63 protein-coding genes and 2 tRNA genes are annotated in these 86,239 nt (G+C 61.0%); 48 read left to right on the top strand and 17 right to left on the bottom strand.

The features are described from left to right. Positions 1-210 precede the first annotated feature (210 nt). Positions 211-2,412, bottom strand: a complete 2,202-nt coding sequence (locus GDJ93_RS07730) for a transglycosylase domain-containing protein (RefSeq protein WP_152068348.1) — start codon at positions 2,410-2,412, stop codon at positions 211-213. 162 nt (positions 2,413-2,574) lie between these two features. On the opposite strand from GDJ93_RS07730, the gene GDJ93_RS07725 reads away from it, so the two are divergent. From GDJ93_RS07725 to GDJ93_RS07710, 4 genes are all read left to right on the top strand, one after another. After that, positions 2,575-4,533, top strand: a complete 1,959-nt coding sequence (locus tag GDJ93_RS07725; protein WP_193221492.1) for a U32 family peptidase — start codon at positions 2,575-2,577, stop codon at positions 4,531-4,533. Positions 4,534-4,629: 96 nt separating this feature from the next. Next, positions 4,630-5,841: a tyrosine--tRNA ligase gene (gene tyrS / locus GDJ93_RS07720; protein WP_035137437.1), complete on the top strand. Its 1,212-nt coding sequence runs from the start codon at positions 4,630-4,632 to the stop codon at positions 5,839-5,841. Between the two features lie 386 nt (positions 5,842-6,227). Continuing rightward, positions 6,228-8,048, top strand: a complete 1,821-nt coding sequence (locus tag GDJ93_RS07715) for an adenine deaminase (protein ID WP_152068346.1) — start codon at positions 6,228-6,230, stop codon at positions 8,046-8,048. A gap of 179 nt (positions 8,049-8,227) precedes the next feature. Then, a complete protein-coding gene (locus GDJ93_RS07710) occupies positions 8,228-9,022 on the top strand; it encodes a Cof-type HAD-IIB family hydrolase (RefSeq protein ID WP_055310360.1) in 795 nt (264 codons plus the stop codon). A 107-nt stretch (positions 9,023-9,129) separates the two neighbouring features. On the opposite strand, the gene GDJ93_RS07705 is transcribed toward GDJ93_RS07710, so the two are convergent. The 3 genes from GDJ93_RS07705 to GDJ93_RS07695 all read right to left on the bottom strand — a co-directional run bounded on the left by GDJ93_RS07705 (position 9,130) and on the right by GDJ93_RS07695 (position 11,843). Further along, entirely contained in the window at positions 9,130-9,972 is an 843-nt protein-coding gene (locus tag GDJ93_RS07705) for a Cof-type HAD-IIB family hydrolase (RefSeq protein ID WP_152068345.1), read from the bottom strand. Positions 9,973-10,059: 87 nt separating this feature from the next. Next, entirely contained in the window at positions 10,060-11,478 is a 1,419-nt protein-coding gene (locus GDJ93_RS07700; RefSeq protein WP_152068344.1) for a citrate synthase, read from the bottom strand. A gap of 77 nt (positions 11,479-11,555) precedes the next feature. After that, positions 11,556-11,843 carry an ACT domain-containing protein gene (locus GDJ93_RS07695; RefSeq protein WP_006235289.1) on the bottom strand — a complete coding sequence of 96 codons (288 nt, stop codon included), beginning with the start codon at positions 11,841-11,843 and terminating at the stop codon, positions 11,556-11,558. 306 nt (positions 11,844-12,149) lie between these two features. Here GDJ93_RS07695 and rpmE point away from each other — a divergent pair, with 306 nt between their 5' ends. From rpmE to GDJ93_RS07615, 16 genes are all read left to right on the top strand, one after another. Further along, positions 12,150-12,575 carry a 50S ribosomal protein L31 gene (gene rpmE, locus GDJ93_RS07690; RefSeq protein ID WP_006235303.1) on the top strand — a complete coding sequence of 142 codons (426 nt, stop codon included), beginning with the start codon at positions 12,150-12,152 and terminating at the stop codon, positions 12,573-12,575. Positions 12,576-12,882: 307 nt separating this feature from the next. Beyond that, positions 12,883-15,690 carry a preprotein translocase subunit SecA gene (secA, locus tag GDJ93_RS07685; RefSeq protein ID WP_152068343.1) on the top strand — a complete coding sequence of 936 codons (2,808 nt, stop codon included), beginning with the start codon at positions 12,883-12,885 and terminating at the stop codon, positions 15,688-15,690. Beyond that, positions 15,690-16,838: a peptide chain release factor 2 gene (gene prfB / locus GDJ93_RS07680; RefSeq protein WP_152068342.1), complete on the top strand. Its 1,149-nt coding sequence runs from the start codon at positions 15,690-15,692 to the stop codon at positions 16,836-16,838. The genes secA and prfB overlap by 1 nt, the downstream gene beginning before the upstream one ends. A gap of 163 nt (positions 16,839-17,001) precedes the next feature. Further along, positions 17,002-17,892, top strand: a complete 891-nt coding sequence (locus GDJ93_RS07675) for a YitT family protein (protein WP_006235307.1) — start codon at positions 17,002-17,004, stop codon at positions 17,890-17,892. Positions 17,893-18,099: 207 nt separating this feature from the next. Next, positions 18,100-18,930 carry a transketolase gene (locus GDJ93_RS07670; RefSeq protein WP_006235308.1) on the top strand — a complete coding sequence of 277 codons (831 nt, stop codon included), beginning with the start codon at positions 18,100-18,102 and terminating at the stop codon, positions 18,928-18,930. 1 nt (position 18,931) lies between these two features. Further along, positions 18,932-19,873, top strand: a complete 942-nt coding sequence (locus GDJ93_RS07665; protein WP_006235309.1) for a transketolase family protein — start codon at positions 18,932-18,934, stop codon at positions 19,871-19,873. Between the two features lie 526 nt (positions 19,874-20,399). After that, positions 20,400-21,620: a cell division ATP-binding protein FtsE gene (gene ftsE / locus GDJ93_RS07660; RefSeq protein ID WP_152068341.1), complete on the top strand. Its 1,221-nt coding sequence runs from the start codon at positions 20,400-20,402 to the stop codon at positions 21,618-21,620. Continuing rightward, positions 21,607-22,527 carry a permease-like cell division protein FtsX gene (gene ftsX, locus GDJ93_RS07655; RefSeq protein ID WP_035137414.1) on the top strand — a complete coding sequence of 307 codons (921 nt, stop codon included), beginning with the start codon at positions 21,607-21,609 and terminating at the stop codon, positions 22,525-22,527. The genes ftsE and ftsX overlap by 14 nt, the downstream gene beginning before the upstream one ends. A 190-nt stretch (positions 22,528-22,717) precedes the next feature. Beyond that, positions 22,718-24,853 carry a ribonuclease R family protein gene (locus GDJ93_RS07650; RefSeq protein WP_152068340.1) on the top strand — a complete coding sequence of 712 codons (2,136 nt, stop codon included), beginning with the start codon at positions 22,718-22,720 and terminating at the stop codon, positions 24,851-24,853. Positions 24,854-25,029: 176 nt separating this feature from the next. Beyond that, complete coding sequence (locus GDJ93_RS07645) at positions 25,030-25,635, top strand: recombinase family protein (RefSeq protein ID WP_152068339.1); 606 nt, start codon at positions 25,030-25,032, stop codon at positions 25,633-25,635. A 104-nt stretch (positions 25,636-25,739) separates the two neighbouring features. Continuing rightward, positions 25,740-26,321: a VanZ family protein gene (locus tag GDJ93_RS07640; protein ID WP_193221491.1), complete on the top strand. Its 582-nt coding sequence runs from the start codon at positions 25,740-25,742 to the stop codon at positions 26,319-26,321. Between the two features lie 204 nt (positions 26,322-26,525). Then, positions 26,526-27,377, top strand: coding sequence for a MurR/RpiR family transcriptional regulator (locus GDJ93_RS07635; protein ID WP_152068337.1), 852 nt, complete (start codon positions 26,526-26,528; stop codon positions 27,375-27,377). A gap of 10 nt (positions 27,378-27,387) precedes the next feature. After that, positions 27,388-28,311, top strand: a complete 924-nt coding sequence (murQ, locus tag GDJ93_RS07630; RefSeq protein ID WP_152068336.1) for an N-acetylmuramic acid 6-phosphate etherase — start codon at positions 27,388-27,390, stop codon at positions 28,309-28,311. 57 nt (positions 28,312-28,368) lie between these two features. Further along, positions 28,369-29,799 carry a PTS transporter subunit EIIC gene (locus GDJ93_RS07625; protein WP_152068335.1) on the top strand — a complete coding sequence of 477 codons (1,431 nt, stop codon included), beginning with the start codon at positions 28,369-28,371 and terminating at the stop codon, positions 29,797-29,799. Positions 29,800-29,916: 117 nt separating this feature from the next. Continuing rightward, positions 29,917-30,969: a MupG family TIM beta-alpha barrel fold protein gene (locus GDJ93_RS07620; RefSeq protein ID WP_152068334.1), complete on the top strand. Its 1,053-nt coding sequence runs from the start codon at positions 29,917-29,919 to the stop codon at positions 30,967-30,969. 92 nt (positions 30,970-31,061) lie between these two features. Further along, complete coding sequence (locus GDJ93_RS07615) at positions 31,062-31,421, top strand: arsenate reductase family protein (RefSeq protein WP_118226386.1); 360 nt, start codon at positions 31,062-31,064, stop codon at positions 31,419-31,421. Between the two features lie 162 nt (positions 31,422-31,583). Here GDJ93_RS07615 and GDJ93_RS07610 read toward each other — a convergent pair whose 3' ends face one another. Further along, positions 31,584-31,994, bottom strand: a complete 411-nt coding sequence (locus GDJ93_RS07610; RefSeq protein ID WP_006235322.1) for a hypothetical protein — start codon at positions 31,992-31,994, stop codon at positions 31,584-31,586. Between the two features lie 276 nt (positions 31,995-32,270). Between GDJ93_RS07610 and GDJ93_RS07605 the strand changes: the two genes are divergently transcribed. From GDJ93_RS07605 to GDJ93_RS07580, 6 genes are all read left to right on the top strand, one after another. Then, positions 32,271-32,344: transfer RNA gene (locus tag GDJ93_RS07605), tRNA-Gln, on the top strand. 17 nt (positions 32,345-32,361) lie between these two features. Then, positions 32,362-32,438 (top strand) — tRNA-Glu (locus GDJ93_RS07600). Positions 32,439-32,532: 94 nt separating this feature from the next. After that, positions 32,533-33,450 carry a tetratricopeptide repeat protein gene (locus GDJ93_RS07595; protein WP_152068333.1) on the top strand — a complete coding sequence of 306 codons (918 nt, stop codon included), beginning with the start codon at positions 32,533-32,535 and terminating at the stop codon, positions 33,448-33,450. Beyond that, positions 33,440-33,910: an SsrA-binding protein SmpB gene (smpB, locus tag GDJ93_RS07590; RefSeq protein ID WP_006235325.1), complete on the top strand. Its 471-nt coding sequence runs from the start codon at positions 33,440-33,442 to the stop codon at positions 33,908-33,910. Before GDJ93_RS07595 ends, smpB begins: the two co-directional genes overlap by 11 nt. A gap of 206 nt (positions 33,911-34,116) precedes the next feature. Then, positions 34,117-34,620: a flavin reductase family protein gene (locus GDJ93_RS07585; RefSeq protein ID WP_152068332.1), complete on the top strand. Its 504-nt coding sequence runs from the start codon at positions 34,117-34,119 to the stop codon at positions 34,618-34,620. Between the two features lie 88 nt (positions 34,621-34,708). Continuing rightward, positions 34,709-34,852, top strand: coding sequence for a rubredoxin-like domain-containing protein (locus GDJ93_RS07580; RefSeq protein WP_006235327.1), 144 nt, complete (start codon positions 34,709-34,711; stop codon positions 34,850-34,852). Between the two features lie 152 nt (positions 34,853-35,004). Here the strand turns inward: GDJ93_RS07580 and GDJ93_RS07575 are convergent, their stop codons facing one another. Continuing rightward, positions 35,005-36,297, bottom strand: a complete 1,293-nt coding sequence (locus GDJ93_RS07575; protein ID WP_226812543.1) for an Nramp family divalent metal transporter — start codon at positions 36,295-36,297, stop codon at positions 35,005-35,007. Positions 36,298-36,782: 485 nt separating this feature from the next. Between GDJ93_RS07575 and gltB the strand changes: the two genes are divergently transcribed. From gltB to GDJ93_RS07550, 5 genes are all read left to right on the top strand, one after another. Next, positions 36,783-41,480: a glutamate synthase large subunit gene (gene gltB, locus GDJ93_RS07570; RefSeq protein ID WP_152068331.1), complete on the top strand. Its 4,698-nt coding sequence runs from the start codon at positions 36,783-36,785 to the stop codon at positions 41,478-41,480. A gap of 5 nt (positions 41,481-41,485) precedes the next feature. Beyond that, positions 41,486-42,967, top strand: a complete 1,482-nt coding sequence (locus tag GDJ93_RS07565) for a glutamate synthase subunit beta (RefSeq protein ID WP_152068330.1) — start codon at positions 41,486-41,488, stop codon at positions 42,965-42,967. A gap of 415 nt (positions 42,968-43,382) precedes the next feature. Then, a complete protein-coding gene (locus GDJ93_RS07560) occupies positions 43,383-44,090 on the top strand; it encodes a hypothetical protein (protein ID WP_152068329.1) in 708 nt (235 codons plus the stop codon). Between the two features lie 281 nt (positions 44,091-44,371). Then, positions 44,372-45,442 carry a hypothetical protein gene (locus tag GDJ93_RS07555; protein WP_152068328.1) on the top strand — a complete coding sequence of 357 codons (1,071 nt, stop codon included), beginning with the start codon at positions 44,372-44,374 and terminating at the stop codon, positions 45,440-45,442. A 296-nt stretch (positions 45,443-45,738) separates the two neighbouring features. Then, entirely contained in the window at positions 45,739-47,109 is a 1,371-nt protein-coding gene (locus tag GDJ93_RS07550) for an amidohydrolase family protein (RefSeq protein WP_152068327.1), read from the top strand. A 105-nt stretch (positions 47,110-47,214) separates the two neighbouring features. Here GDJ93_RS07550 and GDJ93_RS07545 read toward each other — a convergent pair whose 3' ends face one another. The 7 genes from GDJ93_RS07545 to GDJ93_RS07515 form a co-directional block, all read right to left on the bottom strand. Next, positions 47,215-47,688 (bottom strand): hypothetical protein, encoded by a 474-nt coding sequence (locus tag GDJ93_RS07545; protein ID WP_117774298.1) that lies wholly within the window; start codon positions 47,686-47,688, stop codon positions 47,215-47,217. Between the two features lie 146 nt (positions 47,689-47,834). Further along, on the bottom strand, positions 47,835-48,104 hold the full coding sequence (locus GDJ93_RS07540; protein ID WP_226812542.1) for a metal-sensing transcriptional repressor: 270 nt from the start codon (positions 48,102-48,104) through the stop codon (positions 47,835-47,837). 138 nt (positions 48,105-48,242) lie between these two features. Beyond that, a complete protein-coding gene (locus GDJ93_RS07535; RefSeq protein WP_152068326.1) occupies positions 48,243-48,464 on the bottom strand; it encodes a heavy-metal-associated domain-containing protein in 222 nt (73 codons plus the stop codon). Between the two features lie 147 nt (positions 48,465-48,611). After that, positions 48,612-50,954: a heavy metal translocating P-type ATPase gene (locus tag GDJ93_RS07530; RefSeq protein ID WP_152068325.1), complete on the bottom strand. Its 2,343-nt coding sequence runs from the start codon at positions 50,952-50,954 to the stop codon at positions 48,612-48,614. Positions 50,955-51,532: 578 nt separating this feature from the next. Beyond that, entirely contained in the window at positions 51,533-54,868 is a 3,336-nt protein-coding gene (locus GDJ93_RS07525; RefSeq protein ID WP_152068324.1) for a CAP domain-containing protein, read from the bottom strand. Positions 54,869-55,271: 403 nt separating this feature from the next. Next, entirely contained in the window at positions 55,272-57,356 is a 2,085-nt protein-coding gene (locus GDJ93_RS07520; RefSeq protein ID WP_193221490.1) for a protein kinase domain-containing protein, read from the bottom strand. A 171-nt stretch (positions 57,357-57,527) separates the two neighbouring features. Further along, on the bottom strand, positions 57,528-58,490 hold the full coding sequence (locus GDJ93_RS07515; RefSeq protein WP_152068322.1) for an FHA domain-containing protein: 963 nt from the start codon (positions 58,488-58,490) through the stop codon (positions 57,528-57,530). 507 nt (positions 58,491-58,997) lie between these two features. On the opposite strand from GDJ93_RS07515, the gene GDJ93_RS07510 reads away from it, so the two are divergent. The 12 genes from GDJ93_RS07510 (at position 58,998) to GDJ93_RS07455 (ending at position 75,210) form a co-directional block, all read left to right on the top strand. After that, entirely contained in the window at positions 58,998-61,241 is a 2,244-nt protein-coding gene (locus GDJ93_RS07510) for a DEAD/DEAH box helicase (RefSeq protein ID WP_152068321.1), read from the top strand. Between the two features lie 682 nt (positions 61,242-61,923). After that, positions 61,924-62,625, top strand: a complete 702-nt coding sequence (locus tag GDJ93_RS07505) for a ferredoxin family protein (RefSeq protein ID WP_226812541.1) — start codon at positions 61,924-61,926, stop codon at positions 62,623-62,625. Between the two features lie 343 nt (positions 62,626-62,968). After that, complete coding sequence (locus GDJ93_RS07500) at positions 62,969-63,481, top strand: PTS sugar transporter subunit IIA (RefSeq protein WP_193221489.1); 513 nt, start codon at positions 62,969-62,971, stop codon at positions 63,479-63,481. 6 nt (positions 63,482-63,487) lie between these two features. Continuing rightward, on the top strand, positions 63,488-64,354 hold the full coding sequence (locus GDJ93_RS07495) for a PRD domain-containing protein (protein WP_306421713.1): 867 nt from the start codon (positions 63,488-63,490) through the stop codon (positions 64,352-64,354). 99 nt (positions 64,355-64,453) lie between these two features. Beyond that, positions 64,454-66,070: a PTS transporter subunit EIIC gene (locus GDJ93_RS07490; protein ID WP_055310192.1), complete on the top strand. Its 1,617-nt coding sequence runs from the start codon at positions 64,454-64,456 to the stop codon at positions 66,068-66,070. A gap of 3 nt (positions 66,071-66,073) precedes the next feature. Then, positions 66,074-67,456 carry a 6-phospho-alpha-glucosidase gene (locus tag GDJ93_RS07485; RefSeq protein WP_152068317.1) on the top strand — a complete coding sequence of 461 codons (1,383 nt, stop codon included), beginning with the start codon at positions 66,074-66,076 and terminating at the stop codon, positions 67,454-67,456. Positions 67,457-67,712: 256 nt separating this feature from the next. Continuing rightward, a complete protein-coding gene (locus GDJ93_RS07480) occupies positions 67,713-69,545 on the top strand; it encodes an NAD(P)-binding protein (RefSeq protein ID WP_152068316.1) in 1,833 nt (610 codons plus the stop codon). Then, positions 69,539-71,350, top strand: a complete 1,812-nt coding sequence (locus GDJ93_RS07475) for a [FeFe] hydrogenase, group A (protein ID WP_226812539.1) — start codon at positions 69,539-69,541, stop codon at positions 71,348-71,350. The genes GDJ93_RS07480 and GDJ93_RS07475 overlap by 7 nt, the downstream gene beginning before the upstream one ends. Beyond that, positions 71,344-72,408 (top strand): ABC transporter substrate-binding protein, encoded by a 1,065-nt coding sequence (locus GDJ93_RS07470; protein ID WP_226812538.1) that lies wholly within the window; start codon positions 71,344-71,346, stop codon positions 72,406-72,408. Before GDJ93_RS07475 ends, GDJ93_RS07470 begins: the two co-directional genes overlap by 7 nt. A gap of 3 nt (positions 72,409-72,411) precedes the next feature. After that, positions 72,412-73,791 (top strand): ATP-binding cassette domain-containing protein, encoded by a 1,380-nt coding sequence (locus tag GDJ93_RS07465; protein WP_152068315.1) that lies wholly within the window; start codon positions 72,412-72,414, stop codon positions 73,789-73,791. A gap of 215 nt (positions 73,792-74,006) precedes the next feature. Next, positions 74,007-74,210, top strand: a complete 204-nt coding sequence (locus GDJ93_RS07460) for a type II toxin-antitoxin system RelB/DinJ family antitoxin (RefSeq protein ID WP_152068314.1) — start codon at positions 74,007-74,009, stop codon at positions 74,208-74,210. A gap of 88 nt (positions 74,211-74,298) precedes the next feature. Continuing rightward, positions 74,299-75,210 (top strand): CPBP family intramembrane glutamic endopeptidase, encoded by a 912-nt coding sequence (locus GDJ93_RS07455; RefSeq protein ID WP_152068313.1) that lies wholly within the window; start codon positions 74,299-74,301, stop codon positions 75,208-75,210. Here GDJ93_RS07455 and GDJ93_RS07450 read toward each other — a convergent pair. Beyond that, the gene (locus tag GDJ93_RS07450) at positions 75,207-77,342 is read right to left on the bottom strand and encodes a YgiQ family radical SAM protein (RefSeq protein WP_226812536.1); all 2,136 of its coding nucleotides are present in this window, start codon (positions 77,340-77,342) and stop codon (positions 75,207-75,209) included. The genes GDJ93_RS07455 and GDJ93_RS07450 overlap by 4 nt on opposite strands. Positions 77,343-77,595: 253 nt before the next feature. Here GDJ93_RS07450 and GDJ93_RS07445 point away from each other — a divergent pair, with 253 nt between their 5' ends. From GDJ93_RS07445 to GDJ93_RS07430, 4 genes are all read left to right on the top strand, one after another. Beyond that, on the top strand, positions 77,596-78,312 hold the full coding sequence (locus tag GDJ93_RS07445; RefSeq protein WP_152068311.1) for a YoaK family protein: 717 nt from the start codon (positions 77,596-77,598) through the stop codon (positions 78,310-78,312). A gap of 165 nt (positions 78,313-78,477) precedes the next feature. After that, positions 78,478-79,644, top strand: a complete 1,167-nt coding sequence (gene fucO / locus GDJ93_RS07440) for a lactaldehyde reductase (protein ID WP_022094861.1) — start codon at positions 78,478-78,480, stop codon at positions 79,642-79,644. Positions 79,645-80,248: 604 nt separating this feature from the next. Continuing rightward, positions 80,249-81,292 (top strand): M42 family metallopeptidase, encoded by a 1,044-nt coding sequence (locus GDJ93_RS07435; protein ID WP_152068310.1) that lies wholly within the window; start codon positions 80,249-80,251, stop codon positions 81,290-81,292. A gap of 140 nt (positions 81,293-81,432) precedes the next feature. Then, a complete protein-coding gene (locus GDJ93_RS07430) occupies positions 81,433-82,806 on the top strand; it encodes a HipA domain-containing protein (RefSeq protein ID WP_152068309.1) in 1,374 nt (457 codons plus the stop codon). Positions 82,807-82,814: 8 nt separating this feature from the next. Here GDJ93_RS07430 and mnmA read toward each other — a convergent pair whose 3' ends face one another. Together mnmA and cysK are read right to left on the bottom strand one after the other, a co-directional pair. Beyond that, positions 82,815-84,038 carry a tRNA 2-thiouridine(34) synthase MnmA gene (gene mnmA, locus GDJ93_RS07425; protein ID WP_226812544.1) on the bottom strand — a complete coding sequence of 408 codons (1,224 nt, stop codon included), beginning with the start codon at positions 84,036-84,038 and terminating at the stop codon, positions 82,815-82,817. Between the two features lie 58 nt (positions 84,039-84,096). Beyond that, positions 84,097-85,035, bottom strand: coding sequence for a cysteine synthase A (gene cysK, locus GDJ93_RS07420; RefSeq protein ID WP_152068307.1), 939 nt, complete (start codon positions 85,033-85,035; stop codon positions 84,097-84,099). A 253-nt stretch (positions 85,036-85,288) separates the two neighbouring features. Between cysK and GDJ93_RS07415 the strand changes: the two genes are divergently transcribed. Continuing rightward, on the top strand, positions 85,289-85,717 hold the full coding sequence (locus GDJ93_RS07415; RefSeq protein ID WP_022094857.1) for an RrF2 family transcriptional regulator: 429 nt from the start codon (positions 85,289-85,291) through the stop codon (positions 85,715-85,717). 141 nt (positions 85,718-85,858) lie between these two features. Here the strand turns inward: GDJ93_RS07415 and GDJ93_RS07410 are convergent, their stop codons facing one another. After that, positions 85,859-86,224 (bottom strand): phage holin family protein, encoded by a 366-nt coding sequence (locus tag GDJ93_RS07410; protein WP_035137358.1) that lies wholly within the window; start codon positions 86,222-86,224, stop codon positions 85,859-85,861. Between the last annotated feature and the right edge of the window lie 15 nt (positions 86,225-86,239).

Below are 86,239 nucleotides of genomic sequence, written 5' to 3'. Positions count from 1 at the left end.
CGGTGTCGCGCGGGACCGACAGCGCCTTCGCCGCCGACTCGGAGCCGTGGCCTCGCTCGAAGAGCCCGATCGCCGCCTTCCTGGCCACGATGTCGTGCTTCACCCTCAAGTCGACACGCATAAAAAGCCTCCCATTTCTCATGTCCAAGAAATGGGAGGCAGTTCAGAATAAGCTGTTCGGGGGCCTTGTTGCTTATGGCCGGATGATTTCTAGCCGACCGTATCGTCAGGCGTGGGCGAGGGGTCGGGAGTGGGCGTGGGCGTAGGCGTGCCGCCATCGCCGCCGGTCGAACCACCGGTGGAGCCGCCCGTCGAGCCACCGGTCGTACCGGTGCCGCCGGTGGTGTCGCCGCCCGTGGTCTCGGTGGTCGTGGTCGTCGTGGTAGTCGTTGTAGTGGTGGTTTCCTCTTCGTCCTCGTTCTCGTCCTTGTCCTTGTCGTCGTTCTCCGTCTTCTTGGTGTTGTTGGTGCCGTAGAACTTCCAGACGCTGTTGTTCTTATAGGTGGGCGCCGTTCCGGTCGCAAACTCCTCGCGCTCGGTACCGGTCAGAACGGTGTTCATAAACCGCTTAAAGACAGGCAGGTTGGTGCTGTCGCCCAGCAGGTCTGTGCCGTATTTTTGGATGGGGATCTCGCCCGCGGAATAGCCGGTCCACAGGGCGCACGCCAGCTGCGGGGTATAGCCGCAGAACCACAGGTTGGTGGTGTTGTCGGTGGTGCCCGTTTTGCCAGCATAGGGCTGGTTGACGCTCAGGGCACCGGCAGCACCCGTACCGCCGCCCTGCATGACGCCGGACAGAACATCGGTGACCGCGGCGGCCTCGCCCTCGGTAAGCACCTGTGAGGGATTGTCGGTGTGCTGGTACAGCACCGAACCGGTACGAGAGTCAATCTCGGTGATGGCGATCGGCTGGCGATAGTAGCCGCCGTTGGCAAACGTCGCGTAGGCGGCGGCCATCTCGAGCGGCGAGATCGAGCCGGTGCCGAGGGTCATGACGGGAACGTCCTCGATGTTGTCCTTGGCGGGATCGATGCCGAGCTTTTTGACGAGCGAGATGATCTTGCTGTTGCCGACGGCTTCCGCCACCTGGATGTAGCCGGTGTTGGAGGAGTATGCCGTCGCCTGCTTAAGCGTGATGTTGCCATAGCTATGGTTGGCGTAGTTTTGGACCTCGGTCGTGGTGCCCTTGGCCTTGAGCGGCGAGTTGCAGTTGAGGGTGACGTTGGGGTTCATGCCGTTTTGGATGGCAGTTGCCAGCGTAAAGGCCTTAAAGGTGGAGCCGACGGGACGCTTGGCCGTGGCATGGTTTACGTGGTTCTCGTCGGCGTTGTAGTCGTAGCCGCCCACCATGCACTTGATGTAGCCGGTCTTGGGGTCGACGACGACCATGCCCATGTCCAGGCCGTCGAGCGAGAGCGTGTCGAGCTGCTCTCGGACGGCATTCTCTGCCACCTGCTGCATCGTGGGGTCGATGGTGGTCTTGACGGTCAGGCCGCCCTTAAAGAGCACGTCGGTCGAGAACTCCTGCTCCAGCAGCTGCTTAACATAGGCGACAAAGTAGGGCTGCGAGTATACGTCGACGCCGCTGCCCGAAATCTCGGTCACGTTGAGGGTGATGGGCTCGGCCTGTGCGGCATCGTGCTCCTCCTGCGTGATGTGGCCCAGGCGCAACATGTTGTCAAGGACCTTGTTGCGACGGGACAGCGCCAGGTCGGGGTTGACCGTGGGGTCGTACTGCGAGGGCGAGTTGGGAAGGCCGATGAGCAGTGCGGCCTCGCTCAGGGTGAGGTCGGCGGCGCTCTTGGACAGATAGGTTTCGGCTGCGGCCTCGATGCCGTAGGCGCCGTGACCGTAGTAGATGGTGTTGAGGTACATCATGAGGATCTCGTCTTTGGAGTACATGTCCTCCATCTTGACGGCGATGTAGGCCTCGCGCACCTTACGCTCGATGGTCGAGTCGAACTGCTCCTCCTGCAGGATGGTGTTGCGCACCAGCTGCTGGGTGATAGTCGAGGCGCCTTCGTGCCCGCCGCCGAGGGTTGCCACCGCAGCACGCGCGATACCCCACAGGTCGATACCGCCGTGCTCGTAGAAGCGCTCGTCCTCGACGTCAACGGTGCCCTGCAGCACGTAGGGGGAGACCTCGTCCTTGGTGATGGACTTGCGGTTTTGCGTGTAGAAGCTCGCAATCTTGTTGCCGTTGCAGTCGACGATCTCGGTGGGCTCGCTCACCAGATACGCGTTGGCGTCGGTGTAGTCGGGCAGATCGGACAGCCAGCGGTTGACGTTGCCGACCATGCCGATGCCAAACGCCACGCCCGCGATAAGCAAAAAGCCCAAAAACGAGAGCAGGATTATGGGCAGAGCATGCGTCTTTGAACGGCTGCGTCCCTGTCGTTGGCGAGGACCCATATATTGACCTCCAGGTATGTCGTGCCGGACGGTGGATGTGCCGTCGGGGCAGGATGGACATAAGTTATTACACGATAAACCAAACGGGGCGCGCGAGGCCTCGTGTATGCTGGAAGACGGCATTTTTCAGAGTGAATGCATACCTTGGTAAGGAGTTTGCCGATGGCGATTCGGACGATGGGGCCGAGCGGACAATACGAGACTGGATTGGATGCTGCCGGTGCGGCGCTGCCCGAGCTGCTGGCGCCGGCGGGCGGACTCGACCAGATGCTTGCGGCCATCGCCGCGGGTGCCGATGCCATCTATGCGGGGTTGGGCGGCTTTAACGCCCGTGTGAGCGCCCATGGCTTTACGGATGACGAGTTTGCGCGCGGCTGCGCCGTGGCGCATGCCCATGGCGTGCGTGTGTACGTAACGCTCAACGTGTTCGTGTTTGACGATGAGTTGTCCGACGCGGTGGCGTTGGGAGCTCATGCACTGGAGTTGGGCGCCGATGCTCTGATTGTCGCCGATGCCGGGTTGGCCTGCGCGCTGCGCGCGGCGATTCCCGGGATCGAGATTCACCTGTCCACGCAGGCGGGCGCTCATAGCGAGAGCGCCGTGCGGCTTGCCGCCGATGAGCTTGGGGTCGAGCGCGTGACGACGGCACGCGAGCTGACGGTCGACGAGATTGCGGCGCTATGCGCCACGGGCGTGCCCATCGAGGTATTCTGCCACGGTGCGATTTGCATCGGCTATTCGGGGGCGTGCGAGTTCTCGGCCCTGCGGCGTGGGCGCTCGGCGATGCGCGGCGACTGCACGCAGCCGTGCCGTTTGGCGTACGACCTGGTGGACGAGGCTGGACAGAGCGTTGTCGCCGTCGAGGGAGATCGCCTGCTGTGCCCGCGTGACTATCTGGGTATTGCGCATCTGCCCGAGCTTGTAGATGCCGGCGTGGCGTCGCTCAAGATCGAGGGGCGCATGAAGAACCCTGATTACGTATTCAACGTGGTGCGGGTGTGGCGCCGGGCACTCGATATGCTGTGCGACGGCGCGTGGGACCCCGGTGCCGTGGAAGAGCTCGAGCGCGAGCTGGGAAGGTCGTTTAACCGTGGGTTTACCGATGCGTACCTGCGAGGACGTTCGGGTGCCGAGCTTATGAGCTTTGAGCGTGCGATCAACCAAGGTGTGCGCGTGGGACGCCTGGTGGCCGTTGGCCACGAAGAGGTGACCGTTGAGCTCGATGCCGCCGTGGCGGCGGGTGACACGCTCGAGATTCGGTTCTATCCGGGTGCCGACGCGCGTCCCGATGTGCCCAAGCGCTGGCCGCAGGTGCCCTGTCCGGTGGATGCCGCGGCGGGGGAGCGCGTCGTCGTGCATTGCAAGCGTAAGGTTGACACGGGCTGCGAGGTGTACCTGATTCGCAGCGCCGGCGTGTTGGATCAGACGGCGGCGGTGTTGGAGCGCATGCGGGCCGAGGCGGATGCGATTGCGCCCGTTGCGCGTGCCGTTGAGGTACTGCCCTTTGAGGGCGTTACGGTGGATGGCGGTGCGTCGACGGAGTTGGTGGAGTGCGCGGTTCCCGCTCGCATGGTTTTTGCTTGGCAGCTGATGGATGCCGACCCGCGCGGAGAACTCGATTTGTCCGACGCTGTTGTGGTGCTTGACGAGGTGTGCCGCACGTGTGACGCTGACTGGACCCGCTCACTGATGCAGCGTGCCGGGCGCGTTGTCTGCCGCAACCTGGGACAGGTGGTGATCGCTCGCGAGCTGGGCGTGACGTTTGACGTGGCGGCGCCGGTGTTCTGCGCGAATCGGGCCACGCTTACCTGGCTGCGCGGACTCGGTGCGGGGCGGGTGTACTTGCCGGCCGAGTTGCTCGGCAATGATGCGGAGCGTATTGCCGAACTGGCTGCTGAACCCGGCGTCTGGGGTCCGGTCGACGCCGACCGTCCCGAGCTTATGGTGTGCGAGCACTGCCTGCTGACCGCCGAGGGCGTCTGCGCTACCGATGCGACGGGACAGGTCCGTTGCCGCGACTGCTTGCGTCGTCGGCAGGTACGCTATCTGGTCGAGCGTGGCGGTACACGTCTGCCAGTTGCCATTGACGCATGCGGCAGGACGAGGATTTTCCTGTCGTAGGTGCTGCGTCGCGTCAGTTTGTTATCATAAAAGAGTTTATGGACTTCCAGCACCGCCGTTTTCGGCGAGGGTGCTATAGCAAAAGGAGGATACCCAATGCTGTCTGTTGACGAGCAAATGCGTATCATCACCTCGGGCGCCGCGCAGATCGTTCCCGAGGCCGACCTTCGCAAGAAGCTTGAGAAGGGCGAGCCCCTCAACATCAAGCTCGGCGTCGACCCCACCAGCCCCGACCTGCACCTGGGCCACGCCGTGCCGCTGCGCAAGATGCGTCAGTTCCAGGACCTGGGCCACAACGTCACCCTCATCATCGGCAACGGCACCGCGCTGATCGGCGATCCCTCGGGCAAGAATTCCACCCGTCCGCAGCTTTCGCAGGAGCAGATCGAGGCCAATGCCGAGACCTACGTGAGCCAGGCCATGAAGATCCTGGATCCCGAGAAGACCACCATCGTGCACAACGGTGACTGGATCCTTTCGATGGATCTGGCCGGTCTGCTGCAGGTGTGCTCCAAGTTCACCGTCGCCCGCATCCTCGAGCGCGACGACTTTACCAAGCGCTACCAGTCTCAGACGCCGATCGCCCTGCATGAGTTCCTGTATCCCGTGATGCAGGCCTTTGACTCCGTGCAGATCAAGGCCGACGTCGAGATGGGCGGCACCGATCAGCTCTTCAACCTGCTCGCCGGCCGCGAGCTCATGGAGAAGATGGGCATGGAGCCGCAGATCGCGCTCACCATGCCGCTGCTTGAGGGCACCGATGGCGTGCGCAAGATGTCCAAGTCCTATGGCAACTACATCGGCCTGACCGACGCGCCCAAGGATATGTTCGGCAAGACCATGTCCATCCCCGACGAGATGATCGGCAAGTACTATCGTCTGGCCAGCTCGCTCACCCCGGCAGAGGTCGACAAGATCGACGCCGCCCTGGCCGATGGTTCTGCCGACCCCTACGAGCTCAAGCGCGCTCTGGGCCGTGACCTGTGTGACACCTACCACGGCGCCGGTGCCGGCGACGAGGCTCAGGCCGAGTTCGACCGCGTGTTCAAGGAGGGCCAGCTCGCCGACTTCCCCGAGAAGCACGTTGAGCTGACTGTTAACGACGAGGGCCAGATTTACCTCGCCGGCCTGCTCAAGGACTTGGGTCTTTCGGCGAGCGCCGGCCAGGCTCGTCGCGATATCGACGGCGGCGGTGTCAAGATCAACGGTAAGGCCGTGGCTCCCAAGAGCTATAACATCGATCCCAGCGCCCTCAAGCTGGGCGACACCCTCTCCGTAGGCAAGCGCAAGGGCTTTAAGTTGGTTTAGTTACGCGGTTTTACCAAACCGCGTAACGACTCGACGCTGCGCGGGCCGCATTTGGACAATCTGACGTTCAACTTCAAGGGCGCGACCAGAAGGTCAGCGCCCTTTCGTTTCACGTCACCTTGTCTCAAATGCGGCCCGCTCGCTGTCGTTGCCAAAACATCGGCGCTTCCGTGGTTGGCACTTGGGGACGTTCCTTTTGTGCCGGCACTTTGGGACACTCCTTGTCATTGGTGCAAAGTAACCTGCCCCCATTGCGCCAAGCGGCGTGTGCCGTTAAGCGGAGAGGCGTATTGTTGACCCATCGTTTGGGCATACAATGGCTATTGGTTTGCTGCGGTGAAGGTCTGTCCGCTCCGCAGCTTTTTTCTACGGTTAAAGGAGTATGTATGTCCGTTGAGGTCATGAGGTCTGTGATCGAGGCCGCCGAGGGGCGCGTGCCCGTCGACACGCTGTTTACCAATGCGCAGATTGTCGACGTGTATGGCCAGCGTGTGGCGCCCGGTAGCGTTGCCGTCAAGGACGGTGTAATCGTCGGCGTGCTCTACGATGGTCGCGACGATGCCGCTGGCACCTACGAGGCAACTGAGGTCATCGACTGCCAGGGTCGCTATCTCACTCCCGGTTTTATTGACGGGCATCTGCATATCGAGTCTTCGAACATCCGTCCCGCCGAGTATGCTCGCATGGCCGCGACGCGCGGTACTACCACTGCCATTGCCGACAGCCACGAGATTGCCAATGTTGCCGGTCTCGACGGCTTGCGCTTTATGATCGAGGATGGCCGCCGCGCACCCATCTCCATCAAGTACATGATGCCTTCGTGCGTGCCCGCGCTGCCCGACGAGCAGGCCGGTGCCGTTATTTCGGCTGCCGATATGCAGGCGTTTTTTGCCGAGCATCCAGGCGATGTCTTTGGTCTGGGCGAAATGATGAACCTGCCGGGCGTCTTTATGGCCGACCCCGAGACCTGCGCTCGCATCGATGCTGCCAACCAGACGCCGTCCAAGCAGGTTGACGGCCACGCGCCGCTCGTTGCCGGTAAGGACCTCAATGCCTATGCCGCAGCGGGCATTATCGCCGACCACGAGTCGACGATTCCCGAGGAGGCACTCGACAAGCTATCCCGCGGCATGTATGTGATGCTGCGTGAGGGCACGTGCAGCCACGACCTGGCCAATTTGTCCCCGATGCTGCTGGAGAATCCTGCCCGCGCCCGCCGCTGCTGCTTTGCGACCGACGATCGCGCTCCCTCCGATGCTCTTTCGACCGGCATGATCGACAATGCCTGCCGCGTGGCTATCGAGGCCGGTATCGACCCCGTGGTCGCCATCTCTATGGCGTCCCTTTCCACGGCTGAGGCATTTGGCCTGGACCACGGCTGCCGCGACCCGCACGAGCTCCGCGGCGCGATCGCTCCGGGCAAGCGCGCCGACCTGCTGGTGCTCGATGACCTGACCTTTGCCACGGCCCCGCATCGCGTATATGCCGCCGGTGCTCTGGTGGCGCAGGATGGCACCTTTGTGGGCGAGATCGCACCCGAGACGGCCGAGGTCGCAGCGCTTGCCGATGAGCTGCGTGCTTCCGTTAAGCTGCCGAAGCTATCGCTCGACGTGTTCGACTATGCCTTTAAGCCGGGCGAGGCGGTTATCGATGTCATCCCGGGCATGGCTATCACGGGCATGGTCCGTCCCGAGAGCGCCGAGGACTTGCGTCGCATTATGCTTATCGAGCGCCATGGCCGCGGCGTGTCGCTGCAGGCCGAGGGCGCCGATGGCGACGGTCCCGCCGGCATGGGGCTCGTCGGCAAGCATATCGGTCGCGGCTGGGTGCTCGGTTTCACCATCACGGGCGGTGCCATTGCCTCCACGATCGGCCACGACTCGCACAACGTGTGCGTGGTGGGCGACAACGCTGCCGATATGATGACTGCCGTTGAGGCCGTGGGCCAGGGCGGCCACGTGCTGGTGCGCAACGGCGAGGTCGTGGCGCGCATTCCGCTGGCGCTCGGTGGCCTGATGAGCGAGGGCACGGCCGAGGACGTTGCCGCGCAGCACGATGACTTTATGGTCAAGGCGCGCGCCATGGGTATTGAGCCGCCGCTCGACCCCATCATGGGCATCATCTTCCTGCCCCTGCCGGTCATCCCGACGCTCCGCATCCGCCCCGAGGGCATGTTCGACGTTACAACCTTCACCTACGCCGACTAGTCATTGGGGACGCTCTTTGGCGGGCTGCCTGACGCCGCGACCGTAGGGCCTCTGGCATGTGTGAGCTATTTGCCAGGTCCTTGTAACGTTTACGCCCGCGGAGTCTTATTTGAGCTCCCTTTGGGTACGTTGGAATCGGATACGCGTTCGATTCCAACAAGCCCGAAGGGAGCTTTTCTATGTTTAAACTGATTGCATCCGATATGGACGGCACACTGCTTGACGAAAACGGCCAGGTGCCTCCCGAGACCTACGAACTGATTCTGGCGCTACACGAGCATGGTGTGCATTTCGCTGCATCGTCAGGTCGTCGCTACGATCGCCTGTGCGAGTTCTTTGCGCCCGTTCGCGACAAGATGGACTTTGTCGCCGCTAACGGCGCCCAGGTCTACGCCGACGGTAAGATGGTAGACCGTGAGGTGTATTCCCACCTGGCGATTCGAAGGCTCGCCCAAGCCGTCAGGACGTTTCCCAATCTGCATCTTGCGCTCTTTGACCGAACCAAGTCCTTCCTGCTCGATGACGAGTGCAAGTTCGTGCGTGAGGTCGATAAGGACCTTCCCAATGCCGAGCGCATTTGGGAGCTGCCCGATCCCAGCGTAAATATCATCAAAGCGAGTATCTTTTGCGACGACAGTGCGGTTATGGACAGCGCGTACGTGCTACAGCGCGAACTTGGTCAGCTCTTTACTTTTGCGCCTTCGGGCAACGCGTGGATCGATGCCATGCAGCCTGGTGTGTCGAAGGCCTCGGGTATCGCGCAGCTCGCGGAGCATTACGGCATTGGTCGCGACGAGGTCATGGCGTTTGGCGACTCGATGAACGACTACGAGATTATTCGCTTTGTCGGCACGGGCTGCGCGATGGAAAACGCGCGCCCCGCGCTCAAGGCAGTGGCCGATCGCGTCGTAGGCTGCAACCGCGACCACGCCGTCCAGCAGGAGCTCCGTCGCGTGCTAGAGAGTCTCGCTTAATCCGGCAGATGGGGACGTTCCTTTCCTTCCGGCAGTGGGGGACAGTCCTTGCAGCTTTTCGCGAAGAGTGTCCCCAACGACTAGTCGTTTAAGAACGTCCCCAATGACTAGGCGAGGGCGTCCATGATGGTGCGGGCGACGCCGTCGTGGTCGTTGTCGTATTCGGTGATGGCGTCGGCGGCCTCGCGGTCTTCGGACTCGGCGTTGATCATGGCCATGCCGTGGCCCGCTGCCTGTAGCATGGGGATGTCGTTGATGTTGTCGCCGAACGCCCAGGCGTCGGCGAGACGCTCGCCCAGGTGCTCGCATAACCACGTGAGGGCCGTCCCCTTGGTGGCGCCCTCGCCCATGACCTCGATATTCATGGCGTACGAACGCGTGACCTCAATGCCTTCGAGCGTGTCGAGCGCCGCCGCGATGGCGTCGCGATCGGCCGGGTCGTGCCAGTACATGGCGATGCGTTCGAGCGTCTCGACCTCGTCGATCTTGCTGTCGATATCCATGTCGATCGGTGTTCGTGTGCGCTTGAGCGAAGCCGCGATGTGGGGGTCGCCGCCACAGAACTCATCCAGACGCCCGTATAGCGAGCGGGGGAGGAAGCACTGCCCATCCGCGAAGATATCGAAGGTCACATCGTGGCCGGCGGCAATGCGATGGATGCGGTGGGCAATGCCACGGTCGAGCGGACGGCTCAAGATGCACGTGGCGCGCGAGACGTCGGTGGGCGTACCGGCGTCGAGCTGCCAGACGCTGGCACCGTTGGCGCAGACCGCGTAGTGTACGGCGGGGTGAGCGAGGATGGGCTCAAAGATGCCTGACAGCGGGCGCCCCGTGCAGGGCACAAACTCAACACCGCGGCGCGCAAGCTCGTCGAGCATCGCCCAGGTGGCGTCGCTCATCTGCTTGTCACTCGTCAGCAGCGTTCCATCCATATCGGAAAACACAATCATTCGATGCAGCCCTTTCTACTGGCATAAAAAGCGTGGCCGAGGGCGGTGATGCCCTGGCCACGCTCGGGTTCTATAACGGTCCGCGTCCTAGCGATCGGCGAGCGGCTTGTACTCCAGCGGATCGATCACCGGACGGTATGCCGGGCGGATGATGCGATGCGCGCAGAAGAGCTCTTCCATGCGGTGCGCCGACCAGCCGGCCATGCGGGCGACGGCGAACAGCGGCGTAAAGAGCGTCTCGGGCACGCCGAGCATCTTGTAGATAAAGCCCGTGTACAGGTCGATGTTGGCGCAGATGGGCTTGGTCATGCCGTGATCGCGCATCACCTGCGGGGCCAGACGCTCGATGCGCTCGATGAGCGCGAACTCCTCGCCCAGGTCCTTCTTGGCGGCAAGCGTGCGCGCGTAACGGCGGCACACCTCGGCGCGCGGGTCGCTCAGCGTGTAGACGGCGTGGCCCATACCGTAGATGAGGCCCGTGCCGTCGAAGGCCTGCTTATCGAGGATCTTGCCCAGGTAGGCTGCGACCTCGTCCTCGTCCTCCCAGTTGGAGACATGCGCACGGATGTCCTCGTGCATGGACACGACCTTGGCGTTGGCGCCGCCGTGGCGCGGACCCTTGAGCGAGCCGATAGCCGCGGCGTAGGCGGAATACGGGTCGGTGGCCGAGGAGGACAGCACGCGGCAGGCAAACGTGGAGTTGTTGCCGCCGCCGTGCTCGGCATGCAGCATGAGCATCACGTCGAGCAGCATGGCCTCGTCGCGGGTGAATGCCATGCCGCCGCGCAACACCTGCAGGATGGTCTCGGCGGTGGAGAGACCGGGTGTGGGGTGCGGTACATGAACCTCGGAGCCGCGGCGCTTGGCGACCGAGGCCATATGCGCGAAGGCGGCGATGCGGGGGAGACGGGCGAGCATGGAGATGGCGACGTCGATTTCGTGCTCGGGCGTGATCACGTCTGGTTCGGCATCGAAGGCGTAGAGCAGCAGCACGGCGCGCTGGAGCACGTTCATGATGCTCGACGACACCGTGGTCATAGGGAACTCTTTGACGTACTCGTCGCTCAGATGTCTAAAGGCGCCCAGGCGCTCGCAGAAGCCGTCGAGCTCTTCCTTGTTGGGCAGCGAACCCGTGATAAGCAGATAGGCGACTTCCTCGTAGCCGTAGCGATTCTCGGCCTGGGCATTGTTGACCAGATCCTCGATGCTGTAGCCGCGAAGCGTGAGCTTGCCCTGATCGGGCACGACCTTTCCGTCGACCTTGTTGTAGCCGTGCACATCCGAGATGCGAGTGAGGCCCGCGACCACGCCCGAGCCGTCGGCATTGCGCAGGCCGCGCTTGACATTGTGCTCGACAAACAAGCCCTCGTCATAAGGGTCGGTCGGCAGGCCGTGGTAGAGGCTTTCGCTCTCGGGCGAAATCTGGCGGCTTGCTTCGTAATCCAGAACCAGGCGGCTCAAGTGGTCATCGAAGCGGTAATAGATTTTCTTGGCGTCGTAGGCCATGCGCGCTCCTCTCCGGGCCGCATCGGGGTGACTTGCATGGGCATGCGCGCGTCAGGCTATCCCCAGCGGCTTGCTCGCTACAGGCGGTACATAAAGTTGAAGACGTCCTCGCGCTGGATGGACACGTTGACGCCCGAAAGCTCGCCGGCCTCGGCCAGCGCCTTCTGCAGCTCGGCGAAGTCGAGCTTGGACTCGGCGGTATCGGCCAGCATGGTCATGGTGAAGATGTCCTCGATAATGGACTGCGTGATGTCGCGGATGTCGACGTTGGCCTCGCCTAGGACACGGGTGACGCCGGCGACGATGCCGGGGCGGTTCTTGCCAAGGACGGTGATGACGATACGGGAGGACGAGATCTCGGCCATGGGAAACCCTTTCGCGTGGTTGCGGTGCGCGCGGGGCGCTCCGCTACGGTACAGTGTTCATCATTGTACCTGTCTGGCGCCAAAAGGGGTGTGCTTACTGCGGCGTTACACGTCTGCAACATGGGAGAAGGGGCAACAGGGTGCGTGTCCGCTGCGGTTGGTCGCGCCGCGTTGCACAAAGACCGTGAACCTTTTGTGGGACGCGCGGCGCCGTGGTACCATAGCCGAGTTTGTTGTCTTGGTCGGAAACCAAGACGCCTTATGCGCTGATCGGTAACCAGCGCCTGACCAATAAGGAGTCCTACCATGAAGCAGGGTATCCATCCCCAGTATGTCGAGTGCACGGTGACGTGCTCCTGCGGCAACACCTTCAAGACGCACGCTACCGTGTCTGAGATGAAGGTCGAGCTTTGCAACGAGTGCCACCCGTTCTACACCGGCCAGCAGAAGTTCGTCGACACCGGTGGACGCGTCCAGCGCTTCGCCGACAAGTTCGGTGGCGCCGCTGCCGCCCAGCTCAAGAAGGCTGAGGAGGCCAAGGCTGCCAAGGCCGCCAAGGCTGCTGAGGCCGAGGCCGCTCGCAAGGCCGCCGCTGAGGCTAAGGCTGCCGAGAAGGCTAAGCGTGCCGCTAAGTTTGCCGAGGAGGCTGCCAAGCAGGCCGCCGAGGCTCCCGCAGAGGCTCCCGTCGAGGAGGCCGCTGCCGAGGCCGAGACCACCGAGGCTGCTGAGTAAATAGCTCGCCGCGGAATCACTCGCATTCATGGCATAAGGGCCGTGCATCCGTTTGGGTGCGCGGCCCTTTTCTTTTTATTGGTGCAAACCAACCTGCCCCCATTGCACCAAATGGCAGAGAGGCAGCGTTTGCCCAGATAAAACCTGCCAAAATTAACCTGTCCCATTGTGGCAGGTTGGTCGTAGTTATTACGTGGCGGTCGAGGTCGACCGTATAGGCCGCGCCTTGTTTGGCTAAAGTACAATCATCTGTGTTTAACTCGCCCGCAGCTGCACGGCGTGGGCGATGGCCAAAAAGGAAAACCACATGGGATTCATGTCAAAGCTGCTGTCCTTTGGATCCGATAAGGACCTTAAGCGCTACTACAAGATCGTCGACCAGATCAACGGTCTTGAGCCCCAGTTTGAGAAGATGACCGAGGAGGAGCTTCGCGGCCAGACCGATAAGTTCCGCGAGCGTTACGCCAACGGCGAGTCGCTCGACGACATGCTCCCCGAGGCCTTTGCCACCGTGCGTGAGGCTTCCAAGCGCACCATGGGTATGCGCCACTTTGACGTGCAGCTCATTGGCGCCATGGCACTGCACGAGGGCCACATCGCCGAGATGAAGACCGGCGAAGGTAAGACCCTCGTCTCCACGTTGGCCGGCTATCTCAACGCTATTGCCGGCAAGGGCGTGCACGTCGTTACTGTCAATGATTACCTTGCCAAGCGTGACTCCGAGTGGATGGGCCGCATCTATAAGTACCTGGGCATGACCGTCGGTCTGCTCCAGAACAACATGCCGCTCGAGCTCAAGCGCCCGGCCTACCAGGCCGACGTCACCTACGGTACCAACTCCGAGTTCGGCTTTGATTACCTGCGCGACAACATGGTTACCCGTCCCGAGCAGCGCGTGCAGCGCGGCCACAACTACGCCATCGTCGACGAGGTTGACTCCATCCTGATCGATGAGGCCAGAACGCCGCTCATCATCTCGGGCGCTGGCACCAAGTCCGCCAGTACCTACAAGGACTTCGCGCGTGCCGTGCGTGGCCTTGAGCGCGGCGAGGACGTGTCGCACGACATGCTTACCGCCACCGAGGACGTTGAACCCACGGGCGACTACGTCATGGACGAGGCCAAGCACACCATTGCTGCCACCGAGCGCGGTCTTAAGAAGATCGAGCGCCGCCTGGGTATCGATGACATCTACGCCGACCTTTCGGGTCAGCTGGTCAACCACCTGCAACAGGCGCTGAAGGCCCAGTACATGTTCCACCGCGACAAGCAGTATGTGGTCACCAACGGCGAGGTCAAGATCGTCGACGAGTTCACAGGCCGCATTATGGAAGGCCGCCGCTATTCTGAGGGCCTGCACCAGGCCATCGAGGCCAAAGAGGGCGTGCTCGTACGCGAGGAGAACCAGACCCTGGCCACCATCACCCTGCAGAACTACTTCCGTCTGTATGACAAGCTCTCCGGCATGACCGGCACGGCACTTACCGAGGATGCCGAGTTCCGCGAGATCTACAAGCTGCCCGTCGAGGTTATCCCCTCCAACAAGCCCGTGCAGCGCGTGGACCACGAGGACCTGGTGTACCGCACCATTCAGGCCAAGTACAACGCCGTCGCCGACGATGTCGAGCGTCGCCACGCCAAGGGCCAGCCGGTCCTGGTGGGCACCGTCTCCATCGAGAGCTCCGAGAAGCTGTCCGCCGCCCTTACCAAGCGCGGCATCGCACACGAGGTCCTCAACGCCAAGCACCATGAACGCGAGGCCCATATCGTGGCCCAGGCTGGTCGCTATGGCGCCGTGACCATCGCCACCAACATGGCCGGCCGTGGTACCGACATCTTGCTGGGCGGCAACCCCGACGAGTTGGTGCGCGAGCGCCTGGAGTACGAGGGCCTGACCATGGAGGACGTGACGCCCGAGCAGCTCGAGCAGTTTAACACCGAGGCCAAGGAGACTTGCAAGGCCGAGCGCGAGCGCGTGCTTGCCGCCGGTGGCCTGACCGTCATCGGCACCGAGCGCCATGAGTCCCGTCGTATCGACAACCAGCTGCGCGGCCGCTCCGGCCGTCAGGGCGATCCGGGCGAGACCCAGTTCTACCTGTCGCTCGAGGACGACCTCATGCGCCTGTTCGGTGGCGACAAGATGGACCGCGTCTCCAAGATGATGGTCACGGCCGACATGGGCGACGACATGCCCATCCAGCACAAGATCATCTCCAAGGCCGTCGAGAGCGCCCAGCACAAGGTCGAGAGCATCAACTTCTCCATGCGTAAGAGCGTCCTTGAGTACGACGACGTCATGAACAAGCAGCGCCAGGTCATCTACGCCGAGCGCAATAAGATTCTGGACGGCAAGGACCTGACCGACCACATCACCGAGGTCATGCACGACACCGTGTACCGCTGCGTGCAGGAGTTCTGCACCAAGGACAGTCACGATGGCGAGCGCGACCTGGAGGGCCTGCGCAAGTGGGTTGTGGAGCTCACCGGCCACATCGATACGCCGAAGTTCCCCGACGAGGATTATGAGGCCCTGGCTGCCGATGTCCTGGCTTACGTAGAGAAGTGCTACAACATGAAGGCCGAGCGCTTGGGCGAGGACCTGATGCGCGAACTCAACACCCAGGTCATGCTGCGCGTCATCGATACCCGCTGGATGAACTACCTGCAGGAGATGGACTACCTCAAGACCGGCATCGGCCTGCGCGGCTTTGGCCAGCGCGACCCGCTGGTCGAGTACAAGACCGAGGCCTACGGCGCGTTCCAGATGCTCGTCGACACCATGTACGAGGATTACCTGCGTACGGTTCTGCGCATCGAGATCAAGGCTGCCCCGCGTGCCGTGGAGCACAAGGAGGAGCCCGCGCTCGAGGGTGCGCGCTTCTCCGGTCCTGCCGAGGTCGATGGTGACAACGGCGACTCGGTGCTGCGCAAGCAGGCGCAGGTGCAGGCCCGCACGGCTGTCCAGGGTGGTCCGGCTGCCGTCAACAACGGTGGCAAGGTGACCACCTATCGCAAGTCCGAGAGCGACGATCCGTACGTCAACGTGGGCCGCAACGACCCGTGCCCCTGCGGTAGCGGCAAGAAGTTTAAGTACTGCCACGGTAGGAATCGTTAATGGCTGAGGCTTTAGAGATAACGCCCGCCGAGCTGGACGCGTTCGCGGACCGGCTCGGCGAGGTCGAGTCGTATCTCCACCTGGACGAGAAGCGTACCCGTGTGACCGAGCTCGAGGCCAAAAGTGTTGCCCCTGGCTTTTGGGATGACGCCGACGCCGCCCGTGCCACCATGGAGGAGATCGCGCGTACCAAGGAAGATATCGCTGCCGTGGACACCGCGCGCGGCGAGCTTTCCGATGCCCGCGCCGCGCTGGAGCTTGCCGAGGAGATGGGGGATGACCCCGACGCCGTCGCCCTTCGCGAGGAGGCTACAGCCACGGCTGAGCGCCTGGCCCGTGCCATCGATGGGCTTGAGCTTTCGAGCTGGTTTACCGGTGAGTTCGATCACGGCGATGCCATTGTGACCATCAAGCCCGGACAGGGTGGTCTGGAGGCCCAGGACTGGACCTTCATGCTCTTTAAGATGTACATGAAGTACTGCCAGCGTCGCGGCTGGAAGGTCACCATCAACGACTGTCCCGCAGCCGAGGTCATCGGCATCGACCGCGCGACCTTTACTGTCGAGGGCAAGGACGCATTTGGCATGCTGCGCGCCGAGGCCGGCGTCCACCGCTTGGTTCGCATCAGCCCCACCGACGACAAGAAGCGCCGCCAGACCACGTTTGCCGGCGTCGAGGTCATCCCCGTGCTACCCGATGATATCGACATCGAGATCAGTCCCGATGACATCCGCGTGGACGTGTACCACGCGAGCGGCCCGGGCGGCCAGGGCGTTAACACCACCGACTCCGCCGTGCGCGTGACGCATTTCCCCAGCGGCATTGTGGTCACCTGCCAAAACGAGCGCAGCCAGATCCAGAACAAGGCCGCGTGCATGCAGATCCTCAAGGCTCGCCTGTACGAGATTGAGCTCGAGAAGCGTGCCGAGGCGCTCGATGAGATTCGTGGACCCAAGACCACGATCGGTTTTGGCAACCAGATTCGCAGCTACGTGCTCTACCCGTATCAGATGGTTAAGGACCTACGCACGGGCGTGGAGACCAGCAATGTCGAGGCAGTTCTTGACGATGGCGACCTGGACCCGTTTGTTATTGGCTATCATCGCTGGGCGACCGGCAACGCCGATGCAGAAGGCTCGGAGGTCTAAAACATCGTGGCTTCAAGCCGATGCCAAGTCCAACGGTTGGACGGGTTTGTATCCAGAACAAACCCTGCGCAGGGGTGGTTTTTGTCCGGCGAATCGGTAGAATCGAATACAAGAAGAAGTTCAAAGTGCATCCGTTTGGGTGCGCTTTTTTGAGGGAGGCAGCATGGCATATCGTCTGGACATCAAGCGCATTCTTTCGATGAACTTCTTTCACGACCTGCCCCAGATCATGTTGGGGTGTGCCTTGGCCGCCATCGCGACCGACCTGTTTTTGATTCCCAACGGTCTTGCCGCCGGTGGCGTTACGGGCCTTGCGACTATTATCCAGGCGGTCGGCGCGGCGCGAGGCGTGTCGCTTCCCGTCGGTATCCAGACCATCGTGATGAATGCCTTGCTGCTGCTGGTCGTTATGCGCGAGGGCGGCATGTTCTACGTGGTGCAGACCGCGACGGGCTTTGTGCTTCTGGGCTTCTTTACCGATCTGTTCGCCCCGTTTGTAGCACCTCTGGCGGATGCGGACCTGATGCTTCCCGCTATGTGGGGCGGCATTATTACGGGCATCGGTTACGGCATGGTGTTGCGCGCCGGCGCCAACACCGGCGGCTCGGACACGATTGGCCAAATCATCTCGCGTAACACCTCGCTGCCGGTGGGCTCGACCGTCATGGCGATCGATGTTGCCGTATGCGCGCTGTCGGCTCCGGTCTTTTCAATCGAAAACGCACTATATGCAGGCCTTTCGATGGTCATTAGCGGCTACGTGATCGATGCCGTGGTCGATGGTGGCAACAAACGCCGTATGGTCCTCATCATCTCGGACAAGTTCCCTGATATCGCTGCCGATATCATGTATGGCCTGGGTCGTGGTTGTACCAAGTTTAAGGCGACTGGCATGTATTCGGGTGCCGAGAAGCCGGTGATTATGGTCATCGTGAGCCGTCGAGAGCTCAATACCCTCAAGACGATCGTGCGCGAGCGCGATCCTCACGCCATTGTGACGGTCGCTGACGTTACGGAAGCCTTCGGCGAGGGATTCAAGGACATTAGCGCGTAGGGGCGACCGCGTTCCATCCAAAAGACGTTCACATTGATAAACCGTTTCATCAGCGGTTCTGCCTGCTAAATTGTTCAAATAATGATAAAAACTCTGGTAAAGCCATCAGTTTCCAGCATAATGAATGACGTACGTGCATTGCGGCTGTGTTGGGATTACCTTCGGTGCCGTGCGCATTTTGTCTAATGAGGATGAAAGGAAGGCACAATGAGCGACGAAGAGCTCAAAAAGGTTGCCAACGAGGTAAGGAAGGGCATCGTCACCGGCGTGCACGCTGCCAAGTCCGGCCATCCGGGCGGTTCGCTCGGCGCTGCCGATATCATGACCTATCTGTATTTTGAGGAAATGAACGTCGACCCGGCCGATCCCCGCAAGGCCGACCGCGATCGTTTTGTGCTCTCCAAGGGCCATTGCGCTCCGGGCCTGTACGCCGTGCTCGCCGAGCGTGGGTTCTTCCCCAAGGAGGATCTCGAGACGCTGCGCCACATCGGCAGTCACCTGCAGGGTCATCCCAACATGAACGACACCCCGGGCGTTGACATGTCCACCGGTTCGCTCGGCCAGGGCATTTCCGCCGCCGTGGGCATGGCGGTTGCCGCCAAGCACTGGGGCGATACTTACCGCACGTACGCCCTGCTGGGCGATGGCGAGAGCGAGGAGGGCCAGGTCTGGGAGGCCGCCATGTTTGCCGGCAACCAGCAGCTCGATAACCTCTGCGTGATCGTCGACCACAACGGCCTGCAGATCGACGGCCCCGTCGAGGAGGTCAACGACCCCATGCCGCTCGCCGACAAGTTCCGCGCCTTTAAGTTCCACGTGGTGGAGCTCGCCGACGGCAACGACTTCGACCAGATCCGCGCCGCCTTTGCCGAGGCTCGCGCCACCAAGGGGCAGCCGACCGCCATTATCGCCGAGACCATGAAGGGCAAGGGCGTTTCCTTTATGGAGAACCAGGTTGGTTGGCACGGCAAGGCCCCCAACGATGAACAGTTTGAGCAGGCCATGGCAGAGCTCACGGCCGCCGGAGAGGAGCTCTAGGATGGCAGACGTCAAGAAAATCGCCACGCGCGTAAGCTACGGCGAGGCCCTCGTCGAGCTCGCCAACGAGCACGATGACTTTGTGGTCCTCGACGCCGACCTGGCCGCCGCCACGCAGACCGGCAAATTTAAGGCCGCTTGCCCCGACCGCTTTTTCGACGTGGGTATCGCCGAGAGCAACCTGATGGGTGTTGCCGCCGGTATCGCGACCACCGGTCGTGTTGCCTTCGCGAGCACCTTTGCCATGTTCGCTGCCGGTCGCGCCTTTGAGCAGGTCCGTAACTCCATCGGCTACCCGCACCTTAACGTTAAGATCGGTGCCACGCACGCCGGTATCTCGGTGGGCGAGGATGGCGCCACGCACCAGTGCTGCGAGGATATCGCCCTGATGCGCGTCATCCCCGGCATGACCGTGATTGTTCCCGCCGACGACGTGGAGGCCCGCGCCGTGACGCGCGCCGCCTACGAGTGCGACGGTCCGGTGTACATGCGCTTCGCCCGTTTGGCCTCGCCGGTTATCAACGACCCCGAGACCTACAAGTTCGAGTTGGGTAAGGGCATTGTCATGCGCGAGGGCGCCGATGTGACCATCATCGCCTGCGGCCTGATGGTCGGCGAGGCTCTCGAGGCCGCCGAGCAGCTCGCTGCCGAGGGCATCGACGCCGAGGTCATCAACATGCACACCATCAAGCCCATCGACGCCGACCTGATCGTCAAGAGCGCCACCAAGACCGGCCACGTCGTGACCGTCGAGGAGCACTCCGTGATCGGCGGCCTGGGCAGCGCCGTTGCCGACGTCCTGTGCGAGCAGTGCCCGACGCCGCTCAAGAAGATCGGCGTCAACGACACCTTCGGTGAGTCCGGCCCGGGCGCCGAGCTCCTGCACAAGTACGGCCTGGACGCCGCCAACATCGTGGCGACCACCAAGGAGTTCTTGGCATAAGGCAAGGCGGATCTCAAGGACTGCTTCGCCAGAACTATAAAACTGTTTCGCCAGTACTATGGAAACCCGGCAGGGGCGCTCTCTTGGAGAGCGCCCCTGTTTCAGTTGCGGTGAAATAAGGACTGTTTTGCCAGCTTAAAGGCTCAATTAATCCGTATTTCACCGCAACTTATGAAGACGCCCCTCAAGCACGGTCCCATCAGGGAAAAGGGCATATATCGGCAAAGTGCAATTCAGACCCTTCCAACTTTGTATATGCAGCACTTCAAGATAAACGCAGCGACCCCTTAGTTATCGCAGGCCGGGCACAGGGTTACTCTCCAAATCTTTCCGCAGGACGGAGGAGCCCCTGCCGCGCGAAGCGCGCAGCGGGGGCTCCGACATGTCCGAGGACGATTTGGAGAGTAACCCTGTGCCCGGCCGACGGGATCCCTAAGCACGCCATGCTTCTTATGTGCAGCAAAGCTAATGCTGCTAAAATACAAAGCGCTCATGTAGTTTAAACGCACGACGATAAGGAGCACCAGTGGGTAACCACTTCCGTACCTCCGGTGCGGGCGATGATGCCCCCAAGACGCAGGCAGGCGTCCAGGGCAGTCGTTTCGCCACTCCGGATTCAGAGGGCCAGCCTGTTGCTCAGGCCCCCGCTCAGCCGGCAGATCAGGCACAGCCGGCATCCGATCCCTTTGCCTACAATCCAACCAGCGATGTCGCGCTTTCCGGCACGGCGGGTTTTGAGCCCGTTCAGGCCGTGACCGCTCGCGTGGAGCAGCCTCAGGCTGGTGCCGCCACGCCGCAGCCTACCATGGCCGGCATTCCCGACCCCTTGGCCCCTGCGGCGCCGGCTCCTCAGCCTGCGCAGTCCGGTCTCTTTGCCGCTATTCCCGACCCCACGCAGCCTGCTGCCCCGGTGGTCGAGAGCGATCAGGCCGCCGAGGTCGCAAGCCTCGATAACGCGCTCAACAACCCCGATTTTACGTCGGTGTTTGCGCCCATCGATCCCCAGGCCAGCCGCAAGAAGATGGCCAAGCAGGCCGGTGTCGAGCCCGTCATCCTTATGGAGCATGTCACCAAGATCTATCCGGCACAGCCCAACAAGCCTGCACTCGACGACATCAACATCGAGATCTATCCGGGCGAGTTCGTCTTCCTGGTCGGTCACTCCGGCTCGGGTAAGACCACGCTGCTGTCGACGCTCAACCGTGACGTCAAGCCGACGAGCGGTCGCATCCTGGTTGCCGGTCAGGACCTCATGAAGATCAAGAACCGCAAGGTTCCGTTCCTGCGCCGCCAGATTGGCGCCGTGTTCCAGGACTTTAAGCTTCTGCCGCAAAAAACCGCCTACGAAAACGTGGCGTTTGCCCTGCAGTGCATCGGCAAGCCCAAGGGCGTCATTCGCAGCCAGGTGCCCGAGGTGCTGCGTCTGGTCGGTCTGGCCGATCAGATGGACTCGCTGCCCGACCAGCTTTCCGGTGGCGAGCAGCAGCGCGTTGCCGTCGCCCGCGCTATGGTCAACCGTCCGCCGCTGCTGATCTGCGACGAGCCGACGGGCAACCTCGACCCGGCGATCTCGCTGGGAATCATGAAGCTGCTCGAGCGTATTAACCGCACCGGCACCACCGTGATCGTCGCCACGCACGACCGCGAGATGGTCGATAGCATGCACCGTCGCGTGATCGCCCTCGAGGGCGGCCACGTTATCCGCGACCAGGAGAGGGGAGGTTACGGCAACTATGGCACCAACTAACGTGGGCTACTCCTTCAAAGAGGCAATCAGCCACTTCTTCCGTAACTGGACTACCTCGCTCGGCGCCGTCATCACGATCTTCCTTTCGCTGTTTATCATCGGCCTGTTCATCATGGGCTCCGCGATGCTGAACTCCGTGATCGGCACCGTCGAGGATCAGGTTGTCATCAACGCGTTCATTAGCGATGACGCCGATCAGGCCGATGTTCAGGCTTTTGAGGCCGAGCTTAAGACATGGAATAACGTCAAGTCCGTGACCTATAAGGACAAGGACGACGCGCTGGCCGAGTATACGAGCAAGATGTCGGGTAACGCCGACGCCACCATGAGCGCGCTCGACGGCCAGAACCCGCTGCCCGCCTCGTTTGCGATTGAGATGGACGATCCGTCTCAGGTCGAGAGCACGGCCAAGAAGCTCAAGAAGAATGCCGACTTCCAAAAGATCGCGGACGACGGCGACGTCAACGCGAGCGTACTGTATGGCCAGGAGGAAGTAAGCCGCCTGTTCCAGGTGACCAACTACATCCGTATTGCCGCCGTGGTGCTCGTTGGCCTGCTGACCTTTATCGCATTCATCTTCATCAACAACACGATTCGCCTGTCCATCACGGCGCGTCGTCGTGAGATTGCGATTATGCGTCTGGTCGGCGCCAGCAACGGCTTCATTCGCGGCCCGTTTATCACCGAGGGCGTGCTGCAGGCCATTTTGGGCTCGCTGCTTTCCATCGGCGTTCTGGAGCTGCTACGCAATCTGATGATTCCGCGTCTGCAGGAGAGCATCGGCTGGATGTCGTTTGCCCTGCCGATGCAGTACTACCTGGTGACCTATGCTGCGCTGATTCTGGTCGGCGTGATTATCGGTCTCTTTGGTTCTGCCATCGCCATGCGCCGCTACCTGCGCGTGTAGGCATGCCTGGAATTCATCCCTTCCAACGGGTCGTCTCTTATGGGGCGGCCCGTTTTTTGATCCCTAGGGGACGGGGGAAACGGATCATCGTGGCGCTGGTCTATCTATGTGATCCGTTTTCCTCCGTCCCCTAGGGATGATTTGGGTAGACTCTTGGGATGTAAGCGGCAATCGATAGTTAGGAGGCGCCATGGGGCGCAATAACAAGCATAAGCGTGGAGCTCGCAATAAGCGCGGGCCGGTGCGCAGCGAACGCCGTCCGAGCCTGACCGGGCGCGTGCAGCTCCATGAGCATAGCGCCTACGTTGTAACCGAAAACGGCGACTACAAGGTCATGGGCCGCGGTAAGCGCGAGATCATGGATGGCGATACCGTTGCCGTGAGCATTAAGAACAGCCCGCACGGTGAGCGGTGCGCCGTGATCGAAAGCGTGGTTGAGCGTGCAGCCATAAGCGTGGTGGGCACGTACCAGACCGCCGGTCCGCTCGGTGTGATCGAGCCGCTCGATTCGCGTCTGAAGGCCGACTTCTTCATTCTGCCCGAGGATACCTCGGCGGATCGTCTGGGCGTCCACCCGGGTGATGCTGTTGTCGCGCGCATTTTGACCTACCCGACGCGCCTGGAATCGGGTACCGTGACGATCGAACGCCGCATTGGCGGAGATGACGCGCCCGATTTGGGCGTTCAATATGTGATGGCGCGTTACGGCTTTACCGATAGCTATCCCGAGGCCGCGCTGGCCGAGGCCGAGGGGCTTTCGCTCGATGTGTCCGCGGCGCTTAAGGACCCGCTCCGCCGCGATCTGCGCGACCGCTTTGTCATCACGATCGACCCGGTCGACGCGCGCGACTTTGACGATGCCATTTCGTTGGAGCGCACGCCCGAGGGTGGCTACAAGCTGGGTGTGCATATCGCCGACGTTTCACACTATGTGGCTTGGGACGGACATATCGATCTTGAGGCTCGCCATCGTACGACATCGGTGTATCTGGCCGATCGCGTGCTTCCCATGCTGCCCGAACGCCTGTCCAATGACCTGTGCTCGCTTCGTCCCGACGAGGACCGCCTTGCGTTTACCGTCGATATCGAGCTCGATGCGCAGGGTCGCGTGCGGCATTACGATCCGTACCCCAGCGTGATTCGCTCGCGTGTGCGTATGGACTATGACGGCGCCGAGGCGCTGCTGGTGCGTGCCGGCGCGGTTGAGTATTCGGTGTTGGAGGGTGCGGCCGAGGATGTTGCGGCTGCCGAGACCTCGCGCGAGGAAGCGCTTGAGCGCGGTCTTGCGTGCGAGGAGGCCGCCCGCGGCTACAACGTCGACCTCGGCGATTTCCTTGTCGCCGCCAACGAACTCGCCGAACTTCGCCGTCGTATTCGTCGCGCCCGCGGCTCAGTCGATTTTGACACGGCCGAGATTCGCGCTCTATTGGATGAGGACGGAGTGCCCGTGCAGATTGTGGCGCGTGAGCGTTCGTGTGCCACGTCGCTTATCGAGGAAGCCATGCTGCTCGCCAACGAGTGCGTTGCAGAGTGGCTGGCAGACCGTGATATCGAGGCCTGCTATCGCGTGCATGAGGATCCGAGCCCCGATAGCCTGCACGGTGCTGCCGTTGCGCTGGCGCAGCTAGGCATCATCGACGATCGCCGTGCTGCCGGTATTGCCCTGGGGAGCCCCGATGAGCTGCAGGCTGCAGTTGATGCTGCCGCCGGTACGGCCAACGCACCGCTCGTCAACACGCTGCTTCTGCGCAGCATGCAGCGCGCGCTGTACAAGCCGCGCAACGAGGGCCACTTTGCGCTCGCCGCGCCGTGCTACTGTCACTTTACGAGTCCCATCCGTCGCTACCCCGATCTGGTGGTGCACCGCGTGCTCAAACTGCAGTTGGCCTATGAGCAGCTCGGCGGCAAGGACGCCTTGGTCCGTACGCCGCGGCTGATCGGCAAGGGGCGCGAGTCACTGCCGCGCATTCTGCCGCAGATCTGCCGCGCATGTAGCGATGCCGAGCGCGCGGCAGATGCCGCCAGCCATGCGACGCAAAAGATCAAGATTGCCCAGTACTATGAGGACCGTCTGGGTGAGCGCTATGCCGGAACCGTCTCGTGGGTTAGCAGCATGGGCCTCTTTGTGCGCTTGGACCTAACACAGGTCGAGGGCCTGGTTTCAATTAAGAGCCTGGGCAACGAGTGGTTCGAGTTCGACGAGGACGCGCTTACGCTGACGGGCGCCGACACGGGGACTCGCTATGAACTGGGCCAGCGCGTGATTATCGAGGTCTCGCGCGTCAATACCACGCGTGGACACTTGGACTTTAAGCTTATCCATTAGCTAAATCCCGACTCGTGGCGAGAGAGCGGAGGGCGGTCTTTCGGGGCCGCCCTCCGCACTTGAATAGTGGCTACCTTGCCGTCTGCTCGGCCGCCCGCTTACCTGCTATTTGAGAGGTAAAACCTACCAAAATAAACCTGTCCCTTTTGGCAGGTTTACAAGAAAGCGGGGATGAGATGGCGACGGTGTACGGGTATGCGCGGGTGAGTTCGCGCGATCAGAATCTGAATCGGCAGCTGGATGCGCTGGGCGCCTATGGCGTGGGCTCGGCGAATATTTATGCCGACCATGCGAGCGGCAAGGACTTCGATCGACCGCGTTATCGCGAGCTGCTGCACGTCCTGGGAGACGGGGACGTGCTGGTGGTGCTTTCTATCGACCGACTTGGCCGTGATTACTCCGAGATTCTTGAGGAATGGCGACGCATTACCAAGGAGCTCGGGGTTGCCATTGTGGTGTTGGACATGCCATTGCTTGACACGCGCGCTAGGGCCAGCGGCGCGCCGGATGTGACCAACGTCCTGATTGCCGATATTGTGCTGCAACTGCTGAGCTACGTGGCGCATGTGGAGCGCGAGAATATCCATCGGCGCCAAGCGGAGGGAATTGCAGCGGCGCGGGCGCGAGGGGTCCGTTTCGGTCGACCTCGCAAGCCGTGCCCTCCTCAGTTTGAGCTGGTGCGCGATAGCTATGAGGCGGGCGATATTACCCGCAGCCAGGCAGCAAAGTGCCTGGGCGTGTGCGTGGGGACGTTCGATCGCTGGATGCGCGAGGCGGGGTAGGGGTTTGCGTCGCTTTGTCGCTTCCTGTTGCGATTCAAATTTTGATACGGTGACGATGCCATTTGGGGCTACACTCGCTGATATTCAAAAAAGGAGGTTGGCCCTTGGCGCGCGTAAAACAAATAATCGGATGGACCGCGATCGTTCTGTTCGCTGCAACGCTGGCGGGCATCTGGGTGCTGACGGAGCAAAATGCGGTGGAGACGTCGTTGCTGAGCGAGTCCACCGCGCGTGTGGTGGAGGGTCAGGCTACGGGCGTTCAGGCTGCCGATGCCACGGGTGAAGCCCAGACAGAGAACGGAATGACCGGGGGCGCCGATTCGGCTGCCTCGAATGTCCGGTCTGGCCGACTTGCTTCCATTCGCATGTGGGTGGGCACAAACGTCCGTCGCGTTGCCCATACCGTAGAGTTTTTCTTCGTCGGATTATTCGCCTCCGTGGTCGTGGTTTGCCTTTCCAGGCGTCCGTGGAGCGTATGCTCCCGTTGCGTGCCCGTATTGCTCTTTTGCGCCGCCTGCTCCGTTGGCGATCAGGTGCATAAGATCTTTGTTCCCGGCAGGCATTTCGACGTTATCGATTTAGGATTCGATGCTGCGGGCTATGTCACCGCCATGCTGTTGGTATTGCTGGCAGCGGCGTTGGTGCGCCATGCGACTCGGTCGATCGGCGCCCATGCAAGGCGCTAGCCGGTAACAAACCCGTTTCTGATAATGCGACCTTGTTGAATTATTTTGTGTCGCGCGTATTTCCGAGCGGTCGGATTTGAGGGGCGAGCGGTAGAACGCTCGCCCTTTGTGCGCCACGATGCGGCACAATGTACCACAAAAGCTGTTTGTATCCGGTACGAATCGTTCGTTGGTCTTTAATTCTTCTCAACGGAGGTGTTTGAGATGGCAAACGGATTGCTTTTGCGGCTTCGCGAGCGTGGGCTCAGTGCGAGCCCGGCGGAACGCAATGTCATCGCATATGTAAGCGCTCATCCGCACGAGGTGGTCGGGCTGTCCGTCCGCGGTCTTGCCGATGTCACGTTCTCCTCGCCCTCGAGCATTTTGCGCTTTTGCAAGCGTTTGGGTTTTGCGGGCTACAAGGAGTTCCAGCGCGAACTGATTGCCGAGCTGGCGCTCTTAGGTGACAAGAAAGACGTTGCCCTCGAGGACATCTCCATGGATGACAGCGTCGAACGTATCGTGGGGAAGGTGATGAAAAGCAACGTGCGCACGATCGAGGCGACGGCGCGAACGCTCGATTACACCGTCTTGGAGCGATGCGCAGCCCGTCTTAAGCGGGCACGCGCGGTCAATCTGTTCGGTATTGGTGCCTCTCGTTTGGTCGCGCACGATCTGGCGCAAAAGCTCATGCGTGTCGACAAAGAGTGCCATCTGTACGACGACTGGCATGATCAGCTCTTATGTGCCAAGAACATGCATGAGGGCGATATGGCAATCGCCTTTAGTTACTCGGGCTTGACGCAAGAAGTGCTGGACTGCACCGCCGAGGCTCAACGCCACAACTGTCCCGTTGTGGCCGTTACCAAAGTAGATGGATCATCCAAGCTTGCCACCATGGCCGATGCCGTGCTCGGCGTCGCTGCGAGTGAACCCTTGGTCCGCAGCGGTGCCATGGCTTCGCGTATGGCCCAGCTTATGGTTGTCGATGCCCTGTACGCCGCTTACGTTGCCAGCGACTACGAACGGGCGACGCATGTCATTAAGCAAAACTACATCGAGAAACAGGAAAGATGAGGTGAATGAAATGCTCGATTTAACAAAATTCACGACCGAACAGCGTAATCAAAGGTCAATGGACCTCGATACGATGACATCGCTGCAAATCGTCACGACGATGAACGATGAGGATCTTCGTGCCGTCCAGTCGGTCACGAAAGTGCTGCCCCAGGTTGCCACAGCAATCGACTGGGCTGCTGAGGCACTCGAGCGCGGCGGGCGCGTCTTTTACATGGGCGCAGGCACCAGCGGTCGTCTGGGCGTACTCGACGCTTCGGAGTGTCCGCCCACGTTTGGCGTGTCACCCGATCTGATTGTCGGGCTCATTGCCGGAGGCGAGACGGCGTTTATCAAGGCTGTCGAAGGTGCCGAAGACAGCGAGGAGCTTGGCGCGAACGACCTGCGAGAGCGTGGACTCTCGGACAAGGATCTTGTCGTTGGCCTGGCGGCAAGCGGTCGTACTCCTTATGTGGTGTGCGGCCTTGTGTACGCCAAGGCAACTGGGTGCAAGACCATTGCAATTGCCTGCAACCAAGGGTCGAAGATCGGGGAGAGCGCAGATCTTGCCATTGAGCCCGTGCCCGGTCCCGAGGTGCTGACCGGCTCAACGAGGCTCAAGGCGGGAACGGTTCAAAAGCTCATTCTCAACATGATTCCGACCGGTGCCATGGTCAAAATCGGCAAGGTGTACCAAAACCTGATGGTCGATGTGCAGCAGACGAACGAGAAGTTGGTGGTGCGCGGCCAGAACATCGTGATGGAAGCGACCGACTGCGCGCGCGAGCGCGCTGTTCAGGCGCTTGCGGATGCCGACGGCCACGTAAAAACCGCTATTGTCTCGGTGCTGTTGGACTGCGATGCCGAGCAGGCTGCGGTAGCTCTTGAACGGGCGCACGGCCATGTCCGTACTGCGGTGAGTGGCCATGAGAAGAGCAATGCCGATGTCCAATAGGTGCACGGCGTGAGCTGATATGACATCTAGACGAGATACCCAATACAAGGAGGAGTTATGACGAACAAAGAGCTGGCTCAAAAGCTGCTGGACCTTTTGGGCGGTAAAGACAACGTGCTCGCAAACGCGGCGTGCATGACGCGCCTGCGCGTGACCGTCAAAGACACGGGCAACGTCGACACGGAGGGTATTAAGGCGCTCGACGGCGTGATGGGCCTGGTCGAGGACGACACGATGCAGATCGTGCTGGGTCCGGGCAAGGTGAATAAGGTGCTCGAGGAGTTCTCCAAGCTCACCGGCCTTGCGAAAGGCGTTGCCGATGAGAGCGTGGTTGATGCTGCGGCCACAAACAAGGCCGCGCAGAAGGCCAAGTACGAGTCCAAGCCGGTTCAGGCCTTCCTCAAGAAGATTTCCAATGTCTTCGTCGCCCTGCTTCCCGGCATCATTGCGGCTGGCCTCATCAACGGTATCTGCAACGTCATTAACGTCTCGACGGCAGGCGCGCTTGCAGGCGAGTGGTGGTACCAGGGCATTCGCTCCATGGGCTGGGCCCTGTTTGCCTATCTGCCCATCTTGGTGGGCTATAACGCAGCACGTGAGTTTGGTGGCTCCGCTGCGCTGGGCGGCATCGCCGGCATGATGTGTATCGCCAACAGTGCCATGCCCCTGCTTGCGCCTGGCGCGGCTGATCCTGCCACTGCCATTCTGCTGCCGCTCACCAATGCGCAGTACAACCCCGCAGCGGGCGGCATGATCGCGGCTCTCATCGCTGGCGCATTTTTTGCCTGGATGGAGCGTCAGATTCGCAAGATTATGCCCAACGCACTCGACACGTTCTTGTCCCCGCTGCTGGTGCTCATCATCGGCGCCTTTGCTCTGATGCTCGTCATCCAGCCGGTTGGCGCATGGCTGACGACTGCCATCTTTAGCGTTTTGACCTTTATCTTCGAGAAGCTGGGCGTCCTGGGCGGCTATATCCTGTCGGCAGGCTTCTTGCCGCTGGTGTCCGTCGGCCTGCATCAAGCGCTCACGCCGATCCACGCTATGCTCAACGATCCCGACGGCGCTACCAAGGGTATCAATTACCTGCTTCCCATCCTTATGATGGCTGGCGGCGGCCAGGTCGGTGCCGGTTTGGCGCTGTACTTTAAGACCAAGAACGCCAAGCTCAAGAAGTACGTCGCAGAGTCCATTCCCGTTGGAATCCTGGGTGTGGGCGAGCCTCTGATGTATGCTGTTACGCTGCCGCTCGTTCGTCCGTTTGTGACGGCCTGCCTGGGTGCCGGATTTGGCGGCGCGCTCGCGGCGCTGCTTCACATCGGCACGGTTTCTCAGGGTGTTTCCGGTCTGTTTGGCCTGCTGATCGTCGTTCCTGGCCAGCAGCTCGGCTACGTTGCCGCTATGCTGCTTGCCTATGCCGCCGGCTTTGTCCTGACGTGGTTCTTTGGCGTCGACGAGCAGAAGATCAACGAGTTCTTTGGCGAGTAGTTTGATATCGCGAGCCGTGTTGCTCGGGGTTCGCGGCGCGCGGCAGATTTCTTGATGTTATGGTTGTGCCGGCGGGGCTAGCTGCTCCGCCGGCCTTTTTTAAAGGAGCGTTGAAGCGTGAAAACGGGTATTTCGATTTATCTTTCCAGCCCTTTGCAGGATATTGAGCGGACGATTGAGCGTGGTGCCGCGGCGGGTGCGCGCTACGCGTTCACCTCGCTGCATATTCCCGAGGATGGGGGAGCGGCGTATGCCGATAAGGTCCGTCATGTGCTGTCGCTGCTTTCCGCCCGTGGCATTGCGCTCATTGCCGATGTGGGGCCTCGCACGTGCGATTTGCTTGGGCTTGAGCGCATCGAGGACCTGCGCGATCTGGGGTTGGAATACCTTCGTTTGGACTATGGCTTTAGCGCCCAACGGGTCGCGGAGCTGTCCGGTGTATTTCGCATTGTGGTCAATGCATCGACGGTGAGTTCTGATGAAATCGCATCGTGGCGTGAGGCCGGTGCCGATGTGACTCGTTTTGCCGCCTGCCACAATTTTTACCCCAAGCCTTATACCGGTTTAGCTCTTGAAGATGTTGCTCGGACGAATCTTCGTCTTGCGGCGCTTGGATTCGAAATCATGGCTTTTGTGCCGGGTGATGCTAACGTTCGCGGGCCGGTATTCGAGGGACTGCCGACGGTCGAGGCGCAGCGCGGTCGCGCGTCAAAGGTTGCCCTCAATATGCTTGAGCTTGCACATGGCGCCGATTGCGACATTGTGTTGGTCGGCGACCCCGATCTTTCCGATGCGGGCTGGGCGCAGTTTGCTCAAGTTTCCGCCGGATACGTGGACCTGCAATGCGAGCTTGAGCCCGGTTATGCCTATGTGCGCGGGCAGATTCACCACGACCGGCCCGACTCGAGCGTCCTCATCTTTAGGTCTCAGGAGTCACGTACGACGCTTAAGCCGGATTCCGTGCCGACGGATGCCGGAGCCGGCCTGCCGCGAAAGGCGGGGTCGATTGCTGTGAGTAATAGCGGATATGGGCGCTACGAAGGCGAGCTTGAGATTGCGCGGGTCGATCTTCCCGGTGACGAGCGCATGAACGTTGCGGGCCATATCACGCCCGAGGCAATGGAGCTGTTGCCGTTTATCAAGCGCGGATTCGGGGTACGGTTCGTTTAACGTGTGACCCGCGGGCTACAATTGGCCCATCATACGAAGGCGCCTCGTGTGGCGTGTGTCTGCGTTGGCCGATCTATATTCGGAGGATTCCCATGACCGTACTGTTTGTTGAATATCCCAAGTGCTCGACCTGTAAGAAGGCCAAGGCATGGCTGGACGAACATGGGGTTGAGTATATCGACCGCGATATCGTTTTGGACAATCCCACGGCTGATGAGCTTGCGACCTGGATTGCTCGTTCGGGGCTGCCGGTGCGGCGCTTCTTTAATTCGTCGGGCATGAAATATCGAGAGCTGGGCCTGAAGGCGCGTCTGGATGCGGGCATGACGGATCGGGAGTGCTACGAGCTGCTGGCGACCGACGGCATGCTGGTCAAGCGTCCGCTGCTGGTGGGCGACGACTTTGCGATTCCCGGCTTTAGGGAATCGGCTTGGGCCGAGGCGTTGCTGTAGCGGCTGCGGAAAGTGCGACCCGGAATTCGCTTCCAGAATGGGATGCGCTTTCCCAAAGTGGCCGGTTGCGGAAAGCACGTCCCATTCTGAGCTTCGATTGTGGGACACGGTTTCCTGAGCTTGAAATCTGGGACGCACTTTCCGCCGGCGGGCCTGCCTCAGTCAGTCCGCCAGCTGTGCCCATTCGTGCGGATCGTAGACCTTTACGTGTTTGTTGGGCTTGCCGCTCCAGTACTCCTCGTCCATAAAGGGCAGATATGCCTGAACGCCGGGGCAGATAAAGGGAATCCGCTGCTGTTGCAGTCGCTCGCGCTGGCGCTGCTCCAGGTGCGCCTCGGATATGACGGTTGGCATGCCGGACAACTCGACGAGGCTTGCCTGGATTCGCTTAAGGTCGGGGAGTCCCGCGTGCCATGACATCCGCATGATCAAAAAGGATGCACGGCGGTATTTTGCCTGCACCACAGTAATGGCGGGGCGCAGTGTGGGATGGATTTTGTCCCGTTCGGGCCAAAGGTCGGCAGTGATCTCAAGGCCCAGGGTCTCCCATAGGTAATCAAGCTCTTCGTCCATGGCGCCTCGATATCTACGCGATCATTGATACTTCGATTGTGTTGCCTGGTGCTATCGTTTTCGCGGTAGAATCTGCCAACGGTTGACGGCTACCGCTCGCGGCGTTTTGCCCTTCGTGTACAGCGGTCGGCTTCACAGGTCCTTCACGGGTTGGACTAAATTAGGCCAATTTGACTGAATTTCAAAAAAGTCAAAATTGGGGCTTGCGTCACGGCGAGACTTCCCGTATATTTCTTTCTTGCGCAAAGGCACAGCCGAGCGCAGCGATGCAGTCATTGGGATGTCGTCTAATGGCAGGACAGCGGATTCTGGTTCCGTCAATGGGGGTTCGACTCCCTCCATCCCAGCCATTGCATTTGCTACATATGGCCCGTTCGTCTAGCGGTTTAGGACGCCGCCCTCTCAAGGCGGAGATCACCAGTTCGAATCTGGTACGGGCTACCAAAATTGAACGCCCGGGCCTCGTAAGAGACCCGGGTTTTGTGTATTGACCGTATATACGGCGCCTGCCGTGTTTCGCTCAGATCGAGGAGTAGCCATGGATCTGCCCATCAGCTTGCAAGACATCACGTATGCCGAGAACTATCTGGCGCAGGGCGACCTGGCTACGGCGACGCCGCTGCTGGAGCGTCTGGTGGAGCTCGCCGAGGAGTATATCGACGCTGAGTGCAAGACGGAGGAGAAGCGCCAATACTTTAGCTTCGATAGCAAGTTTGAGCGCTTGGCCTATCGCCGCGTGGAGAAGGATCCGCGCGAGCTCGTGCAGGTCGAGGTGCCGTTTGACCGCCTGTACTCTGATATGGCGTTTGCCTACATTCGCCAGCAGGATTATGTGAGCGCTCGTAATGCCCTGATGCAGGCTGTGCGTTGGGACCCCATGAACTGCAACTATCGCTTGGATTTGGCCGAGCTGTTCCGCGCACTCGAGGACAAGCAGGAATGGGCATCGCTCTCGTTCTCGGTGCTGGAGCGTGCAAGCGATGGCAAGTGCGCCGCCCGCGCTTACGCCAATCTGGGTCAGTACTTCTTGGAGCCCGAGACCGAGAACGTTTCGGCTGCCGTGGGCTGCGCGCGTCTGGCGCTGCGCCTGGCGCCCAACGATGCGCATACGACGCGCCTGCTCAACAAGATCCATACCACCTATCCGGATGCCGCTGATGAGAGCGACGACCACGTGATGGGTGAATTGGCCCTGCAAGGCGTGCCGACCTCGCCTTCGGCCGAGATTGCCATCTGCCTGATTATGTGCGCGACCGATGCTGCAAGCGACGGCGACAAGCAGGAGGCGACGCGCCTGACGGTACGTGCTCGCGACTTGGTGGGCGAGGAGGCCTGCGCGGCGATTATCAAACTGGTGCGCGAGAGCGATGCCGAGCTCAATGCCGAGCGCAAGGCAAAGCGCGAGACTGCGGGCTCAAACGCCGATGAGGCCAAGGAGGCCGGCGATGCCCAGTAAGCGCGAGCGCAAACTCATTTCCAAGAATCGCTCGGCACATCACGAGTACTTTATCGATGAGACGTTCGAATGCGGTATTGAACTGAGTGGCACCGAGGTCAAGTCGATTCGCGAGCGCGCCTGCCAGATCACCGATACCTTCGCGCTGATCCGCGGCGGGGAGTGCTGGCTCGTCGGCCTGCATATCCACCCTTATAGCCATGGTGGCGTGTGGAATCGCGATCCCGATCGTCGGCGTCGTCTGCTGCTGCACCGCAAGGAGATCGACTTTCTTGACGGCAAACTTCGCAACCGTGGTTATGCGCTGGTTCCGTTGGAGCTCTACTTTAATACCGACGGCCGCGTAAAGCTGCTGCTGGGTCTGGGTCGCGGCAAGAAGCTCTACGACAAGCGCGAGGACATGGCCAAGCGTGATGTCCAACGCGAGATCGACCGCGCCCTTAAGGAACGCAACCGCTAGGCACTCTGTATAAGTTGCGGTGGAATACGGACTGTTTTGCCTGTTTGAGGGGCTATTCAGTCCCTATTTCACCGCAACTGCGGGCGTCTCATCTTTCTTATTGTTCTGACACATATGTCTCAAAGGCGGCGTCCGTTATGGGTGCCGCCTTTTTTGTGGGTACATACATTCATGAGGTTCCAACCCGAGTTAGGGGAGTGATCGTTATGGACAAAACTGCGTTCTTTACCATGCCGAGCGGTCTGTACGTGGTGAGCGCTGCGGCAGACGGGTTGCGCGCCGGCTGCGTCATCAACACTGCGGTGCAGGTGACGTCCATGCCGCCGCGTATTTCGGTTGCCGTGAACAAGGACAATGTCACCTCGGGCATCATCGCATCGGCCAAAGCGTTCGCGCTGACCGTGATCGATCAGACGGCCGATATGCTCTACATCGGTAACTTTGGGTTCCGCACCAGCAGCGATTATGACAAGTTTGCCAAATACGAGACCCGCGAGACGGCTCTGGGCATGCCCTATGTGCCTGAGCACGCGGCGGCCCTGTTTAGCTGCCGTTTGATCGACACTGTGGATGTGGGCACGCATCTGCTGTTTATTGGCGAGGTCGAGGATGCCGAGCGCCTGAGCGACGAGACGCCGCTGACGTACGACTACTATCACAAGGTGCTAAAGGGCAAGACGCCGCCCAAAGCCTCGTCGTATCAAGGCTAGAAATGTTCTAAAAATACTTGCATTATGTTATTGAGAATATATACTAATAAGTAAGTACACCAGCAGTCACGTTCGAGAGGAGAACATCATGGCTGAGGAGAAGAAGACGTATAAGTTTGTGTGCACCGTTTGCGGTTACGAGGTTGAGGTCGACACGCCCGAGCTGCCCGAGGACTACGTGTGCCCGGTCTGCGGCGTCGGCCCCGATGAGTTTGAGCTTGTCGAGGAGTAGCTCGTAGACACACGACTTGCAACAACATATAGCTCTGTCCAAGGGTCCCGGTCGAATTCTCGGCCGGGACCCTTTTGATTTATCTGACGGTTTAAAACGGTCTCACGTTTTACAGATTGAGACGTTATATCTGGACAGTCACGCCATCTCAATTACATTCCCGTTAGCAGCACGATGTCGAGAATCGTCACGATGACGCCGATCCCTACGAGCAGCGCGTCGAGCGGGCGCGAGTTGGCGTATTTGCCCATAACGCGGGGCGAACTGGTGAGTCGTATGAGCACAAAGACCGTAATCGGCAACTGAAGCGACAGCAGCGCCTGACTCCAGATGAGACCCTCAAAAGGATTCGGGACGATCAGGCACGCCGCCACTGCGCCGACGAAACAGACCGCCACTCCAATCGATGAGTGCCGGTCGTGGATGTCGTATTCCTCGTCGAACATGCCCGCGGTGATGGTGCCCGCCGCCATGCCCGCCGTCACACTACTCGATATGCCCGCAAACAGCAGCGCCACCGCAAAGATGGTCGAGCTTGCCGGGCCCAGAATGGGGGAGAGCGTGTCCGCTGCGACGGCGAGGTCGTCTACGAGAATGCCGTGCGCAAAGAAGGTCGTTGCGGCCAGGATGACCATGGCCGAGTTGATCGCCCAGCCCACGCCCATCGAAAAGAGCGTGTCGAAGAGTTCGTAGCGCAGACGTTCCTCGATAATCTGCTCGCCTTGGCCTTCGAAGTGCATGGATTGGATGACCTCGGAGTGCAGGAAGAGGTTGTGAGGCATAACGACCGCGCCTAGGACACTTACGATAATCGCGGCCGAGTCGGTGGGCATACTGGGTGTGATCCAGCTTGCGGCGGCCTGCGGCCAGTTGACCTTGACCAGCGTAAGCTCAGCCAAAAACGAGAGTCCTACCACGCCTACGAAGGCGATGATCCATCGCTCGGCGCGCTTGTAGGAGCTCGTCATGAGCATCGCCATCGATACTGCCGCCATGATGACGCAGCCCGCGCGCACGGGCAGCCCAAAGAGCATTTGAAGGGCAATCGCGCCACCCAGGACTTCGGCCATGGCGGTGGCGATGGTCGCGAGATAGGCACTGGCGAGCACCGTGCGCCCAACGAAGCGGGGGAGAAAGCGGGTCGTGGCCTCGGCAAGGCAGGCGCCCGTGGCGATGCCCAGGTGCGCCGCGTTGTGCTGCAAGACGATCAGCATAATCGTGGACAGCGTGACGATCCACAGCAGCGCGTAGCCAAACTGCGAGCCTGCGGCCATATTGGAGGCCCAGTTGCCCGGGTCGATAAAGCCGACGGTCACGAGCAGCCCGGGGCCGATATGCCGCGCAATGTCTAGGCCTCCGTGACCGCCGGTGCGTCGGGAGCCAAAATGATGTTTGAGATGGTTGAGCATGGTGAGCTCCTGCGTGCCGTTTGCTTGACGCCGCAAAGGATACCCGTTTTATGCTAAAAAGTTAAACAAGACTAACAAAATAATTGTATTTGAATAGGATGGTGAAAGGGGATTACCGAAATGTCTTGATCTGTAACAACTAGGGATGGAAATTGGGCCTAGGTGTTACAGATCAAGACAGGAAGAAATGGTCCTATGGAATATCTCGATCTGTAACAGTTAGCTGCAAAAACCGGCCCTTCGTGTTACAGATTGAGATAAACCAAAACTGTCCTGCAGAAAATCTCAATCTGTAACATCTGAGCGCCAAAATCGGCTCCTCCTGTTACAGATTGAGATGTTTGAAGCGGTGAGTTTACAGGTCGAACTTGGGCCCTTGTTGCCGTCCTTGAGCTCGGCGGCACCCACTCGTAGGGCGTGCGTTACGCGATTGTTTCGAAACGGGCGGGAAACACAACGGGTCGGCGATGCTCCTAGTATGCCTATTCAACTGACTGTCTAATATCTAGGGGAGGATCGCGATGCAGGCAGATTCCGCTCAGCAGCAGGGCCTTTATCGCCCCGAATTCGACCACGATGCATGTGGCATCGGCGCGCTTGCCGATATCAACGGTGAGCGTCATCACCAGATTCTGGACGATGCACTGTCCATTCTGGTCAACTTGGAGCACCGCGGCGGCACCGGACTCGAGAAGAACACCGGCGACGGCGCCGGCATCCTGTTCCAGGTTCCGCATCACTTTTTCCGTAAAGAGGCTCAAAAGTGCGGCCAGATTCTGCCGGCAGAGGGCGACTATGGCGTGGCCATGCTGTTCTTCCCGCAGGACGACAAGGGCGTGGAGGATGCCCGTCGCGCGTTTGAGGAGGGCTGCGCCGAGGCCGGCGTGCCGCTGCTCTTTTGGCGCGAGGTGCCCGTCGACCCGCACGACCTGGGCGAGACAGCCCGCGCCTGCATGCCCACCATCTTGCAGGCTTTCCTGGGCCGTCCGGACGACACGCCCGCCGGCGACGCCTTCGAGCGCCGCCTGTACGTGTGCCGCCGCACCATCGAGAAGAAGGCTGACGCCGAGTTTGCCCTGCGCAACAAGATCTTCTATGTGTGCTCCATGAGCTCGCGCACCATCGTGTACAAGGGCATGCTGGTCGCCACGCAGATGCGCCGCTTCTTCATCGACCTCAACGACGCTGCCGTCAAGACGGCCGTGGCACTCGTCCACTCGCGCTACTCCACCAATACCACGCCCAGCTGGGAGCGCGCACACCCCAACCGCTATATCATCCACAACGGCGAGATCAACACCCTCAAGGGCAACGTCAACTGGATCCGCGCCCGCGAGCCCAACCTGTACAGCCCCGTGCTGCAGCACGATCTTGAGCGTGTGATGCCCATCATCAACCGCGAGGGCTCCGATTCCGCGATTCTGGACAATGTACTTGAGTTCCTGGTCATGAACGGTCGCCCGCTCACGCGTGCCGCGTCCATGTTGCTGCCCGAGCCGTGGGACCACAACGACAGCCTGAGTGAGGAGCGCCGCGCCTACGACGCTTACCAGTCCATGCTTATGGAGCCGTGGGATGGTCCGGCGGCCATCGCCTTTACCGACGGTCGCACGCTGGGTGCCGCCCTCGACCGTAACGGCCTGCGTCCCGCCCGCTACTATGTGACGCGCGACGGTCGCTTTATGCTGGCAAGCGAGGTGGGCACCATCGAGGTGCGCCCCGAGAACATCCTGACGAGCGGCTGCCTGGGACCGGGCCAGATGCTCGAGGTCGACTTTGCCCGCGGCCGCGTCATCTACAACGACGAGCTGCGCGCCCGTTACGCCAAGGAAAAGCCCTACCGTGATTGGATTGCCGAGGAGACGCTGACCGTCGACGCGCTCGATAGGCCTGCCGCGGCAACGCCTGCCGAGGACGCCGAGGTGCCCGCCGCCGTGCGCATGGCTAAGCTCGGGTATCACTGGGATGATGTTGACGAGGTCGTGCGTCCCATGGCCCAGCAGGGCAAGGCGCCACTCGCCTCGATGGGCATCGACGCACCGCTGGCCTGCCTGTCTAAGAAGACGCGTTCGTTCTTTGACTACTTCTATCAGCTGTTCGCCCAGGTCACGAACCCGCCCATCGACGCCCTTCGCGAGCATATGGTCACCTCGACCACGCTCTACCTGGGCAACCACGGCAACCTGCTCGAGGATTCCCGTACGGCCTGCCAGCTGGTGCGCTTGGAGCGTCCGTTGCTTAACGAGGAGGAGTTTGACCGCATCTGCGCCATCGACCGCGTGGGCTTTAAGACTCGCCGCTTCCGTGCCGTCTACCGCCGCGACGCCGGCGAGGGCGCACTGCAGGCTGCGCTCAAGCAGCTTGCCGAGGACGTTGAGGCTGCGGTCCGCGACGGCGTGAACATCGTGGTGTTGAGCGATCGTGCCGCTGCGGGCGAGGTGCCCGTGCCGTCGCTGCTCGCCGTGGGCTGCGTGCACAACCACCTGATCCGCGCCGGCGTGCGCACCTTTGCCGACATCGTGGTGGAGTGTGGCGACGCCGTGTCCCCGCACGACTTTGCGGCACTGGTGGGTTACTCCGCGAGCGGCATCTATCCGTACAACGCACATGCGTGCATCCGCGATCTGGCGGCACGCGACGACCTGGACGTGACGGCCGAGCAGGGTATTGCCAACTACAACAAGGCTGCGACCGCCGGCATCGTCTCCATCATGTCCAAGATGGGCATCTCCACGGTGCAGAGCTACCATTCGGCGCAGATCTTCGAGGCCGTGGGCTTTACGCCGGAGTTTGTCAACGCGTACTTCGCCGGCACGGTGAGCCGTGTGGGCGGTATGGGTGTCGAGGACGTTGAGCGCGAGCAAAACGAGCGCTACGACGCCGCGCTCGCTATCCTTAAGAGCCCGGCTCCCGATCAACTGCCCACGCTGGGCCTGACCAAGTGGCGCCCGCTTGGCGGCGAGGATCACCTGATCGACCCTCAGACCGTCTACCTGCTGCAGACCGCCTGCCGTGAGGACAGCTACGACACCTTTAAGGAGTACAGCGCCCGCCTGCACCGCACCGGTCGTGCCGTGCGCCTGCGCGACCTGCTGGACTTTAATGCCAACGGCCGCACCCCGGTGGCACTCGACGAGGTCGAGCCCGCGCTCAACATCGTCCGCCGCTTTAACACCGGCGCCATGTCGTACGGCTCCATCAGCAAGGAAGCACACGAGTGCATGGCCATCGCCATGAACCGCCTGCACGGCCGTTCCAACTCGGGCGAGGGTGGCGAGGATCCGCGTCGCGAGACCCCGCTGGCTGACGGTGACTCCAAGAACTCCGCCATCAAGCAGGTGGCAAGCGCGCGCTTTGGCGTGACGAGCCGCTACCTGTGCAGCGCCTTCGAGATTCAGATCAAGATGGCCCAGGGCGCCAAGCCCGGCGAGGGCGGCCACCTGCCCGGCAAGAAGGTCTATCCCTGGATCGCCGAGGTCCGTCAGTCCACGCCCGGCATCGGCCTGATTTCGCCCCCGCCGCACCACGATATTTACTCTATCGAGGACCTGGCAGAGCTGATCTTTGACCTTAAGAACGCCAACCCCGGCGCACGCGTGTCGGTCAAGCTGGTCAGCGAGGCCGGCGTCGGCACCATCGCCACCGGTGTGGCCAAGGGTGCCGCCGACAAGATTTTGATCAGCGGCCACAACGGCGGCTCCGGTGCTGCGGCGCGCGATTCGATCTGGCACGCCGGTCTGCCGCTGGAGCTTGGCCTTGCCGAGGCCCAGCAGACGCTGCTGCAAAACGGTCTGCGCTCACGCGTGGTGCTCGAGGCCGACGGCAAGCTCATGGACGGTACCGATGTCGCCGTTGCCTGCCTGCTGGGCGCCGAGGAGTTTGGCTTTGCGACCATGCCGCTCATCTCCATGGGCTGCCTCATGCAGCGCGACTGCCAGCAGGATACCTGCCCGGCTGGCATTGCTACGCAAAACTGCCGCCTGCGTCGCGGCTTCCGCGGCAAGCCAGAGCACGTCGAGCACTTTATGCTCTTTGTTGCCGAGCAGCTGCGCGAGGTCATGGCGAGCCTGGGCTTCCGCACCGTCGACGAGATGGTCGGCCATCCCGAGTGCTTGCGCCAGATCGAGGTCCCGGGCAACCGCAAGGCTAACCTGCTGGATCTGTCGCCCGTGCTGGCAAGCGCGACCTGTGAGTTTGGTGCCCACATCCCGGGTGCCGACGGTCGTCACTTCCTGCCGCAGATGGCTGCCGACAGCGAGCTCGACAAGACGCTCGACTCCACGTTGTTTGTGCCCTATACGGCCGATGCCCGTGCGCACCTGCGTCCGATTCGCTTCCGCGCCGATATCGCCAACGTCAACCGCTGCGTGGGCACCATCTTGGGCAACGCGGTGACCAAGGCGCATCCCGAGGGCCTGCCCGCCGGCTCCATCACCATCGATTGCGATGGTTCGGCTGGTCAGAGCTTTGGCGCCTTCCTGCCGCGCGGCATTACGCTCAACGTGTGCGGCGACGCCAACGACTACTTTGGCAAGGGCCTTTCGGGCGGCGAGGTGTCGGTGCGCCCCAACCCGCATGCGACCTACAAGTTCGACGAGAACATCATCGTGGGCAATGTTGCGTTCTTTGGCGCCACGAGCGGTCGCGGTTTCATTAACGGCTTGGCCGGCCAGCGCTTTGGCGTACGCAACTCCGGTGCCACCGTGGTGGTCGAGGGCTGCGGCAACCATGGCTGCGAGTACATGACGGGGGGTCTGGCGCTCATCCTGGGCGAGGTCGGGCAGAACTTCGCCGCCGGCATGACGGGCGGCGTGGCTTACGTCTTTGACCAGTACGGCACGCTCGATGCCCGTGTGAACCACGAGAGCGTTGAGCTTAAAGCCCCGACGGCCGGTGAGCTGGCACAGATTCGTGCGCTCATCCAGGAGCACGTGGACGCGACGCAGAGTCCGCGCGGCATCAAGCTGCTCTACAGCTTTGAGACGATGAGCAAGCACTTTGTGAAGGTCATTCCGACCGAGTACGAGCGCGTGCTGGCGATTGTCGCTGCGGGTGAGGCTGCCGGCAAGACGCATGCGCAGGCCGAGGAGCTGGCGTTTGACATCGTGACCGGTCGCGCGAGCGCTGCGGATGTCGCTCGCTTTGATGTCGCGGGCGGTGCTGCAGGCGCTGCGTCCGTGGCTGCCAGCTCTGTTGCTTCGACCAAGAAGGAGGCGTAAGTGCCATGGGTAAGCCCGGTGCTTTTCTTGATATCGATCGCGTGACCCACGAGCTCCGCCCCGTGGAGGAGCGCAGCCATGATTTTGATCCGCTGTACGTGGAGCTCGATGACGATGCACGTCGCGCTCAGGCGAGCCGCTGCATGATGTGCGGCGTGGCGTTTTGTCAGATGGGTGCGAGCTTTGGCAAGGCACGCCCGAGCGGCTGCCCGCTGCACAACCTGATTCCCGAGTGGAATGAGCTGGTGTACCGTGGCCGCTGGGACGAGGCTGCCGAGCGTCTGTCGCTTACCTCGCCCATGCCCGAGTTCACGAGTCGCGTGTGCCCGGCGCTGTGCGAGGCCGCGTGCAACCTGGGTTCGGTCGATGGCCAGCCCACGTCGATTCACGACAACGAGCGTGCGATCAGCGACCATGAGTGGGCCAACGGCGGTCCGCGTCGCTTTGAGCCGGCAGGGGAGGGCGCACCCACGGTTGCCGTGGTAGGCTCCGGTCCTGCTGGCCTGGTGGCGGCATGGGAGCTTGCGCGTCGTGGCGCTCGCGTGACGGTGTTTGAGCGCGACGACCGCCCGGGCGGTTTGCTCATGTACGGCATTCCCAACATGAAGCTCGAGAAGTCCGTGGTCGAGCGTCGCGTGGCGCTCATGCGCGAGCTGGGTATTGTGTTTGAGCTGGGTGCCGATGTGACGGACCCTGCGGTGGCAGCCAAGCTCGATGGCTTTGACGCTGTCGTGGTGGCTGCTGGTGCACGTGCGCCCCGCGGTCTTTCGGCTACGAATGTGGATGCCCCAGGCGTGGTGTATGCCGTGGACTACCTGACGGCCTCGACCGTCTCGGTGCTCGATGGCGGCGAGCCTGTCATCGATGCACGCGGCCTGGACGTCGTGGTCATTGGCGGCGGCGATACCGGTAACGACTGCGTGGGCACCGCGGTACGTCAGGGTGCGCGCAGCGTGCGCCAGTTTGAGTTCTTGCCGGCGGCGCCTGATGTGCGCGCGGCGAGCAACCCCTGGCCGCAGTGGCCCAACGTTAAGAAGACCGACTACGGCCAGCAGGAGGCTATCGCTGCGATGGGTGGCGAGATGCGTGCCTGGGGCGTGGATACGCTCGAGGTGCTGCTGGACAAGAAGGGTGCGGCTGCGGGTCTGCGCGTGGTCGATCTGGACTGGTCGGCGGGAAAGCCCGAGCGCATCGCGGGCTCCGAGCACGAGGTACCGGCGCAGCTGGTGCTCATCGCCTGCGGCTTTACGGGTCCCGAGCACGGTGTGTTCGAAGCTGTCGGCGTGCCTGTTGTCACGGCGGGTCGTCCGTTGCCCGTGATGGCTGCCGAGGGTTCTCATCTTGCGGCCCGTGTCGACGGCGTCGCCGCGGATGCCGCACCGGTGTACGTGGCCGGTGACGCCCGCAACGGCAGCTCGCTCGTGGTGAGCGCCATGGCCGATGCCCTGGCCTGCGCAGCCGAGGTCGCCGAGGCACTGGAGCTGTAAGGCGGCTGTCCACAGCTGAATCGTCAAGGGCTGTCCCCAACGGCCGGCACATAAGGAACGTCCCCAAGTGCCGGTAGCTGGGGACGTTCCTTATGTGCCGGCATTCGGGGACACTCCTTGCGGGTTTGCGACCGATTTGTCCGTTTGTCGACGCGCGAGTGTCCATTCGGCGTCTTCTTGAGCTGTGGTGCTCTGCTGTTTCTGTGGTGGCCGGGGGCGCTTGGCTCAAAAGGGCGGGTTGGCCGTCTATGTTTACCTGCGGTTTTGTTGCGGTGCGCTCATTCGGTCAAGTGTCCCGTCAAGTGTTTGGTCAGCAGTTGGTTTGCAGCCGGAGGCCTATTTTGCCCGCGCTGGTCGTGGCTGCCCACCCTCCTCGTAAGCTCAAATTGAGATCCATTAGTTTGAGGAGGATGCCGTGACTGACCACGTTTTAGACCGAGCGCATCTGGCCGAAGCCGTCGGCAACGATATTGCCGACATGGCCCATTTTTGGATGCTGCGGAAGTTTCAGTTTTTGGAGCCGGCGCGCGAGCAGTTCGAGATCATTGTCGACCCGTGGCTCGGCTATTGCACCGAGCCTTCCCAAAACGAAATCATGGCCTACAACATGGCATTTACCGATTGGCTGCTCTTCGAGCGCCCCTATCGCCATGGCAAGACGCTGCTCGAGCTGTATGTTGATGAGCCGTCGGCATCGCTTTCGCCTGCCTCGCTCAAGCGGCTCGAGCAGGTACGCGACACACAGTATTTCTCGCGCTTTGGCATTTTGGACAAGGATCCTGCGAACGGCATGGTTGCGCTGAAGGATACGCGCACCGACCGTCGCTTTGATGTCTACGACCCGCATATCGTGCAAAAGGAGCATTGGAGCGACGGCGCGATTGCGGTGCGCCTCGCCTGCGTCGACGATGTCTGGCTGACGGCGGGACAACTCTATCTGTATGACATCGCACGCCTGAGTGACACGGCGGTCGATGGGCCTGGTGCGGTGCATCCGGAGGACCTGCAGGATGGCTTTGACACCTCGTGCATCAGTTTCTTCTTGCGTCTGGTCCGCGACATCATGGGCGCCCAGGGGCGGTACGTAAAGTCGCTCAACATCTACGAGCAGGAGTGGGAGTAGGGGATGTGACTGGTGTCGCCCTGCTGCCCCTGACTTTGTCTCGATCTGTAACGTTTAGGGACAAAAAACCGGTCTACCTGTTACAGATTGAGACGAACGCTTGGGCGCCGCTGGTTTGTCTAAATCTGTAACGTTTGGGGGGCTGGAGAACGTCTAACTGTTACAGATCGAGACAAAGGTTGGACGCGGTGTCGAAAGATCTCGATCTGTAACATCTAGCGGCCAAAAATCGGTCTTCCTGTTACAGATCAAGACATTTGCCAGCGGAGGCAACAGCGGCGATGGTCCATTTGTTTGACGTGGTGGTGATGAAAGTGTCTAATACCGTTCTCAAACACAAACATGCGACTCGCAACACGTTGGCGCGGAATAGGATGCTCGCGCGGCTCACGGAGACGGCCAAGCAAGGTGCGCTGCTCGCAACGCATGACAATACCGAGCTCATGTGGCTGCGACGCCATGTTGGAACCGACGATATCGCGGAGCCCGAGCCGTACCTGTTCTGTTTTCAGCATGATTGGGATGCATTGACGTTGACGGAGCGAGCACTGAGGACTATCAAAGGGCTTGCGGAATTTCATCCCGATTGGGCGTTTTGGGGATATGACGCCGCACTGATATGGGGTCTGGAGGTGCCGAATGATCTGCTTGGGCCGCGTTTTCTTGTTAAGACGGGTTGTTCGGTGACGTTGAGCAGCGGGTGCAGGTTGTTACGTCCACAGATGGCGGGCGCGCTCGAGCGTGTTGATGGCGTGCGGGTGACGTCGTTTTGGCGCACGGTGGAGGATTGCTTGCTGCGTGCGCCGTTCTCCTACGGGTTGGCGATTGCCGATTCTGCACTGCGGGCGAAAGGCGTATCACGTGGGGATTTGTGCGAGCGCCTCCGCGTCGATTGCGAGGGCAGGCGAGGTTATCGTAGGGCACAGGTGATTGCGTCGTATGCGGACGGGCTGTCCGAAAACGGTGGCGAGTCTCGGTTCCGAGCGTTCTTTATTGCGTACGGCTTTCCGGTTCCGGAGCTGCAGGTGGAGTTTCGCGACCCGCTCGATCCGAGCCAGGTATTTCGCGTCGACTATTTTTGGCAGCTCGAGGACGGGACGTGTGTCATCGGCGAGCTCGACGGAAAGGGGAAGTACACCCTGCAGAGCGGCGAGGTCCGGGAGTCGGTCGACCCATTCGTGGCAGAACGTCAACGGGAGTCCCATCTGACAATGCTCGGGCATAAGGTGCTTCGGTTTACGTTTAACGAACTCAAAGACCCGGGGAAGCTGGTCGAGAAAATGAGGTTGGCAGGTATTCCGCGACGGCCCGATTTGGCTGAGGAGTGGAGACGTCAGTGGTATGGGCGCTGAGAGGTTTTGTCTCGATCTGTAACGTTTAGAGGTTGTTTGAGCTCGTAATTGTTATAGATCGAGACAAACCGGTGAAACGTCGACCGAATGTCTTGATCTGTAACAGCAAGGGGCCCAACAACCTTGTACCTGTTACAGATCGAGATGTTTCCCTGGTGTCGCTGGAGTGGGACTGCAACGTATTCCGTCCCCCACATCCCGCTCTTTCCTCCGTTAACCGATATGTCTGTGGCAATCGGGCTACACTGGATAATAATGGACAGATGTTCAAGTTTTCTGAGGGGGAGGAGCTCGATATGGCGTCTGCCGATCGTTCCACGTTGTTTATCAATGCGACCGTCCTGGATGGCTCGGAACATATGGAGCCGCAGCCCGATATGGCCGTGACCGTTGAGCGCGGTGTCATCACCTGGATTGGCCCGAGCGCCGTGGCGCAGGCGCCGGCGGGTGCCGAGGTCATCGACATGGGCGGTGCGTATCTCATGCCGGGTCTCATCAATATGCATGTGCATCTGTGCGGTTCGGGTAAGCCGGTTTCGGCGGGCGATGCGGGCGCGCTGATGAAAAAGCTCGATAATCCAGTGGGGCGCGCCATCGTGCGCCATATCCTCAAAGGCAGCGCCCAACAACAGCTGGCAAGTGGCGTGACCACGGTGCGCGGCGCGGGCGACCCGCTGTTTGCCGATCTTGCCGTGCGCGATGCTATCGATGCCGGCAAGTATCAAGGCCCTCGCCTGGTGGCGCCGGGAACGGGTGTCACAGTGCCGGGCGGCCATGGTGCAGGCTTGTTCGCCCAGGTGGCCAACAGTCCCGCCGAGGCAGCCGAACAGGTGCGCGACCTGTATGCGCGCGGTGCCGACGTCATTAAGCTGTTCGTAACGGGCGGTGTGTTCGATGCGACCGAGGTGGGCGAGCCGGGCGTGCTGCGTATGCCGGTGGAGGTTGCCGCGGCGGCGTGCAAGGCGGCGCACGATATGGGCCTTCCGGTCATGGCCCATGTCGAGAGTACCGAGGGTGTGAAGGCCGCGCTTGAGGCCGGCGTTGACACGATTGAGCACGGCGCTCCGTTGACGTCCGAGATTCTGGAGCTGTACCGTGGCGCCGCGGGTACACAGCTTGAGGGGCGCGCGCCGAGTGTGACCTGCACTATCAGCCCGGCGCTGCCGTTTGTATTGCTCGATCCAGAAAAGACCCATTCGACCGATACACAAAAGAAGAACGGCGACATCGTGTGCTCGGGCATCATCGAGAGCGCTCGCGCTGCACTGGAAGCTGGTGTTAGGGTGGGCCTTGGCACAGATTCGAGCTGCCCGTTCGTGACGCAGTACGACATGTGGCGTGAGGTGGCCTATTTTGCTAAGTACGTGGGTGTGAGCAACGCCTTCGCGCTGCATACGGCTACGCAGATCAATGCCGAGCTGCTGGGGCTGGGCGACGAGACCGGCACGATCGAGTGCGGTAAGGCTGCCGATATCCTGGTGACGCGCGAGAACCCGCTCGATGACCTGTGCGCACTGCGTGAGCCGACGCATGTGATGTGTCGCGGTGATCTGGTGCGCAAGCTCAAGGTGAAGCGTATTCCCGAGGTGGACGCCGAGCTCGACACGATTATGGCAATGCCGGCCGAGGCGCTGGCCGAGGAGCTCGCCCGCGACGGCGTGGCGTAAGCGCGCGATATGGCGATGTGACAAAGGGGCAATCCCTTTGTCATAATCAAAAAAGCCGAGGTCTCAGTGCGAGGCCTCGGCTTTTTATGCCCTATGGTGTTGCGGCTAGGAGCGGGTTTCCATCTTGGCGTGGCACTTGGGGCAGGTGACGCGAATCTTGCCCTTGCCCTTGGGGACGGAGAGCATCTGGCCGCAGTTGGGGCACTTGAGGTATGCCGTGGTCTTGCGACCCTTCCACATCTTCTTGGCCGTGCGCTTGGCACGCTCAAAGTCTTCCTTGCTGGTGCCGGCTGCGCGTGAGGTGCTGGCCGCTGCAGCACCGCCGCCCAAGCTGGCGACGAACTTGCCCAAGCCGGGAACATTGGCGGTCGTGGCGACAAAGGCCTCGTTCTCCTTGCGACGTGCATCGATATTTTTGGACAGGCCGCGCAGCACGCCAATCACGATTACGGCGATGGCAATCCAGCTGAGCCACTGGATGCGGGCTATCGATCCGATCATCGCGATGACGATGCCGGCAAAACCCATCACGATGGTGAGCTCATCGGCGCCATTGCGACCCTTCATAAAGTCATTCATGCAAATTGCCTTTCGTTCGATATACTGCACGCCTTTATACCCGATTTAGAGCAAGGGGGACAGGTTAATCTGCACCAAGGTGGTGCAAACATGCCTGTCCCCGGAACACCAAGACGGTGCAAAGAAGTCTGTCCCCAATGCCCCAATTACTTGGAGAGCTTGTCGACGACGCGTTCGATCTCGGCGAGCTTGGCGGCTTTGAGGTCTTCGTCGCCCGATTCGATTGCAGAAGTCACGCAGCCCTCGATATGCGCCTTGAGCACGTCGGCGTTAATGCGTGCGAGGAGCGCCTGTGTGGCCATGAGCTGCGTGGAAATATCGACGCAGTAGCGGTCCTCCTCGACCATCCGCAAGATGCCGTCGATCTGGCCGCGTGCCGTCTTGAGCATGCGGGTCACCGATTTGTGGTCTGCCATCATGGCGGGTCCTCGTTTCTGGTCGATCTTCCGGATGCCCCCGTCAGTTGCGGTGAAATACGGACTGTTTAAAGGCCTAGGGCGGCTCAACAGTCCGTATTTCACCGCAACTTCTGAGGATTGAGTAGGCAGCGACTGCTATGCGGCGGTCACCGAAAGGGCGTGGAACTTCTCGCCGGCGCCCTCGACGGCGGCAGTGAGCTGTTCAGCGGTCACGGTGTCGGCGCACTCCACCTGTACGGTCTGAGTCTCGTGATCGGCATCGGCGTCGGTCACGCCGGCAACGTTGAGCAGCGCCGTCTCGACGGTGGCGTCGCAATGGCCGCACATGAGGCCGGAAGTCTTGATTGTGTAACGCATGGGTATTCCTCCCTGTTGTGTCGGCTTTCCCAGGCACCCGACCTTGACCTTCAAGCCGTCGCTCGCGTACCAAAGTACGCGTCGCTCCTCTTTCAGGTCAATCTCGGGCACCTGGAAAACCCGTTCTAAATGGACTTAATGGTGAGCTTATTTTGCCACTTTTGGCTTAAAGGATTTTAAGCGCAGCGCATTGCTTACGACGCAGACACTCGACAGGCTCATGGCCGCGGCGCCAAACATCGGCGAGAGTTGCCAACCGGTGAGGGGGAAGAACACGCCCGCCGCCAGCGGAATGCCGATGCCGTTGTAGAACAGCGCCCAGAACAGGTCCTGCTTGATGTTGCGAATTGTGGCGCGCGACAGCTCGATGGCGCGGGCGACGTCCATGAGGTCGCTGCGCATGAGTACCACGTCGGCGCCCTCCTTGGCGATGTCGGCGCCGGTGCCGATAGCAAGGCCTACGTCGGCGCGCGCCAGGGCGGGGGAGTCGTTGATGCCGTCGCCTACCATGGCGACCTTGCCGCCCACATCCTGCAGCTCGCGGACGTGGCGCTCCTTGTCGGCAGGGAGGACGTCGGCGATGACCTGCTCGCTGCTCAGTCCCACGCGGCGGGCGATGGCCTCGGCCGTCACGCGGTTGTCGCCGGTGAGCATGCGCACGTCGATGCCGAGCTTGCGGAGCGCGGCGATGGCCTCGGCGCTCGTCTCCTTGACCTCGTCAGCCGCGGCGATGGTGCCGGCAAGCTCGCTGTTCTTGGCAAAGAACAGCGGCGTCTTGCCTTCGGCGGCAAATTGCTCGGCAAGACCCGCGGGCACGGTAACGCCCAGCTCGTTCATCAGGCGCACGTTACCAGCGGCAATGGCGTTTTGCCCTTCGCGCGCCGTAACGCCTCGTCCGGGCACGGCGGCAAAGTCCTCGACCATGCGCGCGACGATCCCGCGCGTCTCGCACTCGGCCATAATCGCCTCGGCCAGCGGGTGCTCGCTTGAGCGCTCCAACGCGGCGGCAAGCTTGAGCAGCGCCTTTTCGCTCATAACAGGCGAGCCGTCAGTGCGCGTGGCTACCACGATATCGGTCACGGCAGGCTTGCCGCGGGTGACCGTGCCCGTCTTATCGAGCACCACAGTGCCCACGCTGCGCAGGTTCTCCAGTGCCTCGGCGCTCTTAAACAGAATGCCCATCTCGGCGCCCTTGCCGGTGCCCACCATAATGGCGACGGGCGTTGCCAGGCCCAATGCACACGGACAGCTGATCACCAGTACGGCCACGGCGGAGGTGAGCGCCTCGTTCATACTGCCGGTCAGCGCCATCCACGCCACAAAGGTCACGGCCGAGATCGCAAACACCACGGGCACGAACACGCCGGCGACCTTGTCGGCCAGGCGGGCGATGGGCGCCTTGGTGGCATTGGCGTCCTCGACAAGCTTGATGATCTTGGCGAGCGACGTGTCGGCACCCACGCGTGTGGCGCGGAAGGTAAACGAGCCGGTGCGGTTGACGGTGGCGGCGTTGACGGTATCGCCGGCGGTCTTTTCCACGGGGATGGACTCGCCGGTGAGCGCGCTCTCGTCCACGGCCGAGCTGCCCTCGAGCACCACGCCATCGACGGGGATGGACTCGCCGGGGCGCACGCGCAGGACCTGGCCGGGAAGGATGCTGTCGACGTCGACGGTGGTGTCGCTGCCGTCCTCTGCCACGACGGTCGCGGTCTTGGGCGCCAGGTCGATCAGCGCCTCGATGGCGCCGCCGGTTTTGGACTTGCTGCGCGTCTCGAGGTATTTGCCCACGGTGACGAGCGACAGGATCGTGCCGGCGCTCTCAAAATACAGGTTGTCCATGCTTGTCATCATTGCCTCGTGCACCTGACCTGTGGCCAGCTGGTCGGCCATGATGAACATGGCGTAGAGCGACCAGGCGATGGAGGCGGTGGCGCCCACGGCAATAAGGGCGTCCATGGTGGGCGCGCCATGCGCGAGCGATTTAAACCCGTTTATAAAGTACGCGTCGTTGACATAGACGATGGGGATGAGCAGGACGAGCTCGGTGAGGGCGAGCGTCATGCTGTGGATATGGTCGGTGAAAATGCCGGGCAGCGGCCAGCCGAGCATGTGTCCCATGCCTATGTAGAACAGTGGGATGAGGAATACGATCGAGACGATGAGACGAGTGCGCATGGCAGAGGCGGCGGCCTCCAACTTTTTGGTCGGCGACTCCATATGGGCGGCGCCGGACCTGGCTTGCGTGCTGCCGTTTGAGCCGGCGGCACCGGTACCCGCATCGACGGGCGAGGCCGAGTAGCCCGCACGGTCGACGGCGGTGCAGATATCGGCGGGGGAGACCTGCGCGGGGTCGTAGTCGACCATCATGGAACCGGCGAGTAGGTTGACCGCGACGCTTTGGACGCCGTCGAGTTTGCTTACGGCGCGGTCCACGTGCGCCTGGCAGGCGGCACATGTCATGCCGCCCACGTCGAACTTATCTTGAGCCATGGCTTCTCCTTTCTGTGGTTCGGTGTTGGAATTGTTAACCTGCCGATACTATACACCCATACCCCCTGGGGGTGTCTAGTAATAGTTGGAATGTATGACTTTTCATTACAGATGAGGGTGGCTGCTCAATCGGTGACCGTCCCAACCAATCATCTCGATCTGTAACATCTGGACCGGTTTTTGAACCATAGTTGTTACAGATCAAGACAAACAGTTGGCAGAAAACTCAATGTCTCAATCTGTAACATCTAGCAGGGGAAATGACCTCTAACTGTTACAGATCAAGACATAGAAATCGGCCGAAAACTAACGTCTCGATCTGTAACAACTAGACCCCGTTTTACCGAGTAACTGTTACAGATCAAGACAAACCATTCGAGGGTAACCCGAACGTCTCGATCTGTAACAGTAAGACCGATGTTTGGGTCTTAGTTGTTACAGATCGAGACAATCTCGGAGCAGATGCTCCGGGCATACAACGTAAAACGCCGGGGCGCCCGCGTGATGGGCGCCCCGGCGCATGTTGGGCAGGGTTTGCGAAGCGGTGGGAGGGAGGAGAAGCCGTCCTCCCGAAATCCTTACTCCTGACGACGCTTCTTGTCAGTCAGAAAGACGCCGGCGGCTACGAGCACGACACCTCCGATGACAAACGTCTCACCGGCGAGCGCGGCATTGTCGCCTGTGGTGGGAAGTGCCGAGTTGGCGGCCGTCTGGGCGTTGCCGGCAGACGGCTTTCCAGCAACCGGCTTAGCGGCAGCCTGCGTGATCTTGGCCTGCTCGGCCTTCGCCGCCTCTTGTTCCTGGCGGGCGATCTCGTCCTTCAGGGCTTGCTCGGCGGCTACGCGTTTTGCCTTCGCCTCGTTGTAGGCATTGAGCGCTGCGGTGTAGGCGGGCGTCGCAGCATCAAGGTCTGCCTGAGCGGCATCAAGTGCGGCCTTTGCGTTATGTTCTGCCTGCTTGGCGGCGACGCACTTGGCAAAGAGGGCATTGAGCGTATCGTTCGCGTTTGCGTCAGAGCCAGTAGCAATGCCGTTTTCGACGTTGATGGACTTGAGCTTTCCGAGGGTAGCGACAGCGGCATCCGATGCGGCCTGAGAATTCTCGACCGCCTGCTCGGCGTTCGCGATGGCATCATTTGCCGCACCAAGGGCGACTCCGGCCTCGGTAATTGCTGCGTCGGCGTCCTGCTTGGCCGCCTCGGCGGTGGCAAGATTATTGGCCGCGTTACTCAGGGCGTCGGCATGGGCCTTCTTTGAGGCAAAGTCGTTATCCGCTGCGGTCAAATCGCCTGCGGCGTGCTCCGCGTTCGCCGCCTTGGCCTCAGCGTTGTCCTTCGCGGTGTCGAGGGCTTGCTTCTTGGCGGTCTCGTCGAGCTTCGCCTTTTTGAGAGCGCTCTGGGCAGACGTCTGGGCTGCCGTGGCTTCATCAAGCGCCTGATGGGCCTCGTCGGCTTTCTCCTGAGCCGCAGCAACATCGGCTGAATACTTGGCAAGTTCCTTCTTTGCATCTTGCAGAGTCTGCTGCTTTACGAGAGTCTCTGCCTTGGCGTCATCAACCTTCTTCTGACTCTGAGTGGCTTGCTCTTGCGATGCCTTAAGCTCGGCGTGCTTCTGGTTGACGACCTGCTCTGCGGTCGCCACGTTGCTTTGGGCGGCTTTGACCTGGTCTTCGGCTTCGGCAACTTTTCCGTTTGCCTTGGCGAGATTCTGCTTTGCTAGGGCAACAGCGGCGGCGGCACTTGCTACGCTGTCGTTCTTGGCGGCAAGGTCGCTATTCGCGGCAACAATGCCTTCCTGCTTTTGAGCGACGAGGGTTTCAGCTGCCTTTACGGCATCGGCTTTCGATGCCGCTGTGCTGCGCTTTTGCTCAAGGTCCGTCTTTGCGGCGGCGAGCTTTTCGCTGGCTTTGGAGAGGCTCAGCTGATACTGATCAAAGAGATTCTCGAGTTCATCGATCGAGTATTCTTTCTCGTACGAACCGTAATTGTCGTCGATCTCCAAGACGAACACATACGGCCAAAGGGTTCCGCGCGAGTTGATGCCGTATCCCATGGTTTTGGCGTTAGGTTGTACGATATTCAAATAATGGCCGATGGTGCCAAAGTCTGCCCCGTGCTTTTCGAATTCGGTTTTGTGGCTCCAGAAAGTATCCCAAGCATCTTTGGGGGCAACGTTGCCAAGGCCGGCTTTCGCTGCAGCCTCGTCAAATATCCCCTTTTCATCATCGACCCATTGGTGCGCGATGTTTTCTTTAGTACTGAAGTTCCAAGCGGCATTTTCACAAATGGCGTAATCTGAGTGACCTAGCGTTTTGTCAGAGTAATTGGAGTCGGATTGAGCGATTGCCATTTGCTCGGCCGTCACCCTAAGCTCACTCAATCCAACGCTTGCACGGTATTCGTTAATCTCGCGCAGCTTGTTAAACGATAGCTTGGCGTTGTCGAGTGACGTGCCGTCTTTTTTATCGCCAATGGTCGTCGGGTTTTTATCGCTCTGCCTATAGATGGTGTTTGCAGCGTCGTTGGCACCGATGAACTGGTAGAAGCCGATGACGCTCTGCGCCTCCGCCGTCGTTGCCTTATCGGTTGCTGCCTTGCACGTATCGTATGCTTTCTGTGCATCGACAACGGCTTGATCGGCGGCCGCCTGGTTTGCCTTGGCAGTTTCGAGCGCCTTATCTGCCTGCTCCTTCTCGGCTTTTGCCTGGTCGACTTGTTTCTGAGCGGCCATTGCCTTCTCCAGTTCGGCAGCATGTGCCTGCTTTGCCGAGGTCAACTCCGATTGCGCCGCATCGGCTTTCGTCTGGGCTGCCGTTACATCATTTTCGGCTGCTGCGACTGTCTGCTTCTTGGCTTCGAGCTCGCTTTCGGCACCGGTGAGGGCATCCTGTCTGGATTCAACGTCGCTATTTGCCTGAGAAAGGCCTGCTTCGGCAGTCGCCTGCTGCTTTTTCGCCTGGTCGAGTGCGCTTTGGGCAGCATCGACCTTTGCCTGGGCGGCGTCATACTCCGGGCCCTCGGCGCCTGCCTTTGCGGCCGCCAAATCGGCTTGTGCGCTGTCATACGCTGTCTGTGCCGCGACTACCTTACCATCCGCGGCGTTCTTTTCCTGCTGAGCGGAAGCCAGCGTGCCTGCCGCTTCGTCGTAAGCGCTCTGCGCGGCGCTCTGAGCCTGCTGGGCATCGGCGAGCGCGGAATCGGCAGTGGCCTTCGCAGCCTTTGCTTGGTTCAGAGCGGCCTGCGCATCTGCGGCAGCCTGCTCGGCGACCTTGATTTCCTCCGGCGTTGCGTTGGCGGCTGCCTTCTGGGCTGCCTCGAGCTTGGCCTGCGCATCAGCTGCCGCTTGCTTTGCGGCATCAAGGACCTTCGACTTGTCCTCGGCGTCGGTCTTGGCTGTATCGAGCTTTCCCTGGGCATCCTTCAGCGTGGCACTGGCGCTGTCGGCCGCCTTGACGCTTTCATCGAGCTGGCGAGCATATTCGGCACGCGCGGCGGCCTCTGCCTGCGAATTATCGGAGACGGAGGCGTCATAGGTGCTTTGTGCGTTATCGCGGGCCGCCTGCTTTTCGGTATAGGGAGCAGCCACCGTGTCGTAGTCGGATTTGGCGTCTGCCTCGGCAGCCTTTGCGGCGTCGATAGCAGCCTGCAAGTCGGCAATCTTCTGGGCGTCTGCCTTTACTGCGGAGCCTGCCGCCTCGCCGGCGTGGACAGCAAGCGGGGACATGATCGCGTCCTGTGCCGTGGTAACACTCGCATCATTGGCAAATGCCGAGAACGGCGCGAGCAGCGACGAGCCGGTCATAGCGATGGTGGTTGCCGCGGTGACGGCGAGTCGTGTTGCCTTGTGGCCCGAGAATGTGGGGCGAGGCTCGTCGCCGCTTGAGACTTCCAAGTGTTTAGGTGCGTACTTTGCCATTTCTTCTCCCAATCGTTGAAGGGGTACCTATGACAATTCGTACGTTACGACCGCCGAAAGGGTTTCTGTTGCGCAACATTGGCAAGGAAATATCGACACACTTGAGTCATATATTATGAGGCGAAGTTCTCGGCAAGCTAATGTCTCGATCCGTAACATCTAGCACCAAATATGACCTCTAACTGTTACTGATCGAGACAGACCGTTCGCGGTCAACTCAAATGTCTCAATCTGTAACATCTAGAGAGGTTTTTAACCCCTTACTGTTACAGATTGAGATGTTGTCTCGCGGGGCTGGGGTTTTGTCTCGATCTGTAACAACTAGACCGGTTTTTGGGTTCTAACTGTTACAGATCAAGACAATTGCCGGGGAGGGGTCCCGTCACGGCAAGACGCCCGCTCTCTAGATACAGAATCCGGGGATCACACAGGTTCGTTTGTTTGGCTTGTCCGCAGGCGTTGCGTACGTAAAGACGTCGCCGTCGTGGCCCACACGGTTTATGTAGAGCGTGCCTTCGGTCTCCGATGAGTCGGGGCTCACCGTGCGCTCCCACCAGCAGGTGTCCTTGCCCTTCCACTGGCGGACCATCGTCTCGTTCGTGGAATACGGGCTCACCTTGAGCTCGCGGAAGAGCTGATACTCCTTGCCCTCGCCGTTGTAGATGTCAGCAAGGTAGTGATAGTCCTCGACAAACGAATCGGGCGGTTGCGCGCCGCACAGCTCGACCATGGCGGGCAGCCAAAGGGTTGCGGGCAACTCGCTCAGGCACGATGCGCTGTTGGCGGCGCCCACATTGTTCGAGACCTTCTTGACCCCTTTAATGAGTGCGCGCAACTCGTTGGGCAGCAGCTTAAGGCCGTCGCCGTTGAGCCATTCCCGCAGCTCGCAATCTGCCCAGCCGGCGCTCGGCGGTTCAGCCGCAGCGTTGCGCTCGGCAATACCCGCATCGAACATAAACGTTAGTCCGGCCTTGCCCGTCCCGTCCAGAAGCTCATCGTGGCGGATGCCCACAAGCTGCGCGCCAACCTGCAGCCCGTTGGTGAGCGTGACACGCTTGGTACACGGATAGGGGATATGCCCATCGGCATCGAGCAGATGATAGCGCTTGGCAATCTCGCGTGCCTCGCTACGGGCCTCGGCGGCCTTAATCTTGAGCGAAATCTCCTGCAGCTGATCCCAGGTGTAGTCGTCAAGTGAACCGCGGATGCCGTCCAGGTAGTCGGGGATGCCAAAGCCATGGGTTGCCGCCCCGATAACGCTGAGCCCCGCAACGGCTGCGATAGCGCCGCCGATAATAAAGCGGCGGCGGGTCATGGCATCGTGACGGGCCTGATTCAGGATCTCTCGTGCGCGCTCGCCGGCGACGTCGACCTTAAGGTACGTACCGGAGTCGATGTCGATTGCGGCGTCACTGCCCGCGCCCTCGCGGCCCTCGGATTCGGCATCGGTGAGGTATGCCGAGAGCACCTCGAGCATCTGCTGCTCGGTGGGACGATCGCACTGCTCGACTGAGAGACCCTTCATGATGATTTGGACGAGCGCTTCATCGCCCTCGCAGCGCGGCTCGAGCGGTGCCGGCTTGGTCTTGGTCTTTACGAGATAGAACGAGCCGGTTGCAGCGGCGTCCGTCGACTCAAAGTCAAACGGTTTGCGACCGCTGTAGAGCTGGTACAGAATGCTCGAAAGCGCATAGACGTCGATTGCCGGCGAACGGCGAAGGGCCGCGATGCCTTCGATATCCTGCGTGAGCATCTCGGGCGCGGCGTATGCGGGCGTGGCAAAGCGCCAGATGTCGGCGCGCCGGGTGATCGTGTCGTCGCCGAGAGCCATGGTCGCGGAGCCCATGTCGATGAGGCAGGGGTCAAAGGAGCAATCGGCAATCTGCTGCTCGAGCGTTCGGCTGGTGGTGCGGAACATGATATTGGCAGGCGAAAGGTCGCGATGGACGACCGGATTCACGAGGCCTTGGGTCATCAAGAGCGCACGAAGCACGGCGTTTCCGACGGCGGCGACCATCTGGGTGGTCAGCCCGCCCGAGGCGTCGTGAGGAAGCAGGGGCAGCGCCTGCTTGAGTGAGGTGCCCTCGACCCACTCCATGAGGATGAGCGGGTCATCCTCGCACGATCCGTAGCCATAGACGCGCGGAAATCCGCGCAGGTGCGAAACGGTACACAGATGACGGTATTCCTCGAACAGCGCAGCGGTGTTGGCCAGGTGAGCGGCCGATTGCTCGGCGGAGCGGTCGGGGGCTTGGCCGGAAAGGATGGCGTTGTCCTTGAGTAGCTTGACGGCAAAGACCTCGCCGCTCGTGTTGGCCGCGCGCAGCACGTGCCCGATGTTGCCGTTGTTGCGGTGGGCCGTCTGGAGAATAAGCGTCATAAACCGACGCTTGGCGTCGTCCTCGGCGCTGGGGTCGACCGCCACGGCGGTGTCGAACGTATCGAGACGGATGAGTTTGTCGCCATAGGCGCTATCGGTAGTATCCATGGCGTTCCTTTGTCTGGCATGGGTTGCCGCGCGTACACGTGAGCAGCGCGGATATCGGTAAAGTACCATGATAGCCGCACTGCTCACGTGTACCGCTGAGTATTGTCGTTTACGACGCAGAAGGTAGAAGACGAAAGACGGACGGCGACCGTCTTTTGATCGCCGTCCGCGCTAGTCCACAATGACAAGGAATGTCGTATAGAGACCCAAATGAAGTCTGTCGCTGTTGGCGATTTCCACGGGGGGATAGACTTTGCCGGGCTCGCGTTGGTCGCGCGGCGGCTCGATTACGATATCACCGTCGCCTGCACCCGATTCGAGCACCGTGCCGTTGGTCGATCCAAGGCCCTGGGCGTACCAGTGCTCACCCTCGAGCCAAATACGAAGATGCTCGCGCGAGGCGTCGGCGCCTACATCGGTGATGCTGGGCGAGGTTTTGGGCAAAGAACCAATCACGGTGCCGCGCGGATCGCGTGTGAGGGGATGGATTTGCATGTCGGCGCAGTTGTCGGCATGGGTTCTGAGCAGACCGAGGTTGGGAGCGACGGTGTGCGGCTGCTCCAGGCTGCTCATAAAGCCACGTCCGACGGTAGTTTCGGTGGTGCCAAAGTGCCCGCCCGTCTTGCTGTCGCAAAAGCGCTCGACGGTGGCCACGCCCTGAACGGGATCGGCGAGCGCCCCCGTTGCCACAAAGAGCATCAAGAAGAGCGTGCTTTTTTCGCGCACGGCATTGCCGTCAAAGTTATCGATGCGATTGAGGGCATTTGCATATAGGCGGCTGTCCAGCTTGTAGCTGGCGAGAGCCGACATCATTTCGTTGGCGGCCGGACCGCGATAGTGCTCGGCGATTGCCTGATAGGCGGACTCGCCGCCGCCGAGCTTGCTGCAGATTGCCGCGGAAAGGTTGAGCGTGGTGACGGTAAAGTCGCTGTAGATGGCGGGCGCGCACTGGTCAGGCTTGCGATGGACGATGTAACGGGTGAGATACGAGCGGTTGGAAGAGCATTTCTCGAGCAGGGTACTGCCGAGATAAGAGTTTCCATTGATGAGCATTCGGGCGATCTCGAGATGTTTAAGACCGCCGAACGAGCGAATATCGTTATAGAGGACCGAGCAAGGCGTCTCTGCTGCCACGGATACCTCCTTTGATTGCTTCCTAGCCAATATGGCGATAGGAATTAATGGCCCCCGGTGGGCGACGTATTAAATGGCTGCGCAATATATAGCGTAACCAAAGCAACATTATAGGCCACATGTTCGAAATTGCAGGAAGACCGAGAGATTTTGGTTGGACTGAACGGAAATCCCCCTCTGTCTTGTTCTATAACATTTGGACCCGGTTTTGCCCTGCATCTGTTACAGATTGACACAATCGGCCAGGCCCACCTCGTCCGCCTCGTCATCTGTGGTTTACGTGGGGGCATACGGAGTACGGGTATACTAACCCGCGGCGAATCTGCTCCATCGCTTAGAGCTGCTGCGTCTGGACGGCGCGTGATAGGGCTGCCAAAGCGATCGCCAGCGTGCTGAGCAACGTCCTCTCTGTGCGCACCTGTTTTTGTATGTATTAGCGCACTACCAAGCACGCCCGCGCGGCCGCATGCCGCGCTCATTGCGCGTGCAGATAAGGAACAACAACATATGCGTAATTCTGTATCCGACGTCACCGACGCCGAGATTCTGGACGAGGCCCGCGAGACCATGACCCAGGCTGCCTTCGATGCCGCCGATGAGGCCAATGCTGCCCAGGCCGTCGAGTCCGCTACCGAGAGCCTGCCCGCCTTTAACGAGCTGGGGCTTTCGGACGAGATACTTCGTGCTATTGAGAACCTGGGCTACACGGCGCCGACGCCCGTGCAGGCCGGCTCGATCCCCGTGGTGCTCGAGGGCCGCGACCTGCTTGCCGCCGCCCAGACCGGCACCGGCAAGACGGCCGCCTTTTTGCTGCCGACCATGAACAACCTGGAGCACATCGCTCCTCCCAAACCCGTGCGCGAGCGCGGCGGCCGCAACCGTCGTCGCGGTGCTAAAAAGCCCGAGGGCAACGGCCGCGGCCCCGTGATGCTCGTCATCACCCCTACGCGCGAGCTTGCCCAGCAAATCGACGAAGTCGCGAGCAAGATCGCCGACGTCACCGGCCATGTTGCCGTGACCGTCGTGGGCGGCGTGAGCTACAAGCCACAGACCGCGGCACTCAAGTACGGCTGCGACATCCTGGTCGCAACGCCGGGCCGTCTGGTCGATCTGATCGAGCAGGGCGCCTGCCACCTGGACGAGGTTAAGGTCCTGGTGCTCGACGAGGCCGACCGTATGCTCGACATGGGCTTTTTGCCCGCCGTCCGGCGCATTGTGCGCGAGACGCCGGCCGAGCGTCAGACGCTGCTGTTCTCGGCGACCCTCGACGAGGAGGCCGTGGGCGAGATCACCGACCTGGTGAGCGACCCGGCTCGCGTGGAGATCGCACCTGCCACGTCGACCGCCGACACCGTCGACCAGTTTGTGTTCCCGGTGTCCATCGAGGCCAAGAATAACCTGTTGCCCGAGTTCCTCAAAAAGGAGGGCCCGGAGCGCACCATCGTCTTTATGCGTACCAAGCACCGCGCCGACAGCTGCTGCCGTCGTCTGGAGCGCAAGGGCATCAAGGCCGCCGCGATTCACGGCAACCGCAGCCAGGCCCAGCGCGAGCGTGCCCTTTCGGCCTTCCGCGACGGTACCGTTGACGTGTTGGTGGCAACCGACGTGCTCGCCCGCGGCATCGACATTAGCGACGTGCGCTACGTCGTAAACTTTGACGTGCCGGCCGAGCCGACCGACTATATCCACCGCATTGGCCGTACGGGCCGCGCCGGCGAGCTAGGCTGGGCCATCACGTTTGTGACCGAGCAGGACGTCGACGAGTTCTACGAGATCGAGAAGCTCATGGACAAGACGGCCGATATTTACGAAGCCGGCGACCTGCACGTGGGTCCCAACCCGCCCGCCGTTGACCCCGAGCGCGATCCTGCCGCCTTTAAGGTGAAGAAGAAGACCAAGCGCGGCAAGTCCAAGAGCAAGAAGAAGCTTGAGCAGGCGCGTCGCGACGGCAAGCGCAACGGCGACGATTACGGCGATGTGGCCGGTCGTTCCAACCGCGGTCGCGACGAGCGCCGCGGCGACGGCGAGCGTCCGAGCCGTCCCAAGCGCGGCGGCAAGACCCGCGTGCGCGAAGGCGTTCAGGCTCGCGTGGACGAGGCTGTTGAGAGCGTGGCCCGCGAGGTGGCTGCCGAGGAGCGCGGCGGTGCTGTCGAGCAGACCCCGCGTGGCAACCGTGCCGAGCGTCGTGCCAAGCAGTTCCAGGGCGAGGCACATCGCCGCCGCCGCGAGGACGAGGATCGCGGTGGCCGTCGTCGTGTCGAGCGCGAGGACGAGGGCCGCGGTTCGCGCGGTGGCAAGCGCGGTTCGGGCGACCGCCGTCGTTCCGGTCGTGATGACGAGCGCGGCGGCCGTGACGAGCGTCGCGGCGGCGAGGGTCGTGGTGAGCGTGCTGCCCGTGGCGGTGAGTCCCGTGGCGGCAAGCGCTTTGAAGAGCGCAGTAGCCGCGGCGGCGAGCGTCGCGAGGGTGCTCGCGGCAATGGCGGCCGCGGCGGCGCTGGTCGTTCTAACGAGTCGCGCGATCGTCGTGACCCGCGTGCCAGCCGAGATCGTCGCGATGACTGGCGCAACTACGACGATACCCGCGAGGAGCGTCGTGGCGGCTATCGTGGCGCTCGTGGTGGCAACCAGGCCGGCTCCCGTGGCGGCCGTGCCGGCGGTCGCGATAACCGTGGCAGCTATGGCAACAGCCGTGGCGGCAAGCGCGGCGGCAGCTCCCGTCGCCCCGGTGACGGCGGCGGCAAGCGCAAGTAACATACGCATCGCACGCTAGCGTGAGGTGAACCAAGGGCCCCGAGCAACTACGCTCGGGGCCCTTTTTGTTTGCCGTATCCGATCGCTAGTTCAAATGTGATTTCCTCGGGAATGCATCTAGAGGATGCCGTGGGCCTGTTTCCTGCCATGCGGCAATGGGTCCCATGGGGTGCGCCGTGCATTTTTTTGGAGTATTCTGCAGTTCGAGTTGTCTGCATATGATTCGACGTCGCCAACGGTGGCCTTCGGATATCCCTAGCGAGCGTTCTGAGTTAGATTTCGCCGTTTTCCGGAGCAGGGGCGCGTCATTCTCGCCATGTCGGGACTTAAAATGATACGGCGCCCTACAGTTTTGCCCGCCCGCGGCGGTGCTGGCGCGGTCGCGTTGCAGAATACTCCGTTTTTTGCACGGGCCAGGATGGGGTACCTCGGGAGAACACGGCGGTATCCCGTAAATATATACAATCTGTACCGTAATTTATACAAAACGAAGAGGTAGACAGCGTAGGGTGGGTGCATTGGGGTGCTTGGCGCATCAAAACGGGGACCCCACGTGCCGTATACTCTGGCTGGATGTGAAAGCGGCTTGACGCGTTGCCAGGCGTAGGGGGAGGGTGTCTAGATGAACGTATTCGAAATTGTGTTTAGTCCGACGGGTGGAACGCGGAAGGTGTCTGGCCTTGTGGCTGGAGCGCTGGATGGGGATACCGTTACCGTTGATCTGACCGATAGCGGGCTAGATTTCAGCGCTGTCTCGATGACTGAGGACGACGTGGCCGTAATCTCTGTGCCGGCGTATGCCGGTAGAATCCCGGCTGTGGTGGCTGACCGGTTGGGCATGGTGCGCGGCAACGGGGTTCGGGCTGTTTTGGTTTGTGTATACGGAAACCGCGCGTTTGAGGACACGCTCGTAGAGCTGGAGGACGTTGCGAAGCATGCGGGATTCCGGGTGATCGCGGCAGTTGCGGCCATTGCAGAACATTCCATTGCGCGACAGTTTGCTGCCGGTCGTCCGGATGCGCAGGACTCGGCGCAGCTTGCTGAGTTTGCGCAGCAAATTCAGCAAAAGCTGTTGGCTGAGGATGCGTCCGAGCCCTCTATCCCCGGCAATCGTCCTTATAAACAAGCTGGAGGTCACCGCATGGCACCCGAGGCAACAGAGGATTGCGTCTCCTGCGGTGCATGCGCCGCGGCGTGCCCCGTTTGTGCTATCGACAAAGGTGACCCCAAACGAGCAGCTGGCGAGGCGTGCATCTCCTGCATGCGCTGCATTGCCGTATGTCCGCGAGGCGCTCGTAAGCTTGATCCCAACAAGCTATCCGCTGTTTCCCAGATGCTGAGCAAGGTTTGCGTCGTGCGGAAGGAATGCGAGCTCTTTATCTAGCGCATACGAAATTGGTGCAATGGGACCAGGTTAATCTGCACCAACCTGGTGCAAACAAACCTGTCCCCAATGCACCAGAGTGAGGAGTGTCCCCGAGTGCCGGCAGAAAAGGAACGTCCCTAAGTGCCGCTTAAATACCGTTTATCGAAGAAAAAATACCGCTCACCGGTCATAATGACTATTCTGGCTTTGTTGTTGCCTACAATAACCCCCGTAAAAGAAATGCGGAAGGTTACCGAGTCCCCTCGGACGTGGGCCTAACCAAAGTCTTTGAACGGGTGTGTCTCAATGGGCGCATTCGATTGATTTTGGTTGGGCTATATTTATGAAGGGACATGTCACCATGGGTTTCTTTTCTCGCCTTATGGGTGGCTCGGATAAGCAGACGACTGCGGCTTCCGAGTTCGAAATCCTCGCTCCCGTTTCCGGCGAGCTTGTTCATCTAGAAAATACCAATGACCCCGCTTTTAGCAGCCGTGCAGTGGGCGATGGCGTTGCCGTGGTTCCCCAAGAGGGAACGGTGTGCGCTCCTGTTTCCGGCACCGTCGCGGCGCTGTTTCCGACTGAGCACGCGCTGGGCATCATGTCCGACGACAGCTCTGCTCAGGTGATGCTGCATATCGGAATCGACACTGTTAAACTTGAGGGCAAGGGCTTCCATGCGCTTGTTGCCCAGGGTGACCATGTCGACGCGGGCCAGCCCCTCGTCGAGGTCGGTTTCGACGTGGTTCGCGCTGCCGGCTTTGATCCCACGGTCTTCGTTATCGTGTGCGAGCGTTCGGGGAACTCGACTCTTCGCGAGCATGCTTCCGGCCCTGTTGCTGTTAAAGAGCCTGTTATCTGGCTTTCCGAGTAAATTCTCGTGGTGGGTACCGCGGTTATCAAGCGAGTTTTTAACAACAACGTCGCAATGGTCACTTCGGACGATGGCTCCGAGCTCATCGTCATCGGTCGAGGCCTCTGCTTTGGTCGCCATGCCGGCGATGCCATCGACGAGGCATCAGTCGAAAAGACCTACGCGTTGCAGGAGGGAACTTCTCAGGATTCGCGTACGATCGACCGCTTGGCACATCTTTTGGAGTCCATCCCCACCGTCAACCTCGTGATTTCCGAGGACATCGTTCAGATGCTCCGTCGAGAGCTCAATGTTGATATCAACGACAAGATTCTCATTGCTCTCGCAGACCATATCAGCCTTGCTTTGGAGCGCGAGCGCAAGGGCATCCCCTGTGAGAATCCGTTGCTGCTCGAGATCCAGCAGTTCTATCGCAAGGAGTATGCACTTGCGGGCCGTGCGCTGCAGATTATCAAGGAGTATATGGGCATCCAGATGAGCGAAGAAGAGCAGGGTTTCATTACGCTGCATATCGTCAACGCCACCATGCCGCAACGCTCCGATCGTCTGATCGTTTCGGTCCAGCTTGTTCGCGACGTGCTCGCGATTGTTTCCGAGCGCTATGCTACGACCCTCGACGACACCTCGTTGCCTTACGAACGCTTCGTTCGTCACCTGCAGTTTTTCGCGCAGCGAGCGCTCGATCCTACGGCCGGGCAAATCAACGGAGACGCGCTGTTCCGAATCGATGAAACGGCGTATCCGTGTGCATTCTCGTGCGCGGACGCCATAGCCGCCCACTTGTCGTCTACCTATAACGTTGTCGTTACCGATGCCGAGAAGAGTTATCTCGCATATCACATTGTTAACCTGCTTGGAGAACCTGGTCTCTAGGCATAACGTGCCCACACATCGATTGATATAAGGCAAGGCTCACGGTCTTGTCTAGGGCACATTTGTCTTAATTTGCGGAAAAGGAAGGGGAGTACCGCTATGACCGCAAAAAAGAAGTTCAATTTCAAAGCGCCGTTGGAGGTGTTCGCGAAGTCGATCGTCCAGCCGATGATGTATCTCTCGGTTGCCGGCATCCTGCTCATCGTGGGCATCATTCTGACCAACAAGACCATCTGCGCCATGATCCCTGTGCTGGGCTTCGGTCCGTTCCAGCTCGTGGGCGCCGTTGTCTATCAGTCGCTGATGTTTATCATCAACAACCTCTCGATTCTGTTCTGCGTGGGCATCGCCGGCGCCATGGCAAAGAAGAACAAGGGCCATGCTTCGCTGATCGCCCTGATGTCGTTCTTCCTGTTCCTGCAGGCTAACAACATCGTGCTCAACGCCACCGGCTCTCTTGCCGATGCGAGCGGCATGCTCGGTCTTACCGGAACCGGCCAGGCCACCGTTATGGGCATCCAGGTGCTCGATACCGGCGTGTTTGGTGGCATCATCCTTGGTTGCATCACCGGTGCCGTGTTCAACAAGTACTCGAACAAGCAGTTCCCCATTGCCCTTTCGATGTTCTCGGGCGTTCGCTTTCCGTTCCTGATCATGATCATCATTTCCTGGATCATGGGCGCTGGCTTCTGCATCGTTTGGCCTCCGGTTCAGGGTGCCATTTCCTCCGTCGCCGGCATTATTAAGGAATCCGGCAACATCGGCCTCTTTATCTACGGCATGCTCAACAAGCTGCTCGTTCCCACCGGTCTGCACCACCTCATCTACACCCCGTTCCAGTTCTCCGATGTGGGCGGCACCCTTACGCTGGGTGATCAGGTTATCGCCGGCGCCTATCCCATCCGTGTTGCCGAGATGGCAATGACGGGTCAGCCCTTCTCTGATAGCACCTACTTCAACAGCTATACCTTCAACAACCTGTGGCCCTACATCGGCATCGGTCTCGCCTTTATCGTCACCGCTTACAAGGGAAACAAGGATAAGACCAAGGCCGTTATCATCCCGCTGATCATCACCGCCGTGCTCTCCTGTGTCACCGAGCCCATGGACTTCCTCTTTGTCTTTGCCGCTCCCGTGCTCTTTGTCGTTCACTCGGTTCTTTCCGGCATCTTCCTGGTTCTGCTCAAGGTTCTCTCCGTGCCCGCTTCGACTGCAGGCGGCATCATCAACATCGTGGTTTCCAACCTGGTCCTCGGTGTCGACAAGACCAACTGGCCGGTTATGCTCGTGCTCGGAGTCGTCAACGCCGCTCTGTACTTCTTCCTCTTCACCTTCCTTATTAAGAAGCTCAACCTCCACACGCCTGGTCGCGAGGAGGAGTCCGAGCTCGCCGAGTCCGTTGCCGAGGGCGAGGCCGCCGCGTCTGTCGCGGTGAAGCAGGGCGCTGTTGCCGCAGCTCCCGCAGAGGGCGTCGATGCAGGTATTGCCGACCTGGTCGCAGGTCTTGGTGGCAAGGACAACATCGAGGAGCTCGAGAACTGCTTTACGCGTCTTCGCGTGAACGTTAAGAACCCGGACCTCATCAATGAGGACCTCATCAACCACGTGCCCAACAGCGGCATCAACCGCAACGGCAATAATATCCAGATCATCTTTGGCATGAAGGTCGCCGAGATGCGCGACAAGGTCGAAAACGCAATTGAGAAGGAGCAGTAAACAATGATCATTACTCTGTGTGGTGGCGGATCCACCTTTACCCCCGGCATCGTCAAGTCCATCGCCCTGCGCAAGGACGAGCTCGACGTTGACGAGATTCGTCTGTACGACATCAACGAGGAGCGCCAGCGCAAGATCGGCGTGCTCGTGGACTGGATTTTGCACGAGGACCTCGGCCTGGACATCAAGCTCACGGTGACCACCGACAAAAAGACGGCTTTTACCGACGCCAGCTTCGTGTTTGCCCAGATGCGCGTGGGCGGCTACGCCATGCGCGAGCAGGACGAGAAGATTCCGCTGCGTCACGGCTGCGTGGGTCAGGAGACTTGCGGTTGCGGCGGCCTTGCCTACGGCATGCGCACCATCTTCCCCATGGTCGAGCTGATCGATGACGTTGAGAAGTACGCCAAGAAGGACTACTGGATTCTCAACTACTCCAACCCTGCCGCCATCGTCTCCGAGGGCTGCCGCGTGCTGCGTCCCAACGCTCGCATCATCAACATCTGCGACATGCCGATCGCAATCATCGACGTGGTTTGCGCCGCGCTCGATATCGACAAGAAGGATGTCGAGTACGATTACTTTGGCCTCAACCACTTTGGTTGGTTCACCTCGATTCGCCACAAGGGCGAGGAGGTGCTCCCGCAGCTGCGCGAGTACATCAAGGAGCATGAGATCCTGCTGCCCGATTCCTACCTCAAGGGCATGGGCTCGCTCATGGCAAAGAAGCCCGAGGAGGCCACCGACGAGCACCCCGAGCAGAACCGCCACACCAAGGGCAGCTGGTACTACGTCTGGAAGGGCGAGTACGAGATCCTGGAGTGCTTCCCGGAGTACCTGCCCAACACGTATCTGAACTACTACCTGCAGCAGAAGGAGTTCGTCGAGCATTCCAACCCCGAGCGCACCCGTGCTAACGAGGTTGAGGAGACGCGCGAGAAGAACCTCTTCGACGGCATCGACCACTACGAGAAGACCGGCGAGATCGACGAGAGCACGTTCTATGCGGGCAGCCACGGCGACTGGATTGCCGACCTGGCTATCGCTCTGAAGAACGATACCAAGCAGCGCTTCCTGGTCATTTGCGAGAACAAGGGCGCTATCCCCAACATGCCCTACGACGCTATGGTCGAGCTGCCTGCCTACATTGGCAAGAACGGCCCCGAGGTCATCAGCCGCGACAACATTCCTCTGTTCCAGCAGGGTCTCATGATGCAGCAGCTGAACTCCGAGAAGCTCATTGTCGAGGCTACGATCGAGGGTTCGTACGAGAAGGCGCTTAAGGCCTTTACGCTCAACAAGACCGTGCCGTCGATGAAGGTCGCCAAGGAGGTTCTCGACGACATGATCGAGGCCAACAAGGGTTACTGGCCCGAGCTTAAGTAAAAGCAACAGGGTCGCTGGCCGCATGCCTGAAGCAATGCCCCGCCCACGTGATTGCGTGGGCGGGGCATTGTCGTTTGGTAACGCGTTTTATCAAATATGGCATTTATCTGCGGTAATGTTCTATTTCACCGCTGAGGGTGACATTTTATACCGCCTGCCGAACCGTATGGAGACCTCACAACTTTTTAGGTCAGTGTTGTGCGTGTAGCAATTTCGCCCGGCCTCGCCTCCGGGCTGCCATGTGAGAGGGGATCTTATGGCTCGACTGCACGTAATGGAACGCAGCCACGCTCAGGCCGTCATGGACGACCTGCACGATGCGCTCGGACGTCGTCTGGCGGTGAGTTCGCTCGCCCCGTGTCCCGTTGAGTTTACGGCAGCGCTCGTCAACCTGTGCTCCACCCAGAGCTGCGGCAAGTGCACGCCCTGCCGCGTGGGCCTGAGCGCGCTGAGCGATCTGCTCGCCGATGTGCTCGAGGGCCGCGCCGACGAGTCCACGCTCAATCTGATCGAGCGCACCGCCCGCACCATCTATCTTTCGAGCGATTGCGCCATCGGTTACGAGGCCGGCGCCATGGCGCTTACGGCTATCCGCGGTTTCCGTGACGATTTTGAGCACCACATCCGCGAGCACTCCTGTGGCTTTGACCGCGAGGCCCGCGTCCCGTGCGTCTCGGGCTGCCCGGCGCACGTCGACATTCCCGGTTACATTTCGCTGGTCGAGGCCGGCCGCTATGCTGATGCCGTCAAGGTCATCCGCAAGAACAACCCGCTGCCGCTCGTTTGCGGCCTGGTGTGCGAGCATCCCTGCGAGATGCACTGCCGTCGTGGCATGGTCGATGACCCCATGAACATTCTCGCCCTCAAGCGTTTTGCCGTTGAGCACAGCGACCTCAACGATTACAAGCCCAACGTGGCTGACAACACCGGCAAGCGCATCGCCGTGATTGGCGGCGGCCCGGCCGGCCTTTCCTGCGCCTTCTACCTGGCCGTGATGGGCCATAAGGTGACCATCTTTGAACAGCGCCACCACCTGGGCGGCATGCTGCGCTATGGCATCCCCAGTTACCGTCTGCCGCGCGAGCGCCTGCAGGCCGAGATCGACTGGATCTTGAGCGCCGGCATCGACGTGGAACTCGACCACTCCGTCAACGGCGAGGAGCTTGCCCGCCTGCGCGACGAGTTCGATGCCGTCTACCTGGCCATCGGTGCCCACAGCGATAAGAAGCTCGGCCTTCCGGGCGAAGAGGCTCCCGGCGTGGAGTCGGCCGTCAAGATGCTGCGTGCCATTGGCGACGACGAGCTGCCCGACCTGAGCGGCCAGCGCGTGTGCGTCATCGGCGGCGGCAACGTGGCCATGGACGTGGCGCGCTCCGCCGTGCGCTGCGGTGCCGAAAAGGTGAGCATCGTCTACCGCCGTCGCATCTGCGATATGACGGCCCAAGACGCCGAGATCGCCGGCGCCCAGGCCGAGGGTTGCGAGGTCCTGGAGCTCACGGCGCCGCTCGCCATCGAGACGGGTGAAGATGGTCGCGTGAGCGGCCTGCGCGTACAACCGCAGATTATCGGCGAGCCCCGCCGCGGGCGCCCGGCTCCGCGTGCCGCCGCCACGCCCGAGCGCGTCATCCCCTGCGAGCGCGTGTTTGTTGCCATTGGCCAGGACATCGATTCCAAGCCGTTTGAGGAGATGGGCATTGCCTGCAAGTGGGGTCGCGTCGTCACCGATTCGGACGGCGCCGTGCCCAACTTCGATGGCCTCTTCAGCGGCGGCGACTGCCAGACCGGTCCCGCCACCGTCATCCGTGCCATCAACGCCGGCCGCGTGGCTTCGGCAAACATCGACCGCTATCTGGGCTTCGACCACAAGATCAAGCTCGACGTGGAGCTGCCGACCGTTCAGTTTAAGGGCAAGCACGAGTGCGGCCGCTGCGAGCTGGGTGAGCGCGAGGCCGGCGAGCGTATTCACGATTGGAATCTGGTCGAGCAGGGCCTTACCGAGGAGGAGGCGCGCCAGGAGGCAAGCCGCTGCCTGCGTTGCGACCACTTTGGTTTTGGCGCGTTCCGCGGAGGGAGGAACCTGGAATGGTAGAGCTCAACAACCCCACTGTCAGCGATAACACCGAAAGCGGAGCACTCAATATGGTCAAGCTCACTATCGATAATTGCGAGGTCGTGGTGCCCGAGCACACCACGATCCTGGACGCGGCCAAGTCCGTCGGCATCCAGATTCCCACCCTGTGCTACCTGCGCGATCTGAACGAGATCGGCGGCTGCCGCGTGTGCGTGGTCGAGGTTGAGGGCTGCGACCAGCTGGTTGCCGCCTGCAACAACTACGTGCTCGATGGCATGGTGGTCCACACCAACAGCCCCAAGGCCCGCGAGGCGCGCCGCACCAACGTGCAGCTGCTGCTTTCGCAGCACGATTCACGCTGCACGAGCTGTGTGCGCAGCGGTAACTGCAACCTGCAGACCATTGCCAACGACCTGGGCATTTTCTATCTGCCGTATCAAAGGCATTTGGCGGGCGAGGGCTGGGATTTCGATTTCCCCATCATCCGCGAAAACGACAAGTGCATTAAATGCATGCGCTGCATCAAGGTGTGCGAGAGCGTACAGGGCCTAGGGATTTGGGACCTGACCAACCGCGCCACGCATACCGCCGTGGGCACCCGCGGGCGCGTGCCGATCGGCAAGACCGATTGCGTCGCGTGCGGCCAGTGCATCACGCATTGCCCGACGGGCGCGCTGCGCGAGCGCGACGACACCGAGACCGTGTTTGACGCGCTCGCTAATCCCGACAAGATCGTGCTGGTGCAGATCGCGCCGGCCGTGCGCAGCGCCTGGGGCGAGGAACTCGGCATATCTCGCGAGGAAGCCACCGTTGAGCGCTTGGCCTGCGCGCTGCGCCGCGTGGGCTTTGAGTACGTGTTCGATACCGATTTCTCGGCCGACCTCACCATTATGGAGGAGGGCTCCGAGCTGCTCGAGCGCCTGGGCGCCGCCGCTAAGGGTGAGGGCGACAGCCGCGGCTGGCCCATGTTTACGAGCTGCTGCCCGGGCTGGGTGCGCTTTGTGAAGGCACGTTACCCCGAGTTTGTCGACAGCCTGTCCACGTCAAAGTCGCCGCAGCAGATGTTCGGCGCTATCGCCAAGACCTACTACGCCAAGGTGCTGGGCGTGGAGCCCGAGCGTCTGTTCGTGGTGTCCGTTATGCCATGCACGGCCAAGAAGGCCGAGTGTGCGCTGCCGAGCATGATGGGCGAGGGCGGCGCGCCCGACGTGGACGTTGCGCTGACGGTGCGCGAGATGGTGCGCATGATCCGCGCGAGCCACGTGAGCGTTGACACGCTGGTCGAGGAGCCGCTCGATACGCCGTTGGGCTTTGGCACGGGCGCGGGTGTGATCTTTGGCGCCACGGGCGGCGTGATGGAGGCCGCCGTGCGCTCGGCATATTACCTGGCGACGGGCAAGAACCCGGATGCCGACTTCTTCACTGACGTGCGCGGACTCGAGGGCTGGAAGGAGGCCGTGGCCGATATCGAGGGCACCAAGGTGCGCGTCGCCGTGGCGCACGGGCTGGGTAACGCCGCCCGTCTGCTCGACGCGATTCGCGACGGCCGCGTGGGCTATGACTTCGTCGAGGTCATGGCGTGCCCCGGCGGCTGCGTCGGTGGTGGCGGTCAGCCCATCCACGACGGTTGCGAGCTAGCTGCCGAGCGTGGCCAGGTGCTCTGGGGCCTCGATGCGAACGCCGAGATTCGCTTCTCGCATGAGAATCCTGATGTCCAGGCGTGCTACCGCGAGTTCTTAGGCGAGCCGCTCTCGCCACTGGCCGAGGAGCTGCTGCATACCGACCATCACGCATGGACGATGCCTAACGAGGGGACATGCTAGCGATGCGCGCGTTTGATGTTGAGATGTCGCGCCGGGGGTTTGCCTCGGCGCTCGCCGCGGGCGCCCTGTCACTTGCGCTCGCGGGCTGTGGCGGCGGGGCTGCCGGTGCCGGGTCCGCCGCGGGCTCGGTTGCCACGGACGGCGCCGGTGCTGCCGCAGAGCCGGTCGAGGTGCACGTCGCCTCGCTCAAGGGTCCGACGTCGATCGGTCTGGTGCAGTTTATGGACCAGGCAGCCGATGGCGAGACGGACAATGAGTTCGACTTTGCGATCAACACTGCCGCCGACGAGATTGTGCCCAAGGTCATTCAGGGCGATATCGATATCGCCCTGGTGCCCGCCAACGTGGCGAGCGTGCTCTACAACAAGACCGAGGGCGCGGTGCAGGTCATCGACATCAACACGCTGGGCGTGCTGAACGTGGTGACGGGCGACGCGAGTGTGGCCTCGTTTGGCGATCTGGCGGGCCATACCGTCTATATGACGGGCAAGGGCACCACGCCGGAGTACGTCATGAACTACCTGCTGGAGCGCGCGGGCTTGGCCGGTCAGGTGGCGCTCGAGTTTAAGAGCGAGCCTACCGAGGTGCTCTCGGCTCTGCTTGCCGACCCGACTGCCGTGGGCGTGCTACCCGAGCCGTTCAAGACGGCGGCCATCGCCAAGAGCGAGGGCAAGCTGTCGGCACCGGTGAGCCTGACCGATGTGTGGGACGAGCTGGCAGGAGACACGGGCTCGCGCTTGCTGACGGGTGTGACCGTGGTGCGCCGTGCCTTTGCCGAGGAGCATCCCGAGGCCGTGGCGGAATTCCTGAGCTGCCATGTTGCGAGCGTTGAGGCCGTGAACGCGGCGCCGGCGGACTGGGCGCAGGCCGTGGTCGATGCGGGCATCGTGGATAACGCCACGATTGCCGAAAAGGCGATTCCCGGGTGCATGCTTGTCTGCCAGACAGGGAAGGATATGAAGGCCGCGCTCGGTGGGTACCTGAAGGTGCTGGCCGATGCGGACGCGAGCGCCGTGGGCAGCAAGCTCCCGGCTGATGATTTCTACTACATGGAGTAACCCGTGCGTGCGTTTGCTCGACAAATGATAGAGCGTATGAAGGCGGTGGCGGCAGCAGGTGCCGTTGCCGCCTTTTGGCTTGCCGTGTGGGTCTTCGTGGCGGCGCTGGTGGCACAGCCGCTGATTTTGCCGGGTCCGGGTGCTGTTGTGGTGGCGTTGCTGCGGCTGGTATGCGATGCCGGCACGTGGGCGATTCTGGCGGGCTCGGGTGCGCGGATTCTAGGCGGTTTGGCGCTTGCCGCGGTGTGCGGTGGTTTGCTGGCCGGAATTTCGTCGCGCTCGCGGGCGTTTGCCCGCTTGGTGGCGCCTGCGCTTTCGTTTGTTAAGGCGACACCGGTTGCCTGCGTGGTGGTCCTGCTGCTCATTTGGTTGGGGTCGGCGCGCGTGAGCATTGCGGCGGTCTTTTTGATGGCACTTCCGGGCGTGTATTTTTCGCTGGTTGAGGGTTTGACGCAAGCGGATAAGCCACTGGAGCAGATGTTTCGTCTGCATGGCGTGCGGGGTTGGCGTCTGTTTTGTGCCCACACCTGGCGCGAGGTCCTGCCGTTTGTGCTTTCGTGTTCCCGCGCCGTGATTGGCATGAGCTGGAAGGCCGGCGTGGCGGCGGAGCTCATCGGCATGGCGACGGGCACCGTAGGCGAACGCATCTATCAGGCGAAGCTGCTCATCGAGACGGCTGACCTGCTGGCGTGGACCGTGCTGGTCGTTGCCGCCTCGTGGGCGTGCGAGCGTGTGCTGGTGTGGCTGCTGCGGGTTTCGGGGCCCGTAGCGTGGCGCGCTGCCGTGCGGGCGCATGGGTGTGGTAGTCGCGGACGTGCGGGCGGCTCTGCTGGCGGCAGGGCTGCTGCGGAGCTTGCGCTCGCCGTGGGCGACCGAGCGCCCTGGGCGCCGGCGCTCGATGGACTGGTACTTCGCGTTTCTGCTGGTGGGCGCACCTGCGTGATGGGCGCTTCGGGCGTGGGCAAGTCGACGCTGCTTGCGCTGGCGGCGGGCGAGTGCGCGCCGTGCTCCATGGTGTTTCAGGATGTGCGCCTGGTAGAGGGCTCCTCGGCTTTGGATAACGTGCTGGTGTGCGCCGACGCGCGCGTGGATGCCTCGAGTGCCGCAGCCCTGTTGCGCCTGCTGGTGCCGGGGGTCGATGTACATGCTCGTGTGGCCGAGCTCTCGGGCGGGCAGCGCCGTCGCGTCGAGATTGCCCGAGCCCTGCTGTGCCCAGGCGACGCGGTGATTCTGGACGAGCCCTTTACCGGTCTAGATACCGCTGCGCGCGACGCATGCGCCGAGGCCGTGCTCGACTTGCTCGACGGCCGTATGCTGTTGCTTGCCACGCACGATTCCGCTGACGCTCGGGCCCTCAATATCTCGGACATCATCACGCTCTAAATACTTACCCAGCAACAAAATGATCCGTTTTTCTCCGTCTCCATAGGGCCGGGTATGGTATTCTATCTGCGGAGTAATACTTAGGAATACCAAGTAATACCAACGCCGTAGAAACAAACTCCAGATGCGGGCCAATCGGGTTGCCTTTACAGCCCGTCGCCCAGCCGCGTGGCCCGCATCTATCCGCATCACCGTCGTTTCAAAAAGGAAGCGCCATGGCAGAACACATGACCCCGGTTGTCGCGAAGGTCTTGCCCGAGGAAAAGGTGGCCTTCGCGGCGGCAACCCAGCTCGTGGGCACCACGCCGTCCAACGCCATCCGCATGTTTATCGCCGCGTTCAATCGCTGCGGCACCTTCCCGTTCGACATTTCGCCCAACGGGGCCTTTGGCGCTGCGCCCGATTCTCGTCAACAATGACCGTCCCAAACTGCCGGCACTTGGGGACGTTCCTTTTCTGCCGGCAGTTAAGGAACGTCCCTAAGTGCCGGGTTTTGAGGAGGTTGGCATGCTCAATGCGATGATTTGGGCGCTTGCCTGTTTTGGTGTTGTTGCTGCCGATATTGCCCTGAGCATGGTTCTGTTTTCAGTTCTCGATGCCGTGTCGGTGCTGACGGGCTATCCGATCGACAATCTCGATATCCAATGGTTCCAGGCTGCCGCTCAGACGGCGTCATTTTTGATGGCGCTGCTGTGGTGGCGCTATCTGTGGCCCCGCTCCTTCATGGCGCGCCGGCAAGGCGAACGCCCACTCGGCGGGGGAGCAGGCGCGGCATGGAAGCGCATTGCTTGCGTTGTCGTGATCGGCCTATCCATGCAGGTGGTCATTAGCTACCTATGCGACGGCGTACTGTCGCTGCTGCCCGAGGTCGCGGCAGACTATAGCGAGCTCGTCGAGGAGACGGGCATGGGCGATACCAGCCTTCTTGCTGTCTTGACCACAGTGCTCGGCGCTCCGTTTTGCGAAGAGCTCCTGGTGCGCGGCATCATCTTTGAGTTTTCGCTGCGTGCGTTTAATCCACAGTGCCGTCCGCTCTGGAAGCGCCGGCGCCGCGCGAACGCGCAAGACGGCGCCATAGCGCCCTGGGCGGCCCCGAGTACCTGGGGCGTCGCCGCGGCAATCGTGCTGCAGGCGGCGGTCTTCGGCTTTATGCATATGAACTGGGTACAGGGCTGCTATGCGGGCGCTGCCGGCCTCATTTTTGGCTGGGTGCTCGTGACGACTGGAAAGCTCCGCTACACGATCCTGCTGCACTTTGCCTTTAATGCCGGGTCGTATCTCATGGCGTTGCTCTGGTTTGTGAACACGCCGTTCGACGTGGCAATTACGGTCGCTATCGCCAGCGCCATCCTTGTTGAGGCAATGCGCTTGCTACGCCACGCGTGTGGGATGGACGCAGCGAGCGCACCGCTGCCCTAGTTGCGCCTGCCGCCGCCGTTGGCGCCCTGACGCCCCTGGGCCGCGCGGTTACGGCCGGCGGTGTTCTGCGCGCGCGACATACCGCCGTGGCCCTTGCTGCCCTTGGGCCCCTTGCCGGCGCCGCCGCCATGCGGTTTGCCGCCCTTCTTGCCGGTGCCGTGTCCGCCGCTGACCGATGCCTCGCCCGGGCGTGGCGGCACGGGGCGAATCAGACAATGCTTGGTGTAGCCGATCAGGTCACGACGCCCGGCTTTTTCCAGCGCCTCGCGCACGAGCTTGTAGTTCTCGGGCTTGCGATACTGGATGAGCGCGCGCTGCATGGCCTTCTCGTGCGGGTCGCGCGCCACATAGATCGGCTCCATGGTGCGCGGATCCACGCCGGTGTAGTACATGCACGTCGACATGGTGGATGGCGTGGGGTAGAAGTCCTGCACCTGTTCGGGCATGTAGCCCATGTCGCGCACGGCCTCGGCAAGGTCCACGGCTTCCTTCATGGTCGAACCGGGGTGGCTCGAGATCAGATACGGCACTACGTACTGTTTGAGTCCGTATTCGCGGTTCAAGCGTTCAAATTTACGGCAGAATGCGTCGTAGACGGCGCGACTCGGCTTGCCCATCACGGACAGCACTGCGTCGCTCACGTGCTCGGGCGCTACGCGCAGCTGGCCCGAGACATGGTACTCCAACAGCTCGCGTAAAAACTCGTCCGAGGCATCGGCCATGGTGTAGTCGAAGCGGATGCCGCTGCGCACGAAGACCTTTTTGACGCCCGGCAGCTGACGCAGGTCGCGCAGCAGCTGTGTGTAGCCGCTCTCGTCGACCACCATGTTCTTGCACACGTTCGGCCACAGGCAGCGCTTGTTCTTGCACACGCCGTGCTTGAGCTGCTTGTCGCAGGCAGGACGGCTAAAGTTGGCCGTCGGTCCTCCCACGTCGTTGATGTAGCCCTTAAACTCGGGATCGCGCGTGAGCAGCTCGGCCTCGCGCATGATCGAGTCGTGGCTGCGCATCTGCAGCACGCGGCCCTGGTGGAAGGTGAGCGCGCAAAATGAGCACTCGCCAAAACAGCCGCGGTTGGAGCTAATGGAAAACTTGATCTCGGCAAAGGCCGGCACGCCGCCCGCCGCGTCGTAATCGGGATGCCAATCGCGTGCGTAGGGGAGTTCGGCCACCTCGTCCATCTCGTCGGTGGTGAGCGTCGCCGACGGCGGGTTTTGCACCACATAGACACTGTTGGGGTAGGGCTCTACCAGGCGATGCCCGGTGATGGGGTCCATGTTCTGCTGTTGCACGTTAAAGCTGCGCGCGTAGTTGAGCTTGTCGGCGGCGAGGTCGTCCCAGCTGGGCAGCAGGTCGTAGTCGTAGACCTCGTCGAGCGAACCCGTGCGGTAAACGGTGCCGTTGATATAGGTGATCTGATCGACGGGCAGTCCCGCGTCGAGCGCGTCGGCGATCTCGACAATTGCGTGCTCGCCCATGCCGTAGATGAGGATGTCGGCGCCCGAGTCGAGCAGTACCGAGCGCTTGAGCTTGTCCTGCCAGTAATCGTAGTGGGCCAGGCGGCGCAGGCTCGCCTCGATGCCACCGATAATGATGGGGACATCCTTAAACGTCTGGCGGATAAGGTTGCCGTAGACCGTGACGGCTCGGTTGGGGCGGTGACCCTCCTCGCCGCCGGGGGTATAGGCGTCGGTGTGGCGGCGGTGCTTGGTCACCGAATAGTGGTTGACCATAGAGTCCATGTTACCGGCGCTGACGAGAAAGCCCAGGCGCGGCTCGCCGAGCACGCTGATGCTGGCGGGGTCGGTCCAGTCGGGCTGGCAGATGATGCCCACTTTGTAGCCGTGTGCGTCGAGTACGCGGCTGACGATGGCCATGCCAAAGCTGGGGTGGTCCACGTAGGCGTCGCCGCAGATGTAGACAAAGTCGCACTGGTCCCAGCCGCGCGCATCCATGTCGGCGCGGCTGACGGGGAGGAACTTATCGCGGCCCGGGCGCCAGGGGCGGATGGGTGCTGCCGGGGTATGAGTGGCGTGGCCGCCCTGGGCTTTGCCGCCACGCTTTTGCTGCTGGCCCTGTTTGCCCTGCTGGCTGCGCTGGTTGTTCTGAGCGTGCTGAGGCTTTTTTGCCACGATCCCTCCCGGTGTTTGTATACTGCACGTAATTGTAACCAGTCTTTTTGGGACGGGGCTAAAAAGACTGGGGGAGTACATGAGCTGGCGGATCGGCGCGTCGATGCGGGTGTCGTTTGTTTCCAGACTGTGTATCTGCGCGTTGGAGAACCCGTCTCGCGCGCACGCCATGTTGTCAATGGGTTACAGTATGAATGGTGGCTATGTTTCCGCCAACGCACGAGAGAGTCGCCAACAAGGAGGATGCACGACGATGCAGCGTGCCAAACAGATATCGGAGTCCATCGAGCTGGGCATTATCTTGGCGCTCGCCGGTGGCTTTATGGACGTTTATTCGTACATTGGGCGCGACCATGTTTTCGCCAACGCGCAGACGGGCAACATCTTGCTGGTGGGCGTGAGCATTTCGGAGGGCAATTGGGTGCTGGCGGGACGCTATTTCTTCCCCGTGGTGTCGTTTGCCGTGGGCATTATGCTTGCCGACCTGGTGCACGAGCGGTTTGGCAGCGTGATCCACTGGCGTCAGGTGACGGTGTTCTTTGAAGCCGTCATCTTGCTGGGCGTGAGCTTTATCCCGGGCGGCAATTTCAACCTGCTCGCCAACTGCCTCACCTCGTTTGCCTGCGGCATGCAGGTCGAGAGCTTCCGCAAGATCCACGGTCACGGCATCGCTACGACCATGTGCATCGGCAACTTGCGCAACGCGCTGCAAAACGTGGACGATTACATCATCACCCACAGGCGCGGCTTTTTGGAAAACGGCCTGCTGTACTTTGGCGTGATCTTTACCTTTGTGTTTGGCGCCGTGTTGGGCAACTGGTGTATTGAGCGCATGGGCCTGCACGCCATCGTCGTGGCGAGCTTGCTGCTGTTTGTCGCGTTTGCCATCATGTTCATCGACCGCGAGCGCGACTTGCGCTTACGCTGGAAGGTTGCGGCCGAGGCTTGGAAAGAGGGCTGCCGAAAGTAACCGAATGCGGCAAAGGGGCTGTCCCTTTGCCGCATTATTTTTCATCATCTGTTGAAACGCTTTAACAATTTTGACGTTCTCACGCGTTTTTTGTTTCAAAAGCGTTAGGATGGGACTCATAGCGTGGGGCGTAATGGGTGCCCCGCACACGATGGGAGGCTATCAATGGCTAATCGTTTCGTTCTCAATACCATCTCTTATCATGGTTCCGGCGCCATCAAGGAGATTCCCGGCGAGCTCCAGCGTCGGGGCTACAAGAAGATTTTCGTCTGCTCCGATCCCGATCTGGTCAAGTTTGGCGTTACCGCCAAGGTGACCGACGAGCTCGACGCCGCCGGCATCGCCTGGAGCCTCTACTCCGAGATCAAGCCCAACCCCACTATCCAGAACGTCAAGGACGGCGTCGAGGCCTTCAAGGCCGCCGAGGCTGACGCTATCGTGACCATCGGTGGCGGCTCCTCCATGGACACCGCCAAGGCCATCGGCATCATCATTAACAACCCCGAGTTCGCCGATGTCCGCAGCCTCGAGGGCGTTGCTCCCACTAAGAACCACGCCGTGTTCACCATCGCCGTGCCGACGACCGCCGGTACCGCCGCCGAGGTGACCATCAACTACGTCATCACCGACCCCGAGAAGGTCCGCAAGTTCGTGTGCGTCGACACCAACGACGCCCCCGAGGTCGCCGTCGTCGATCCTGACATGATGGCTTCCATGCCCGCCGGCCTGACCGCTTCCACTGGTATGGACGCTCTGACCCACGCCATCGAGGGCTACACTACCAAGGGTGCTTGGGAGCTCTCTGACATGTTCCACTTTGAGGCTATTAAGCTGATCAGCGAGAACCTGCGTGACTCCGTCGCCGAGGCCAAGTCCGGCCAGCCCGGCTCCGGCCGCGAGGGCATGGCCCTTGGCCAGTATGTCGCCGGCATGGGCTTCTCCAACGTTGGCCTGGGCATCGACCACGCCATGGCTCACACCCTGTCTGCTCACTACGACACCCCGCACGGCGTCGCTTGCGCCATGCTGCTACCGATCGCCATGGAGTTCAACAAGCCGGTTTGCGCCGAGCGCTTGGCCAAGGTTGCCGTTGCCATGGGCGTTGACACCACGGGCATGAGCACCGACGAGGCTGCCGACGCCGCTATCGCCGCCGTCAAGCAGCTTTCCGCCGACGTGAATATCCCGCACGTCTGCGAGGCCATGAAGGCTGACGAGATCGAGGTCCTGGCCAAGGACGCCATGGCCGACGCCTGCTTCCCGGGTAACCCGCGCGAGGCGACGCTCGACGACGTCATCGAGCTCTTCAAGAAGATCTGCCCGGCTGCCTAACCCAGTTTGGTGGTCCTTCGCCCGTAGGCGTATGGTCTTTTGATTTGCCGCTGGCCCCGCCGTGCTACGCACGGCGGGGCTTTTTGTGCTGCGTCAATGTCCTGAGACGGGCAAAACCAAGGCGTACTGCCCGCTACGGATGGGTGGTGCACTTTCCAGCGTGCATTTTTGGGAGTATTCAGCAAGCTCTTAAAAATGCATAACGTTGTGAATGGGCGGCAGTGATCCGCAGGCGCCCATCGACAGCCATTGTGGGCGGGCTATCGATGAGTGGAGGGGGTTGTTACTGAGTTTCTGCTTTGCGACGACCTGCAACACTGCTGTAACCGCGTCGTTTTGTCGTTCGTGATGGGGCCGTTGGGGCCCACGGTGCTGAATACTCCGTTTTTTGCACGGTCCAAGGTGGGGCACCCTGAGACGAAGCAAAAAGATGCCTCATTTCTATGCAAATACCAATAGGATTTATGCAAGATTGAGATTGTAAACCGTGCACGTGCACAAAACCGGTGCGGGGACGTCTGGAGGCGGCTCGGCTCCTGGGGCATTGCACGTGCAGAACGGTTAAAATCGGGACTCGGTCTTAGTTTTACTTGGAAGGATGCATATGACTTCTAATATTGATGCTTCTCTAGGGGAGACGCTCTCCTATATCGCAGGACAGCTTAAGACGCTGACTTCTATTGCTTCGCCTACCGGCTATACCCGTGCGGCGACTGATTATCTGATGGAGACCCTGCGCGATATGGGGTTTGGGCCTGAGCGTTCTAATAAGGGTAACGTGCTCGTTGAGCTTGGCGGCGAGGGCGAGCCGCTTGTGTTGGCGAGCCATGTCGACACCCTGGGCGCCATGGTGCGCTCCATTAAGGACAATGGCCGCCTGCGTCCCACGACGCTTGGTGGGCACCAGTGGTCTACGGCCGATGGCGAGAACTGCACCGTCTACACGCGCGACGGCAATGTGTACACGGGCGTGGTCCTCAATACCGAGCCTTCGGCGCATGTGGCCGACGAGCCGGTCAAGACCATCGAGAAGAACATGGAAATCCTGCTCGACGAGAATGTCGACAGCAAGGACGATGTGCTTGAGCTGGGCATTCAGACCGGCGACATCATCGCTATGGATCCGCGTACCACGGTGACGGAGAGCGGCTACATCAAGAGCCGCTTCCTGGATGACAAGCTGTCGGCGTCGATTCTGCTGGGTCTGGCCCGCGCTGTTGCTGACGGCGAGGTGTCGCTTTCGCGCAAGGTGTCGCTGCTCTTTACCGTGTACGAGGAGGTCGGCCACGGCGGTGCTTTCGTGCCGGCCGACACGCGCGAGATGATCAGCGTTGACATGGGCTGCGTGGGCGACGACCTGGGCTGCACCGAGCGCATGGTGTCGATTTGCGCCAAGGATTCGGGCGGTCCGTACAACTACGACCTGGTAACCACGCTGTCCAACATCGCGCGCGAGCTGGAGCTCGATTACGCCATCGACGTGTACCCGCATTACGGCTCGGACGTTGAGGCCACGCTTTCCGCCGGCTATGACATTCGCCATGGACTGATCGGCCCCGGCGTGTACGCGAGTCACAACTACGAGCGCAGCCACATCGACGGTGTGCGCAACACCTACGAGCTCGTCCGCGCCTACGTACAACGCTAGAGGAGCAGCTTGCGACTCGGCTGACCAATTGCTCTAAGGCCCGATTGCTCGGGCCTTTTTTCGCTTCAGTCTGTTTAGTATTATGCTGTATGTAACTAATTAACTTTACGTTTGGAATACTTAACGAGGTGATGCGGCGTATGGATACATCTGAGTACCTGTCTATGGGTGATGCCGCCCGCATGTTGGGCGTTACAAAAGCCCGCGTATCTCAGCTTGCCGCATCGGGAACGCTCGCGTGCGATATTGTGGGCGGACGGAAGATGGTTGAGTATGATTCTGCGGTCGCTTATCAAAAGGTCCGCAAACGTGGACGCCGTCCTGCGGCCGATGTGGGACGCAAGTTTACGCTGATGTCGGCCGACCATGAGGTCGCGCATGTCTCATTTGATCCGACGCGCGAGTTTCCCTTCGAAATTGCCGAGGTCCTCGATGCACAACGAATGCCGTTTGGCACATGCTCGAGTTCTTCTCCAACGGTGAATAAGCGGGAGCTCAACGCGTGGTGGGGGCATCGGTCGGTGCCCGATGTTCGCCCTGGGCTTATCTCGCGCTACCGCGAGCTGGGGATTGTCAACGGCGTTGAGGTGCCGGTTCAGTGCCTGGGCCTCTCGCTTTCGGATTGCTATTGGCTGCGGCCGGCAGAATGCGACGGGCTCGAATGGCGAAACCTCAATTACTTCGAGAATGATTTTGAGCGATCGGCGCCCGAGGAGCGTTCGGGTTGGCTGGAGGGCATCGGTCTTAAAAATCCCGACAACACATCCGAGGGCGAGCTTCCTAAATCGTGGATGATTCGCAACGGTGTTCGCGTTCTGGTCAAGGGGTGCGGCATGGACGACCAACGGCCCTTTAACGAGGCGGTTGCAACGGCTCTGCATCGTCGCTTGCTGTCGGAGGGTGAGTTTGTTCCTTATACGGTTGAGCGGATGTTCGATGGCCCTGTGTGTCTGTGCGACGACTTTCTTGATGGCCGCGAGGAATATGTTCCGGCTGTTTACGTTAAGAACGCCCTTGGCGGCCAGCGAGGAAGCTCGACGTACGACCGGTACTGCCGCTTCCTTGGTAAGCATGGAGCAGACGAGGCTGCCGTGAGAAGGTCTATGTCGCAGATGATTGTCTGCGATGCCCTTTTGGCCAACAGCGACCGCCATTGGCGAAACTTCGGCATCATCCGTAATGTCGACACCCTGGAGATAAAACCTGCTCCGCTGTTCGATAGCGGCAACTGCCTGTGGTACAACGTACCAACTGCCGTGCTCGCAGCTGGGGAGTTTGAGTTTTCCGCTAAGCCGTTTGGGCCCGACCCTTCCGTCCAGCTGGCGCTTGCGGACTCGCTCGATTGGCTCGATTCATCACGACTCAACGGATTTGTTGATGAGGCGATTGAGATTCTTTCGCAGAGCGAATGGGCGACGGCGGAGGGCCGACTCGAGGCCATTTGCCGCGGCCTCGAGCGTCGCGTTATCGAGGTGAATGCTGCTGTTGGAGTGCTTCGACACGTGCGGCGATAATCCCGCGGCTACCTGATGGCTGCCGTAACGGTGCCGCCGCCGAGGACGATGTCGCCGCGATAGACTACAACGGCTTGGCCGGGGGCGATGGCTCGCTGCGGCTCGTCAAAAGTCAGCAGCATTTGCCCGTCTTCGCCGCGCGTAAGGGTCGCTGCTTGGTCTTTCTGACGGTAACGGTACTTGGCGCCCACGCGAATGCCGCCGGCATCGAGTTCTGCCTCCATGCGGTCGGCAGGGGCGCTCCAGATCCAGTCGTCGGCCGTGAGTGCTGTGGCCGTTAGGTCCTCGGCCTCGCCCAGATGCACGGTGTTGTTGACGGCGTCGACGCCTGTCACGTATACGGGATGCGCCATCGCTACGCCCAAACCCTTGCGCTGGCCGATGGTATAGCGCAGTGCGCCGTTGTGGCGCCCGACCACGCTGCCGTCGCGCCATACAATATCGCCCGGCTCGGCGGCATGTCCGCAGCGGCGCTCGATATAGCCCGCGTAGTCGCCGTCTGGAATAAAGCAGATATCCTCGCTCTCGGCCTTTTTGGCGTTGGCAAAGCCCTGTTCGGCGGCAATGCGGCGCACGTCGCGCTCTTTGTCCAGCCCGGCCAGCGGAAAGATTGTGCGCGACAGCCGCTCCTGCGTGAGCGAATACAAAAAGTAGCTCTGGTCCTTCTTGGGGTCCTCGCCGCGATGCAGCTGCCAGGTGCCGTCGGACGCCTGGCTCGTTTTGGCGTAGTGACCTGTGGCGATGTAGTCGCAGCCCATATCGAGTGCCGCATCGAGCAGCGCGCCAAACTTAATATGGCGGTTGCAGATGATGCACGGATTGGGCGTCAGCCCCTCCTGGTAGGCGTTAACAAAGCGCTCGATTACGTTGCGGTCGAAGGTCTGCTGCAGGTCGAGCACATGGTGGGGTATCCCCAGGCGCTCGGCGACGGCCTTTGCATCAGCGATGTCGCGGTCGACCTTACTCATGCCCGTGACGGGATCGGGCGCGGGACAGGTGAGGCGCATGGTGGCACCGACGCATTCGTAGCCCTGGCGCTTGAGCAGATAGGCAGTCACGCTGGAATCGACGCCGCCGCTCATGGCGACGAGCACGCGCTTGTTGTGCATGGGGAGGTTCTCCTTGGTGGCATGTGGCCAAAAAAGAAAAGCGGCGCGGGAGGCTGGTTCCGCGCCGCAGACATTGTAGCAAGTTCGGGTGTCATGTGGGACGCCCTGTTGGGATGAGCCCAGGCTGCCAGAAGAGAGGGAAGGCCGGCGTGCCTTGGACTCGTTCTAAGAACGAGAAGCTCTAGTCCTGGAACAGTGCCGTGGACAGGTAACGCTCGCCGGTGTCGGCAAGCAGGGCCACGATGGTCTTCCCCTCGTTCTCGGGGCGCTTGGCCAGCTGCAGTGCGGCCCACACGGCGGCACCGGACGAAATGCCCACGAGCACGCCCTCCTTGTGGCCCACGGCACGGCCGGTGGCAAAGGCGTCGTCGTTCTCGACGGGGATGATCTCGTCATAGACCTGGGTGTCGAGGACGTCGGGCACAAAGCCGGCGCCGATGCCCTGGATCTTGTGCGGGCCGGCCTGGCCCTTGGAGAGCACCGGGGAGGTGGCGGGCTCGACGGCGACGACCTTAATCTCGGGGTTCTGCTCCTTGAGGAACTCGCCCACGCCGGTCACGGTGCCGCCGGTTCCAACGCCGGCGACGAAGATGTCGACCTTGCCGTCGGTGTCATCCCAGATCTCGGGGCCGGTCGTGGCCTTGTGGATGGCGGGGTTGGCGGGGTTCACAAACTGGCCGGCGATAATGCTGTTGGGCGTCTCCTTCTGCAGCTCCTCGGCCTTGGCGATGGCGCCCTTCATGCCCTTGGAACCGTCGGTGAGCACGAGCTGTGCGCCATATGCCTGCATAAGTTTGCGGCGCTCGACGGACATGGTCTCGGGCATGGTGATGATCACCTTGTAGCCGCGAGCCGCCGCCACCGAGGCGATGCCGACGCCGGTGTTGCCGCTCGTGGGCTCGATGATGGTGTAGTCGCCGCCGCGCACGAGCTTGCCGGCCTTTTCGGCCTCGTCGATCATGTTCTTGGCGACGCGGTCTTTAACGGACCCGGCGGGGTTGAAGTATTCCAGCTTGACGAGCACGCGGGCCTTGAGGTCCTCATCGGCCTCAAAGTGAGTGAGCTCCAGAAGCGGGGTGTGGCCGATAAGCTGATCGATGGACGTGTAAACATTGCTCATGGTGAACCTCCAAAGTGTTCAAATGACTGGATACCGTGTGGTTTTACGGTGTGTATAACAGCTAAACCCACAAACCTTATGGGTTGTTCGTTTTGCTGTTGGCAAGCATAGTAGACAGTAAAGCCTAGTAACGCAATAGGAAATAGAAGATTATTACGAGTCGATTAACCATCTTGACGGGAATGGGTATTTTCAAAACCAATTTTTCGGCTAGAATTTCTACGGACTAAATGACCGAAAGGCAGCACTATACATGTTGGTTTCTACTAAGGGCAGATATGCCCTGCGCGTTATGGTCGATCTGGCCGAGCACCAGGCGGCCGGTCGCATCCCGCTCAAAGAGATCGCGGCGCGACAGGGGATTTCCGAGAAATATCTCGAGAACATCTTGGCTACGCTCGTGCGCGCCAACATGCTTTCGGGTATGCGTGGCAAGGGCGGCGGCTATGTGCTCACGCGCCCGCCCGAGCAGTACACGGTGGGCGAGATCTTGCGCCTGACCGAGGGCAGTCTGGCGCCGGTCGCCTGTCTGGATGGCGACTGCAAGGGCTGCTCGCGTTCGGATGAGTGCCCCACGCTCGACGTGTGGAAGAACCTGGACAAGCTCATCAACGACTACCTCGACGGTGTGACGCTTGATCAACTTGTCGCTCCCAATCATGGCTACGACTACGTCATCTAACCCACACCTGCATTTGGGGACGGGGTGGAAATGGTAGATTCTCTCGCCCTTTGAGACTTGAAAAATAAGAAGGCCGCCCATTTTTGCGATGGGCGGCCTTCGTTTTGGGCTGTTGAGACGGACATGGCCGGAATGGCCGTTTTAGTCCTCGGCGATGCTGTCGAGGATGCTGCGCGTGATGGACACCAGGATGCTGCCCATAAAGGCCGATCCAAAGCTGGCGATGGAGATGCCGACGCCCAGCAGGTTGACCGACAGGTAGCTCGCGAGCTCAAGCATAAAGCTGTTGACGACAAGCTGGAAAATGCCCAGCGTAATGATCGTGAGCGGCAGCGAGATGACCGTAAGGAACGGTTTGACGAACGAATCGACAATGTTCAGGAACAGTCCCACAAAGGCAAAGCAGACCCAGGTCTCGGCAAAGCCGAAGGGTTGGATACCGGGGACGAGGAACGTGGCGATCGCGATGGCGATCGAGGTGAAGAGCCAGTTAAGCATAAAGCGCATGGCGTGAATCCTTTC

The sequence above is a fragment of the Collinsella aerofaciens genome (genome assembly GCF_902501475.1).
In the GTDB taxonomy this organism is placed as follows: Bacteria; Actinomycetota; Coriobacteriia; order Coriobacteriales; family Coriobacteriaceae; genus Collinsella; species Collinsella aerofaciens_AL.
This window is presented reverse-complemented; position numbering and strand designations above follow the sequence as displayed.

Bases quoted from the DNA above. Each gene is read 5' to 3' on its own strand.
- ftsX (WP_035137414.1), top strand. From the start codon at position 21,607: ATGGCACCAACTAACGTGGGCTACTCCTTCAAAGAGGCAATCAGCCAC.
- GDJ93_RS07670 (WP_006235308.1), top strand. From the start codon at position 18,100: ATGAGCGACGAAGAGCTCAAAAAGGTTGCCAACGAGGTAAGGAAGGGC.
- GDJ93_RS07535 (WP_152068326.1), bottom strand. From the start codon at position 48,464: ATGCGTTACACAATCAAGACTTCCGGCCTCATGTGCGGCCATTGCGAC.
- GDJ93_RS07595 (WP_152068333.1), top strand. From the start codon at position 32,533: ATGGATCTGCCCATCAGCTTGCAAGACATCACGTATGCCGAGAACTAT.
- GDJ93_RS07500 (WP_193221489.1), top strand. From the start codon at position 62,969: ATGGGTTTCTTTTCTCGCCTTATGGGTGGCTCGGATAAGCAGACGACT.
- GDJ93_RS07650 (WP_152068340.1), top strand. From the start codon at position 22,718: ATGGGGCGCAATAACAAGCATAAGCGTGGAGCTCGCAATAAGCGCGGG.
- GDJ93_RS07480 (WP_152068316.1), top strand. From the start codon at position 67,713: ATGGCTCGACTGCACGTAATGGAACGCAGCCACGCTCAGGCCGTCATG.
- GDJ93_RS07635 (WP_152068337.1), top strand. From the start codon at position 26,526: ATGGCAAACGGATTGCTTTTGCGGCTTCGCGAGCGTGGGCTCAGTGCG.
- GDJ93_RS07475 (WP_226812539.1), top strand. From the start codon at position 69,539: ATGGTAGAGCTCAACAACCCCACTGTCAGCGATAACACCGAAAGCGGA.
- GDJ93_RS07410 (WP_035137358.1), bottom strand. From the start codon at position 86,224: ATGCGCTTTATGCTTAACTGGCTCTTCACCTCGATCGCCATCGCGATC.
- GDJ93_RS07730 (WP_152068348.1), bottom strand. From the start codon at position 2,412: ATGGGTCCTCGCCAACGACAGGGACGCAGCCGTTCAAAGACGCATGCT.
- GDJ93_RS07520 (WP_193221490.1), bottom strand. From the start codon at position 57,356: ATGGATACTACCGATAGCGCCTATGGCGACAAACTCATCCGTCTCGAT.
- GDJ93_RS07705 (WP_152068345.1), bottom strand. From the start codon at position 9,972: ATGATTGTGTTTTCCGATATGGATGGAACGCTGCTGACGAGTGACAAG.
- GDJ93_RS07675 (WP_006235307.1), top strand. From the start codon at position 17,002: ATGGCATATCGTCTGGACATCAAGCGCATTCTTTCGATGAACTTCTTT.
- secA (WP_152068343.1), top strand. From the start codon at position 12,883: ATGGGATTCATGTCAAAGCTGCTGTCCTTTGGATCCGATAAGGACCTT.
- GDJ93_RS07490 (WP_055310192.1), top strand. From the start codon at position 64,454: ATGACCGCAAAAAAGAAGTTCAATTTCAAAGCGCCGTTGGAGGTGTTC.
- GDJ93_RS07430 (WP_152068309.1), top strand. From the start codon at position 81,433: ATGGATACATCTGAGTACCTGTCTATGGGTGATGCCGCCCGCATGTTG.
- GDJ93_RS07615 (WP_118226386.1), top strand. From the start codon at position 31,062: ATGACCGTACTGTTTGTTGAATATCCCAAGTGCTCGACCTGTAAGAAG.
- GDJ93_RS07555 (WP_152068328.1), top strand. From the start codon at position 44,372: ATGGTCCATTTGTTTGACGTGGTGGTGATGAAAGTGTCTAATACCGTT.
- gltB (WP_152068331.1), top strand. From the start codon at position 36,783: ATGCAGGCAGATTCCGCTCAGCAGCAGGGCCTTTATCGCCCCGAATTC.
- smpB (WP_006235325.1), top strand. From the start codon at position 33,440: ATGCCCAGTAAGCGCGAGCGCAAACTCATTTCCAAGAATCGCTCGGCA.
- GDJ93_RS07610 (WP_006235322.1), bottom strand. From the start codon at position 31,994: ATGGACGAAGAGCTTGATTACCTATGGGAGACCCTGGGCCTTGAGATC.
- GDJ93_RS07710 (WP_055310360.1), top strand. From the start codon at position 8,228: ATGTTTAAACTGATTGCATCCGATATGGACGGCACACTGCTTGACGAA.
- GDJ93_RS07470 (WP_226812538.1), top strand. From the start codon at position 71,344: ATGCTAGCGATGCGCGCGTTTGATGTTGAGATGTCGCGCCGGGGGTTT.
- GDJ93_RS07695 (WP_006235289.1), bottom strand. From the start codon at position 11,843: ATGGCCGAGATCTCGTCCTCCCGTATCGTCATCACCGTCCTTGGCAAG.
- GDJ93_RS07725 (WP_193221492.1), top strand. From the start codon at position 2,575: ATGGCGATTCGGACGATGGGGCCGAGCGGACAATACGAGACTGGATTG.
- cysK (WP_152068307.1), bottom strand. From the start codon at position 85,035: ATGAGCAATGTTTACACGTCCATCGATCAGCTTATCGGCCACACCCCG.
- GDJ93_RS07460 (WP_152068314.1), top strand. From the start codon at position 74,007: ATGGCAGAACACATGACCCCGGTTGTCGCGAAGGTCTTGCCCGAGGAA.
- GDJ93_RS07580 (WP_006235327.1), top strand. From the start codon at position 34,709: ATGGCTGAGGAGAAGAAGACGTATAAGTTTGTGTGCACCGTTTGCGGT.
- GDJ93_RS07700 (WP_152068344.1), bottom strand. From the start codon at position 11,478: ATGGCCTACGACGCCAAGAAAATCTATTACCGCTTCGATGACCACTTG.
- tyrS (WP_035137437.1), top strand. From the start codon at position 4,630: ATGCTGTCTGTTGACGAGCAAATGCGTATCATCACCTCGGGCGCCGCG.
- GDJ93_RS07540 (WP_226812542.1), bottom strand. From the start codon at position 48,104: ATGGCAGACCACAAATCGGTGACCCGCATGCTCAAGACGGCACGCGGC.
- GDJ93_RS07715 (WP_152068346.1), top strand. From the start codon at position 6,228: ATGTCCGTTGAGGTCATGAGGTCTGTGATCGAGGCCGCCGAGGGGCGC.
- murQ (WP_152068336.1), top strand. From the start codon at position 27,388: ATGCTCGATTTAACAAAATTCACGACCGAACAGCGTAATCAAAGGTCA.
- GDJ93_RS07485 (WP_152068317.1), top strand. From the start codon at position 66,074: ATGATCATTACTCTGTGTGGTGGCGGATCCACCTTTACCCCCGGCATC.
- GDJ93_RS07625 (WP_152068335.1), top strand. From the start codon at position 28,369: ATGACGAACAAAGAGCTGGCTCAAAAGCTGCTGGACCTTTTGGGCGGT.
- GDJ93_RS07415 (WP_022094857.1), top strand. From the start codon at position 85,289: ATGTTGGTTTCTACTAAGGGCAGATATGCCCTGCGCGTTATGGTCGAT.
- GDJ93_RS07665 (WP_006235309.1), top strand. From the start codon at position 18,932: ATGGCAGACGTCAAGAAAATCGCCACGCGCGTAAGCTACGGCGAGGCC.
- GDJ93_RS07545 (WP_117774298.1), bottom strand. From the start codon at position 47,688: ATGAATGACTTTATGAAGGGTCGCAATGGCGCCGATGAGCTCACCATC.
- GDJ93_RS07645 (WP_152068339.1), top strand. From the start codon at position 25,030: ATGGCGACGGTGTACGGGTATGCGCGGGTGAGTTCGCGCGATCAGAAT.
- GDJ93_RS07455 (WP_152068313.1), top strand. From the start codon at position 74,299: ATGCTCAATGCGATGATTTGGGCGCTTGCCTGTTTTGGTGTTGTTGCT.
- GDJ93_RS07565 (WP_152068330.1), top strand. From the start codon at position 41,486: ATGGGTAAGCCCGGTGCTTTTCTTGATATCGATCGCGTGACCCACGAG.
- fucO (WP_022094861.1), top strand. From the start codon at position 78,478: ATGGCTAATCGTTTCGTTCTCAATACCATCTCTTATCATGGTTCCGGC.
- prfB (WP_152068342.1), top strand. From the start codon at position 15,690: ATGGCTGAGGCTTTAGAGATAACGCCCGCCGAGCTGGACGCGTTCGCG.
- GDJ93_RS07445 (WP_152068311.1), top strand. From the start codon at position 77,596: ATGCAGCGTGCCAAACAGATATCGGAGTCCATCGAGCTGGGCATTATC.
- GDJ93_RS07510 (WP_152068321.1), top strand. From the start codon at position 58,998: ATGCGTAATTCTGTATCCGACGTCACCGACGCCGAGATTCTGGACGAG.
- GDJ93_RS07585 (WP_152068332.1), top strand. From the start codon at position 34,117: ATGGACAAAACTGCGTTCTTTACCATGCCGAGCGGTCTGTACGTGGTG.
- rpmE (WP_006235303.1), top strand. From the start codon at position 12,150: ATGAAGCAGGGTATCCATCCCCAGTATGTCGAGTGCACGGTGACGTGC.
- GDJ93_RS07530 (WP_152068325.1), bottom strand. From the start codon at position 50,954: ATGGCTCAAGATAAGTTCGACGTGGGCGGCATGACATGTGCCGCCTGC.
- GDJ93_RS07525 (WP_152068324.1), bottom strand. From the start codon at position 54,868: ATGGCAAAGTACGCACCTAAACACTTGGAAGTCTCAAGCGGCGACGAG.
- GDJ93_RS07435 (WP_152068310.1), top strand. From the start codon at position 80,249: ATGACTTCTAATATTGATGCTTCTCTAGGGGAGACGCTCTCCTATATC.
- GDJ93_RS07550 (WP_152068327.1), top strand. From the start codon at position 45,739: ATGGCGTCTGCCGATCGTTCCACGTTGTTTATCAATGCGACCGTCCTG.